The sequence below is a fragment of the Streptomyces sp. NRRL WC-3626 genome (assembly GCF_000718785.1).
In the GTDB taxonomy this organism is placed as follows: Bacteria; Actinomycetota; Actinomycetes; order Streptomycetales; family Streptomycetaceae; genus Streptomyces; species Streptomyces edwardsiae.
Map to the genome: position 1 here is coordinate 456486 of NZ_JOCA01000001.1, position 114236 is coordinate 570721.

Genomic DNA, 114236 nt, shown 5'->3' on the forward strand with positions numbered 1-114236 from the left:
TGCGCGCCGGGTCCCGGCCCGAGGGGCCGCTGACCGACCCCGTCACCGCCCGGCCGGGACCGGCCTGCCGCGGCTGCCGCACCCCTGCGGGCAGCGAGGCCAGGTACTGCATCACGTGCGGGGAGAAGCTGCTGTGACCGCCGCGTTCCGGCACCGGTACTCTCCGGTCGCGCTCTGGCTCCGGTACTCCCCCGCCGCGCTCTGGCGCCGGTGTCTGAGCGGGCTGCGGACCCGGCGGCTGCTGGAGCTGCATCTGGTCATGCTGCTCGTGCTCACGGCGGTGGCGGCGACCGCGCTGTTCCTCTCCGGCCGTCAGGCCCAGCGGAGCGCCGATGCCCTGGCGGCCCGGGAGGCACCGGCCGTCCAGGGACTCGCCGCCAGCCGGCTCGCGGCACTGCGGGCCGACGAGGAGATCGCCAGGCTGGTGAAGAAGAAGCTGATCGGCGTGGCCGGCTCGGGCGAGGCCTACCGGTCCCAGCTCTCGGCCGCCGACCAGGGCCTGTCCCGGATCGCCGACCGCACCGACCAGGACCTCGGCACGATCAAGGGGCTGCTCGCCACCTACAGCGACTCCCTCGCGCGCGGTACGTCCCTCTACCGGGACGATCCGCTCATGCGGACACAGCGGCTGCGACAGGCCAAGTCGCTGCTCACCCGCGAAAAGGTGGGGGTCGCGCCGCGCCTGAAGGAGCTGCAGGGCCGGCAGTTGAGGCACGCCGAGGCCACCGCGGCCATGGGGTGGTGGCAGCACGCCGGCTGGTGGACCGCCGAGATCGCGTTGTCCGGCGCGGTGCTGACGCTGCTCTCGGCGTTGTTCGTGCTGCGCGACCGCTGCGGCCGGGACTGGAATCCGTATCTGCTCGCCGCCCTCGTCCTCACCGTGCTGCTGGCCGTGGTCCCGCTGATGACGGCGTACTCCACCCAGGGCGAACTCGACGGCGTGCTGGAGGACCTGCGGCAGATCACGGAGGTCTCCTGGCAGGGCGGCGCGACGGAGGCGGCGCAGCGGAACGTCACGGAGATGTCCGAGGAGGTCCGGCGGCAACTGGCCGGCGGCACATGGACGGAGTCGGTGTACCGGGGTGCGCTGGTCGGCAGTCTGCTGGCCGTGGTGCTGCCCGTGCTGGGGCTCGGACTGCGGCTCGACCGCGACTACTGGAGGCGATGGTGACCCGGCGGTTCACGATGCTGGTGTTCGGGGTGGTCATGCTGCTGATCACGGCCGTCGGCCTGGTGGTGGTCTGGTCGCAGCACGACGACGAGAAGCCGGTGACCATCCTCGGGACGTGGACGGCGGGGCAGGCCGACCAGTTCGAGGAGGTGCTCCACGGCTTCGACATCCCCTTCCAGTACCAGGGCACGGCGGCCCTGCGGGAGGTGCTGCTCTCCAAGGTGCAGGCGGGTGACCCCCCGGACATCGTGATCATGCCGGGGCTCGGTGAACTCGCCGAGTACGCCGGCCGGGACCTGCTGGAACCGCTGGACAAGCTCTACGATCCGCAGGAGTACGACGCCCCCTGGATGCCGCCCGCCTCGTCCCCCGGGCACAGGTACTGGGTCCCGGTCAAGGCCGATCTGAAGAGCATCGTCTGGTACCGCGAGGGTGACACGCCGCCCACCTCATCCGCTCCGCTGGGGAGTTGGTGCATGGGTATGGGGGACGACGGCACGTCCGGCTGGCCGGGCACCGACTGGATCGAGGACCTCGTACTGCAACGGGCGGGCCCGGGCACGTACGAGAAATGGGCGCTCGGCAAGGGCAAGTCGAAGTGGTGGAGCAGCGACACGGTACGCACCGCCTGGGAGGCCTGGGACGGTCTGCTCCGGCAGAACCCTGAGGCGGCCCGTCGGGCACTGCTCACCGACCATCGTGGCGCACCGGACGGCAAAGGGCTGCTCTTCGACGACAGGAGTGCGTGCGGGCTGGAGCATCAGGGCTCCTTCGCGCTCTCCCTCTACGGGCTCGCCGCGCCCCGCGCCCGTCTGACCGACTCCGCTCCGCTGCTGCCCGAGGGCGGCGGCCGGGTCCGGGCGCACGAGGTGACCGGCGACTTCGCGGCCCTGCTCAGCGACCGGCCCGAAGCGCGGGACCTGATCGAGAAGCTGGCCTCGAAGAAGGGCCAGCAGGAGTGGGTCGACCGGGCGCACGTCTTCTCGGCGAACCGTCGGGTGACACCGCCGGACGACGCGGTCCGGGGCGAGATCGCCCGGCGGCTCGCCCGGGGGCCGCACTGTCTGGACGCCTCGGACGTCATGGCGCCCGCTGTACGGGACGCGTTCTACGAGGCCACCCTGCTGACCGTCGCCCGCGCCGCCGCCGGACGGAACGCCGGCATCGGCGACCTCCTCAAAGACGTACAGAAGATCCAGGACGCCCAGTCCGGGCAGGGCGGAATGGCTCCGAAAACGGTGTGCAGCGGAAAGTGACCGCCGGGACCGTCACGGTGCGGGCGCGGTGATGACGAAGTCGGCGGGTGTCGTGCCGCGCTCCGACAGCCTGCGGTGGGGCCGTCGGACACGGTTTGGTTGCGGCGTGCAACCGTTCGAGGGGTTTGCGGGTCTTGGCGGGTGACCGTCCTGGTCGTATTCGTGAGGAGACGTCATTTCCGCCATGCGCAAGACCCTGACCGCCGCCGCCGTCGTCACCGCCGTGCTGGCGGGTTCCGCCGCCTGTGGCACCGTGGAGAACCTGTCGGCCGGGCAGAAGCTGGACCAGGCCTTCGAGGAGCTCGGCAAGGAGCGTTCGCTCTCCTTCGAGCTGGACCTGGACACGGACGCCGCTTCGCTGAAGGCGCTGGACGCCGACGCGGAGCCGGGCGAGGAGATGCCCGACGAGATCGCCGAGTGGCTGGCCGAGGCGCGGTTCTCCTTCTCCGTGCAGTCGAAGAAGCCGCTCGAGGACTCCGGTGAGAAAGACTTCACCGGCATGGCCATGAAGATCAGCGGCGCGGACGGCGCCGCCCTGCTCGAGTACCGGCTGGTCGGCGACGACATCTACGTCCGTCTCGACGCCGAGGCGCTCGGGAAGATGTCCGGCAGCCCCATGCCGCCGGCGGACGAACTTCCGGACAGCGCCGGGGCGTTCAAGAAGGTGCTGAGCGGTGAGTGGATCAAGATGTCCGCGAAGGACATGGAGGGGGCCCGTGAGCAGATGCTCGGAGAGGGGGGCCCCGACGAGCCCTCGGCCGAGCCGACGCTTGACGCGGGGACGCAGAAGAAGCTGGTGAAGGCGCTGCGGGGGGTCATCGCCCAGGAGGTCGACTTCAAGACGTCCGGGGGATCGGACGGGACCGAGCACATCAAGGCCACGGCGCCGTTCCGGACGTTGATGACCGAGCTGTTCGACGAGCTGGGTCCGCTGGCGAAGGAGCTGCCGCCGGGGGCGGAGATGCCGACCGCCAAGGACTTCAAGGACGCGCCGAACGAGAAGGTCACGGCCGACTTCACGCTGAAGAACGGCGAGCTGACCGAGGTGTCCGTGGACCTCGCCAAGCTGGCCGAGAAGGCGAAGGTCAAGAAGTTCGCGCTGGTACTGCGCCTGGGCAAGGGCGAGAAGGCCACCGCCCCGGCGAACGCCACCGAGGTGAACATCGACGAGCTCATGGAGGGCTTCTTCGGCGGCTTCGCGGCGAACGAGCTCGGCGACGAGGAGTTCGCGGAGGGCACCGAGGGCTGACACCGGGGTCCATGACGGGGCGCCGTGTCCTCCTCGGGGAGGAGACGGCGCCCCGTCTCGTGCGAGCGCATGAGGGAAAGCGGTCATCGACGGCCGCCGAACTCCCAGTCGTGGACCTCGACGACCGCGTAGCGGGCCGACGTCAGCACGGCACGCGCGGTGTCCCGGTCCGGTGCGCGGACCAGGGCGGCGGTACCCAGCCAGGCCGTGCCGTCGTCGGACAGCAGCGGCCCGTACGCGATGGGCTCGGCCGGGCCGGACGGGACGTCGAGGTCTGCGGGCCGTCCCGCGCCGAGGCCCAGCACCAGGTACCGGTGTCCGCCGGTCCGCCCGCCGGGGAACTCCCACATGGTCCGGCCCAGCGTGTTCCGCCAGCGTCGCAGCAGCACGTCGCGGTACGCGCCGGCCTGGTAGGAGGGCTCGTCGAAGGCGAAGGCCCGGGCGGCCGCGGCGTCCGGCAGGTCCACGATGTGCACGCTGCCGGTGAGCGTCTCGCCGTCGTCGGCGAAGGTCGGCCCGCGGGCGATCAGCTCCCTCTCGTAGCCGTCCATGTAGGACCAGTGGGCCTGCGTCAGCTCCTCCCGCAACTGCGTGGAGCCGGGCCGGTCGCGGTGGTGGCAGAAGAATTCCATGGGTGGGAAGCGTAGATCAGCGCGGTTCCGTGACCGTCTTCCAGTGGACGGTGCGGTCGCACCAGCGGGTCAGGAGGGTGTGGTCGTGGGCCACGGCCAGGAGGCCCGCGCCTGTCGAGGTGCGGTAGGCCTCCACCACCGCGACCAGTGCGGCCGTGGTCGAGGCGTCCAGCATCGCGGTCATCTCGTCGCAGATCAGCCAGCGGGGACGCAGGACCAGCGCGCGGGCCACGCAGGCGCGTTGCAGTTGCCCGTCGCTGACCTCGTGGGGGCGGCGGGTGAGCAGGTCCGGGGTCAGGCCGACGGTGTCGGCGAGTTCGGCCACGCGGTCCTCGGCCGAAGCGCGCCGGCCCGTCGCGCGCAGTGGTTCCGCGATCAAATCGGCCAGGCGCAGCCGGGGGTCGGCGGAGAGACGGGGCTGCTGGAAGACCACGCCGACGGCGGTGCGCAGTTCGCGTGGGGCGCGGTGGCGCCAGTGGCGCACGGGGGTGCCGTCGAGGACGACCTCCCCGGAGTCCGGCCGGTGGAGCAGGGCGGCGACCCTCGCCAGGGTGGACTTGCCGCAGCCGCTGGGGCCGAGCAGACCGACGGACTCACCCGAGGAGACGGTGAGGGTGACGTCCCGTACGGCGGGGGCGCGACGGTCGTATCCGGCGGTGACGGAACGCAGTTCAAGCACGGATGTTCTCCGGGGTGGGTGCCGGGGCCGGGTGGTGGCAGGCGATCGACCCCGTGAACGGCGGCAGGGCCGTACAGGCGTCCGTGGCACGGTCGCAGCGGGCGGCGAAGGCGCAGCCTTCGGGGAGGTCTCCGAGTTCGGGGGGCATACCGGGGATGGGGGTGAAGGACCGGTCCGGAAGGGCCTGCAACAGGCCTTGGCTGTAGGGGTGCCTGGGGCCCGACGCACCGAAGAAGTCACTCGCCGCGGCCAGTTCGACGATGCGGCCCGCGTACATGACCGCCACCCGGTCGGCGACGCGTTCCGCGGCCGCGAGGTCGTGGGTGATCATCAGCAGGGCCCGGTCGGCGTCGACGTGGCGGCGCAGTTCGTCGACGGTGCGGTCCACCAGGTCGCGGTCCAGCCCGGTGGTGGGCTCGTCGGCGAGGAGCAGCGGTGCGTCGCCGATCAGGGCGAGGGCGGTGGCGGCGCGCTGGGCGAGACCGCCGGAGAGTTCATGGGGGTACCGGTCGAGGTGGCCCGGCGGGAACTCGGCCCGTTCGGCGGCCTGTTCGGCGGCGGCGCGCAGGGCGGTCCGGCCCCGTACGCCGGTGAGCCGGGCGACCGTCTCCGCCAGCTGGGAGCGGATGGTGCGTACCGGGGTGAGGTGCGCGGCCGGGCTCTGCGGGATGAGGCCGATACGGCGGCCCCGTACCGTGCGGGCGAGGACGCGTTCGTCGGCGGTCAGCAGCTCCAGGTCGCCGAGGTGTGCGTGGCCCGCCGTCTGGGCGTTGGCGGGGAGCAGGCCGAGGAGGGCGGAGGCGAGGACGGACTTGCCGCAGCCGCTCTCGCCGATCAGGACGAGGCATTCGCCGGGCGCCACGTCGAAGTGGGCGTCGGTGACGGCGGCGATCCGGCGCCCGCCCGGCAGCAGGAACCGTACGGACAGGCCGCGCACGGACAGCACGGGGGCTCGCTCGGTCACAGCGACAGCTCCGATCTGCGGCGGGGGTTGATCCGCTCGCGCCAGACCCCGGCGAGGCCGGCGATGGCGAGCGTGGGGATGATCAGGAACAGGCCGGGGAAGAGGGTCGGCCACCACTGTCCGGCGAGCAGGGAGCCGCGGGCGCCCTGGATGAGGGTGCCGAGGCTGGCCGTGTGGGTGGGCAGACCGAGGCCGAGGAAGGACAGCGCCGACTCGTGCCACATGGCGTGCGGCACCATGAGTACGGCGGCGAGGCCGGCCTGCGGCAACACACCCGGCAGCAGATGCCGTACGACGACCCGCCATCGGGAGGCGCCGCCGGAGACCGCCGCGTCGATGAAGGGGCGGGAGCGCAGCGAGAGGACCTCGGCGCGGACGATCCGGGCGGTGGACAGCCAGTGGGTGAGGCCGACGGAGATCACCACCGGCCAGACGCCGGGCCGGAACATGGCGACGATGAAGATGCCGAGCAGCAGGTGCGGCACGGAGGAGAAGGTGTCGACCAGGCGCATGACCGTACGGTCGGCCCAGCCGCCGAGCGCGCCGGCGGTGGCGCCGACGGCGGTGCCGATCACGGTGGCGGTGAGCGCGGCCACCACGCCCACCAGCAGGGACACCCGGAGCCCGTAGACGCAGCGCAGCAGCAGGTCGCGGCCCACGTCGTCGGTGCCGAAGGGGTGGGACCAGGACGGCGGCAGGAGTTTGGCGGCGAGGTCGACGGCCTGCTGGTCGAGCTGGACCAGCGGGGGCAGGAGCAGCACCGCGAGGGCGGTCACGGCGACGAGTCCGGCGGAGACGTACAGCCGCAGGGTGTGGGTGGAGCGGCGGGCGGTGCCATGTGCGCGCCACACCGTCTTCTCCACGACAGTGGTGTCAGCAGACATGTGGGTCACATCTCATTCAGCTTCACCCTCGGGTCGATCAGTCCGTAGAGCAGGTCGGCGAGGAGGTTTCCGGCGAGGACGGCGGCGGTGGCGAGGGTGGTCAGCGCGGCCAGCAGCGGGAAGTCGACGGAGGTGGCCGCCTCCACGGTGGCGGCGGCGATGCCGGGCCAGCTGAACACGGTCTCCACCAGCAGGGCGCCGGTGATGAGTTCGGGGACGCGGGAGCCGATCAGGGTGAGTACGGGCAGCAGTCCGGAGCGCAGGGCGTGGCCGAGCAGGACGGTGCGTTCGCTCAGGCCGCGGGCGCGGGCGCCGCGCACGGGGTCCTCCGCGAGGGCGTCGCCGACGCCCTGACGGACGTAGAGCGTGAACCAGGGCAGCTGGGAGACGCCGAGGACACCGGCGGGCAGGATCAGATGGCTGATGACCTGGCCGGGAGTGACCTGTTCGCTGCCGGTGTCGGTGAGGCCGCCGGCCGGGAGGACGTCCAGGTTCAGGGCGAACAGCCAGACGGCGAGCAGGGCGATCCAGAAGACGGGGGCGGCCTCCAGGGCGTACGCGAGGGAGGTGATCGTACGGTCGAGGGGCGAGCCGGGGCGGCGGGCCGCGAGGACGCCGAGCACGGTCCCGAGCAGCACGGCGAGGGCGAAGGCGACGGCGCACAGCAGGGCGGACCAGACGAGGCGTTCGCCGATCACCTCGGCGACGGGCTGGCGCATCACGGTGGACCGGCCGAGGTCGCCGCCGAGCGCGGAGGTCAGCCAGTCCCACCAGCGGGCGGTGAACGGCCGGTCCACGCCCAGGTTCTCCCGCAGCCGGTCCAGGGTCTCCTGGTCGGCGCCGAGCGCGGCGGTGCCGGCGTACGCCTTGACGGGGTCGAAGGGGGAGGCGGCGGCGACGGCGAACACGCCGAAGGTGACGACGAGCAGCACCGGCACGGCGAACAGGGCCCGCCGTGCCGTGAGCCGGGTCATCTCCCCCCAGGGGAGTGCGGTCATGTGGCGGGCCGCCAGTCCTCGATGTTCCACCAGGGGCCGCTGGCGAAGCCGTGCTCGTGGGGTTCGGTCTGGGTGGTGAGGTCCTTCCAGCGGTCGGCGAGGACGTACATGTGGTCGATGTGGGTGAGGAAGGTGTAGCCGGGGTTCTTCACCAGTTCGCGCTGCAGGGTGTCGTAGGCGGCCTTGCGGTCGGCGGGGTCCTGGGTGCGGCGGCCGGTGTCGAGGGCCTTGTCGACGGCCGGGTTGTCGTACAGGGCCATGTTGTTGAAGCCGTCGCCGGCGAGGGTGGAGTGCAGAAGCGTGTAGAGGCCGAAGTCGGGGTCGCCGGTGCTGCCGAAGCCGGCGAGGACGGCGTCGTGCTTCATCCGGGGTTCGATGACCTCCCAGGTGGCGCTCTCCACCTTGACGTCGACGCCGGCCTTCTTGGCGTCGGAGGCGTAGGCGAGGGCGTGGTCCTGGCGGACCTTGTCCCCGGAGGGGTAGTAGAGGGTGAAGCGGGCGGGGCGGCCGTCCTTGGCGCGGATGCCGTCCTCGCCGGCCTTCCAGCCCGCCTTGTCGAGGACGCTCTTCGCCTTGTCGAGGTCCTGGGCGCGCTCGACGTCCCGGGCGAACCAGGGGTCGTCGACGGGCAGCGGGCCGTAGGCGGGGCGGCCGGCGCCGTCGAGGATCTTGTCGACCATGGTGGTGCGGTCCACGGCGAGGTCCAGGGCACGGCGGATCGCGGTGTCGCCGGCGACCGGGTTGCCGGTGGGCAGGGTGACCGCGCGGAAGTCGTACGACGTGGCCCGGTACGTCTTCCTGCCGTCGTCGTCCTCGAAGGTGGCGGCGAGGTTGGGCGGGAGGGTCGCGCCGTCGAGGTCGCCGGAGCGCAGCCGGGTGGCGCGGACGTCGTCGTCGGCGATGATCGCCATGGTGAGCTTTTTCACCTTCGGGGCGCCGCCCCAGTAGTCCGGATTGGCCTTGAAGGTGAGTTTCTCGCCCTTGCTCCAGCCGGCCAGGACGTACGGTCCGGTGCCGACGGGCTTGGTGTTGAACGAGCCGGTGTTGGGGTCCTGTCCGCCGGCGACGTGCTCGGGGACGACGGGCAGCACGGTGCGGGCGGCGAAGGCCGCGTAGGGGTAGTCGAGGGTGAAGACGACCTTGTCGTCACCGTCGGCCCGGACGTCCTTGATGGCGTCCAGTTCGCTCTTGGCGGTGTTGTTGGTCTTCCCGTCGAGGACGGTGTCGTACGTGAAGACCACGTCGTCGGCGGTCAGCGGTTCGCCGTCGCTGAACTTCACGCCGTCGCGCAGGGTGTACGTGTAGGTGCGGCCGCCGTCGGTGATCTCGGGGAGCGCCTTCGCCAGGGCGGGCTTCAGCTCCATGCCGGCGTCGCGGGCGAGGAGCCCGTCGAAGATCTTGGAGTTGCCGTCCTTGCCGTAGCCGAGCAGGGGGCTGAGGGTGTCCGGTTCGGAGGGGATGCCGATCACGACGGACTCGGCGGAGGCTCCGCCGTCGGCGCCGCTGCCGCCCGGCGCCGAGCAGGCGGCTGCCGCACCGGCCATCACGACCGCGGCGGCGGCGCCCCGTATTCGTCGGGTCGTCATCGAAACTCACACTCCTGTTGCCTGAAAACCGTTGTTGCATATTAATTGCAGCGAAGCTCTACCCAGGGCGGCGGGCCCCCACTCCCCCGCGCCGACCAGCCGCGTCGCCCTGTCAAGTACGCACGTGTGCGCCGGGGTGCGAGCCGCCGGGCGCCGTCCGCGCGCCCCCTGTGGCCGCTTGTCACCGGGCCGGACGGGGAACTACTGTCACCACGCCTTGGTGACGGGAAATCGGTGCGATACCGGTGCGGCCCTCGCCACTGTGATCGGGAAGTCCGGCTCCGGTCCTCACGGACAGCCACTGGGTTTCAGAACCCGGGAAGGCGGAGCACGGGCGGTGGTACCCGTCAGCCAGGAGACCGGCCAAGGCGCGTCAACCATCCACGAGGTGCTGGAGAGGGTCTGCTGAGCCATGCACATAGCCGAGGGTTTTCTGCCACCGGTGCACGCGGTCGCCTGGGGCGTCGCGTCGGCGCCGTTCGTCGTCCACGGAGCCCGGTCGCTCATCCGTGAGGTACGGGAACATCCCGAGAGCACCCTGCTGATGGGCGCGTCGGGAGCGTTCACATTCGTCCTGTCCGCGCTGAAACTGCCGTCGGTGACCGGGAGTTGCTCCCACCCCACCGGTACGGGACTCGGCGCGATCCTGTTCCGGCCGCCGGTCATGGCGGTGCTGGGCACCATCACCCTGCTGTTCCAGGCCCTGTTGCTCGCCCACGGCGGGCTGACCACCCTGGGCGCCAACGTCTTCTCGATGGCGATCGTCGGCCCCTGGGCGGGGTACGGCGTCTACAGACTGCTGCGCCGGTTCGACGTACCGCTGATGGTCGCGGTGTTCTTCGGCGCGTTCGTCGCCGACCTGTCGACGTACTGCGTGACGAGTGTGCAGCTGGCGCTCGCCTTCCCCGACCCGGGCAGCGGATTCTGGGGCGCGCTGGGCAAGTTCGGCTCCATCTTCGCCGTGACGCAGATCCCGCTCGCGGTGAGCGAGGGGCTGCTGACGGTGCTGGTGATGCGCATGCTGGTGCAGTCCAGCAAGGGTGAACTGACCCGGCTCGGCGTGCTGGTGACGTCGGTGGCCGGGCGGAGGACGGCGCAGCCGGCCGACGCGGAGGCGGTGGCCCGATGAGCCGTAACGCGAAGATCAACACGCTGCTGCTGGTGCTCGTCGCCGCGCTCGCCGTGATCCCGCTGGTGTTCGGGCTCGGCGATCACAAGGAGGAGCCGTTCGCAGGCGCGGACGCCGAGGCGGAGACCGCGATCACCGAGATCGACCCGGACTACGAGCCCTGGTTCTCCCCGCTGTACGAACCGCCGTCCGGAGAGATCGAGTCGGCGCTGTTCGCCCTCCAGGCGGCGATCGGGGCGGGTGTCCTCGCGTACTACTTCGGGGTGCGGCGCGGACGCCGGCAGGGCGAGGCGCGGGCGCTGGAACGGCTGCGCGCGGAGCCGGACACGGAAGCGGACGCGGACGCCGGGACCGTATCCGAACCGCGACGGGTCTGACGGCGGGTGCTGCCGATCGACGCGGCGGCGCACAGCAGTCGCTGGCGCCGCCGTCATCCCGTGGACAAGGCCGTACTGGGGCTGGGCCTCACCGTGCTGGCGATCTCCCTGCCGCCCTGGCCGGGCGCGGCGCTGGTGCTGGTGACGGCGCTCGCGGTGCTGCTCGGCCCGGCCGGGGTGCCGGGGCGGCGGCTGTGGCGGGCGTACCGGGTACCGCTGGGCTTCTGCGTCACCGGGGCGCTGACGCTGCTGGTGCGGGTGGGCGGTCCCGGCGGGTTCGTGTCCTGGGCCGGGGACGGGCCGCTGCGCGCCGGTGAGCTGCTGCTGCGTACGTCGGCGGCCTCGCTGGGCGTGCTGTTGTTCGCGTTCACCACGCCCATGTCGGATCTGCTGCCGCGGCTGGTGCGGGCCGGGGTGCCGGCACCGCTGGTGGACGTGGCGCTGGTGACGTACCGGATGAGCTTCCTGCTGCTGGACTCGGTGCGCCGCGTCCGGGAGGCGCAGGCGGCCCGGCTCGGGCACACCACCCGGGCCGCGACGTGGCGTTCGCTGGGCGGGCTCGGCGCGACCGCGTTCGTCCGGTCCTTCGACCGGGCGGCGCGACTGCAGACGGGACTCGCGGGACGCGGCTACGACGGCACCCTGCGCGTGCTGGTCCCCGAGGCCCGCGTCTCGGCGCGGTTCACGGCCGCGAGCGTGGCGCTCCTCGCGACGCTGGTCGCCCTCACCTTCGTACTGGAAAGGCCCCTGTCGTGAGCGAGAACGTCCTGGTGGCCCTGCGGGGCGTGTCGTTCACGTACGAGGACGGCCCGCCCGTGCTCAGCGGTCTGGACTTCGAGGTACGTGAGGGGCGTGCGCTGGCACTGCTGGGGCGCAACGGCAGTGGGAAGACGACGCTGATGCGGCTGTTGAGCGGTGGACTGCGGCCGGACGGGGGTGAGGTGACCGTCGAGGGGCGGGCGGTGCGGTACGACCGCAAAGGGCTGACGGCGCTGCGCACCACCGTGCAGCTGGTGGTGCAGGACCCCGACGACCAGTTGTTCGCCGCCTCCGTGGGGCAGGACGTGTCGTTCGGGCCGCTCAACCTCGGCCTGTCCGATACGGAGGTACGCGCCCGGGTCGCGGAGTCGCTGGCCGCGCTGGACATCACCGCCCTCGCCGACCGGCCCACGCATCTGCTGTCCTACGGGCAGCGCAAGCGGACGGCGATCGCGGGCGCGATCGCCATGCGGCCCCGCGTGCTGATCCTCGACGAACCGACGGCGGGCCTCGACCCGGACGGCCAGGAACGCCTGCTGGCCACCCTGGACGGGCTGCGGGCGAGCGGTACGACGGTCGTCATGGCGACCCACGACGTGGACCTGGCCCTGCGCTGGGCCGACGACGCGGCCCTGCTCACCCCGTCCGGCGCACACACCGGCCCGGCCGCCGGGATGCTGGCCCGCACGGACCTCCTCGCGGGAGCGGGGCTGCGGCTGCCGTGGGGGGTGGCGGTGGCACGGCTGCTGCGGACGCGGGGACTGCTGACCGGGCCGGCCCCCGGTCCCCGCTCCCCGGAGGAACTGGCCGCTCTGGCCGCCGGGACCGCCGACGGCGGTGACGCACACGTTCCGTGAGATCACCGGGGCACCGACGGCCCCGCGCCGACCACCGCCGGAACCTCCGGTCCGCCGGTAGTCGGCGCGGGGCCGGGCCCGCGGGCCCGGTCACCGGGGGCCGGGTGGTGGCTCCGGGAGTTGTCGGGGTTCCCGGGCGGGCAGGAGGCGGCGGCGGGGGTCCACGGCGCGGGTGATGGCCGACTCGACGGCGGCTATGCGGTCGCCGAGGAGGGCGAGGGCGGCGACCGCGCGGGTCAGGGTGTCCTCGTCGGGGCCGCCCAAGGTGAGGGTGCGGGTGTGGGCCGACTTCACCTCGGTCCAGCGGGCCGCCGTCTCGGCGGTGAGCGTGCCGCGCAGTTCGGCGAGTTTGAGGAGGCTCGCCTCGGCGCCCGTGGTGAGGGTCTGGGCCTCGGCCGTGTAGTGGTCGTCGATGACGGCGGTCAGCTCGGCGGCGTTCATGACGGGCTGGATCCGCTGGGCGATCTTGTTCATGTTGCGGTAGGAGCCCTGGAGCCGGAACGGCGGCTCGGTGCGGGCGTCGTCGGACTGGGCGGCGGAGGCGATGTAGGCCGCGTTCACGGCGAGGACGGTGTGGCGGGCGGTGAGCAGATGGCGCAGCACCGCCAGGACGCGGTCGAGTTCGGTGGGCGCGTAGGGGTGGGTGAGGCGGTCGGGGCGGGCCGTGGGGTCGTCGCCGGCGAGGCGGATGAGGAGGTCCAGGTCGGCGCGGTCGCGGGCGGCGAGCGGGGCGAGGACCGGGTTCGCGGTGAGGGCGTTCTCCACGAAGCTGAGCGCGAAGACGTCCTCCTTGCCGGTGAGGACGTCACCGAGGTTCCAGACGTCGGCGCGGTTGGCCAGCATGTCGGGGACCCGGAAGGCCTCTCCGGACTCGGTGTAGGGGTTGCCGGCCATACAGACGGCGAACCGCTTCCCGCGCAGGTCGTAGGTGCGCGGCTCGCCCTCCCACACGCCCTCCATCCGGCGCGTGGCGTCGCACAACGGGATGAACTTCTGCAGCAGTTCGGGCGAGGTGTGCTGGATGTCGTCCAGATACAGCATGGTGTTGTTGCCGGCGGCCAGCGCGAAGTTGATCTTCTCGATCTCCTGGCGGGCGGTGGCGTTCGGCGCCTCGGCCGGGTCGAGCGAGGTGACCGCGTGCCCGAGCGCGGGGCCGCTGATCTTCACCAGGACCAGACCCAGCCGGTCGGCGACGTACTCCATGAGGGTCGTCTTGCCGTAGCCGGGCGGGGAGACGAGCAGCAGCAGTCCGCCGGTGCCGGTGCGGCCGGACTCCCCCGTGGTGCCGAGCTGTTTGGCGAGGCTGTCGCCGATCAGCGTGAGGTAGACCTCGTCGACCAGCCGGTTGCGGACGAACGTCGACATCACGCGCGGCCGGTGGTCGTCCAGGCGCAGCCGGGTGCGTTCGGCGTTCACCAGCGCGGTACGGCGGCGCTGGAAGGCACGGAAGGCCGGTACGTCGCGCAGCCTGAACTCCTCGGTGCGGGACAGGAACTCGTCCAGGCGGAGGGTGAGGCGGCGGTCGGTGATCCGGGGGTGGGTGCCGAGCAGACCGTCCACGGTGACGGTCAGGGGCGCGTCGGAGGTGTGGCGGGGCACGTCCGGGCAGAGTTCGGCCGCCACCGCCTCCGCGAGGTCGCCGGCGGTCGGTTCGTCTCCGGTGGTCGCGGCGTACGCGGTCAGCCAGGCCTCGACCAGCTGGCGGCGGGCGGTGAGTCCGGCGAGGCGGGGGAGGTCGTCGTCGTAGGCGTCGGCGGGGGCCTTGCGGCGGAACGTGTCGAGGAGCGTGCGGGTGCGGGCGCTGAGGACGAAGCCCTCGGGTCCGGTGGTGAGTTCGTCGAAGAGGTACGCGGCGGCGGCCTCCGGGCGGGCGCCGGAGCCCCATGCGTCCATGGCCTCCGCGAGTTCGGCGCGCAGCGCGTCGAGGGCGGGCGGCGGGCCGAAGGCGTCGCGGACCCGGGCGAGGGAGCCGGCGCGGCGGGTGAGGTCCGCGCGCTCCTGCGCCGTGGTTCCGTGCGTCCAGTACAGCAGGGCGTGGGCGCGGGCGGCCGGCTCGTGGCGCAGCAGGCCCGCGCTGTCGTACAGGGGCAGTACGGCGGTGAGGATCGCGGTGGCGTCATGGTCGTGGACGCCCCGCTCGTACCCCTCGTCGTACGCCTCCTCGGCGGTCCGGCGGACCAGGGCGCCGAGGTCGTCGGCGGCGGCGAGGGCGCCGGGGCCGGGTTCGTGGAGCAGCCGGGCGGCGAGGTGTTCGGCGCGGTAGATGCCGGGTGACTCGGACGGCAGGTGCCGGTTCCACAGCGGGCGGTCGGCGAGGAGGGCGGGGTCGGTGACGGGGGCGCGGTAGTCGGTGCCGGTGAGGGCGAGCCCGAGGCCGTCACCGTGCGGGACGACGGTGAGGTCGAGGGGCTGGGTGGAGACGGCGAACCGGTGGCCGCCCAGACGGATGGCGCGGCCGCCGTCGGCGTACAGGTCGGTGCGGTCGCGCAGGGCGCGGGCGGCCTCCTGCCGGGCGGAGCGCAGCCGTCCGTCGAGTTCCTCCGCCCGTACCCGGTCGCCGAGTTCGCGCAGTTCGTCGGCGGTGCGGCGGACCTTGGTGACGAGCGGGTCGGAGGCGAAGTAGGTGCTGACCGCGTCGGTGTCGGCGAGCCCGGCGGACCGCCGGGTGATCGTCTCCAGTACGCGCTCGGCGGCGGACGCGAGCTGTTCGGCCCTGCGGGCCCGTGCGTCGGTGAGGCTCTGCTTGCGGGCGGAGAACGCCTCGTAGATCTCGGTGCGCCGGTCGGCCAGCTCGCCGAGGACGTCGTCGAACTCGGCGAAGCGGGACTCCAGCGCCTCCAACTGTGCCAGCACACGGGTCAGTTGCTCGTCGCAACTCTCCGGGGTGTCCGCCGACGCGAGGGAGCCGGTGACCGTCTGGCCGAGCAGGGCGAGTTCGGCGGCGAACCCGGCGCGGGCCTCACGGTCCAGCAGGGAGCGGCGGCGGGCGTCGAGGGTGGCGCGGGCCCGGTTGACGCCGCCCATCGCCCCGGCGACCCGTTCCAGTACGGCCGTACGGACGGTGGCGTCGGCGATGTCGAGCCCGGCGACCACCTCGGTCACCGTGCGCAGCTCGTCGGTGAGTTCGTCCAAGTGTGCGGTGACCGGCACGGCTTCGGCGGCGGTGCTGATCGACTCGGCCTCGCCGACCAGCCGTTCGACGTCCGTGTGATGGGCGGCGAAGGCGTCCTCGCGGGCCAGGAAGGCGATCGCGCGATGCCCGAACGAGGTCAGGTCGGACTCCGCCTCGGCCGCGAGTTCGTCGATACGGGCGTGGTCCGCGTACCGCATCTCCTTCAGGGTCAGCAGATGGCCCTGGGCGTGGCGGAGTTCGGTCAGGCCGGTGACCCAGGCGGCGGCCGCGCGCGGCTGCTCGCCGCGCAGCCGGCGCACCACGGAGGCGATCCGGTCCGCGGCCTCGTCGAGCGCTTCGGCGGCCCGGACGGTGAGGTCGCGCACGGTCTCGAACTCGGCCAGCACCTGCTCGGCCGTGGCACGCATCTGCTCCAACGGAGCGCGGGGGTCACCGAGTTCGGGGTCGCCCAGCCAGTGGTGGGTGTCGAGTGCACGGACGCAGGCGGCCACCAGGGCCACGTACACCTCGGTGGTCGGGGTGGTCTCGGCGACGGAGCGGGCCAGGGACAGACAGTCGGAGATACCGCGCACCAGGTCGGCGTTGCCGACCCGGGCCAGCGGGCCCTCGCCGACCGGCTGGGCGGCGGCGTGGGTGTCGGAGACGTAGGGCGACCGCCACAGCTGTACGGGGTGGACGCGGGCGGGTTCGTCGCCGTCGGGGCGGAGCACGGCCAGGAGTCCGTCGTCGAACAGGGCCCAGCCGTGGCAGGCCATCGGGGTGGCGACCGTCTCGCGGATGAGGTTGTACGACAGCAGCAGCGCGCGTCCGCGTGCGGGCGCGTGGAAGACGTACAGCACGTCCTCGCCGTGCGGTGAGCGCACCTCGCGGGCGAACTCCATGCCGGAGGTGTCGAGTTCGTACGTCTTGTGCGGGCCGGCCGCGAGGCAGTAGCCGCCGGGGAAGACGATGCCCTGGTCGTCGGGGAGACGGCGGCAGCCCTGTCCGATGCCGTCGAGCCGTACGACGGAGCGGGTGAGGGTGTTGAAGACCAGATAGCGGTGCGCGGTCTCCTTGTAGGGGAGGATCCGCAGCAGGATCAGGGGGCCGACGCGGGCGTGGGCGATGTCGGCGTCGGCGAGGGACTGCAGGGGCTCGTCGACGGGTTCGCTGTGGATGCCGTCGGGAGTGGCGGTGTCGTCGTCGGTCTTGACGGTGAGGGTGCCGCCGAGGGTGTCGACGAAGATCTCGCCCTGGACGGAGACGTGCGAGTGCCGGCCGAGGACGTGGTCCTCGCGGGTGGACGGCGTCCACTCGATGTCGGCGGGCGGGACGCGGGCGTGGTCGCGGTCGCCGCGCGCGTCCAGGAAGGCCGCCCGGCCGTCCTCGGTGACCGTCCAGCGCAGGACGCGGATGTCGCCGGCCTTCTCGCCGGTCTGGAAGACGGCGAGCAGCTTGCCGTCGACCCGGCGCAGCCGCAGCAGGCGGGCCTGGCGGTAGTAGCGGTGCAGGGCGGCGAACTCGCGGACGAAGGCGGGGTCGTCGAGGAGGCCGGGGACGGCGTCGTCGGGGAGGCGGTTCAGGTCGCGGTCGTGCGGGGCGAGGACGTCGGGGACCGCGATGTCGCCGTCGGGGCGGGGCCGGACCTCGTATCCGAAGAGGAGGACGTCGCCGACGGCGACGATGTCGCGGGGCACGCTGTTGCGTTCGGTGCGCAGCCGCTCGGTGCCGGTGAGACGCAGCTCGGGCGCGCCGAACTCTTCCGCCCTGCGGTGGTTCAGCTCCTCGACCCGGCCGGCAAGTTCGGCGGCCTGCGCGGCGAGGCGGTCGCGCAGCACCTGGTAGGCGCCGCCGTCGACCGCGGTCGCGCCCGGCGCCGGGCTCGTGCCGGAACGGCGCGTACCGGGCGACGCCCCGGAGCCGTTCGCTCCGGGTGCCCCCGTGCGGCCGGGCGCGGTGCTGGTGCCCGGCGTCTCGCGCGGGACCGGGTTCGTGGGCTCGTGGGTGCCGGTGCTCATGGCTGCCTCTCGGAAGGTGCGGCGGAGTCGCATCTCGGAAGGTGCGGCGCGGCCGCATCCCGCAGGTGGGGCCGGGAGCCGCCGTCCCCTGTGCGGCGGCTCCCGGCCGGAGGGTGGTCAGGCCCTGGTGCTGCCGTTCAGCGCGGCCAGCGGTGTGTCCGACAGACCCAACTCCCCCGCCTTTTCGATCAGTTCCTTGAACCGACCGGTGTTGTCACCGCCCTGCTGCATCAGCCGCATCAGCAGCGCGGAGACCGTGAGGTTCTGCACATCGGCGGTGGAGACCGAGCCCAGGATGCGGCTCAGGTCGTCGGTGAAGCTCGCGGAGCCGTCCAGCCAGGGCCCGGCGAGGGCCTTGGCGGTCTCGGAGTTCTGGACGAAGCCGTCCACGCTCTTGCCGAGCGCGATCGAGTTCACCAGGCGGTCGAAGAAGACCGACTCGCCGCCGACGATGTTGATGTCCGCGTTCTCCAGTCCGGTCGCGAGGACCGTGGCCTGCGCCTCGGCGACCTGCCGCTGCACATCCAGTCCGGCGAGCCGGATGGCCTTCTCCGCCTCCAGCCGCAGGCGGTACTCCTCGTGACCGCGGGACGCCTCGTCGAGGGCGGCCATCGCCGCCGCCTTCTCGGTGAGGCCGGCCGCCTCCGCGCGCAGCTTGCCGCTGATGGCCTCCGCCTCGGCGAGGGCCTTGGCGCGTGCGCCCTCGGCCTCGGCGCGCAGCCGGGCCTGGGTGGCCTCGGCCTCGGCGCGGCCCGACTTCTCGATGACGTCGGCCTCCTTGTCGCGGACCTGCGCGGCCGCCAGTCCCTCGGCGGCGGCCTCCGCCTGGACGCCCTCGGCGAGCCGCACCTTGGCGCGCGCGTCGAGGTCGGCGGTCTTCAACCGGGCTTCGGCGAGGGTGAGTTCCTCGGAGGCGCGATGCGTGGCGGCCTGCTCGGCGGCCTCGGCGGCCTTGATGTCCTTGACCAGCTTCTCCTGCGCCTCGGCCTCCGCCGCGATGATCACGGCCTGCCGCTGCCGCTCCGCCTCCTCCACGGCCCGCAGCTTCTTGATGGACTCCTCCTGCTCGGCGACCGTACGGTCCACCGCGACCCGCTCCCGGACGACCTCGGCGATCTCCCGCTTCTCGGCCTCGACCTCCTTGTCGGCGGCGATCCGGGTCAGTTGGGTCTCCCGCTCGCGGGCGATGACCTCCAGCAGGCGGTCCTTCTCGATGCGCTCGCTCTCGACGGCGATGACCCGCTCGCGGTTCTTGGCGGCGACGGCGACCTCGCGGGCCTGGTTCTCGCGCTGCACGCCGAGCTGCTCCTCGGTGCGCAGGAAGGCGCTCTGCGCCCGCAGCCGCTCCTCCTCCATCACCCGCGCGGTCTCGGCCTCCTCGCGGGCCCGTACGGTCTCGATCTCCCGCTTCTGCTTGATCTCGGCGTCGGCCTGCCGGCGCTCCAGCTCCAGGATCGCCTCGCGCGCGTCGACGTCCTGCCGGGTGATCTCCTTCTGCTCGTTGCGCTGGGCCTCGTTGGTGCGGACGTGTTCCACGGCCGTGAGCTCGGTGATCTTGCGGATGCCCTGCGCGTCGAGGACGTTGCCCGGGTCGAGCTGGGTGAGCGGCGTCTGCTCCAGGTAGTCGATCGCCGCGTCCTCGAGGTGGTAGCCGTTGAGGTCGACGCCGATGACCTCGATGATCCGGTACCGCAGTTCCTCGCGCTTGGTGTAGAGGTCGGTGAAGTCCAGCTGCTTGCCGACGGTCTTCAGCGCCTCGGAGAACTTCGCGTGGAACAGTTCCTGCAGCGTGTTCCGGTCGCTGGCCCGCGCGGTGCCGACGGCCTGGGCGACCTTGATGACGTCGTCGACGGTCTTGTTGACCTTGACGAAGAACGTGATGCGGATGTCCGCGCGGATGTTGTCCCGGCAGATCAGGCCTTCCTTGCCGGCCCGGGTGATCTCGATGGTCTTCACCGATATGTCCATCACCTCGGCCTTGTGCAGCACCGGCAGCACGACCGACCCGGTGAACGTCACATCGACCTTGCGGGTCTTGGAGACGATCAGCGCCTTGCCCTGCTCCACCTTGCGGAACAGTTTGGTGACAAGGAGCAGACCGACGAGCACGAACAACAGGGCGACGCCGACGAGTACGGCGATGCCCACGGTGGCGGCATCCATGGGGCACGTCCTTCTTGGGCTGGGACTTCCGGTCCGGAAGTCGGGTCGAGCGGTGCCTCGTCGCCGAGGCGGATGAGTATCCGGTGGAGGAGGAGACGGCTCGATCGGCGCCGCGGTTCTGCGCCGGGCGCGGACGGATGCCATCCGTTTCCGGCGCATCCTCCTGCTCACTGCTCACGTCGTGGGGGCAGCACCGCTCCCCTCCGGGTTCCGGCGCGGACACCTGCCGGTGCCCGGCACCGGAACCGTCCGCGGTGCTCCCCGCGGACCATGCTGCCTGCCCGGCGGACGACCGCGCATTGCCGGTATCCGGCAACGTTCATTAGGGTCATGGTGCCGATGTGACACAGCCGACGCGTTAGGGAAGCGTCAAGAGTGGGGGGAAACGCGTGACGGAACGGGAGATCCCGGAGCAGTATCTGGACGGCTATGCCCATATTCTGGCCGAGGTCGCGGCCACCGGCCGGCGTCTCACCAGGGACGAGATAGCGTCCCGGCGGGCTCTGGGGGAACGGGCGGCGGAGGCGGGTCTCGGTCTGCGGTCCCTCGTCAGCGCGCATCTGTCCGGCGCGCGCGGTGCGTGGCCGCGCGGCGCCGCGGAGTCCGCCGACGCCGCGCTCGCCGCCGTACAGCAGGTCGTGGACGCGTTCGCCGAGGGGTACGAGCGGGCGCAGCGGCTGGCGGTGCGTCAGGAGGAGGCGGCGCGGCGGGAGTTCATCGACGACCTGCTCTACGGCCGCAGTGATCTGGGGCGACTGGCGGAGCGCGCGGAGCGGTTCGGGCTGCGGCTGTCCCACGAACACGCGGTCGCCGTCGCGCAGGGGGTGGCCGCCTACGACGAGGGCGATCCGGTGCCGCGGCAGGTGGAGCGCGCGCTGATCTCCCGGTTCGGTGACCGCAGCATCCTGCTCACCACCAAGGACGGGCGGCTGCTGTGCATCGCGCCCGGCCATCAGACGGAGGTGCTCACGTACTTCGCCAAGCAGGCGCACGCCGCCACCGACGGCGGCCAAGTCGCGATCGGGCGCCCCCAGCCGGGTCCCGGCGGGGTCGTCCAGTCGTACGAGGAGGCCCTGAGCTCGCTGGAGATAGCGGAGCGGCTGGGGCTGGACGATCCGGTGCTGCGCGCCGCCGATCTGCTGGTGTATCCGGTGCTGGCCCGCGACCGGCAGGCGATGGCCGATCTGGTGCACAACACGCTGGGGCCGCTGACCACGGCCCGCGGCGGCGCCCAGCCGCTGCTGGACACGCTCACCGCGTACTTCGACTCCGGCTGTGTCGCCGCGGAGGCGGCCCGGCGGCTGTCGCTGAGCGTGCGCGCGCTGACGTACCGCCTGGAGCGCATCCACAAGCTCACCGGCGCCAATCCGTCGGACGCGGCCCACCGCTACATGCTGCAGACGGCGGTGATCGGCGCGCGCCTGCTGGACTGGCCGGCCGGCGAGCTGTGAGGGGGACCGTCCGGATCAGCCCTCGACGAGCGTGATGTTCCGGTGCTCGACCGCGTGGACCACGGGCAGCAGGACGATGCCGCTGGGGCGCATCTCCATGAGCGTGGCCTCGACGTGGGCCTTGCCCGCCTTGAGGGTGCCGGCGGGCACGGTTCCGGTGTTCTGCCAGCGGTGCACCTCGCCGTCGCAGACGGCGCGGGTGCCGCCGACGGAGTGGTGCAGGATCTCCGAGGGGCGGCCGACCGCGGAGCTGACGAAGACCGGGCCCTCGCCCTCGTCGCAGCGGTAGGTACCGGAGAGGGTGATGGAGCCGTCGGCCATCCGGCCCTCCTCGTCGACCGTCACGGACTCCGAGGGGGCGGCGGCTGCCGGGGCGGGTGCGGCCGCGGCGAAGCCGAGCAGCAGCAGCGCGGAACCGGCGGCGACGCCGAGGACGGGGCGTACAGGCATGGGGAACCTCCCGAATCGAGCGGATTGAGGGACTCCACCTGTACCGGCGCGCGGGACCGCGGCCCGTCTTCGTCACCCCTTCGGTGGCGAGTCGGCCCCGGCCGTCGGGGAACCGTCCCGGGATTGTCCGGGGGCTGTCACGTTTCCCGGCGGGCGGTTCCGATGAGTTCGCGGCGGGGGCATGGTCTGTGCATACGACCCATACGGATCGTTCCACCTATGTGGAGGTGCGCCATGTGTGCCCACCAGTCTTCCTGCCCCCGGGCCGAATCCGCCGTCCCCCATGTGGTGGCCGCCCACCCCGAGCAGGGGTGGAGCCTGCGGTGCGACGGTGTGATCGTCTTCGACGACACCGGTGAGCTGCTGCCCGACGGCAGGGTGATCGCCCCGCACCGCGTCTCGGTCGAGCAACTCACGGTCGCGGCCTGAGCCGGACCGCGGAGCGGGGTGGAACGGCTCGCGGCCCCGCTCAGGACAGCACGGCGAAGCCGTCGAGTTCCACCATCGCCTGCGCGTCCCACAGGCGGGCCGCCCCGATGACCGCCATCGCCGGGTAGTCGCGTCCGGCCAGTTCGCGCCAGATCCGCCCGAGTTCGCGGGCGTGGGTGCGGTAGGCGGCCACGTCGGTGGCGTAGACCGTGACGCGTGCCAGGTCGGCGGGGGTGCCGCCGGCCGCGCGCAGGGCCGTCAGGAGGTTGGTGAGGGCCCGCGTGAACTGTGCGGGCAGGGTGTCGCCGACGACCTTCCCGTCGGTGTCGAGCGCGGTCTGCCCGGCGAGGAACACCAGCCGGGAGCCGGTGGCGACGACGGCGTGGGAGAAGCCGGCCGGCGGGGAGAGTTCGGGCGGGTTGACGCGCTCGGCGGTCACCGGTCCTCCAGTCTCTTGTACAGCTCCTTGGCGATGATGCCCCGTTGGACCTCGCTCGCCCCCTCGTAGATCCGGGGGGCGCGGACCTCGCGGTAGAGGTGTTCGAGCAGGTGCCCGCGGCGCAGGGCGTGCGCGCCGTGCAGCTGGACGGCGCGGTCGACGACGTACTGCGCGGTCTCGGTGGCCAGCAGTTTCGCCATCGCGGCGCGCCGGGGCACATCGGCGGCGCCCGCGTCGTACGCCGTCGCCGCCGCGTACACCATCAGCCGGGCCGACTCGGTGCGCAGCGCCATCTCGGCGACGTCGTGGGCGACGGCCTGGAGGTCCTTCAGCTTGCCGCCGAAGGCGTCCCTGCGGGCGGTGTGGGCGAGGGTCGCGTCCAGGGCGGCCTGGGCCATGCCGACCGCGAACGCCCCGACGCTGGGCCGGAACAGGTTGAGGGTGTCCATGGCGACCCGAAAGCCCTGGTCGACCTCGCCGAGCACGTCGTCGGCGGAAACAGGTACGCCGTCGAAGGCGAGAGTACCGATGGGGTGCGGGGAGAGCATGTCGAGGGCGGTCCCGGTGAGTCCGGGCCGGTCTGCGGGGACCAGGAAGGCGGTCACCCCGCGCGCGCCGGCGCCGGGGGTGGTCCGGGCGAACACGGTGCAGAAGTCGGCCTCGGGGGCGTTGGAGATCCAGCACTTCTTGCCGGTGAGCCGCCAGCCGCGGCCTCCGTCGGGGTGCGCGGTGAGGGACAGTGCCGCCGCGTCCGAACCGGCGCCCGGCTCGCTGAGCGCGAAGGCGGCGACCGCGGTGCCTTCGCGGACCCCGGGGAGCCAGCGGTCGCGCTGGGCCGGGGTGCCGTGGGCGTGTACCGGATGGGCGCCCAGGCCCTGGAGGGCGAGGGCGGTCTCCGCCTCGGTGCAGGACTGAGCCAGGGACTCGCGCATCAGGCACAGGTCGAGGGCGCCCGAGGTGAACAGGCGGGACAGCAGGCCGAGTGCGCCCAGTTCGGCCAGGAGGGCACGGTCGACCCGCCCGGGTTCGGCCTTCTCGGCGAGTGGCTTCAGGCGTCGGGCCGCCAGCGCCCGCAGCTCCGCGCACCAGGCGAGTTGTGCCGGTTCGAGCGAGAATGCGGTCATCGCCGGTCCCTTTCCCTCGCCGCTGGGCCGCTCCCGAGGTTATCGCGGACAGTTGACTGCCGTCACCAACACGATACGCTCCTGATGCGAGCCCACCACGCCAAGGGGGCGAACCGCCATGAACCCACGGGCCACCGCGCACGTCGACACCTTCGCCCGCGACCATCTCCCGCCACCCGACGAGTGGCCCGAGCTCCGCTTCGACCTGCCGGAGCTGCGCTACCCCGAGCGCCTGAACTGCGCAGCCGACCTCCTGCACGGCCCGCCCGAGGGCCGCCCGGCCTTCCACACCCCCGACGGCGCGATGTGGACGTACGGCGAACTGCGCGCCCATGTGGACCGGCTCGCGCACCTCCTCACCGGCGACCTCGGGGTCGTCCCGGGCAACCGGGTGCTGCTGCGCGGCCCCACCACGCCCTGGCTGGCCGCCTGCTGGCTGGCGGTGCTGAAGGCCGGCGCGGTCGCGGTCACCGTGCTGGCGCAGCAGCGCCCGCACGAGCTGAGCACCATCTGCGAGATCGCCGAGGTGCGCCACGCCCTGTGCGACGTCCGGTCCGTCGACGACCTCGTCAAGGCCGAGGTCCCCGGCCTCTGCCTCGCCACCTACGGCGGTGACTCCCCCGGTGACCTGCTGAACCGTCCGGCGCCGGCGACACCGTACGAGGCCGTGCCGACCGCGGCCGACGACGTGGCGCTGATCGCCTTCACCTCCGGCACCACCGGACGGCCGAAGGGCTGTATGCATCTGCACCGGGACGTGCTGGCGATCGCGGACACGTTCTCCCGGCACGTGCTGAAGCCGGTCGCCGACGACGTGTTCACCGGCAGTCCCCCGCTGGGCTTCACCTTCGGCCTCGGCGGTCTGGTGGTGTTCCCGCTGCGGGCCGGGGCGAGCGCGCTGCTCCTCGAACAGGCGCACCCGCGCCAGTTGCTGGCGGCGATCGCCGCGCACCGGGTGTCCGTGCTGTTCACCGCGCCCACCGCCTACCGTGCGATGCTCGCCGAACCGGACGGGCACGACCTCACCTCGCTGCGGCGCTGCGTCTCGGCGGGCGAGAACCTGCCGGCCGCCACCTGGCGGGCCTGGCACGAGCGCACCGGGCTGCGGATCATCAACGGGATCGGCGCCACCGAACTGCTGCACATCTTCGTCTCCGCCGCCGACGAGGCGATCCGCCCCGGCACGACGGGAGTCCCGGTCCCCGGCTGGCAGGCCCGCGTACAGGACGCCGACGGCGCCCCCGTACCGGACGGGGAGCCGGGACTGCTCGCGGTGCGCGGTCCCGTCGGCTGCCGCTATCTCACCGATCCGCGCCAGCGGGAGTACGTACGCGGCGGCTGGAACATCACCGGCGACACCTATGTCCGCGACCCCGACGGCTACTTCCGGTACGTGGCCCGCGCCGACGACATGATCATCTCGGCCGGGTACAACATCGCGGGACCCGAGGTCGAGGACGCCCTGCTGCGCCACCCGGACGTGGTGGAGGCCGCGGTGGTCGGCCGGCCGGACGAGGCACGCGGCCAGGTCGTGCGGGCGTACACGGTCCTGAAGGAGGGCGCGGAACGCGACGCCGAGGCGCTGCGTGCCTTCGTGAAGTCCGAGCTGGCGCCCTACAAGTGCCCGAAGGAGATCGTGTTCCTGGACGCCCTGCCCCGCACGGCCACCGGCAAGCTCCAGCGGTTCCGGCTGCGTACGCCCACCGGAGCGGAAGAGGGGCGGGCGTGATCCCCGGCGAAACCCGCCCGTCCGCCCACGACTTAAGATGATCAACGTGTCCGACCAGCAAGCGCTTCACGCTCCGAGATCTCTCATCGTCACGCTCTACGGCGCGTACGGCCGCTCCGTGCCGGGCCCGGTGCCCGTCGCCGAGCTGATCCGGCTGCTGGCCGCGGTGGGCGTGGACGCCCCGTCCGTCCGTTCCTCGGTGTCCCGGCTCAAACGGCGCGGCCTGCTCGTCCCGGCGCGCACCGAGCAGGGCGCCGCCGGTTACGAACTCTCCCCCGACGCGCGCCAGTTGCTCGACGACGGTGACCGGCGGATCTACGCCACCGATCCACCGGAGGACGAGGGCTGGGTGCTCGCCGTGTTCTCCGTCCCGGAGTCGGAACGGCAGAAGCGGCACGTTCTGCGCTCCCGGTTGTCCGGCCTGGGCTTCGGCACGGCCTCCCCCGGCGTGTGGATCGCCCCCGCGCGGCTGTACGAGGAGACCAGGCACACCCTGGAGCGGCTGCGCCTGGACGTCTACGTCGACTTCTTCCGCGGCGAGCACCTCGGTTTCGCGCCCACCGCCGAGGCGGTCGCCCGCTGGTGGGACCTGGCCGGGATCGCCCGGCAGCACGAGGCGTTCCTGGACCGGCACGCGCGGGTGCTGCGCGCCTGGGAGCAGCGCGCGGACACGCCGGCCGAGGACGCCTACCGCGACTACCTCCTCGCCCTGGACTCCTGGCGCCATCTCCCGTACGCCGACCCGGGGCTGCCCGCCGCCCTGCTCCCCGGTCACTGGCCGGGCATCCGCTCGGCGGCCGTGTTCCGGGGGCTGCACGAGCGGCTGCGGGACGCGGGGGCGGCGTTCGTGGGGCTGTGAGGAAGCTCAACTTCCGAGGCCGAGGCGGGGTTTGGGGGCGTCCGTGCGGCCGGTACGGGGCTGCCGACTGCCGGCGAGATAGGGTGCGGGCCACGCCACGCCGGGTCCGTCGTAGCCCTGTTCGGCCGCGGCGTGGAGCGTCCAGTGGGGGTCGTAGAGGTGCGGGCGGGCCAGCGCGCACAGGTCCGTACGCCCGGCGAGGATCAGGGAGTTGACGTCGTCCCAGGAGGAGATCGCGCCGACCGCGATCACCGGGACGCCCGCCTCGTGCCGTACCCGGTCGGCGAACGGTGTCTGGTAGGAGCGCCCGAACTCCGGCTTCTCGTCGGCCACCACCTGCCCGGTCGACACGTCGATCGCGTCGGCGCCGTGCGCGGCGAAGGCCCTGGCGACGGCGACCGCGTCCTCGGCCGTGACGCCGCCCTCCGCCCAGTCGGTGGCGGAGATCCGGACGGTCATCGGCCGGTCCCCGGGCCACACCGCGCGTACGGCGTCGAAGACCTCCAGCGGGAAACGCAGCCGCTTCTCCGGTGAACCACCGTAGGCGTCGGTGCGGTGGTTGGTCAGCGGGGAGAGGAAGCCGGAGAGCAGATAGCCGTGGGCGCAGTGCAGTTCGAGCAGATCGAAACCGGCCCGTGCCGCGCGTACCGCGGCGGCGGTGAACTGCTCCCTCAGGTCCGTGAGCTGGGCGCGCGAGAGTTCGCGGGGTACCTGGCTGCCGGGCTTGTACGGCAGGGGTGACGCGGCGACGAGGGGCCAGTTGCCGTCGTCGAGCGGCTCGTCCATGCCCTCCCACATCAGCTTGGTCGAGCCCTTGCGCCCACTGTGGCCGAGCTGCACGCCGATCGCGGTACCGGGCGCCCGCGCGTGCGCGAAGTCGGTGATCCGCCGCCATGCCTCGGCCTGCCTGCCGGTGTAGAGGCCGGCGCAGCCGGGCGTGATACGGCCCTCGGGGCCGACGCACACCATCTCCGTCATCACCAGCCCGGCCCCGCCCAGCGCACGCGCGCCGAGGTGGACGAGGTGGAAGTCGCCGGGGACGCCGTCGACCGCCGAGTACATGTCCATGGGAGAGACGACGACCCGGTTGCGCAGGGTCAGGCCACGCATCCGGAAGGGGGTGAACATCGGGGGTGTACCGGGCGGGCAGCCGAACTCGCGCTCCACCGCCCCGGTGAAGCGGGCGTCGCGCAGCCGCAGGTTGTCGTGGGTGACGCGGCGGCTGCGGGTGAGCAGGTTGAAGGCGAACTGGCGCGGCGGCTGCGCGAGATACAGGGGCAGGTTCTCGAACCACTCCAGGCTGGCCCGCGCGGCACGCTGGGTGGAGGCGACGACGGGTTTGCGCTCGGCCTCGTAGGCCGCCAACGCGTGTTCCAGTGACGGTTGTTCGTCCAGGCAGGCGGCGAGGGCGAGCGCGTCCTCGACGGCGAGCTTGGTGCCGGAGCCGATGGAGAAGTGGGCGGTGTGGGCGGCGTCGCCGAGGAGTACGACGTTGCCGTGCGACCAGCGCTCGTTGACGACCGTACGGAACGTGGTCCAGGCCGAGTTGTTGGACCGCAGCGGGCGGCCGCCGAGCGCGTCGGCGAAGATCTTGGCGCAGCGTTCGACGGAGTCCGTCCCGGCGGTGTCGTCCGGTTCGTCGAATCCGGCGGCCCGCCACACCTCCTCGCGCATCTCGACGATCACGGTGGAGGCGTCGGCGGAGAACGGGTAGCCGTGCAGCTGCATCACGCCGTACTCGGTCTCCGCGATCTCGAAACGGAACGCGTCGAAGGGGAAGTCGGCGGCGAGCCAGATGTAGCGGCAGCGGTGCTCGGTGATGTGCGGGCGAAAGACGTGGGCGAAGGCCTCGCGGGTGGCGCTGTGGACTCCGTCGGCGGCCACGACCAGGTCGTACGTCTCCGCCAGACGGGCGGGGCCGGGGGCCTCGGTGCGGAAGCGGAGGTCCACCCCGAGGGAGCGGCAGCGGGCGTGCAGGATCTCCAGGAGACGGTGGCGTTCCAGGGCGGCGAATCCGTGTCCGCGGGAGGTGTGGCGGGTGCCGCGGTGGACGATGCCGATGTCGTCCCAGCGGGTGAAGTCCCTTCGCAGGGCGGCGTAGACGTCGGGGTCGGCGTGCTCGATGCCGCCGAGGGTCTCGTCGGAGAGGACCACTCCGAAACCGAAGGTCTCGTCCGGGGGGTTGCGTTCCCACACGGTGACCTCGCGGTCGGGGGCGAGGCGTTTGAGCAGGGCGGCGGTGTAGAGGCCGCCGGGGCCTCCGCCGATGATCGCGATCCGGTGGGGGTGCCCCGGCTCGTCCGGCGAGTGCGGCGCCGTTGCGGTCGACCGCGCCCGCGCGGCGGCAGCCGCGGATTCCACACGGCCCCGCGCCCCCGGCGCTACCGCAGTCCCCGGTGTCGAGAGCACCCGCTTACCTCCCCTGCCACTTGGGAGGGCGCTTCTCCGTGAACGCCGCGTGGAACTCCGCGTAGTCCTCTCCTGTCATCAAGAGGGCCTGGGTCGAGGCGTCCAGCTCGATGGCCGTCGCCAGAGGCATGTCCAGTTCCGCGGTGAGGAGGGCCTTGGTCTGGGCGTGGGCCAGGGCGGGGCCGTCGGCCAGGCGGCGGGCGAGGGTGTGGGCGGCCTCGTCGGCGCCGCCCTCGTCGGCGAGGGCGCTGATCAGGCCGATGCGCTCGGCCTCCGGTGCGCGCACCGTGTCGCCCAGCATCAGCAGCCGGGTGGCGTGGCCGAGACCGACCACGCGGGGCAGCAGGTAGGCCGCGCCCATGTCGCCGCCGGAGAGGCCGACCCGGGTGAAGAGGAAGGCGAAGCGGGCGCTGGGATCGGCGACCCGGAAGTCGGCGGCCAGGGCGAGGACCGCGCCGGCACCCGCCGCCACCCCGTGGATCGCGGCGATCACGGGGAACGGGCACTCCCGTACCGCTCGCACCACCTGGCCGGTCATCCGGTTGAAGTCGAGGAGCTGGGCCGTGTCCATGGAGAGGGTCGCGCCGATGATCTCGTCGACGTCGCCGCCGGAGCAGAAGCCCCGCCCCTCGCCGGCCAGCACCAAGGCGCGCACGGCCCGCTCACGGGACAGCTCGGCGAGCAGATCGCGCAGGTCGGCGTAGGCGCCGAAGGTGAGCGCGTTGAGCTTGTCGGGGCGGGCGAGGGTGACGGTGGCGACGCCGTCGGCCAGGTCGACGCGCAGATGCTCCCAGCGGGCGGTGCGGGCGGCGGAGCCGGTGAAAGGACTCATGAGGGCGGCCTCCTACGGCGGGCACGGCGCTGCTCAGTGAGGTCTGTCCGATGAATTTATCATCGATCGGTGACTGTCGTCACGCGCGCGCGATAAGCCGTTCGGGGGCCCGTCACGTCCGTCACGGATCGTCGACATACGGGTAACGGCGGGACCTGGTGTGCGCGGCGGGGCGTGGACGTGGGTAAGCCGCACGTTGCCGGGGCGGGACGTCCCGGCCGGTGCCCGGCCGATGGGCCGCACCGGGTGCGCCGTACCATGGACGGCTGAACTGCAGGAGCACCCGCTCCATGAACGGACTCGCTGTGCACGAACCTCCCGCCGCTTCCACCTCCTGGCGCGTCGCACTGCCGCACACCACCGCGGCCGTGCCCGTGGCGCGTGCGCTGGTGCGCACGGCGCTGGCCGAGCGGGATCACTCCGCCGACTGCGACACGGCGGAGCTGCTGACGGCGGAGCTGGTGGCGAACGCCGTGGAGCACACGTCGGGGACCGGCCCGATAGAGCTGGTGGTGCGGCTGCTGCCGACGGGCTGCCAGGTCGAGGTGCACGACGCCGACCCGGAGCCGCCCGGCGACCTCACCCGCCCGACGCCCCTCGGCATGCCCGACCCCTGGCAGGAGCACGGGCGCGGACTGCTGCTGATCCGCACCCTCAGCTCGTCCTGCGGCCACCGCCCCACCGAGTCCGGCAAGGCGGTGTGGTTCCGTCTGCCGGGCCGGCGCCGCCCGGTCTGAGCCCGGCGCCGGGACCCCCTAGGCCAGGGTCGCTACCAGAACCGCCTTGATCGTGTGCATCCGGTTCTCCGCCTCGTCGAAGACGACCGAGTGCGCGGACTCGAAGACCTCGTCGGTCACCTCCAGGGAGGTGAGACCGTGGGCCGCGAAGATGTCCTGGCCGACCTGGGTGCCGAGGTCGTGGAAGGCGGGCAGGCAATGCATGAACCTGACGTCCGGGTTGCCGGTGGCGCGCAGGACGTCCATGGTCACCGCGTACGGGGCGAGGGCCTTGATGCGCTCGGCCCAGACGTCCTTGGGCTCGCCCATGGAGACCCATACGTCCGTGGCGACGAAGTCGGCGCCCGCCACGCCCTCGGCGACGTCCTCGGTGAGCGTGATCCGGGCGCCGCTCGACGCGGCCAGCTCCCGGGCCCGGTCCACGATCTCCCGGGCGGGCCAGTAGGCCTCCGGGGCGACGATCCGTACGTCCATGCCCAGCAGGGCGGCGGTCACGAGGTAGGAGTTGCCCATGTTGAAGCGGGCGTCGCCGAGATAGGCGAAGGCGATGTCCGTGAGCCGCTTGGTGCTGTGCTCGGTCATCGTGAGGACGTCGGCGAGCATCTGGGTGGGGTGCCAGTCGTCGGTCAGCCCGTTGTAGACGGGCACCCCCGCGTACGCCGCGAGCTCCTCCACCTTGGCCTGGCTGTCCCCCCGGTACTCGATGCCGTCGTACATCCGGCCCAGCACCCGGGCGGTGTCCTTCACGGACTCCTTGTGCCCCATCTGCGAGCCGGACGGGTCGAGGTACGTCGTCGAGGCGCCCTGGTCGGCGGCCGCCACCTCGAACGCGCAGCGGGTACGCGTCGACGTCTTCTCGAAGATCAGCGCGATGTTCCTGCCCCGCAGACGACGGTGCTCGGTCCCGGCCCGCTTGGCGGCCTTGAGCTCGGCGGCCAGCTCCAGCAGGCCGAGGAACTCCGGCGCGGTGAAGTCCAGCTCCTTGAGGAAGTGGCGGCCGGCGAGGGCGGTCGGGACAGTCGCCATGGGGTGCTCCAGGGATGGGGGACACGAACGGTGGAAGTGTATACGAACTTTAGTATTTCTATACGGCGCTTTACAGGGCGTCTCGCTGGACGGGACAGCTCATGCAGCGCGGCCCGCCCCTGCCCCGGCCCAGCTCGCTGCCGGGGATCTCTATGACCTCGATGCCCTGCTTGCGCAGATGTGTGTTGGTGGTGGCGTTGCGCTCGTAGGCGACGACGACGCCCGGTTCGACGGCCAGCACGTTGCAGCCGTCGTCCCACTGCTCCCGTTCGGCCGCGTGCACGTCCTGCGTGGCGGTCAGCACCCGGATCTCGCTGAGCCCGAGGGCGGCGGCGATCGCGCGGTGCATGTGCTCCGGCGGATGGTCGGTGACCTTCAGTTCCTTGTCCCCCACGCCCGGCTCGATGGTGTACGAGCGGAGCATGCCGAGGCCGGCGTACTGGGTGAAGGTGTCGCCGTCGACCATCGTCATCACGGTGTCGAGATGCATGAAGGCGCGCCGCTTCGGCATGTCGAGCGCGACGATGGTCCGCGCCGAGCCGGCCGCGAACAGTTTGTGCGCGAGCATCTCCACGGCCTGCGGGGTGGTCCGCTCGCTCATCCCGATCAGTACCGCGCCGTCGCCGATGACCAGGACGTCCCCGCCCTCGATGGTGGACGGGTAGTCGGCCTGCCCCTCGGACCAGACGTGGAAGGGCTCCGTACGGAACAGCGGGTGGTGCCGGTAGATCGCCTCGAAGTGCACGGTCTCCCGCTGCCGGGCCGGCAGGCGCATCGCGTTGATGGCGACGCCGTCGTAGATCCAGGCGGAGGTGTCGCGGGTGAAGAGGTGGTTGGGCAGCGGGCCGAGCAGGAAGTCGTCGAGTTCCATGACGTGGAAGCGCACGGAGGTGGGCTCCGGGTGGGCGTCCAGGAACTCCCGCTTGGTCATGCCGCCGATCAGCACCTCGGCGAGCTCGGGTGCCGGGAGGGTTTCGAAGGCGGCCCGCAGATGGTCGGTGGCGAGCGGGCCGTACTCCTTCTCGTCGAAGACGCGGTCCAGGACGAGCGTGCGGGCCTCCGGGAGGGCCAGCGTCTCGGCCAGCAGGTCACCGAAGAGGTGGACGGTGACGCCCCGGTCGCGCAGGACGTCCGCGAAGCCGTCGTGCTCGGCGCGCGCCCGGCGCACCCAGAGCAGGTCGTCGAAGAGCAGGGCGTCCTTGTTGCTGGGGGTGAGCCTTTTGAGCTCGAGATCGGGCCGGTGCAGGATGACCCGGCGGAGCCGGCCGGCCTCGGAGTCGACGTGGTAGGTCATGACTCCATCCTGACCATCCGGGCGCGTGTTCACCCCTGTCCCCCGCCTTCCCGGTCCCGGAATCCCGCTTCCGTCAGGGCAGCGTCTCGGGCCGGGCCAGCTGTCCGCGGGCCCTCTCCCCCGCCGCCGTCTGGGCGACGAGCCGGCCGGCGCGGAGGTGCGGGTCACCGGGATCGCGGGCCAGGCCGTCGTCGTACCCGGCGAGCGCGGCGACGGTGTTCCCGGCGGCGAGGTGCTCGTCGGGGGTACGGGGGTCGGCGGGCGGGACGGCGAAGACATGGGTGCGGACGTCGGGCCAGGGGGCGCGGTCGGGCCGGAACCGGAGCCCGGCCGTGCCGGCCGGGTCCACGTTGCGCAGCCGCCATTCGGTGCGGTGCAGGGCGGCGGCGGTGCGGGCGCGGGTCAGCGCGGCCGGGGGCACGGGCTCGCGCAGCCAGCCGTCCAGGGTCCGGGCCAGACCGGTGACCAGGGCGTGCCCGGTCTCGGTGAGGCGTCCGCCGGTGAGGAGGGTGCGTACGACGAGCCGGCTCTGCGTCCGGCGCAGCGCGAAGTGGTAGGCGGCCGCCTCGGCGTGCTCCGGGTCCGTCATACGGTCCCGCCAGAACCCGGCGACGCCGGTGAAGGCGTACGCGCCGTGCAGCAGGCCGGTGAGGTGGCGCGGGTCGGGGCGCCAGGGGGCGTAGTAGCGCTCCGCGCGGTCGTCGTCCAGCAGCGGGAAGAGGTGGATCAGCGCGGCGAGCTTGCTGTGCTGGAACTCGTGGACCAGCGCCTCGGCCAGGGCGAGCGGCGAGGAGGGGCGGGCGATGACCATCGCGCCGTAGGAGTCACCGCTGGACGCGGAGACCCGTACGTCGGGCGGCGGCGGGGGCAGCGGACTCGTGCGCGCCCACGGTACGACGGCCCGGATCACGGAGGGATCGAGCCGGCCCGGCCCCGTGCCCTTCCCCTTCGCGAGGATCGCCGCGGCCTCGTCGAACAGCCCCTGCCAGGCCAGCGCCTCGTCGGCGTCCAGCCGGGCGGGCGGCACGGGGTCGTCGAGGTCGCGGTAGGGGTCCAGGTCCTCCAGCGGTACGGCGACGGGGCCGACGGTGAGGGTACGGAGGGGAAGCCAGTGGGGGTCGTCGGCGGGCGGTGCCCCGGTCACCGGGACGGGGGCCGGGCGGCGGGTCAGGCTCCGCCGGCCGCCGTCGGGACCCGGCCCGCCGAGGGTGAGCACGCCGGCGCGGGTGCTCGCCCGGCCCGCCGACGGACCGGGGGCCGCGTCCGCGAGCCGGACCAGTCCCAGTCCCGGCAGATGCAGCGCGCCGTCCTCCAGCGGGACCCGCAGGGACGCCTCCGTCCCTGCGTGCAGCGCGGCGACGACCGCGAGGGTGTTCATCCTGGCCGCCTCCGTCCACAGCCGGGGCCCGGTCGCGGTGCCGTGCGCCCGGCGCAGCGTGTGCGCGATCCAGGTGCCGGTCGTCGGCGCGAGCAGCAGCCGCTCGACCGGCTCGGGCGCCCGCTCGGCCGCCTCCTTGAACACCCGCCAGGCGTCGGCGATCGGGCTCAGCGGCGTGGGCAGGTCCCGGAGCCGCTTGAGCAGGGTGTTCAGCAGCAGCAACCGGCGGGCGCGTTCGCCCTGCTCGAGGAAGGCGACCCCTTCGGCGGAGTGCCCGCCGGCGGCGAACTCGTCGAAGAGGGGGGCGGGCATGCGGAAGGGGGTGGGGCGCTCGCTGGTCGTCACCGGGACCTCCGGGTCGGTGGGCGGGCATCCGGGAACGTGTGGGCGCCCGGCACGGCGGGGCCGCTACTCGGCCCGGGCGGGCTCGCCCCCGCCCCGCATGCTGTCGCGGGAGCGGAGTACCTCGGTCAGCAGGCGGGTGTCGGAGTGGAGCGGCGCCAGGCCCTCCACCGCGGTCAGGGGCAGGGCCGCGAGATCCGCCAGGTCCGACTCGCGGACCGGCACACCCCCCGTGGCAGCCGGCTCCTGGACGGCCGCTGCGGCGTCGCGCTGAGCGGGCGGCTGATGCAAGGTGCGTCCCCCTTCTCGCACGGCGGCACCCGATGCCACCGTGGCCCCATTCCATCACGAACGCACCCACCGGCGTCGAATCGCCCGAACACGCCGACCCATCACGGCCAATGGTTCGGTCATCGTACGAGGCGTCGAATTCGGCCCGGTGTCCGCAAAGTTCCGGCAGCGGGTCTACAGCGGCATGGGCGCCAGGTCGCACTCGATGCGGCGGTGTGTGCGTGCCGCGAAGAGCCAGGGGTGATCGGCGCGGACCACCCGGGCGAATCCCGCCACCGCCCTGCGCTGCTGTTCGCCGGCCTCCTGGCCGCGGCCCAGGCCGCGCAGGTCCAGGGCGAGGTTCGCGGTGCAGGCCAGGGTCAGCGGATGGTCCGCACCGGCGGCGACGGTGAGCCCCGCCAGACTTGCCTCGTCGATCTCGTACGCCCGCTCGAAGTCCAGCCGGGTGTAGGCGGTGTTGGCCTGCCCGATCCCCGCCGCCAGCGTCATCACGTGCCGGGGCCCGAGTACGGCGGTCATCCTGCGCGCCACGTCGTCCTCCCGTTCCCCCGCCGCGTCGAGGTCTCCCAGGGCGCGCAGGGTGGCGGCCAGGTTCGCCCCGGTCAGCATCGTGTACGCGTGGTCCTCCCCGAGGAGCGCCGTGTAGCGCCGTACGGTCTCCTCGCCCAGTTCCCGGGAGAGTTCGAGGTCTCCGGCGAGACGCTGGTCGACCGAGAGGTTGGCCGCCGTGGACAGCGAGTCGGAGTGCCGGCGGCCGTACCGGGCCACGAAGCGGCGCAGGGTGTCCTCGGTGAGTTCCCGCGCCTCGTCGAGGGCCCCGTCCCGGCGCCGGCAGACCGCCAGATTGCGTGCGGCGCGCAGCGTGAGCGTGTTGTCCTCGCCGAGCGCGACGCGGGCCCGGAGGTGTACGTCCTCCTGGAAGTCACGGGCGCCCGGGTAGTCGCCGCTCTCCCGCATGTCGATGGCGAGGGCGTTCAGGGTGTTGAGGGTGAGGAAACTGGTGGGGCCGAACAGGGACTCGCGCTGGCGGGCGTTCTCCTGGTCCAGGGCCAGCGCCTCGTCGAACTGTCCGCACAGCCGCAGGTCGACGCCCCAGCTGTGGGTGGCCCGCAGGGTGATCTGGTCGTCGGCCCCGAACTGCGTGCGCGCGAGCGTCGTGGCCTCCTCGCCGAGGTCCCGGGCCTCCGTGAACCGTCCCTGGTGACGTCGGGCGTCGGCCAGCGCGCAGAGCGAGTCGACCAGGTCCTCGGGGTCGACCTCGATGTGCCGGGAGACCTCCAGGGCCCTTTCGGCGAGCGGGATGGCCTCGTCGATCTGGCCGCGCTGGAGGAGGGTGAACGAGAGGCTCTTCGCGATGCGGATGACATGGCCGTCCTCCTCGCCGGAGTCGGCGAGCCAGGCACTCCATGCCTGCCGGGCGAGGTCCGCGGCCCCCTCGTGGTTGCCCCAGTAGTAGAGGAAGAAGACGGTGTCGGTGACGAGTTCCCGCACGTAGGTGTCGGAGCTGCCGGCCGCCTGGGAGGCGAGGATGTGCGGCAGCAGGGCCTGGTAGGCGGGCCATTCCTGCGCTGAGGCGTGGTGGCCCAGCTTCGCGGCGGACAGCAGTTGGTGGGCGGCCTCCCGCATGGCCCGGCGCTGTTCGGGGCTGAGTTTGGCCAGGAGCACCGTCTGCAGCAGACGGTGCATCTGCAGGGTGTCCGTCCGGGGGTCCGTCTTGACGAGGGAGAACTGGCTGAGGTCGCGCACGGCCCGGCTGAGTTTGACCGACTCCCGCAACAGGGGGTCGACTTCGGGCGTGATGTTGACGCCGCGGCCGCCGCGCAGGATGGAGCGCGGAATGGGTTCGGGGGCCATGCTGGCGCAGATGTCGAGGAGTTGGCGGGCGCCGGGGTTCTTCTCCCGGATGCGCTCCAGCGAGATGTCCCAGGCCGCGGCCACCGAGACCGGGTAGTCGGGGGCCGGGTCGAGTTCGAGGATGTCCGGGCTCCGCCGGGCGAGGAGGTCGAGGTACTCGTCGACGAGCATGCCGGTGACCGCGTGCCAGGCGCCCGCCTGTTCCACGGCGAGCGGCAGGTCGCCGAGGGCGTACGCCAGGCGGTCGGCGTCCTCCGGGGACAGGTCCGGGGAGCGCTTCCGCAACAGCTCCACGGACTCCTCGCGCTCGAAGACGTTCACCGGCAGCGGGGTGGCGACCCGTTCCCAGCCGCGGTTGCGGGAGGTGACGATCACCTTCCCCGGCCCGTTCGTGGGGAAGTACTGGCGCACCACGTCGATGTTCTCGGCGTTGTCGAACACGAGGAGCCAGTCGTCGTACGGCACTCCGGTGCGCAGCGCCTCCAGGACGGCCCGCACCGCCGAACTCGCGGGGCCCTCCTGCCCCGGCTGGACGACGCCGAGCCGGGCGGCGAGTCCGGCGAGCGCGGCCAGGATGAGGCTCTCCCCCTCCGCGGGAATCCAGCAGATCACCTTGTAGCGGTGCTGGTTGCGGTAGATGTACTCGAGGACCAGCTGGCTCTTGCCGACGCCGCCCAGTCCGTGGAGCGCGTGCGGGAGCACGGCCGCCGTGTCCTGCGCTTCGAGTTGTTCCTCGACCGCCTGCAACAACGTCCTGCGGCCTACGAACGACGTGTTGCGCAGCGGAACGTTCACCAGGAGGGCGGGGGTCGAGGTCGTCTGCATGCCAGGCCTTGTCTCCGTGGGGTCACCGGACGGTCGTGAGGTCACCGCGTCCGTATACGCGGATGATGCCCGGTCCGGCGCCGCGTCACGTGACACCTCGGCCGGTTGCCGGGAATCGCCGGGGACGCCGGCCGGCGGTACGAGGTCCGCCTCGATCCTCCGGGCGCGTTCGGCGTAAGGCCCCGACAGCGCCCGCATCACGGCGAGTTCGGACTGCTGCCAGGCCCTGGCGGACGCGTCGGGCAGACCCGCTCCCGCCGGGTCCCGCAGTGCCGCGCGCAGTGCCACACCGTGCGCTCCCGCGGCCGGCAGTTCGCCGAGGATCGAGACGGTTCTGGCCAGCTGGCTGCGGGTGGTGGTGGCGAGGAGGGCCTCGCGGACTCCCTCGGCGAACTCGGGCCGTCCCCTGCCGTCCGCGCCCCAGTGGATCAGGCCGCCCATCAGGATCTCGGCCAGGTGTTCCGGACCGGCTTCCGGCACGGTCCTGCGGCGTACCTGCTCGACGAGGTCGAACTCGAACGGGACGGCGGCCAGCCGGGTGGCGAGACGCCGGGCGACCGGTGTGGCGATGGTGAAGAAACGGCTGACCGCCCTCGCGGCGGCGCGCGGGGACCGCGGCGCGCGCAGTCCCGGCGCCGGGGCACTGCGCCCGAGCGTTCCCGACAGGACGGCCGGCAGGGTGCGGCACTCCCCCTTCTCGCCCGTGACCAGGTCGGCCCACGCGGCGAGCGACCCGGGCTTCAGGGACAGCACCGGGACGGGCAGGACGCCCTCGCCCGTGGACGGCAGGGGCCGGAGGGGGTCCGGGCCCTGGGGTGGCGGGCGCAGGACGACGCGGTCGTTGGCCGCGCCGAGGCCGCCGGCCTCAAGGACCGCCGGGTAGGGGTGGAGCGAGGAGCGGTGCCGCATATGGGGCGGCAGCAGATGGGTCAGGGCCGTGGGTCCGGCCCGCCCCAGCCGATCGAGCAGTGTGTCCGCGGCGAAGCCGGCCCAGCCGTGGGCGAGACCGTCCGTGACGACCATGAAGAGGCGGTCCCCCCGGCCGGCGAGGAGTTCGCCGACCCGGGCCGGGGTCCGCGCCCCGTTCCAGCGCAGCGACACGGGACCGGTGCGGGCGAGGGTCAGGGCCACGGTTCGTACGCTGCGGAAGGCGCCGCTGTGTTCGGCGGCCGCGGCGAGGCTCGCCGTCTCCTCGTGCCAGACGGCCATGGTGGGGGCGTCGTCGACGAGGAGGACCAGGTCGAACGCGCGGGTGCTCGCGGGCCGGAACCAGGGCAGCCACAGGCCGTCGGTGATCCCGCGCTCCGCCGTGGCCTCTTCGTCCAGTTCCACGGCGGTGTGCGAGGGCACGCGGCGCGCCAGCCGGTGCAGGGCGACCGCCAGTTGGGCCGAGCGCCGGCCGGAGCCCGGTGAGCGCCGGGTGGACCCGGGCAGCACGGGCGGGCCGAGCCGGATCCGGCCGGTCCCCTCGGGGTCGGGTACGGGCAGTGGCGTCGGGGCGGTGCCCGGTCCGTCGTCCGGCGGGGCGGACCGCTCGGCGGCGGTGTCGGAGGGACCGGACGGCGGCGTGTCCCGCGCCGGTTCCCGCTCCCCGTCCGGCTCGGCGCCGGCCGCGGCCGGGCCCTCACCCGCCCGCGCCCGGTACGCGGCCAGCCACACGGCGTCGGCCAGCTCCTGCCAGTGCGGGACGACGGCGGTGTCCGCTCCGGCGGACGTTCCTTCCACCGCCTCCGCACCGGGTGCCCGTTGTCTGGGGGAGCCGTTCATCAGCGGCCCTTGGCCAGGTCGCGCAGGAGTGTCTCGATGAGCTGGCGGCCCTCGCCCTCGGCGCGGAAGCCGTCGACGGTGGTCAGCCGTGCCGCGTTCAGCAGCTGGTCGAGCGAGTGCGTGCCGCCCGCCCGGACGCGCCGCACGAACAGGTCGACCATGGCCTCCGCGTCCGGCGGCAGGCTCCCCAGATGCCCCGACACAATGGCCAGAAGCTGTTCCCGGGTGAGGGCCCGCATCTCCAGGGGAAGACAGCGCCGGCGGAAGGCGGCCGGGAACTCGCGCTCGCCGTTGCTGGTGATCAGTACGACGGGGAACTCGCGGCACTCCACCCGCCCTCCGGACACCGGTGCGAACTGTTCGGGATCGTCGGTGTGCACCCGGGCCGAGCGGGCGGCGTCACGGACCAGTTCGGGGATGTCGTAACTGCCGTTCTCCAGCACGTGCAGAAGATCGTTGGGCAGGTCGATGTCGCTCTTGTCCAGCTCGTCGACCAGCAGCACACGCGGGCGGTCGTAGGGCAGCAGCGCGGTGCCCAGCGGTCCCAGGGTGATGAAGTCGCCGAGGGCCGGGGGCGGGCCCCCGTCGGCCGGCGTCCGCTGTTCGGCGCCCTGCCAGGCGGCGATGGCCTGGGCCCGCCCGATGGCGTCGTAGGCGTACAGGCCGTCGCGCAGGGTCGTACGGCTGACGATGTTCCACTGCAGGACCCTGCCCAGGCGGAGTTCCCGGGAGAGGAGGTACGCGAGGGTGGACTTGCCGATGCCGGGCGGTCCGGTGATGAGCAGCGGGCGGCGTAACAGCAGGGCGGCGTTGACCGTGTCGATCTGTTCCGGGCCGAGCTGCGGAACATGGTCGCCGGGGCCCAGACGGCGCAGCGCGGCCTCGGGGTCGTCGGGCGGCGGGAGCAGGGGCGGGCCGCCGCCGAAGCGGCGCCACGGCGGAGGTCCGGGCAGCCGGGACGGCTCGCCCGGGGCGCGGCCCGTCGCGCGGAACACACGCCAGTCGGTGCTGTCAGGGGCGTCCGGCCCGCTCATAACCCGTCCTCCTCGCTGTCGTGGTCGTCGAAGCCGTAGTCGTCGTCGGTCTGGATGTCGACCAGCCGGTGGGGGTCGTCCCAGAGGAAGGCGATGTGCCGCCCCAGGAGCAGGGGCCCCGCCTCATCGAGTCCGGCCGTGCGCCGCAGCCGGTGGATGGCGAGCGGGATCTGGGTCGGGGTGGGGACGGAGGAGAACACGGCGGTCACCACTTCGCGGCGCTCCTCGCTGAACTCGCCGCGGCGGTCCCAGACGGCGAGGCCGAGCCCTTCGGCGATGGCCGCCTTCACCGCCTCGGTCGACGCGCCCCCGTCGGGGGCGTCGAGCACCGCGGCCGTACGGCTGGGTTCGGAGGCCAGCGCGGCCTGCCAGGCGTCCGGTCCGGTACGGTCCGACGTCCGCCAGCCGTGGACTCCGATCCCCCCGCTGCGCAGGGTCTCCCAGCGCTCCAGCCACTGCTCCCGGACCAGCAGGTCGTCGGCGCGCATCCGTTCCAGACTGCGCAGATGGACGCCGTACTTCAGGCCGAGGGGCTCGGGCCTGCCGTCCACGGAGCTGACGGTCAGCCCGGCCATGTCGTGGTTGAGCAGGTCGTAGGGGAGTACGAACTCGACGTAGGGCGGTGTCCGTCCCGACAGGGCGGGGGGCTGGGCGTTCGGCGCGGGTGTGAGACGTACGACCTGGCGCAGCACGCGTTCGACGGCCTGGCCGAGACGGTCCAGGCTCGTCGTCTCGGGTTCCGCGGCCCGGGGCTGCCAGCGGCCCGGGACGGTGTTCAGCCAGGGGCGCACCACGACGTCGTCGGAGCCGTCGCGGGCCGGTTCCACGGCCACGACCAGGCAGCGCGGGATCGTCGGGTCCGCGGTGGTCTCGGCGCGCTCGGCCCGCCGGCGTTCCAGGGCGGCGAGCAGGCCCGCCCGGCGTGCCCAGCCGCTCGCCCATTCACGCAGGGCGAGGCGCCGGTCCGGCGACGGCGTCAGCTCCGCGGCGTGCTCGATCAGGAGGACCGCGGGCGGCAGTCCGTCCGGCTGTACGTTCAACTCCGTGGCGTAGGTGAAGAGCTGGACCGGTGAGAGGCCGGGCGGCAGGTCGAGGTGCAGGTCGCTCGCCAGCACGTTGCGCAGCGCGCCGGCGGGGAGAGCGCCCTGCACGGTGCGCAGCAGCGCGCAGGCGGTGTCCAGGTCCTGGTGATCGACGGGGCCGGGCAGGGGGTCGGTGTGTGTCTCACCGGGGCTCAGCAGTTCCTCGAACGCGGCGGCGGCCGGGGCGCCTTCGAAGACGCGGACGACGTCGACGAGGATCCGCTCCCCCTCGCGGACGCTCAACGCCGCGCGCACCAGCGCGACGACGTCCTCGCGCAGTTTGGCGCCGCGCAGGTCGACGTGCTGGTTGAGCTCCTCGGACAGCATGCCGGCGAAGTACGAGCGCCCCGCCTGGTCCTCGAGGCAGCTCAGCCCGCACAGCGCCTCGGTCAGACGGAACAACAGATCCCTGCCCGGCGCGCGCCCCACCCCGTCCCATCCCGACGCTGTCTCCACCGACCTTCCCCCGCGAGCCGGTTCACCTGACGGACCAGCGAAGCTAGCACGCGAACTGCCGCGAACCAAGGGACGCCGACATACACCGGCCCGGTCCGGACAGGTTCTCGCAGAACCTGTCCGGACCGGTCGGCACCATGCGTTCACCCGCTACAGCCGCGGGTCCACCGGCTCCGATTCCAGGGCCAGTACGGCGAAGACCGGCTCGTGGACGCGCCACAGGGGTTCGCCTTCGGCGAGGCGGTCCAGGGCTTCCAGGCCGAGGGCGTACTCGCGCAGGGCGAGGGAGCGCTTGTGGTTGAGGAAGCGGTTGCGCAGGCGGGCCAGGTTCTCCGGGCGGGTGTATTCGGGGCCGTAGATGATGCGCAGGTACTCGCGGCCGCGGCACTTGATGCCGGGCTGCACGGGGCGGCCCTTGGCGTCGTGGGCCAGGGCGCCGGCCGGTTTGACGACCATGCCCTCGCCGCCCCGGCCGGTCATCTCCAGCCACCAGTCGATTCCGGCGCGCACCGACTCGGGGTCGGCGGTGTCGACGTGGAGACGGCGGGTGGTCTGCAGCAGGCTGGTGGTGTCGTGCTCGACCAGGCGGTCGATGAGGGCGAGCTGTTCGTCGTGGGGCAGGGCGGCGAGGCTTCGGCCCTGGACGGCGAGGATCTGGAACGGGGCCAGGCGGACACCGTCCAGGCCGTCGGTGGTCCAGCAGTAGCGGCGGTACGCCTCGGTGAACGCCGAGGCGGAGTCGGCGCGTTCGCGGTGGCGGGCGAGGAGTTCCCTGACGTCCACACCGCGGGCCGACGCGCCTTCCAGGGCCGCCAGGGCGCCCGGGAAGACCGCTCCGGAGGCGGCGCCGACCGCCGCGTACTGGGTACGCAGCAGGCCGGACGCCTTCAGCGACCACGGCATGAGTTCGGCGTCCAGCAGAAGCCAGTCGGTGGCGAGTTCCTCCCAGAGGCCGGCCTCGGTGACGGCCGTGCGCAGCCTGCCGAGGATCTCCTCGGTGACGGAGGCGTCGTCGAAGAAGGGCCGGCCGGTACGGGTGTAGAGCGAGCCGGTCGTACCGCCGGTGGTGCCGAAGCGCGCCGCGGCCGTGTCGGCGTCGCGGCAGACCAGGGCGACCGCGCGGGAGCCCATGTGCTTCTCCTCGCAGACGACCCGGGCGACGCCGTCCTGGGCGTACTGGGCGAACGCCTCGGCCGGGTGCTCGAGATAGCCGTCGAGGTGCGAGGTGGCGGTGGGTGCCATGGTCGGCGGCAGGTACGGCAGCAGACGCGGGTCGATCGCGAAGCGGCTCATGACCTCCAGGGCAGCGGCGGCGTTCTCCTCCCGGATCGATATCCGGCCGTGGTGCCGGGTCTCGACGAACCGCCGGCCGTGCACGTCCGCCAGGTCCAGCGGACGGCCGTCGTGGCCGCCGGGGGCCTCGGTCCGCAGCGGACGGGCCGGCTCGTACCAGACCTGCTCGGCCGGGACGTCGACGAGTTCCCGCTCCGGCCAGCGCAGGGCGGTGAGCTTGCCGCCGAAGACGGCGCCGGTGTCCAGGCAGATGGTGTTGTTGAGCCAGGTCGCCTCCGGGACGGGTGTGTGGCCGTAGACGACGGCGGCCCGGCCCCGGTAGTCCTCGGCCCACGGGTAGCGCACGGGGAGGCCGAACTCGTCGGTCTCCCCGGTGGTGTCGCCGTACAGGGCGTGGCTGCGGACCCGGCCGGAGGTGCGGCCGTGGTACTTCTCCGGCAGTCCGGCGTGGCAGACCACCAGCCGGCCGCCGTCGAGGACGTAGTGGCTGACGAGTCCGTCGATGAACTCCCGTACCTCGGCGCGGAACTCCTCGCTCTGCCGGTCCATCTGCCCGATGGTCTCGGCGAGTCCGTGGGTGTGCTGCACGTTGCGGCCCTTGAGGTAGCGGCCGAACTTGTTCTCGTGGTTGCCGGGGACGCACAGCGCGCTGCCGGACTTCACCATAGGTGTTTTCGCAGGTGATTCCTCGTGCCGGATAGGCAGAATGCGCGGGTCCACGCGGCCCTCAATCTTGAGCGGCGGCAGCAAGGGCATCCCTGCCGGAAGGGTGCCGTCGTTGGGGATGACCTTCATGATGTCATCCCACACGCCAGCGCGAAGCCAGCGGTTGAACCGGGAATGCACGGTCTTCCACAGGACATCGCCCGACACCTCGATGCCGTGCCAGCCACACCCGGTACGCGCCTTGTACAGAATGCCGTCGACTACCGTGCGACCGTCGATGAGGCGATGGTTCGGTGGCTCCCACGCCTTGACGACCGGTTCCACCAGGGCCCACACCTCATCGGTCAGCGGTGGTGGCACCAGCCGTCCCGAGTCGGCAAACCACTTGGTGAGGGTGCAACCCTTGTTGGTTTTGCGCTCGGGCCTCGCCCCCACAACCGTGACCCGCACATCCAGCAACGCGAGGATCTCGCCCTGTTCCTCGGGTGTCATGTCGGCCAGTCGCGTGCGCGCCAGTTCGGCCAGCGCTGCGAGGTCGTTCGCGCGCTGCTCGGCGGCCTGGGTCTCCTCCATCCAGCGCTGCGCCTCGTCGCGCAACTCCTTGAGCTTCTCCAGCTCGGTCTTGGCGTCGGCCAGCTCCTCGTTCAGCAACTCGACGGGCAGCCCTGACCGCATGTAGACCTTGATGGTGTTCTTGATGGACTGTTCACGTGCGGCAACCTGCTGACTGAGGTCGGTCACCCGCGCGCGCTGCGCATCCTGATCGGTGTCAGCCATGCCGACCCACTCAGCCGCCATCGCCTTGAGTTGCTCAGGGTCACCCAGAAGCTTCACGACCTCGGCCCACACGCTGGCCTCAAGTTCAGCCGCCGGAATCTGCGGGTCACTGCACGTCGGACCGTTCGCGTACTCCTCCTGTCGGCCCTTGCAGCGGTACCAACGACCCGGTCCCTTGTGGCGCTTGCCGCCGATGTAGTGCTTGCCGCACTGGGCCGTGACACGCTTCGACAGCGGGTACACCCCGGCCTGTCCCTTGGGCTTGCCGGAAGGTTCGCCGACAGCCGCCTTCAGGTCGGTCACCTCCTCCGGCGTGAAGATGGTGTCCAGCGGGATGCGGACGGTTTCGCCGTAGAGCGGCTTGCCCTCCTGGTCCAGCTTGGGCCCTCGGCCGTTCTTCACCTCGGTGTTGCGGAAGATGAACACGGCTTCGAGGGTGGCCGTGGACATCAACCGCTTGCGCAGGTTCTGATGCGACCAGGGTCGGCCCGAGCGAGTGAACAGACCCTCGGCGTTCAGGCGGGTGGCGGTGGCCCGCATGTTGAGTCGCTCGATGACCAGCAGCTCGCGCGCTCGGCGCAACACCTTGACCTCGGCCGGGCACAACCTGAGCCGGGACAGGCCCTTCTTGCCCTGGTCCTCGATCTCGTACCCGAATGGGGGCGGACCGCCGACCCAACCGCCCTCCTCGGCCTTCTCCTGCAAGCCGCCCTGGGTGCGGTCCCGGATGAGTTCCCATTCGGTCTCGGCGTAGTTGGCATCCTCGCGCATCTTCCGGCGACCCTCGGCGGTGGTGTTGTCGTAATCGCCCTGGACCACCGCCACGAACACGCCGATTTCCTCAAGACTCCACACCCACCGCCAGAAGGCACGACCGGTCCGGCCGATGGCGCGGCCCTCCTTCACGACGACGATGTCGAAGGGGCGCGGCTTGCTGTGAGCGTCCTCCATCAGCCGCTTCAGGTCGGGACGGTCGGCGGCCTCCAACGACCCCGAGATGCCCTCGTCCACGTAGGTGCCGACGTGCTGCCACTCCTTCTTGGCGATGTAGCGGGTGGCTCGCTTGCCCTGGTAGTCGATGCCGTAGCCCTTGGCCTGGTCCTCGGTCGACACCCTCAGGTAATCAACGGCCCGGAGCTGGCCGCCCACCGTCACGCGCTCGATCACCCCGGTGGCGATGGCTGTGGTTTGCTGGGTCATAGCTGGGTTTCTCCTCTTAGTTCTCAGCGTTGCGGTCCGGCCGGGGGCGCCACCCCGGCCGGGCTCGTTCGTCTTAACGAATGAAGTCGTCGGTGCACTCGGCCCAGATGAAATCGCCGGTGATCTCGTCGGCGGCCACCTCGCGCACCCGGAGCTGACAGACGCGGGCGTCGGGCACGTCCTGCCGGGCCTTGTCGGCGAGCTTCTGGATCTTGACGCGGTCGAAGGGCTGGGCGGTGACCACGCGCCCGGCCGCGTTGCGGAACTGGATCTTGAACACTGGGGCTCCTCTCGGAGCCGGGCGGCCTGAGCCGACCGCCCGGCGGTGCGGGTCGGTCAGACGGCCTGGAACTTGAGGGTCCGGCGCTCCTTGCCCTTCACCTCGTAGACGAAGTGGTCGCCGTCCATCCGGCCGGTGAAGGTCGCGCGCCCGACCTTGGCCGTGACCTTCTTGGGCTGCTTCGGGCGGGCGGTCCGGCCCTCGGCCTTCGCGGCGGCCTTGGCCTCCAGCCGCTCCGCCTTTTTCCGGGCCTTCTCACCGGCCAGGGCCACCCCCGCGATGACCATGTGGCCGAACGCGAACTTCTGGGCGTGGGTCAGGGCGTCGGCCGGGCTGGCGATGCCGTCCACGGTGCGGATGACCTCGGCGCCGTCGGCCCCCATGCGGATCAGGAAGGACTTGAGCTTGGCGTCGTGGCCGGGGGCGAACAGCCGCTTGGTGGTGGCGGTGCAGCCGGTCGTCTGGCCGTCGGCGGTGGCGAACTGCGAGCAGGTGCAGGCGTGCAGGTCGGTGGTGGTTTCGTCCTGCGCGGTCTTGGCGGCCATTTCCAGTCTCCTAATAACGAATTCCGAACCCCGGCGGAATTGCCGAGAATTCGATTAAATCAGGGGATTTGCGCAGCGCGCAATTACTGAAATTCGGCCGAAACTAAAAAGGTGCGCGAAATGGGCGTGACCACACCCATCCGCGCACCGCCATTCACGGCAAGTGATGACCGTCTTTTGTCACCACCCGTAATTGTGACTGTGATTGTGACTGGAACTGGAACACCCCCGGGACACCCCCCGTGCCTGGGCACGCCCCCGGTGGGAGGGGGTCTCTGCCACAGTCACAATCACAGTTCCAGTTACAGTTCCAATTACGAGAGGTGATCGCCGGCTCAGGGTCGACTGACCGTGTCGGCCGGGATGCGCTCGCCCGGCTCCAGCCCCAGCGCGCTGGCCTCGTCCACCTCGGCCGGGCGGTGGCCACCCCTGATCTGGCGGGCCTTGCTGGCGAAGTAGGCCCACTCCCCCGCCGTCCAGCGCACGACGCGGTATCCCGCGCAGAGACCTGCGCCGACGACCAGGCCGCCGGGCACGGGGCCCAGCTCGTGGACCGCATACGCCCCACCCACGGCCACCGAGTTCACGCCCAGCACCGCCCAGGGCACCCAGCGCCGAGGACGCCGGACGACCGTGCCAGCGCCCACGGTGGCCACCCGGGGGCGACCGGCCTTGGTGAGTCCCGCCCTGCGCTTTGCCTTGGTGTCGTGGGTGTAGTTCGCGCCGAAGCTGACGCGCTTCCCGTCGCGTGTCTTGAATTCCGGCCGGAACGCTTTGGCGGTAGCCATTGGTGGTCCCTTCCGGCCACCCGCCGCCCCGTGTTTTGCTGGGTGGGAACCGGTGGCCTCTGAGGTCATTTGGTGGGCGGTGGACCCCGGAATTCGCTTGGCGGTGAGATCCGGGGTTCACCTGTGTTCGGATCCGGCGGACCCGGCTTGCTGGGTCGTCATGGTCGGGCCGGATCTGCGGACCCTGAATTCAGATCCGGCCCGACCTGATCCGGATTCGGCGTGCGTGGTCGGCAAGGCCGGGCGGATCCGATCCGGACCTACGACCGGCGGGCGCGCTCCACGGGTGTGGTCCGGGGCAGGGGTCCGCCGTCGGCGTTCAGGGTCGTGATCAGCCGCCCGAGATCGGAGTCCCGGGTCCGGACCTTACTGGCGGCCAGGGCGGTCGCTCGCGCCAGCAGCTCGCGGGCGGGGGTGCGCTGGGCGTCCGGGACCTGTGCCACTGCCAGGGCGGGCGCGTGCTGCCGGATCAGGTCGTTGCGGGTGCACGCCGCCCCGGCCAGGTCGACCAGGGCGGCCACCGCCGCATCGAACTTGTCGGCCAGGTCGGACAGGGTGACGCCCTCGGCCGACAGTGCGGCCTCGGCATCCGCCTTGAGCCGCTCGCGCCGGGCCTGCTGCTCGGCCTCCAGCCGGGCGCGCTCGTCGTCCGTCGCCAGCTCGGCGGCCTTGGCCTCCAGGCGGGCGGCCTCCTCGTCGGCGAGGGCCTGCCGGGCCCGGTTCATCAGGTCGTCGGTGCTGTTCATGGGGTCCTCTTCTCGTGTGTCATACGGTGGGGTGGGAAACGAGCCTGGGCATCCGCGTTTCGCGTGTCCTCGTGTGCCGGGCTCCCGGCGGCTCTCCCCGGGGCTCTCGTGGGCTGGCCGGGCCCCGTGGCCCCGGGCGGGACGGGAGGCCGTCCGTACCCCCGTCCCGGACCGTCGTGGGCCGTAGCCAGCTACGACGCGCTGCCGCGCCAGCGGCTGGCCGGGCGGGTCTCATCCACCAGCTCGGTGCGGTCGTCCTCCCAGGCCCGGACCACGCCGCCGGTCGTCAGGTCGCGCCGGTCGCTGTACGCCTTGGCGGCCTGGGCCTGGTGGTTCTCGCGTCCGATCCCGGCGGCCCTGCGGATCTCGGCCATCTGGTCCTCGCTGATCGCGCCGTCACCGGGGACGGACTCGCCCTGGATCACGGCCGAGTCCAGCGGGGTCCGGCCGTCGCGGTGGTGGAAGCTGCCGGATCCCTGGCGCATGGCCCGGATCTCGTCCACGCTCGGGCCGTCCGGGGTCATCGGGCCCTGCACGACCTCGCCGAAATTACGGTTGCTCATTGCTGCTGCCCTTCGATGATTTGGCGTGCCTCTTCGCTGCCGAATGGCACGCCGTGCTGTGCCTCGAATCCGTCACGGACCGCGCGCATGCTTTCGCGCAGGCCGATCAAGAAGTCCTTGGCCTCTTCGACGCTCTCTTCCTCGGTGCCTCGGCTGAGCAGCTCGGACGATTCGATGATGTCTCGAAGCGCCTTGGCCACGAGCTGCCCATCCTTCGGCGTGCCGACCCCCGAAAGGGCGTCCGCGTAAAGCTCGGCGTTATCGAGGAGTTGCACGGCCAGCCGCTGCTTTCGCTCCTTGAGCTGAGCGGCACGGGTGGCATTGGCCACCTCCAGCCACGCCACCCGGCCGAAGTAGTGGCCGTGCTTTGCGGCAACCGTGCTGACTTTCCAGGTGGACAAGCCCGTCAGTTTGGCGATTTCATTTCGCCCCTTGCCCTCACGGCAATATTCAAGGATTTGCTGTTCCTCGTACGTGAGGTCTACCAGTCGTTCGTCAGACCCCGGACCCTTCTCCGGCTCCGGCTGGAACGGGATCAGTTCAGCCGTCATCGCCACCCGCCAGGCTCAGCCCCGGGTCACCCGGCTGCCAGTCGGCCAGCCAGTCGGCGATCTTCTTGAGATCGGCCCGCGCTTCGTCGGTCGTGCACCGGTCGGCCACGCCCACCAGCTTGTGCATCCACGCCAGCTTGGCCGCGTGCAGCGGGTCCGTCCTGATGACCTCGACCGTCTCGGGTCCCGGCTCCCAGAACACCCCGTCGTGGTCCTTGACCAGCGGCCTCACGCCCTGGTCTCCCACCTCGAAGAACCCCACGCGCTTCACGCTGACGCAGCCGGTCACGTCGTCCCGCCCGATGGCCACCCACCCGGGCTCGGCAATCTCAAAGCTCATTTCTCCTCCTCCGGGAATGCCAGGGTCACCAGGCTGTGCACGTAACACCAGATCCGCCGACCACTTTTGTAGATGTGGACCTGGGGAAACCCGGTGAACTTGTGAATCCTCGGCTTCAGCGTGCGCCCTCGGGCTGCGCGGCTGTGGCTTCGCACCTGTCCCCATGAGCTGACTTCGTACATCGACGGAAAGCCCGGGATCCTTCTCCACTCCTCGGTGATGACCGACTGCCTCACGTCGTCACCTCTTCCAATTCGCATCCGAGCGCCCTCAGCAGAAGCACCATGTTCACGCCGTTCGGCGCGTACCGGTCGTTTTCCCAGTAGCTGAGGTAAAGGCCACTGACGCCCATCCGGGCGGCCACCTGCGCCTGACTCAGCCCCCGCTTATTGCGGGCGTCCTTGAGCTTCTGACCTGAGAACACCGGGCTCTTCACTGCCCTGTCCATACCCCAATTAGAGCCCCCACATATGGGCCTATGGAATACCAGTGAGGGGTTGCGTTTTCGGCAAATAGACAGCGGTCCCGTCGGCTGCTTTTCTGGGGTGTGTCAGAAGGTGTGGACCACCTGCTGATCGCCTGAGGGGCACGCGCCCGGCCGGTCAACCCTGGCCGGGCCTTCCCGCTCAGTTCGAAGGCCCAGGCGCCCCCTCCCAAAACGCAGCGACCCCGACCAGCCTGCTCACCTGGTCGGGGTCGCTCCATGTGGCCCGGCGACTGGCGCCGCTCGGGCGGGTTGGCGGCAAGGTGCTCGCCGGCCTTCACCGGACGCTGGCGCTCTCCGGGGCCACCTGCCGCCGCGCCCTGCTGTCGTCCCGGCCTCCGGCGGTATCTCCCGTGGCCCCTCGTGCCGCCCGGCCGCTCTCGTGCCCTCCTGAGTACCGTCCCGGGCCTCAGTACTGCTGATAGCCCAAGGCGCGCACCGACTCCGGTGAGGGCTCCATCACCTCGATGACGTCAGTACGCCACATCAGCACCTGCGTGGAGCCGATGCCGTACCAGCCCTGGCCGCCGAGGACTACCGCCAGCCGGGGGTCTTCGTTCACCCACCACTGGAATCGAGCATGCTCCTCGTCGCGGATGCCGTAGGAGGCCGACGTCAGGGCCACCGGCTGCCCGTCGAGCACCCAGCCGACCCCGTGCTCCAGCCAGCGGTAGTCGACCGCACCACCGCCGAGCGCGGTGCAACGGTCGATCATGCATCGCCTGCTGACCTTGCGCGTGAGCCAGCCGGGGCAGCAGGCCTTCTTCGCCTGCCTGAGGCCGTACCACTCGGCCCACTCGACGATGACCCGCTGGGCGTCGGCCTGCTCAGCCATCTCGCGCTCGTACCGCTCCGGTTCCCTGCGCTTCATCAGTCGGTACGGGCTGTCTACCCCAGACGGCCAATCCACCTCCCCGTCCACTCGGCCGAAGATCCTGCTGCCGCGCCTGTCCAAGTCGTTCACTGCGTTGCCCCTCCCCTGAGTTTGGTTGTTGCGGTGAGTGTCGCGCGGGTCAGGTGCAACGTGCGGCGGAGGTGTGTGCCGGGGGGTGTGCGTCTCTCCCTCCCCAGAGGGGAGACGCACACCCCGCACACCCCCTGTGCGCATACTGTGCGCACACCCCGCACACCTGCTCTGACCGGCGACGGAGCACTATGCAGGGGGGGTATGCGCAGGGGTGTGCGTGCATACCCCCTCGGTGGGGGCCCTGCGCATACCCCCGGGTCACTTCAGCCGCCGGTACGACTTGGGTCCGTCGCCCAACTTCCAGCCCGGCTTTTCGGCCAGGTATCCGGCATCAATGAGCTTGCCGATCGACTTGGTAACCGACGTGGCGTGTCGCTTGTCCGCCTTGTCGATCTCGGTTTTGGTGATCCAGACGTCCTCAGACCCGAGTGTCGGCTTGAGCAGCTTGAGGATGCCGAGTTCAGCGCCCTTGATGCCGTCGATGCCGTCAGGTTCAGCAGAGCCGCCGCCGCCCTGGCCCTTGACGCCCTCGTCGGCCCACTCGATGCGGAACGGCTCGTCGCCCCGCCGCACGATCACATCGCCGCGCCAGGTGTGCCCGGTGCTCTCGCCGTTCCGGTGCTTGTGCACCTTGACCTTGATCTGTCCGTTGCGGTCTCGGGCGAACTTGGCCACCGACGAGACCTGAAGGACGACCGACGACATCTGAGCCTTGCCGGTTGCACCCCGGGCGTGGCCCCCGCCGTTGTGGCCCTGGTGGTCGATCAGCAGGACCGCCACTTGCGGGTACTTCGCCGCGAACCGCTCGAAGACGGTCCACAGCGCGACCGCGCCGGGGTTGTCTTCCTCCAGCCCCGCCAGCTTGGTGATCTTCATGATCGAGTCGACGATCAGCAGCGTCGTGCGCGGATGCCTCTCCATGAGGGCGTCGAGCATCTCGGGCGTGGCCACCAGGTTCCAGCCCTGGTAGTTGTACGGCTGGAAGCGGTCTTCCTCCTCCTCGGTGAGGCAGAAGGCGTCGACCTTGCCCCACGTCTGGTCGGCGGCCTCGTCCTCCTGGATCACGACGACCTCTTCGCCCTTGCGCAGCCGGTCAGCCGCCAGCGAATAGGCCAGCATGGTCTTGCCGACCTCGTAGTCGGCCATGAACAGCGTGATCCATCCCGGCTGGATGAACAAACCCGGCGCAGTCGCGTCGTAGACCACCCCAGTGCAGTCCTTCCGACGCGACGGCCGACCAAGCTCCTTGTTGCCGGGGGCGGCCAGGACCTTGGCCTTCTCCTCGGCCCGTGCACGGTTGATCTGCCGCAGCAGCTCGGTGCGCGCGAACGGAGTCGCGTCGAACGCCTCGGGGTCGGTCTCCGCCAGCTTCAGCAGCGGCCCGTAGTAACGCTCCTGGGCCACATTGCTGATGTGGATGCCCGCAACATCGTCGAAGACCCGCTCGTTGAAGTCGCTCCACGACTCCACGGCTTCGACCGGGTCTATCTCGCCCTTCGCGAGCTGGGCGGCCAGTGCGATCTTGGAGCCGCTGTTCTTCCGGCCGTCCTCTTCCCACTTGTGTTCGAGGACCTCGAAGAACTTCGCCTCGTCGTACGGCAGGCGAGGGCTGTCCGACGCGGCGTCGTGGCTGATGACGCGGGCGATGTAGTCGGCTTGGTTGGGCTTAGGCTTCAGCCACTCGGCGCGCGACTCGTGACCCGCGACCTTCTGGAGCCAGGGCCACGTGCTGCGCTCCGGATGCCCCGTCGGCATCGACAGCAGGTCCGCCAGCGTCCTGCACTCGGCCAGGCTGTCCGGCGCATCCGGCGCGACCCACGCGGCAGCCTCGTCCCGGCCTCCCGTGGGGGTCTCCTGGGCTTCCGGGAGCGTCCGGGCCAGCTCTGCCGGGTCCCAGCCTGCGAAGCCCTCCGGGCACGTCTCCAGGACCACGGGGCGGCTCGGGTCCGTCTTGTGGTTGAAGGTGCCGGGGAACCGCAGAACCGAGCTGGCGTTCTCCTTCGAGCTATCGCCAGCGAACGCGGCCGTGAGCTGCGCGTTCAACCGGTCGATGACCTCGCGCGGGGTGTCCCGGTCGAGCTTCACGTAGGCGTGGAAGTTGCCGTTCGTGCCGGACTTCACCACCGCCGCGTTCAGGTCCTTGAGCAGAGCCAGGCGGGTGGCCTTCTCCTGCTCGTCCCACTCGTCGGTGTGGTCGGCGTCGACCTGGCAGATGCGACCGTTGACGGTGGCGTTGTGCGCCTTGCGGTCCTCCGAGTCGAGGAGGGCGGGCGTGAACCACACCTCGCGGCTGTTCATGACCATCTCGGCGTAGGCCGGGATCTTCTCCCGGTCCTCCGGCCACCGGTACCACTGCGCATTGCGGAAGTCGCTCGACTTGCGTCCGGACTTGAGGTCACGGATGCGGTGGTCAGTGGCCAGGCAGACCCACCCGGGCCGGTCGTCCCACAGCCAGTCGAACAGGGTCAGCGCCGTGTCGAGCCCGGATTGCGGCGTGCTCAAATCGCGTGCTTCGCTGGGGGTGACGGGAAGTTCGTTCTCCTGGCAGCCCTCGGCCTGGTCCGCCGGGGGCTGCTGCGTGTTCGTGGTCACTTGTCCTGGCCACCGCCGTCCTGGTCCTTGGGCGTGCGGTTGCCGAACAGCAGGCGCAGCAGGCGTCGGCGCTCCGCTTCGGTGAGCTGTCGGGCGTCCTTGGGGATCTCCATCACGCCGACACCTCCTCGCGGTCGGCGCGGGTCATGAAGTCGTCCATGGACGCGCCCAGGGCGTCGGCGATGGCGGCCAGCGTCGTCACCGAGGGCCCGCAGTGGCCGTTCTCGAACAGCGACAGGGCCCGGCTGTTAAGGCCGATCTGAGCGGCCAGCTTCGTCTGGCTCAGGCCACGGGCCTGGCGACGCTGGCGCAGCGCAGCAGGGTCGAAAGTGCGTGTCTGCACGGCAGTTCCCATCAGAGATGCGGTCGGGAGTGCCGAACACGGCGGGGAACTTGGGGCCGCACCGCCGAAGCGGGGCCCTGACCGGGGGCTGTGCCGCCCGGCGTGCTCCTAGCAGAACACGGGATTTCCTAGCGCCACAAGCCCCGTCTGACCTTGCGTTATAGGCAAGGTGGAGAGTGTCAGCGGGCACCCTCGGCCGGGGGTCGCCAACCCTCTCCGCGGCTGTCACGAGACGTTATCGCCAAGCACGGGAGGTTATGGCCGGCGAGCGTCCGGGGTCTCAACATGACGCCCGGCCGTCCGGCGGCGCGGCCTGCGGGCGCGGGCATATATCGTCCCGGGCTTCCGTGGGGTCTCCGGCGGCCTCTCGTACCCGCCCGGGGCGTCCGGCCGTCCCCGCCAGCACGAGGTCCCGGGAGAGCCAGGGGAAGCACTGCACATTCGGCATGCCATCAACGCCCCTCTCATCCGGTACAGTTGGCGCTTCCCGCTAACGAGATCTGAAACCGTGGGCCGAAGTCCGACGTCTTCGGCAGGGCGTGGGGTTACCCCAGTCCGTCCACGTCCTTTCACGACTTAGGTAGGTGTTGCAGGGTCACCGCAGGCGGTCCTGACCCGTCCGACTCTGAGTCCTGTACGTCGGCATGGCCTCAGCTTGATCACACGTATACACGTGGTGGTCGGGCTGAGGTCTGCGCGCCACAGGTCCGATCACCGGGAAGGTAATCGGACCGTTGAATCTCTCTCTCGGCGTCAAGGTGCTGATCGTCGTCATCTGCGCCCTGTTCTCCGTCATCGTCGGAGGGCTGGCAGCCCTCCTCAATCACGACCCGGGAACGCCCAAGCGCAAGTCGGTGATCTTTGGCGGCGGCGTGTTCGGGGGTTCGCTGACGCTGGCCGTGGTAGTGCTGTCAGCGCTCGGCGTGCTGTGAACGTGCAGGAGCCCCGGAGGCCACGACGGCTCTCCGGGGCTTCGCCCGATTCACCTGCGTGGCGTCCCGCCCGTGCCTACGCTGCCGCAATGACGATCACACCGGTTGTGGCCGGACTCATTGGCACCGTGATCGGGGCCGTCGCTTCGCTCGCTGCGTCAGTGCTGACCCAGCGAGCGACCAACGCCCGGGAACGTGAGCACAGGCTGTGGGAACGCCGAGCCGATGCGCTGGAGGAGATCCACCGGTTCGCCTTTGCTCGCAGCCGCGCACGCCCCATGGTCTTGAGCAGCAGACGACTGCCGGACGACTGGGACCCCGGCCGACCTCAGGAGCCGGTACGCCTGCTCGAAACGAGAGTGGCGCTTTACGCCCCCCGCGCGATCTCTGAAGCTCACAAGGAGTGGGGCAAGACCATCATCGGTTTCGTGGTGGCCGTGGCCAGCTATCAGCACGAAGTCGACAGGTTGGCCAACTCATCAGAGCCGGAGGGCGCACAAGTACTCATCGAAGCAGCCTGGGCTCTGGCCGAACACAGATCCCGGGAATGGGAGCAGGCCGAAGGGCGCCTGTTCGATGCTCTGCGCGATGCATCGACCCTGCGCACTGAACAACGGTGGCGGCTCCGTCGCTGACGGATCTTCCAACACGCCAACGTGAGCCGGCCCGCTGACCCGACGCTCCGTCAGCTCGCACAAGTCGTGTGTCTCCCGGACCACTTGTGTTCTCAACCACCGTGCCGCTTGTCGGTCTGCGCTATCATTGACGCAGGAGGGATGAAAGTTGCCCCTTCTTACCTGGACAACTTCGGTGCTCGGCACCGAGGTGCCAGGACGAGCCCCGTCCGAGCTGGCGAGCCCTCTTTGGTCCGACAAAGAAGGGGGCTTGGATGCACCAAGCTGGGAAGACGGGGCTTGGCTGCCGAAGAGCGAAAAGACTTGGGCTGGCACAGTGCCAGCTCGCTCCGAGAACACTTTGTGCCTAGTGCATCCAGCGCAGGTGTCTCGGTCCGAACCGTAGGGTTCGGATCGAGGCTGCCTGCGCGCAGACCCACCGATCCGGCCCACGACAGAAGGGCTAAGGATCGGTGGACGGCACTGCCATCCTCTTCATTCTCGCCGTCGCTGGCGTGGCTTCGATCTGCCTCTTCACCACGAAGGGGTTGCTCGACCAGGTCCCGGACGTGATCAGGTCCGCCGGACAGGTGCGCGATGAATGGGAACGCTTCAAGAAGAAGCACGACGAGGCCCCCAAGCCCGACGACACCGAGGAGCCGCCGCCCCCTGTGACGGTCCTGGCGGACGACGAGCAGGAGCCGCCCGCCGCCGCATAGGTCGTCGCGGCCCGGGACGGTACCTCCGGACGCACAGAGAGCCGCCCCCCGGCGTCTGGCCGTGGGGGCGGCTCTCGTGGTCTCCCGTACCCCGTCCCGGGGCGCGGGCTGTCTAACCCTGCTGACGTTCGGCCGGAGGCACCGGCCACGTGCCCAGTCCAAGCTCGACGCGGACGCGCCCGGTGGTCTTCAGGTGAGTGATCGCCTTCTGGATCGTGGACACCGCGACGCCGTACCGCGTCGACAGCTCGACCAGGCCCGGTAGCCGCTCGCCAGCCCACTCCCCGCGTCGATCCGGCGTGCCAGATCTTCGCTGATCTGCTTCCAGATCGGTCGGCTGCGGTCCAGCTCAAGATCACCCATGTCGCGAACATACGAACACTCACTACGGTGTGCTACCGCGAGTACCAGAGCACGCGTACACTCGATCACGCGATAGGCGCGATAAGTCCTGGTCAATGCGATGAGGGGGTCACCATGACGGGGCTGAGCATTCGGGTTCTCAAGTACGACGCCGCCACCAAGGAGATGCACGAGGTCAGCGCACGGGAATGGTCGATCGACACCATGCCGAATCTGCCGCTGCTCGATGCGCGGTGGCCGCTCTGCGAGTGCTACCGCTGCCGGGGCGAGGGCACGCCGGGTGAGCTGCGCCGGGGCTAACGGGTCCCCTTGGCGATGGCCTCGCGGACGATGTCTTCCCACCCCAGCTCGGCGGCCACCCGCGCCGCGTCCTTGGTTACCACCGTGTCGCGGGCGACCTCGCGGACGCGGTGGCCGCCCACTCCGGCGGCAATGAGCAGTGACTTGAGCTTGGCGTCATGGCCCGGTGCGAACGTGCTCTGAGTCGTGGCGTCGCACCCGGTGGTCTTCTGCTGCCACACCTTGTCGCCGCCGACGTTCTCGTGAATGAGCACCTCGAACGAGTAACTACCGCACAGGCAAGGGCGGTTGGGGTTCTGTGTCGTCATGGCGAGGATCATAAGGCCGGAACGTACCGGTCTGTACAGCGATCCCCCGGAATGGCGGGATCGGGCCGGGGTGGGCCCGCCGTGGGGTCTCCGTCGCTCTCCCTGGACACAGAAGACCGCCCCGGGCACTCGGGCCCCGGGGCGGTCTTCTGTGCAGCGGGAGGGCCGTCCGTGGCCTTCTACGCGGCGACCATGATCCGGAACGGAATGATGCCCCGGGAAACGGCTGTGACCATGGTCATCACCCGGCGCAGCACGGCGGGGCTGTCCGGGCCGCGGTCGACCAGGTCGCCGACGAACACGGCGGTACGGCCGTCGGGGTGCACGCCGTCGGCGTAGCCCAACTTCGCCAGCAGTGCCTCGAGTTCCGACGAGCAGCCGTGGATGTCGCCGATGATGTCGAAGGGGCCGGTGAGGTGGGTGAGGTCGTTGAAGCGCTTCTCGGTGACGACGGTGGCGTGCTCGACCTCCTCGACTCCGCGCAGGACGTGCACCTTGCGAAAGCCCTCGCGTTCCAAGTGGCGCAGGGAGCGGCGGAGTTCGCGGGTGTGGCGCTGGATGACCCGGCGGGGCATGTCGGCCCGGTCGGTGCGGGCCGCGTTGCGTTCGGCGCACACCTGCTCGGGTACGTCGAGGACGACGGCGATGGGCAGTACGTCGTGTGCCCTGGCCAGTTCGATGAGCTGCCGCCGGCCGTCCTGCTGGACGTTGGTCGCGTCGACGACGGTGCGGCGGCCGGCGGCCAGCCGCTTGCCGGCGATGTAGTGCAGCACGTCGAAGGCGTCGCGGGACGCGCTCTGGTCGTTCTCGTCGTCGGCGACCAGGCCCCGGCAGAAGTCGGAGGAGATCACCTCGGTCGGCTTGAAGTGGCGGCGGGCGAAGGTCGACTTGCCCGAGCCGGAGGCGCCGACGAGCACCACGAGGGAGAGGTCGGTGACGGGCAGGGTACGGACTCGCGGCTGCGGGGTCCCGGTGGTGGTCATGCGGCCTTCGCCTCCTTCACGGTGCCGGCCGTGAACACGGCCATCTGGGTGGGCGGTCCGACCTCGGGGTCGTCCGGTCCCACGGGTACGAAAGCGACGTCGTAGCCGTGCCGTTCCGCCACACGCGGCGGCCCAGGCGCGGAACTCGTCGCGGGTCCACTCGAAGCGGTGGTCGCCGTGCCGGACATGGCCGGCCGGCAGGGTCTCCCAGCGGACGTTGTACTCGACGTTGGGGGTGGTCACCAGGACCGTACGGGGGCGGGCGGCGCCGAAGACGGCGTACTCCAGGGCGGGCAGCCTGGGCAGGTCGAGGTGCTCGATCACCTCGCTGAGCACGGCGGCGTCGTAGCCCCTCAGGCGCTTGTCGGTGTAGGCCAGCGATCCCTGGAAGAGCTGGACGCGTGAGGCCTGCCGCTCCCCCATCCGGTCCAGTTTGAGCCGGCGGGAGGCGATGGTGAGCGCGCGCATCGACACGTCGACGCCGACGATCTCGGTGAAGGACGGGTCCTTGAGCAGCGCCTGGACGAGCTGGCCCTGGCCGCAGCCGAGGTCGAGCACCCGGGCGGCGCCGGCGGCGCGGAGCGCGGTGAGGATCGCCTCCCGGCGCCGCACGGCGAGCGGGGTGGGCTTCTCCTCGGTGTCGGTCTCGTCGGCGACGGCGTTGTCGATCTCCTCGACGTCGCTGTCGTCGGCCTCGGCCAGCCGGACCAGTTCGAGGCGCTCCATGGCCTGCCGGGTCAGCGACCAGCGGCGGGAGAGGTAACGGCTGGTGATCAGCTTCTGCTCCGGGTGCGCGGGCAGCCAGCCCTCGCCGGCGCGCAGCAGCTTGTCCACCTCGTCCGGGGAGACCCAGTAGTGCTTGGCGTCGTCCAGGACGGGGAGCAGGACGTACAGGTGGCGCAGGGCCTCGGCGAGGGTGAGGGTGTCCGCTTCGAGGGTGAGGCGTACGTACCTGGAGTCGCCCCAGTCGGGAAACTCGGTGTCCAGCGGGACGGGTTCGGCGGTGACGGTCCAGCCGAGCGGCTCGAAGAGCCGGCGGACGAGTCCGGGGCCGCCGCGCGCGGGGAGCGCGGGCACCTCCACGCGCAGGGGGCGCGGCTGCGCGGGCAGCTCCGGGCGGGCGGCGCAGGCGCCGCGCATCGCGCTGGAGAAGACCGCGCTGAGCGCGACGGCGAGCAGGGAGGACGCCGCGTACGGGCGGTCGTTGACGTACTGCGCGAGTGCCGCGTCGGGGGCGCCGCCACGGCCCTTGCCCTTGCCGCGCCGGACCAGTGCCACCGCGTCCACCTCCAGCAGCAGCGCCGCCGTGCAGCGCTCGGCGTCCGCCTCGGGATAGAGGACGTGGGCCGTGCCGTAGGACGTGGAGAACGCCTGCGCCTTCTCGGGATGCTTGTGCAGCAGGAAACCGAGGTCGGTCGCGGGGCGCTCCGCGGAGCCGGTGGTACTGATCGTCAGGAACACGGTGGTTACACCTCGAAATACCTTCTGAGCTGGGGATACGCGCCGGATTCGGGCGTGTGGTGCCAACGTACCGGGAACGGTCGGGGGTGTTCCGGGAATTTCGGGTGGGGTGGGCATGGGGCGGGGCCGCCGTCGTGTGGGGACGGGCGGCCCCGGGTCCCGTGCGTGGGGGTGCGACGCGCTACGACAGCTGGGACTGGACCTCGGCGGAGATCAGTTCCAGGTGGTCGAGGTCGTGCAGGTCGAGGATCTGGAGGTAGAAGCGGGTGGAGCCGGTCTCGGCGTAGCGGCCGATCTTGTCGACGACCTCGGCCGGGGAGCCCGCCAGGCCGTTGGTCCTGAGTTCGTCGGCCTCGCGGCCGATCGCCGCGGCGCGGCGGGCGACCTCCTGGTCGTCCTTGCCGACGCAGGCGACGAGCGCGTTGGAGTAGACGAGGTCGCCCGGGTCGCGGCCGGCCTCCTTCGCGGCGTCGCGGACCCGGCCGAACTGGCGTGCGGTGTCCTCGACGGAGGCGAAGGGCATGTTGAACTCGTCCGCGTAGCGGGCCGCGAGGCGCGGGGTGCGGGTGGCGCCGTGGCCGCCGATGAGGACCGGGACCTTGGGCTGGGCGGGCTTGGGGAGCGCCGGGGAGTCGGTGAGGTCGTAGTGGGTGCCGTGGTGGTCGAAGGTCTGGCCCGTCCCCGTGGCCCACAGGCCGGTGACGATCTCCAGCTGCTCCTCCAGGCGGGCGAACTTCTCCTTGGGGAAGGGGATGCCGTACGCCTTGTGCTCCTCCTCGAACCATCCCGCTCCGAGGCCGAGTTCGACGCGGCCGCCGGACATCTGGTCGACCTGGGCGACCTGGATGGCGAGGACGCCGGGGAGGCGGAAGGTGGCGGCGGTCATGAGGGTGCCGAGGCGGATGCGGGAGGTTTCGCGGGCGAGGCCGGCGAGGGTGATCCAGGCGTCCGTGGGGCCGGGGAGGCCGGTGCTGTCGCCCATGGCGAGGTAGTGGTCCGAGCGGAAGAAGGCGTCGAAGCCGAGGGATTCTGTGGCTTTGGCCACGGTGAGGAGGGTGTCGTAGGTGGCGCCTTGCTGGGGCTCGGTGAAGATGCGGAGGTCCATGGGTCCATCCTGCACGGTTGTGCGCGGGGCGGGGTTCGTGGGGCGGGGCGGCGGGGGTGTTGCGCGGCGCGGCGCCCAGGGGGCGGGCCGGGGGAGGTTGCGCAGCCCGGCGCTCGCGGGGTGCCGTCGCGCCCACCCGTGCCGCCCTGCGGCACGATTGCCCGCGGGAACGGAGGGAGCCGGCGGGAACGGAGGGAGCCGGCGGGGGTGGGACCGCCGCCCTGCGGCGCGGGTGCCGGGGATTGGTGGTGGCGTGTGGGCGGGCTTGGCGTGCGTCAGCTGGGTTCTCGTTCTCGGGTTGTCAGGGTGTGCAGCATGTGCCGGGTTCTGTCTCGGGCTTCGTCCGCCGCGTCTATGGCTTCCATGCATTGCCAGTAGGTCGACTCGTCCTCGGCCGAGCAGGCCAGGCCCACCAGGACGATGCCCACCTCGCCCAGCAGACCGCCCAGGTGCAGCAGGACCGGGCGGGGGTCGCCCAGTTCGGTGAGGTGGGCCGCGCGCAGTTCTCCCGGGGCCAGTTCCGGTGTGCCCAGTACTCCGCAGCCGCGGCCCGCCAGTTCGGTCAGCCCCAGTGCCTCACCTCTCAGTTCGGGCGGCCCGGCGACGGCGAGGCGGCTCCCTATCGCCTGCGCCAGAGCCTGCGCCTGCCACACCTCCGTCCGCAGTTCCCGTACGTCGCCGCTCACGGCCAGGGCGCGTCTGCTCGTCACGATGAGCCGCACAGCGTCCATGCGCTGCCCCCGTCTGTCCGACGCGCTGCCCACGCGTCCGCATCCGTTGAACTCCCTAGTTCACTACCCAGAGTTAAGGCATCTGATACTAGAAGCCAGTGGAAGACCGAAATCTTCGGACAATGACATGGGTGGATTTCGATTGATTGTTACTCAGAGTAGCCATTCGGGGTGTCCGCCGGGAACCTTCGCTCGTTGCGGTCGATCTTCGCGGACAGTGCTTCCAGTGGGTCGACGCCCAGCACCTCGCAGAACTGGAGGAGATACGCGAGGACATCGGCGACCTCGTCGTGGACGCGGTGCGCGGTGTCCGGGTCGTCCAGGACACGGGCCGATTCCTCCGGCGTCAACCACTGGAAGATCTCCAGGAGTTCGGACGCCTCCACGCTGAGCGCGGCGGCGAGGTTCTTCGGGGTGTGGTACGGCTGCCAGTTCCGGGCGGCGGCGAATTCGGCGAGCCGGAGCCGGAGTGCGGCGAGGTCGTGGGGATCAGTCACGGTTCAGGTGTACCACCGTCACTCCGCTCACCCCCGCCGCCCAGGAGGCGTCGCTCGACGCCCCCATCAGCCGGATGTGCCCGCGCTCGCACATCCGCGCCGCCAGCCGCAGCAGTTCGCCCCGCTGTGCCGGATCGAGCGCCCGGTCGAGCTCGTCGGCGAGGACCGTGAGGGTCTGGAGCGCGGCGGGGACCTCGCCGGGCGCGTCGACCTCCAGCACACCGGGGCCGGTGAGCAGCACCAGGGCAAGGGCGGTGTACCGGAGTTCGCCGTCGCCGAGGCGGCGCAGTTCCGTGCGGCTGCCGTCGCCCCGGTCGAGGAGGGCGCGGACCAGGCGACCGGCGTCGTACGGCTCGGCGAGCAGGTCGGTCACGGGGCCGGCGCATCCCGCGCGCACCGCCTCGACGAGCAGGGCGTGCCGGCGTCCGCACTCGGCCCGGGTGCGCCACAGGACGTCGGCGAGGTTGTCGCAGCCGCCGAGCAGCCGGCCGGTGCCGGCCGGGACGGGGCCGCGCATCCGCTCGGGGCGGGGGTCGCAGGGGAAGACGGAGCGCAGGGCGACGACCATCTGCTCGGCGGCGGCGAGCACCCTGCGCTGTCCGGGGGTCTTGCCGGCGACGCGCAGCGGCAGCAGCGCGGTGCCGAGCCGGTCGTCGGGCAGCGGGGCACGGGTCACCGGCGCGGCCCCCGCCGTGTGCCAGGCCGCCTGCACGGTGCGCCGGCCGGGGTCGCGCAGGGCGGTCTCCAGCAGGGTCGTCCCGTCCGCGGTGAGCCGCTCCCCCGCGATCCGCAGCGCGGGTTCGGCCTGTACGGCGACCTCCAGCCGGACGGGCCCCTCGGGTCCGTCGGCCGTACAGCCGATGCGGAAGCCGCGGCGGCGCTGGGCGTCGGCGCGGGCCCGCTCCGGGACGCAGGCGCCGGGTTCCGGGAACGCCTCGCCCAGTTCGGCGCCGCCGCCTAGGCGGGCGAGGGCCTCGTACGCCCGTAACGCGCTGGTCTTGCCGCTTCCGCTGGGGCCGGTGAGCAGGGTGAGCGGGCCGAGGGGGAGGCGGGCGGCGCGATGGGTGGCGAAGGCGGACAGCCGCAGTTCGGTGACGCGCGGAAGCGTGGGGCGGCTGCTGCGGTGCGGTGGGGCCGTGGTCATGGGCGGGACGCTACGGGGCCGGGGGTGAGGCGAACCGTTCCGCTTGGCGTCCCGTCCCACGATCGGAGGACGTGCTCAGGCTCCCGGGCTTCCCAGGCCCTCCATCAGGCCCGTGACCTCGGTGCCGGCGGGGGTGAGCAGGAAGACGTTGCGGTCGACCCGGTGCATGCCGCTGGCGAGGCCGAAGACGACGCCCGTGCTGAAGTCGAGGACGCGTTTGGCGGTTTCGGATTCCGCGCCGGTGAGATCGAGGAGGACCGGTATGCCGGACATCAGGGTCTCGGCCACGTCCCGGGCGTCGGCGAAGACGTTGACGCGCAGGACCACGAAGCGGCGGCGGGCCTCTGTCTCCGCTTCGGGGAGGGCGCGGTGGGTCACGGCGGACGGCCAGGCGTCTCGGCCTCTCAGGGGGACGACCTGGGCCAGGCCCTGCCACTGTTCGTCGGTGACATCGTGGCTGTTCACCGGCATGCTCCGTCCCCTGTGGTGCTGGCTGTCTGCATCGGGCAATTCTTACGCATGGTCACCCGATCGGCCCAATATGACACGCTCCGCCATCGTGGGGGGCGGGGGGGGTGGGCTGTGTGGGGGTTTTTCGCCCCCGCCGCCCCTTCCCGTTCCCGTCCCCCGGGGGCGCTGCCCCCGGACCCCCGCTCCTCAAACGCCGGAGGGGCTGGAGTCAGCTGGGGGCGGCAGGGGCGAAGAACCTCGTTGACCCCCGCCGGCCGGGCCGGTTGCATAGGCGTATGGCTGGTGACGTGAGCGGGATCGCAGGGCCGGTGCTCGGCTTCGGGACGCAGGCCGAGTGGGAGGCGTGGCTCGAGGAGCATCAGGGGGACGTCGACGGGGTGTGGTTGCGGATTCCCAGGAAGGGGTCCGGGATCACCGGGGTCGACTACCCGACCGCGCTCGAGTCCGCGCTCTGCTACGGGTGGATCGACGGCCACAAGAAGGGGCTCGACGACACTCACTGGATCCAGCGCTTCACCCCGCGCCGCGCGCGCAGCCGCTGGTCCGCGGTCAACCGGCAGAAGGCCCTCGATCTGATCGAGCGCGGCCGTATGCGCCCCGCCGGCCTCCGCGAGGTCGAGCGTGCCCGGGCGGACGGCCGCTGGGAGGCCGCCTACGCGAGCCAGAGCACGGCGACCGTCCCCGACGACCTCCGGGCCGCGCTGGACGCGACACCGGAAGCCGCCGACTTCTTCGGCACCCTCGACAGCCGCAACCGCTACGCGATCCTGCACCGGATCCAGGAGGCCAAGCGCCCCGGGACCCGCGCGGCCCGGATCGAGAAGTTCGTCGCCATGCTCGCCGAGGGAGGGAAGATCCACCCCTGACGGTCTCCTAACCCGCCACGACCGCCTCCGCTCCGGCCACCCCGCACACCCGTGCCGCCCCGTACGTCGCGATGTGCGCGGCGCCCCGCGGCGGTGACTGCGGTACGCCCATCTCCACGACCACCGTGGAGGGGTCGGCGGCGAGCAGGGTGTCCACGGCCGTACGCATCCACGCGTGCCGGTGTTCGTCACGGACCACGGCGACGACGCGCCGCCCCGCCGCGGCCTCCAGCGCCTGCTCGCCGGCGCCGGGACCCGTGAAGGACCCGGTGACCGTGCCCGGCAGCAGCCGCTCCAGCTCCGCTGCGACACCCCACGGCGTCTCGTCGCCGACGGCGATGTTCGGGGCCGGGTTGAAGGTGGCCACGTACACCGGTCCCGTCACCGGGGCGGAGCCCGCGGCGCGGGTGACGGTCACCGCGCGGCGGGCCGCGGTGAGGCCGATCCCGGGTTCGGGTGCGACGGCCGCGGCCGGGGAGCGCCGTACGCCCGCGGTCCAGTCGGCCAGCGCACGCACCCGCGCGGCCGCGTCGGCGAGCCGCTCCTCGGGGAGTTCACCGGAGCGTACGGCGCCGACCAGGGCGTCCTGGAGACTCTGGACGGTGCCCTCGTCGCACAGTCCGCCGCCCACGCAGATCGCGTCGGCGCCGGCCGCGATGGCGAGGACCACCCCGTGTTCGAGGCCGTACGTGCCGGAGATGGCGCGCATCTCCATGCCGTCGGTGACGATGAGGCCCTCGTAGCCGAGTTCGCCGCGCAGCAGATCGGTGAGGATGCGGCGGGAGAGCGTGGCCGGGCGGTCCGGGTCGAGGACCGGGACGCGGATGTGCGCGCTCATGACGGCGCGGGTGCCGGCCGCGATCGCCGCCCGGAACGGCTGGAGTTCACGCTCGTGCAGCGTGGTGGCGTCGAGGTCGATGTGCGGGATCGCGTGGTGCGAGTCGACGCTGGTGTCGCCGTGCCCGGGGAAGTGCTTGGTGCAGGCGGCGACGCCGGTCGACTGCAGGCCTTCGACGTAGGCGGCGGTGTGCCGGGCGACCAGGGCGGTGTCGCCGCCGAAGGACCGTACGCCGATCACCGGGTTGTCCGGGTTGGCGTTGACGTCCGCGGACGGGGCCCAGTTGAAGTTGACACCGCATTCGGCGAGCCGGCGGCCCAGTTCGCGGGCGACGCCACGGGTCAGGCCGGTGTCGTCGACCGCGCCGAGGGCGTGGTTGCCGGGGAAGGAGGAGCCGGTACGGACCTCCAGGCGGGTGACGTCGCCGGACTCCTCGTCGATGGCGACCAGCAGGTCGTCCCGCTCGGCGCGCAGTTGGGCGGTGAGGGCGGTGACCTGCTCGGCGGTGGCGACGTTGCGGCCGAAGAGGGCGACGGAGGCGAGGCCCTCGGAGAGCCGGCGGAGGATCCAGTCGGGCGCGGTGGTGCCGGCGAAGCCCGGCTGCAGTACGGCGAGCGCGTCCCGGGTGAGGGTGTCGGTGCCGGTGGTGAATGTCGTCATCGGGTGGCGTTATCCCTTCACGGCGCCCGCGGTGAGGCCGCTGACGGCCTTGCGCTGCAGGAAGACGAAGAGGATCAGGATCGGGATGGCGAACAGGGAGGAGGCGGCCATGGTCGCGCCCCAGTCGTCGCCGAACTGGGTCTGGAAGCTGGACAGCCACAGCGGCAGGGTCTGCGCGCCCCCGGACTCCTTGCTGAGGACCAGGACGAGGGGGAACTCGTTCCACGCGGTGATGAAGCCGAACATGGAGGTCGACATCAGTCCCGGCGCGAGCAGCGGCAGGATGACCCGGCGGAACGCCTGGCCGCGGGTGCAGCCGTCGACCATCGCCGACTCCTCCAGTTCCTTCGGCACGGCGGCGACGAAGCCGCGCAGCGTCAGGATGGTGAAGGGGAGGATCATCATCATGTAGAACGCGGTGAGCGGCACCAGGCTGTTCAGCATCGAGCCGTCGCGCACGATCATGTAGATCGCGATGACCATGACCTCCCAGGGCGCCATCTGGGCGAGCATGAAGCCGATGATGAAGCCGCGCCGGCCCTTGAACCGCATACGGGCCAGGGCGAAGGAGCCGGCCAGCGCGATGATCAGGGAGAAGAGGACGGCCAGGCAGGTGACGGTCAGCGAGTTGCGGACGAACGTCCAGAAGTGCTCGGCCTCCGTCGCCGTCCTGAAGTGCTCGAACGTGATGTTCGTCGGGAACCAGACGGGGGTCTCCGAGATGATGTCGCCGGTCGGCTTGAACGCCGTGGAGAACATCCAGTACACGGGGAAGAGGCAGACGGCGAACAGGACGACGGCCGTGACGTTGGGCCACACGCGGCCGAAGAGCGAGCGCTTCACAGCTCGTCCTCCTCTTGCTTGAGCACGATCCTGAGGTAGTAGGCGGTCAGGCCGAGCATGATCAGGATGGTCAGTACGGCGATGGCGGCACCCATGCCGTAGTGCTGGTTGCCGACGCCCTCGACATAGGCGTAGACGGGCAGGATCTCGGTGAGCCGGTCGGGGCCGCCGCCGTTGAAGGTGAAGACCTGGACGAACGCCTTGAAGATCCAGATGACCTCGAGGAACGTGGTGGCGTAGAGGAACGGCCGCAGGAACGGCAGGGTGACCGTGGTGAAGCTGCGCCAGGCGCCGGCGCCGTCGAGGGAGGCCGCCTCGTACAGTTCGCCGGGGATGGTGGTGGTCGCCGCGTAGAGGTTGATCGCGACGAACGGGACGGACATCCAGACGATCAGCAGGGTGACGACGAAGAACGTCGACATCTGGCTGCTGGTCCAGCTGTAGTCGGCCATGGAGTGCCAGCCGAGCTTGTCCAGGACCCAGTTGACGACGCCGAAGCGCTGCGCGAACAGCCACTGATAGACGGTGGTGGCGGCGACCACGGGCATGGCCCAGGCGAGCACCAGGCCCAGCATCAGGGTGAACCGCATGCGCTTGCCGAGGCGGGCGAGCAGCAGACCGGCGAGCGCTCCGAAGATCATGGTCAGGGCGACGTTGACCGCCGTGAACAGGATGGAGCGTACGGTGACCCGCCAGAAGTCCTCGCCGGTGAGGACCTGCTTGTAGTTCTCGACGCCGTTCCACTCGGTGACGTGCTGGATCAGCTGCGCCATGTTGAGGTTCTGGAACGACAGCAGTACGTCCTTCAGCAGCGGCCAGCCGAGCAGCAGCACGGTGGCCGCGACGGCGGGCAGCAGCAGGAGGTACGGGGCGAGGGCGCCGGCACGCGACGCGGCTCTCGGTTTCGGCCCGCCAGGTCCTCCGTCGTCCGCCTTGCGGACGTCCGCCGGGCCGGAGGGTGGCCGTTCGGTCTGCACGGTCATGCTCGCGATCTCTCTTCTCGGCGTGCTCAACGCGGGGCGGGGGCCGTCGCGTGGCCGGCCCCCGCCCCGGTCGGAGCGCGTGCGCTGTTACTGCTGCTGCGCCAGGCGCTTGTTGAACTCGCCCTCGACCTGCCCCGCGGCCTCGGCCGGGGACTTGCCGTTCAGGACGGCGGTGAGGTACGTCTTGATCGGGTTGGGGGCGTTCTCGACGGCGGCCCACTCGGGGATCAGCGGCGTGGTGCCGCCGACGGCGGCGGCCGGCGCGGCTGCCTCGGCGGGCGCGTTGCCCTTGAGGTTGCTCTGCAGCGACTCCTTGTTGGGGATGACGCCGTTGAGCTTGGCCAGCTGGCCCTCGTACTTGTCGGAGAGGGCGAGCTTCAGGAACTCCTTGGCGAGGTCCTGCTTCTTGCTGCCCGCGGCGACGGCGAGGTTGGAGCCGCCGAGGAAGACGCCCTCGGGCTTGTCGGCCGTGACACCGGGAATGGTGAAGTAGCCGATCTCCTTCTCGATGGCCGGGTTGGCCTTGATCGCGATGCCGGCTTCCCAGCCCATGCCGATGAAGGAGCCGGTCTTGCCCTTGGCGAAGACCTCTCCCTGCTGGGGGGTGGCCTCGTCCTTGTCCTTGGGGGCCTTGGACAGCGCCTGGAACTTCTTGTACGTCTCGGCGGCCGCGGCGACCTTCGGGTCGTCGAGGTTGGAGACGTACTTGTCGCCGTCCTTCTTGACCAGTTCGCCGCCCTCGCCGATCACCAGGCCGACGAAGTGGTACCAGTTCTGGCCCGGCAGGTAGATGGGCTCGGCGTCGGTCTTCTCACCGATCGTCTTGAGCGCGTCGTAGAACTCGTCGCGGGTCTTGGGGGTGTCCTTGATCCCCGCGTCCGCCCACACCTTCTTGTTGTAGAGGACGACACGGTTGGCGAAGTACCACGGCGCCGCGTACTGCTTGCCCTCGAAGACGGACGAGTTGTTGAGGGACTCGGTCCACTCGCCGCCGATCTCGGACTTGAGGTCGGCGAGGTCGGCGAGGCCGCCGGTCTTGGCGTAGGCCGGGGTCTGCGTGTTGCCGATCTCGAAGACGTCGGGCGGGTTCTCCTCGGACAGCGCGGTGGTCAGCTTCTGCTGGATGCCGTTCCACTGCTGGACCTCGAACTTGACCTTCGCCTTGGTCTTCTTCTCGAACTCGGCGCCCAGGTCCTTCTGCCACTGGTCCGGCGACGAGCCGTCCATCACCCATACGGTGAGCGTCTCGCCGGCGTACCCGTCCGCACCGGCCTTCTTGCCGTCGTCACCGTCGTCGCCGCCGCACGCCGCGACGGAGAACAGCATGCCCGCGACCCCGATCGCGGCTATCAGCTTGCGCTTCACGCGCCACCCCTCCTCAGGAATGCCTTCCACACCCACGCCCTCGGCGGCGACCCCCACAGCGGCGCAACAGCTCGGCGGGCTGGGACCCGGCTTCCTCTAAATGGTTTAGACCAGCAAGGGGAGCTTGGCCTAGACCTATGGCTCTGTCAAGGGTCGTGAACTCACGCCTGGATAACGGCTTCGTCACCCCTGGTGAGGGCCAGAACTCCGCACAAACAGGGACGGGTTGACGCTTGGACTAGACCAAAGCGAGAACGCACCGTTATAACGGGATCGCCGAGCGTGCGGCGCCGAGACCCGGCCGTCCGCCGACGTGCACCGCGGCCGGCACCTGCCGTCCGCGCGCCGCACACCGCAGCCGGAAGGCAGGTCATGAGCACGGACGTCAGCAGCGCCCAGGCCGACACGGGGGCGCCGGGCCGTATCGGGCGCGTTCCGAAGTACTACCGCATCAAACAGCGGTTACTGCAGATGACCGACGAGCGCGCGCCGGGCGCACCGATGCCGGCCGAGCGCCTGCTCGCCGTCGAGTTCCGCACCTCCCGCACCACCATCCGCAAGGCACTCCAGGAACTGGTCGGCGAGGGCCGCCTCGACCGGATCCAGGGCAAGGGCACGTTCGTCGCGCGCCCGAAGGTCTACCGCACGCTCCAGCTGACCTCGTACACGGAGGACATGCGGGCGCAGGGGCTGCACCCGGCCTCCCAGGTGCTGGACATCGGATACATCGCGGCCGACGCGGAGCTCGCGGCGCTGCTGGAGGTGGAGCCGCGGGACAAGGTGCTGCGCATCGAACGGCTGCGGCTGGCCGGCGGGGAGCCGATGGCGATCGAGGCGACCCATCTGTCCGACCGGCGCTTCCCCGAGCTGCGCCGCAACCTCGGCCGGTATACCTCGCTCTACACCACGCTCGCCGAGGTGTACGGGGTACGGCCGGCGGAGGCCGACGAGACGATCGAGACCTCACCGGCGACACCCCGGGAGGCGGGCCTGCTCGCCACGGACGTGGGGCTGCCGATGCTGCTGCTGTCCCGCCACTCGCGGGACGAGACCGGAACGCCGGTGGAGTGGGTCCGCTCGGTGTACCGGGGGTCGCGCTACAAATTCACGGCGACGCTGACGCGGCCGGGTCCCTGACCGGGCGGTTCTCACCCAACGCCCTTCTCTTACGGGGCTGTTCGGCCGCCGCGCCGAAAGGGCATTCCTTGACACGGCCCATTGGTCCAGTCCAACATCCCAGTGGTCTGAACCAGTCGTGGCGGGTTCCTCCCGAAAACCGCCGCGTGCGCAACCCTGCACGGAGGCACCGCATGGCCGAGAGCAGCCACCCGCGACTGCTGCGGTGGGCGCACTCCGTGCTCCAGCCGGGCTTCGAGGGAACGACGGCGCCCGACTGGGTGCGCCGCCGGATCTCCGAGGGGCTCGCCTCGGTCGTCCTGTTCGGGCGCAACATCCACGGCCCCGAGCAGGTGGCGGCACTCACCGCCGCCCTGTACGCCGAGAACCCGGAACTCGTCGTCGCCGTCGACGAGGAGGCCGGCGACGTCACCCGGCTCGAGGCCCGTACCGGGGCGTCCCGGCCGGGCAATCTGGCGCTCGGCACACTGGACGACATCGATGTCACCGAGCAGGTGGCGCGGGACGTCGGCCGGGAACTGCACGGTCTCGGCGTCACCTTGAACTACGCGCCGAGTGCCGACGTCAACACCAATCCGCTCAATCCGGTGATCGGGGTGCGCTCCTTCGGGGCGCGCCCCGATGTCGTCTCCCGGCATGCCGCCGCGTGGGTGCGGGGGCTGCAGTCGGCGGGGGTCGCCGCGTGCGCCAAGCACTTCCCGGGCCACGGCGACACCGTGGTCGACTCCCATCTGGGGCTGCCGCGGGTCTCGGCCGACGCCGGGACCCTGGCGCTGACCGCGCTGCCGCCGTTCATCGCCGCGATGGACGCCGGGGTGCGGGCCGTGATGACGGCGCATCTCCTCGTGCCCGCCTACGACGACCGGTGGCCGGCGACCCTGAGCCGCCCCGTCGTGGGCGATCTGCTGCGCGGTGAACTCGGTTTCACCGGGCTGATCGTGACCGACGCCGTCGAGATGGGTGCCGTGGCCGACCGCTACGGCGTACCGGGCGCCGCCGTCCGGGCCGTCGCCGCCGGTGCGGACGCGGTCTGCGTCGGCGGCGGGAGCACCGGCGAGGAGACCACGGCGCTGCTGGCCGACGCGCTGGTGGACGCCGTACGGGACGGGCGGCTGCCGGAGCGGCGGCTCGCCGAGGCGGCGGGCCGGGTGGAGGAGTTCGCGAGGTGGGCGGGCACGCTGCGCCGCGACGCACCCGGGCCCTCCGGCGTCCTGGGCACGTCCGGTCTCGGACTCGCGGCGGCCCGGCGGGCCGTCCGGGTGCACCAACAGCCCGGCCGCGACACCGGGTTCCCGCTCGTGGGCACGCCCCATGTGGTGGAGCTCTCCCCCGCGACCACCCCCGCCATCGACCCCACGACCCCGTGGGGTGTGGCGGAACCGCTGCGGACGATGTGCCCGGGCACCACGTCCGTACGACTGAGTGAACAGCAACTCCTGTACGGCGAAGTTGAGTTGCTGGACCGGCTCGTACTGCGGCCGGCGGACGGCCGTCCGCTGGTCGTGGTGGTCCGGGACGCCGCCCGCTACGGCTGGATGTCCCGCGCGCTCACCGGTCTGGTCCGCAGCCGGCCCGACGCCTTCGTCGTGGAGATGGGCGTTCCCGCCGGCCGGCGCCCCGGCGCGGTGTATCTGGCGACGCACGGCGCGACGCGGGTGTCGGGCATCGCCGCCGCCGAGGTGCTGACGGGGCGCACGGGTCCGTCGTAGCACCGGCCGGCCACCCGCTTCATCCCTTCCTACTGTCCGCATGCCGTGAGAGATCCCGATCTTCGGAGTACCGCATGACGACGCACCACCGCTTTTTACATCGCGCCGCTTCCGGGCGCCCCTACTTCAGCGCCGACGGTGAGGCCTATCTCGCCGGGACGCAGCTGCGGCATCTGAGCAAGGACCTGCCGCTGCGGGTGCTCTCCGAGGAGCAGTTCGCGTCCTGGCAGAACCACGGCTATGTCGTGGTGCCGGAGGCCATCACCCCCGACGCGGCCAAGCTGCTGCTGGAGTTCGCCTGGGACTTCCAGGGCCTCGACCCGCAGCGCCCCGAAACCTGGTACGAGGAGCGCACGTTCCGCTCGGACCTCGACCGTGACCTGTTCGTCTACGGCTTCGTCGAGGCGTACCAGCACCAGCTGATCTGGGACAGCAGGCAGGCCCGCCGGGTCTACGACGCCTTCGTGGACGTCTGGGACTGCGAGGAGCTGTGGGTCACCCTGGACCGGCTCAACCTCAACCCGCCCAATGTCGGGAACCGTTCCCGTTCCCTGATCGATCCCACGGACGAGGGGTTCGACATCGAACTGCACTGGGACGTGGACACCACGGCGAGCGTGCCGCCGCAGCGGGTGCAGGGCATCATCGCGCTCACCGACACTCAGCCGGACGAGGGCGGCTTCCAGTGCTCCCCGGAGCTCTTCCGCCGGTTCGAGGAGTGGAAGGTGGGCCAGCCCGCCGACCGGGACCCCATCCGTCCCGGCGCCGACCGCACCGAATTCCCCGTGGTACGCCCCCAGTTGAAGGCCGGTGATCTGCTGATCTTCAACGGGATGCTGGCGCACGGCGTGGCGCCCAACAGCTCGGCCGACGGGGTGCGCGCGGTGCAGTACCTGTCGATGATGCCGGCCCTCGAGGAGCACGAGGAGCTGCGCCGCTCCCGGGTGGAGTCCTGGCGCACGCTGAGCACCCCGGAGTGGAACGGGACCCTGCTCGGCGACGCGGTGAAGCACGAGTCCCTGCGCTACGGGCCCGCCGAACTGGACGAGCTGGGACGCAAGTTGCTGGGCCTGGACGCCTGGCACGAGCGGACACGATGAGGCGGGGAACCGACATGGACCGGATATGCCTGAGCCTCCCGACCAACCGGGAGTGCTCCGCGACCATCACCGCCATCGGGGCGGAAGCCGCCTACGCCGCACAGAACTTCGGCGTCGAGGTGCGGCTGCTGATCCTCGACTCCTCCGACGAGGGGACCCGCGCGGCCCACGCCCGTACGGTCGCCGCCCTCCCCGAGGTGCCGGGCGTCGTCGTGCACCACCTCGACGAGGCGGCCCAGCGGGACGTCCTGCGCCGCGCCGTCGACGGGGCCGCGCTTCCGGAGCCGGAGCGGGTCCTCGACCTGATGCTCCCGGAGAAGCTGTCGTACGGCGCCTGCACCAACCGGGCGTTCCTCCTCGCGGCGGCGCTCGGCTGCCGTTCGGTGCACCGGCGCGACTCCGACTGCGGCTACCAGGTCTTCGACGGCGAGCCCGTCTACCCGATCCACCACGAGCTGGCCTCCCTGAGCAGGCCCGCCGCCGAGGTGACCGGCGGTGTGACGGAGGTGACGCTCGACCCGGCGATCGCGCACCGGCCCGTGTCGATGGTGGGCGCCTCCTTCATCGGCGAGCTCTCCGTCGACATCGGCGGCATCCAGGAGCTGGACAAGGAGGTGTACGACGAGGTCGTGGGCCTGTGGGCGCCCGGCCACTGGTCGGCCGAGCAGAGGCGGGAGCTGGCCGAGGAGTCCTTCAAGGGCGCCGGGATGCTGCCCTTCACGGGCGACCGCTCGACGCTGACGCTGGTCGACCCGATGCGGGTCGACATGTCCAACATCGCGTTCGACCGGGGCGTGTACGAGCGGCTGCCGCTGCCGCCCGCCACCGACACGATCGGCAGCGACTACTTCCTCATCCACGCCGTGTACGACGCCGCCCTGCCCGGTGTCCTGCACAACCGGCACATCGAGAACTACTACACCGGCGAACGCCGCACCCACGCCGGATTCCTGGCGTACCAGACACGGTTCGTGAAGTTCCTGCTGTCGATGCTCTACCTGCACTACGTGTACGAGCGGATGGCCGACGCGGGCGACACGCTGCTGGACGAGAGCGGACGCCTCGACCCGGTGCCGTTCGCCGCGTTCCTCGCAGAGAGCGTGCGCCTGGACCGTACGGGGAACGAGCGGCGCCTGGACACGGTCGCGGCGGCGTACGGCCGGCTCGGCGGAAAGTACGCCGAGTTCGCGCGGGAGATGACGGCGGACCGGGAGCGGCTGCTGGACGAGGCCGCGCTGGACACCGAGGACTTCGTGGTGCTGATCGGCGCCTGGGAGGCCCTCGTGCACGCGAGCCGGGGCGCGCTCCGGTGAACGCGGCCCTGCGCGCCGCCCTCGCGGCCGGCACCGAGGACGCGCTCGTCTACGACCTCGACGGGATCGCCGGCCAGTACGACGCGCTGGCGGCCGAACTGCCCGGCGCGGACGTGCGGTTCGCGATGAAGGCGTGTCCCGTGGAGGAGGTGCTGGAGCGGCTGGCGCGCTGTGGCGCCGGTTTCGACGCGGCGAGTCCCCGGGAGATCTCCCGGGCGCTGGCGACGGGTGTGCCCGTGCACCGGATCCACTACGGCAACACCGTGAAGTCGGACCGGGACATCGTGCGGGCGTACCGGCTCGGTGTCCGGGACTTCGCCACGGACAGTGTGGAGGACGTGGCGGCGCTGGCCGAGCACGCCCCGGGTGCCCGGGTGTTCTGCCGGCTGGCGACCAGCGGCGAGGGCGCGCTGTGGGGGCTGAGCCGTAAGTTCGGATGCTCGGCGGACGACGCCGTACGGGTGCTGACGGCCGCGCGGGACGCGGGACTGGTGCCGTCGGGGCTGTCGGTGCACGTCGGGTCGCAGCAGATGACCGCCGAGGCGTGGCAGCAGGCGTTCGTGACGCTCGCCGACGTCCTCACGGCGCTGCACGGCCACGGGATCGTGCCGGACCATGTGAACCTCGGCGGCGGTCTGCCGGCGCTCGGCTACTCCGACCGGCGGGGTGAACGGCTCGACCCTCCGCTGGACAAGATCTTCGCCGTGCTCCGGGAGGGCATGGAGCGGCTGACGGAACTGTCGCCCCGGCCACTGGGGTTCGTCATCGAACCGGGGCGCCATCTGGTGGCCGACCACGGCGCGATCCGGGCGCACGTCGCCCGGCTGACGTCCCGGTTCGGGCCGGACGGGGAGCGGGAGCACTGGCTGTATCTGAGCTGCGGCAAGTTCAACGGCCTGTACGAGATGGACGAGGTGCGCTACCCGCTCGTCTTCCCGGGCCATCCGGACCCGGCCGCCGCCGACCTGGTGCCGGTCGTGGTGGCGGGCCCCACCTGCGACAGCGACGACGCCTACGCCCATGAGCACCGGCGGGTGAGGGTGCCGAGCGCGGTCGCGTCGGGCGACCCGGTGTGGGTGCTGTCCGCCGGCGCGTACGCCGCCAGTTATACGACCGAGGGCTTCAACGGCTTCGGCCCGCTCCCCCGGATCTGCGTGGGCGGTGACGGCCCCGACGTGCGGATACGCCGGATCGCCGAGGACGACTGGCCGCGCATCGCCGCCCTGGAGGCCGAGGTGTACGCGTCGGCCTCGCTGTCCGAGGGCGTCGAGGCGCTGCGGTCCCGGGGGCGGGTCTCCCCGGGGACGTGTTTCGTCCTGGAGGCCGGTGACCGGGTCGCCGGCTATGTGCTCGCCCTGCCCTACCCCCGCTTCCGCTACCCGGATCTGTCCCGGCCGGAGGAGCGGGCGTACGACTCCCGCAATCTGCATCTGCACGACCTCGTGATCGCGGACGATCTGCGCGGCAGGGGGCTGGGCAGCAGACTGCTGCGGCGGCTCACGGTGACGGCGGCGCGGTCGTCCTTCGAGCGGATCTCCCTGGTCGCCGTCGGCGGCACGGGCGGCTTCTGGTCCGGGCACGGCTTCGCGCCCGAACCGGCGGTCGAGCTGCACGGAGAGTACGGCGACGGCGCCGTCTACATGTCCTGCCCGGTCCAGTACGACCGCTCCGGCGGCCCGGAAGAGGGGTCCTGAACGCCCATGCTGCCCACCCTCGGCGATTTCCGCCGTGACCAACTGGCGATCGCCACCCTGTTCTTCTTCCTCGGCTTCCAGTACGCCACCTGGGCGTCCCGGCTGCCCGCCCTCAAGGACCGCTTCGATCTGAGCGGCACGGAAGTGGGGCTGCTGCTGATGGCCGCCGGGGTCGGGGCGGCGGTGTCGTTCCCGCTGGTCGCACCGCTGATGGCGCGGCTGGGGGCGCGGCGGCTGGCGCTCTTCTCCGCGCTGGGCCTCGCGGCGGTGCTGCCCGTGCTGGCCGTGACGAGCAGCTATCCGCTCGCCCTGCTGGTGATCCTGGTCGACGGGATCGCCGTCGGCTGCCTCAACGTCGCCATGAACGCGCAGGGTGCGGCGCTGGAGGCCCATTACGGGCGGGCCGCGATGGCCCAGTTGCACGCGACGTTCAGCGGAGGGTCGCTCGGGGGCGCGCTGCTGGCCTCCGGGGTGAACACCGTCACGCACTCGGTGACCGCGCACTTCACGGTGGCGGCGGGGGTGGGGGTGCTGCTGCTGGCGGGGTCGAAGCCGCGGGTGCTCGCGGACGCGCCGGCCTCCCCGGACACCGCCGTGAAGGAGGAGAAGAAGGGGCTCAGGAGCCTGTCCGGTGCCTCGCGCACGGCGCTCGTCCTGGGCTGTGCCATGGTGTTCGGCACGGTCGTCGAGGGGGCCATGAACGACTGGTCGGCGCTCTATCTGACGGAGGAGACCGGTGCGTCGGGCCGGCTGGCGCCGCTGGGGATCGCGGTCGTCTCCGTGATGATGGTGCTGGCCCGCCTCCTGGGCGACGGCTGGCGGAACCGCTGGGGCGACCCGGTCATGGTGCGGGTGGGCAGCACGATGGCCGGCACCGGTCTCGCCCTCGCCCTGCTGGCCGGCGGTACCTGGCCGGCGCTCATCGGCTTCGCGTGCGTCGGCCTGGGCATGGCGACGGTGACGCCCTGTCTCTACGTCGCCGCGGCCGCGGAGGGTCCGGGCGCGCTGGCCCTGGTCGCCGCGATGGGCACCACGGGCCTGCTGGCGGGCCCCGCTCTGATCGGTTTCATCGCCGGCCACACCGATCTGACCACCGGCATGGCGGTGGTCGCGGTCTGCGCGGTCCTGGTGGCGGTGTGCTCCCGCTGGGTCGGCTGGAAGACGGAACCCGCGAAGACCGTGCCCGTCACCGCGGAGTAGCGCACTCGCTGCGGAACACGGGAGAGGGCCCGGGTCGCGACGACCCGGGCCGGCCCGTCGTACCGCCGCGTGGGCGAACCGCCCGGGGACGACACGGCGCCGCTGTGCTGACGGGTCAGCCGGCGTCGTCCGGTGTTCCGGGTGACCGGGCGATCTCCTCCTCGGCGGATTCGATGATCGCCAGTACGGCGGCCGCGGCCGCCTCGGGGTCGCGGGCCTCGACGGCCCGCACGACGGCGCGGTGCCCCGGCAGCGAGGCCTCCACCGCGCCCGGGGTCCGGGTACTGACGACGAAGCTGTGCTCCAGCGCGATCTCGACGGCGCGGCCCAGTGAGCCGAGGAGGCGGTTGCCGCCGGCGTCGAGCAGCGCCCGGTGGAAGGCGATGTCGGCCTCGACATAGCCGCTGCGGCCCGGTGCCGCCGCCGCGGCCTCCATGGCGGCCAGGGCCTCGTAGAGGGCGCGCACGTCGTCGGGGCCGGCCCGCCCGGCGGCGAGCCGGGCCGCCTCGGGCTCGATGATCCGCCGCAGTTCGCCCGTGTCGCGCAGCAGGGCCGCGGCGTCCCCGGCCTGTTTCCAGCGCAGTACGTCGCGGTCCAGGTGGTTCCAGTGCTCCGGCGGCAGCACGCGCGTACCGGTGCGCGGCCTCACGTGCAGCATCCCCTTGGCCACCAGGGACTTGACCGCCTCCCGCAACACCCCGCGGCTGACGCCGATCTCCGCCGCGAGGGCGTCCTCGACCGGCAGCGGGTCCCCCGGCCCCCACCTTCCGCCCACGATGCGCCGGCCGAGCTCGTCGGCCACGCGCTGGTGCAGGGTCCGGAAGTCCACCACGATCTCCGTTCGCCCTCTGGACGCCATTCATCGAATCATTTAATGATTGAGTCCCAGGGTAGGGCCAGCGGGCACGCGCCCGCCGACGCCCCACCGCGCCACGGCCGACACCGACGCCACGGGAGTCCCCTATGACCGACGGTACGAGGACGGACCGCCGCAGTCAGGCATGGTTCGGCGCACAGGGCCGCAGCGGGATGGTGTACCGCTCCTGGATGCGCAACCAGGGGTTCGGGCACGAGGTGTTCGACGGGCGTCCCGTCATCGGCATCGCGACCAGTGCCTCCGAACTCGCCCCGTGCAACGCCCATCTGACGCGCGTCGCCGAAGCCGTCAAGCGGGGGGTGTGGCAGGCGGGCGGTCTGCCGCTGCAGTTCCCCACCATGGCCACCGGCGAGACCCTGATGCGCCCCACGGCCATGCTGTACCGCAACCTCATGGCCATGGAGGTCGAGGAGCTGATCCGGGCCAACCCGCTCGACGGTGTGGTGCTGCTGTCCGGCTGCGACAAGACGACCCCGGCCATGCTGATGGGCGCCGCCAGCGTCGACCTGCCCGCCGTCATGGTCACCGGCGGGCCCATGCTCAACGGCAAGTACCGCGGGCAGGACGTGGGGTCCGGCACGCATGTGTGGAAGTTCGAGGAGGACCTGAAGACCGGCCGGATGACCGAGGAGGAGTGTTTCTTCGCCGAGGGATGCATGGCCCGTTCGAACGGGCACTGCATGACGATGGGAACCGCCTCGACGATGGCCTGCCTGGCCGAGGCGCTCGGCATGCAGCTGCCGGGGTCGGCCGCCTGGCCCGCCGTCGACTCCCGGCGGATGGAGACGGCGCAGGAGGCGGGGCGGCGCATCGTGGGGATGGTGGAGGAGGAGCTGCGCCCCTCACGGATCCTGACCCGGGAGGCGTTCGAGAACGCCGTACGGGTCAACGCGGCCATCGGCGGCTCCACCAACGCCGTCATCCACCTCATCGCCATCGCCGGACGCGTCGGCGTGGAACTGGGCCTCGACGACTTCGACGAGCTGGTCCGCGCGGTGCCGACGCTGGTCAACCTGATGCCCAGCGGCACGTACCTCATGGAGGACTTCTGCTACGCGGGCGGGCTGCCCGCCGTGCTGGCCGAACTGCTGGCCGGCGAGCTGCTGCACGGCGGACCGGTCACGGTCACCGGGCGCACCGTCGCCGAGAACACCGAGCACGCCGAACGCTTCGGCTCCGACGTCATCACCCCCCTCGGCGCCCCCTTCCAGCCGGCCGGTACCGGAATCGCCGTCCTCCGCGGCAACCTGTGTCCCGACGGCGCCGTGATCAAGCAGTCCGCCGCGTCACCGCATCTGCTCACCCATCGCGGCCCCGCGCGCGTCTTCGACTCCCCGGAGGCGTACCACGAGGTGGCCGACGACCCGGACCTCGACATCGACGAGAACACCGTCGTCGTCATCCGCAACGCCGGGCCCAAGGGCTACCCCGGCATGCCCGAGGTCTCCAACGTGCCGCTGCCCGCCAAGCTGTTGAAGGCCGGCGTCACGGACATGGTGCGCGTGTGCGACGGCCGGATGAGCGGCACCGGCTACGGGACGGTGGTCCTGCACGTGGCGCCCGAGGCCGCCGTCGGCGGACCGCTCGCCCTGGTGCGCGACGGGGACCCCGTCGTCCTCGACGTCCCGAACCGTATCCTGCGCCTGGACGTGGACGACACCGAACTCGCCCAGCGACGTGAGGCGTTGACGCCACCCGCCGAGCGGTACAGCGGCGGCTACACCTGGCTCTACACCCAGAACGTCGAACAGGCCGACCGGGGAGCCGACTTCGGATTCCTGCGCGGCGGCCGCGGACACGAGGTCCCCCGCGACTCCCACTGAGCCCGTCCCCCTGCCTCCAGGAGAGCATCGATCGTGGAATCAGCGGCGGCACGCCCCCGTCCCGTCCTCACCGCCGGCTCCGTCCTTCCGGAGGACGCCGGCCGGGCCGCCCTCGTCGCGCGCGTCCACGACCCGGAGGGGGACGGGCCGTGTGTGGCCGCGGTCCGCGGCGAGCACGTCGTCGACCTGACGGCTCACGCGCCCACCGTCTCCGACCTGATGGAGCGCGACAACGCGGCGGCCGTCGTCCGCGATGCCGACGGCGGACGCGCCTGGCTCCTGGACGACCTGCTGCGTGCCGTGCCGGGCCGCCGTGACATGCCGCGGCTGCTCGCCCCGGTCGACCTCCAGGTGATCAAGGCGGCGGGTGTCACCTTCGCCCGGAGCCTGCTGGAACGCGTCATCGAGGAGCGCACGGGCGGCGATCCGGCGCAGGCCGCGCGGGTGCGGGCCCGCGTCGGGAAGGTGGTGGGCGGCAGGCTCGACGGGGTCCGCCCCGGGTCACCGGAAGCGGCCAGGGCCAAGGAACTGCTCGTCGCCGAAGGACTGTGGTCGCAGTACCTGGAGGTCGGGATCGGCCCGGACCCGGAGGTGTTCACCAAGGCCCCCGTGCTGTCCGCGGTCGGCACCGGCGCCGACATCGGAGTACTCGGTTCGTCCGTGTGGAACAACCCCGAGCCCGAGGCCGTCCTCGTCGTGGACTCGCGCGGGCGGGTACGCGGCGCCACGCTCGGCAACGACGTCAACCTCCGGGACGTCGAGGGACGCAGCGCCCTGCTGCTGTCCCGCGCGAAGGACAACAACGCCTCCTGCGCGATCGGCCCGTTCGTCCGCCTGCTCGACGACGGCTTCGGCCTCGACGACGTACGCGGGCTCCACATCGGTCTGCGGATCGACGGCCCGGACGGCTATGTACTGCGGGGCGGCAGTTCGCTGCGCGAGATCAGCCGCGACGTGCTCGACCTGGTGGCCGCCACACGGGGCGCGCACCATCAGTACCCGGACGGCTTCGTCCTCTTCACGGGCACGCTGTTCGCCCCGACCGAGGACCGGCGGACGCCCGGCGGGGGCTTCACCCACGAGTACGGCGACGTCGTACGGATCTCCAGCCCGCCACTCGGTGCCCTGGTCAACACCGTCGTGGCCAGCGAGGAGGCCGCACCGTGGACCTTCGGCGTGGGAGCGCTGATGCGCAGCCTCGCCCGGCGCGGCCTGCTGTGATGCCTGCCGGGGGTGCGCGGCGCCCCTGACGTGCGCCGCGCGCCCCCGGTTCAGGTGACCTGCGGCTCCTTCACGATCGTGGCGTACAGGCGCCGTGTGTGGTCCACGTGGCGTTCGGCTCCGGTCAGCGCGACCCTGGCCGTCAGGCGCGGATCCGTGCTCGAGGCGGACAGCCGCAGCTCCAGCTCGCCCGGCTCGACGATCCGCCGGCCGTCGCGGCCGGTGAAGGAGGCGAGGTCCGCCGGGACCGTGACACCGAGGCGCCTGGCCTCGCCCGGCTCCAGCGCGACCCGGGCGTAGCCGACGAGGCGCTGCACCGGCTGGACGACGGAGGCCACCGGGTCGTGCAGATAGAGCTGGACGACCTCGGTGCCGGGCCGCCCGCCGGTGTTGCGGACGGTGAAGGAGAGGGCCAACTCCCCGTCCGTCGGGGCCTCCTGGACCGGCACCGTCAGATCGGTCCACTCGAAGCGCGTGTAGGACAGCCCGTGGCCGAAGGCGAACGCGGGGGTCGGGTCGATGCTGGACACCCGAGTGGCGTGCGCGAGCCGCGCCCCGAGGTAGGTGCCCGGCTGGGAGCCCGGTCCGCGCGGCACGCCGACCGGTAGCCGCCCGGAGGGATTGACCCGGCCGCTGAGCACCCCGGCGATCGCGTGCGTGCCCTCCTCGCCCGGGAAGAAGGACTGCACGATCGCCGCGGACTCCGCCACGGCGCGGCCGAGGGCGTACGGCCGTCCGGCGAGCAGCACGGTGACCACGGGGGTCCCGCAGTCGAGCACGGCATCGAGCAGCTGCTGCTGCGCGCCGGGCAGGGCCAGGCTCGCGACATCGCAGCCCTCACCGCTGGTGCCCCGGCCGAAGAGTCCGGCGCGGTCGCCGAGCACCACCAGGGCGACATCGGCCCCGCTTGCCGCCCGTGCCGCCTCGTCGAGGCCGGAGAGATCCCCGTCGTCGACGCCGGTGCCGCGGGCGAACGTGACCTCCGCGTCGGGGAACTCCGCGGCGAGTGTCTCGCGCAGGGTGGGCAGCTCGATGCCGAGGGGTGTCCCCGGGTGGCGGACTCCGATGTGCTGGGGGAAGGAGTAGCAGCCGAGGACCGCGACGGGGTCGTCGGCGTTGGGGCCGATCAGGGCGATACGGCGCGGCCGGCCGAGCGGCAGGGTGCCGTCGTTGCTCAGCAGCACGACGGCTTCCTCGGCGAGCGTACGGGCCAGTGCGCGGTTCTGCGGCCCGTCCAGGTCGATCCGGCCGCGCAGCGTCTCCGGATCGTCCGGGTCCGCCCCGTCGAGCGCCGCCGGCACGAGGGGGCGGTCCGGGTCGAGCAGGCCGAGCATCACCTTCTGGGTGAGCACCCGGCGCACGGCGCGGTCGACCAGCTCCTCCGGGACGCGGCCGTCGGTGACGGCCTCGGTCAGGGGTGCGCCGTAGGTCCTGACGTTGGGCAGTTCGACGTCGACGCCGGCGCGCAGTGCCGTGCCGGCGGCGTCCGCCCAGTCGGCGGCGACGCCGTGCAGGGTCTTGAGGAAGGCGATGGCGAAGTAGTCGGCGACGACGGTGCCGTCGAAGCCCCAGGTGTCGCGGAGCAGCCCGGTGAGCAGTTCCTCGTCCGCCGCGGAGGGCATGCCGTCGGTGTCGGTGTAGGCGTTCATCACGGACCGGGCCCCGCCGTCGCGGACCGCCATCTCGAAGGGGGGCAGCAGCACGTCGGCGCGCTCACGCGGACCGACGGAGGAGGGGGCGAGGTTGCGTCCCGCGCGGGAGGCGGAGTAGCCGGCGAAGTGCTTGAGGGTGGCGACGATCCCGGCGGACTCCAGGCCCTGGACGTACGGGGATGCCGAACCGGTTCGACGCGGCGATACGGCTCTGGGTGCGGGCCAGGGAGAGCGCGCCCAGGGCGGGGTCGACCGGGACCGTGCCGAAGGGCCGGGTGAGCTGGCCGAGTCCGCTGGGCAGGAGCGCCTCGAGGTCGACGGGCTCCTCCATGTCGTGCTGGTGCGGGGCCACTTCACCGCCCTCGTCGGAGGCGCCCACCCACACTCCGTACAGCTGGGCGGTCTTCTCCTGGAGGGTCATCGCGTCGATCAACGCGTCGACCCTCGCGGTGACGGGGGCCGTGGGGTCGTTCCAGAGGGGGTTCGCGGGGGTGTTCTCTGCGGCCACGTCGGCGTTCGCCTTCCGGTGGGCGAGTGGGTCCGTGTCTGCGCCGGTCATCGGCCGAACCCCGCGGTCAGACCGCTCAGCAGCTGGCGGCGTCCGAAGGCGTACAGCACCAGGACGGGCAGGGTGGTGAGGACGACGGCGGCGAGCACGGCGGGGACATTGACCCCGTACTGGCCCTGGAAGGTCCACAGGGCGAGCGGCAGGGTCCGGCGTTCCGGGCTCTGGGTGAGGACCAGCGGCAGCAGGAACCCGTTCCAGATGGTCAGTGAGTTGAAGATGGTCACGGTGAGGATGGCCGGCCGGGTGAGCGGCGCCGCCAGCCGCCACAGCGTCGTCCATTCGGTGGCGCCGTCGACCCGCATCGAGTCGAAGAGCTCCTTGGGCACGTCGCGGATGAAGTTGGCGAGCACCAGCACGGAGAGCGGGACGGCGAAGGCGATCGACGGGAGGATCAGGGCCGGCAGACTGTCGTACAGGCGCAGTTTGATGATGATGAGGTAGACCGGGATCACCGTCGCCTGCAGCGGGATGGCCAGCCCCATGAGGAACAGCCCGTTCACGGCACGCAGGACCCGCATGCGCCGGCCTCGGACGATCGCGTAGGCGGCCATGAAGGAGAACACGACCGCCGGCACCACCGCGCCGGCGGTCACCACGACGCTGTTCAGGAAGTAGCGCAGGAAGTCGGACTCGATGACCAGCCGGTAGTTCTCCAGGGTCGGGTCGCCCGTCGGCACCAGCGGGTTGCTCGCGTAGTAGCGGGTGCGGTCCTTGAGGCTGGTGATGAGGGTCCAGTACAGGGGTACGGCGACGACGGCGAGCCAGAGCCATCCGGCCAGCCCCCCGGCCCAGTTGGGCCGGCGGGCCGACGGGCGGGAGCGGGGTCGCTCCTCCCGGCGGGCGGACTTGTGCCCTCGCCGCGTCAGGGTCGGCGTGGTGGTCATGTCAGGCCCCCTCGAGTTGGCTCGCGCCCGCGTCCCGGCCTCCGAGACGGCGCAGCAGCAGGGCGAGGGCGAGGCCCACGAGGACCAGGATGACCGCGATGACGCTGGCCGGTCCCATCAGGCTGGCCTGGAATCCCCGCTTGTACATGTCCAGTGCGAGTACCCGGGTGGCGTCGCCGGGACCGCCCTCGGTCAGGACGAAGATGAGGTCGAAGAAGGTCAGCGACCCGACGACCATCAGCGTGGACGAGGTGATGACGGTGTACTTCAGCTGCGGCAGGGTGATGGCGAAGAACTGCCGGATCCGTCCGGCGCCGTCCAACTGGGCCGCTTCGTAGAGGGACTTGGGGATCTGCTGGACACCGCCCTGGTAGATCAGGGAGTGGAACGGGACGAACTGCCAGGAGACGACGAAGACGACGACCCCGAACGCGAGCCACGGCCGGCCCAGCCAGTCCTGGCTGAGCGCCTGGATCCTCAGCCCGGCACCGAGTCCGAAGTTGGGGTCCAGCAGTGCCTCGTAGGCGATCGCGATCGCCGCGGAGCTGAGCATCAGCGGGACGAAGTACACCACTCCCAGCACCGCGCGGTAGCGCTGGCGGCCGGCCAGGAACGTGCCGAGCAGAATGCTCAGCGGCGTCTGCACGATCCAGGACACGGCCATCACCAGGAACGTGACCCACAGGGCGTGCGGCAGTCCGGGGTCGGTGAGCACCGCACGCCAACTGGTCAGTCCCGAGGGGCGGATGGAGCCGATACCGTCCCAGGTGGTGAAGCTCAGGGCGAAGACACCGATGAGCGGGACCACGGCGAATCCGACGAAGACCACCAGCGCGGGCACCGCCAGCCACGGCAGGACGCTGCGCGGCCGGCGACCGCGCGGCCGGCCGGTGAGTGCGCTCATGCGCCGGTGACCGCGTTGAGGTTGTCGGCGAACTGCCGGGGCGGGATGGACAGCTGGAACAGCTTGACGATGTTGTCCAGCAGGGTCTCGGCGGCCGTCGGACTGAGCGCCTGGTCCCAGGACTGCACGAACACCTTGGCCTTGCTGGCGATGTCGTACGTGAACTGGAGGAAGTCGGCGTTCTCGGAGGCGGCCAGCAGCTTCTCCGTGCCCAGCCGGATCGGGACCGACCCGTTGCCGATCCACTTCTTCACCTCCTCCTCCTGGAGGATGCCCGTGGCGAAGAAGTCCTTCGCGGTCTTCTTCTGCGCGGCACTCGCCTTCGAGGAGATGGACAGGTACTGCGCGGGATTGCCGACCGTGTCGCTCTGATCGCCCTTGCCGCCCTCGACGGGCGGGAAGGTCATGTAGCCCAGCGAGCCGCTGGGGACGAAGTCCCCGCCGTCGGTCTGCTGGATGCCGTACGACCAGGCGCCGTGCAGCATCATGGCGGCCCGGTCGGTGTACAGCAGTGCCTGATCGGCATTGGAGTCCGCGGTGATCGAGGAGAAGCCCTTGACGAACCCGCCGGCCTTGACCAGGTCCTGCAGCCTGGTCAGCGCCTTGATGGCGTCCGGGTGGGACCAGGCGTTCTTCTCGCCCTCGACGGCGGCCTGGAAGACCTCGGAACCGCCGATGCGGTCGAACAGGAACTCGAGCCACATCATGTTCGTCCACCGGGACTGGCCGCCCAGGGCGAACGGCGCTATGCCCTTCGCGTTGAACCGGGGCACGAGCGCCATGATGTCGTCCCAGGACTGCGGCGGTTCCACCCCGACCCGCTCGAACACCCTGTTGTTGTAGTAGAGGATGATCGGCTGCACGGCCTCGCACGGCATCGCGTAGATCCTGCCGTCGACGGTCGCCGCGCCGAACGAGGACGGGAACAGCCCCTTCCTGAGCTCGGAGTGCTCGTCGAACCACGAGGTGAGGTCCTCGACCTGGTCCGCCTCCGCGTAGGCGCGCAGTGTCCCGCCGCCCCAGCCCCAGATGACCGTGGGCGCCTGTCCGGCACCGATCGCGGTCTTGATCTTCGTCTTGTACGCGTCGTTCTGGAAGGTCGTGTCGTCGATCTCGTTGTCGGGGTGGGCCTTGTTGAACGCGTCGACGGCGCCGGCCCTGACTCCTTCCTGCGGCTGTCCGTTGAGGTACCAGTACGTGGCACCACCGCCCTTGCCGGGTCCTGACGAGCCGCCGCAGCCGGCCAGCGCCGCGGAGACCGGCACACCGGCCGCCAGGCCGAGGAGGGTACGTCGAGAGAGCGCCATGATGTTCTCCGCACTCGAGAGCCGTCGGCATCTCGTGAGTCATGGTGAAAGGTTTTCGAAAATTCCTTCTTCTTGCTCTGGTGGAGCAAGCTAGGTTTCGATCTGATGCGGTGTCAATACGTGTGCAGCGGCGTTGCGGTGCGGACGGAGAACCGGCACAGCCTGGGCGATCAAGCCGTCCCGGGGAGCCCGGCAGGCTTCGAAACTGTTTCGAAAGGAACCGGATCAAGGTGGTGATGACGCGGTGGCGACGGGCTGACAGACTGTCGGTGCAGGTCATACCGGGCCCCAGCCGAGAGGAAGCGATGCGACCGAACGCCAGGCGCACCACGTTGGCGGACATCGCCCGAGCGGCCGGGGTCTCCGTCGCGACGGTGTCCAAGGTGGTCAACGGCCGCGGTGACGTGGCGCCGCACACCCGCGTCCGTGTGCAGGAACTGCTGCATCAGCACGACTACCTCGCGCCCGTGTTCCGGCACACCGAGGCCGTCGAGAACCCGACCATCGAGGTGCAGTTCCAGGGCGGCCTCAAGTCGTACGTCGCGGAGACCCTGGAGGGCATCGTCGACTCGGCCGCCGCGTCAGGGGCCTCGGTGGTGGTCAGCAAGGCGTCCAGTGCCCCGCACTGGGCCCGGGACCTGGTCTCGGCCGGGCGCCGCGCCGTCATCGCGGTCACCAGCGTGTACACGGCGGCTCATCTCGGCGAGCTGGCCCGGTCCGGGCTGCCGCTGGTCGTGCTGGACCCGCTGCATCTGCCGGACAGCCGGGTCAACAGCGTCGGGGCAACCAACTTCGCCGGCGGACTGTCCGCGACCCGGCACCTGCTCTCCCTGGGCCACCGCCGCGTCGCCTATCTCGGCGGACCGGCCATGGCCGTCTGCAACCAGGCACGTATGCACGGCTACCGCGCCGCCATGGAGGCGGAGGGAGCGCGGGTACCGGACGGCTACGTCCGGCCCGGAGAGTTCACGTACGAGACCGGACTGCTCGGCGCCGCGGCGCTGCTGGACCTGGACGAACCTCCGACGGCGGTCTTCGCGGGGAACGACGAGATCGCGCTCGGCGTCATCGAGACCGCTCGCGCCCGGGGCCTGCGCGTTCCCGAGGACCTGAGCGTGGTCGGCTTCGACGACACGAGCCTCGCCCAGATGTCCTCACCGCCCCTGACCACCGTGCGCCAGCCGCTCCGGGAGATGGGCGCCGCGGCCCTGCGCACCGCCCTGCGACTGGCCAGTGGCGAGAAGGCCGAGTCCCACCACATCGAGCTCGCCACCGAACTCGTGGTACGCGCCTCGACGGCACCGCCTCGCGAGGGGACGCCGGCGCACGGGTGAGCACGGACGACGGCGTACCGGTCCCGGGGCCCGCGGTGCGCCGCGGGCCCCCGGGACCGCCCGTCAGGTGTCCCGCCCCGAGGCCGTCGGGAGGAACAGCAGACCCGGCATCACCACCCGGCGCGCGTCCAGCAGGACGGCCCGGAACACCGTGGCGAGGAAGGCGGTCTGGGCCGGGTCGAGCCTGTCCTGCGCCCTCGCCCTGCCTCTCGGCACGGCCAGGGCACGGCCGAGGCGAGACAGTTCCGTCAGGATTCCGGCCGGTTCCAGCAGCGGGGCGGGATCGACCCGCTCCCCCACCGACAGCAGGAGTCCCCGGGCGACCCGCTCCAGCTCGGGATCCTGTTCCGCCGCCGCCCGGTACAGCCTGGACCGCCCGAAGATCACCAGGCGCTCCAGCTCGTCCGGCTCCATCAGCGCCGTCACCGTCGGGATCCTCCCCCACAGACCGGCCCGGCCCCGCTCACCGCCCAGCCAGGGGACGATCATGGGGTCGACATGGACGGCCCGCAGGGCCCGTTCCCCCACGTTGTACGCCAGGTCGACGGCGAACCCCGCCTCCTCCGGGTCGGTGGCGCTCCTCGCCGCGCTGAGCAGCGTCGCCCCGAGGAGCGGCAGGAGGTCCACCTCCCGCTCCTCCCAGTCCTCCTTCATACAGACGTCGATCCAGTCGTCCAGGGCCCGCGCCGCCTCGTCGGACAGGCCCCCGGTGCCACCGGAGTCCAGATGGTGCGCCGCCGCCCGCACGACCCGCTGCCCGGCGGGCGTCTCCCCGGCGCCGACGATCTCGAGGTCCGGGTCGAGACACAGCTCCCGGTAGCGCTCGAAGGACGTGTCACCGGTTCCCGCGGCGACGGACAGCACGGAACGGGGCAGGTCGGGCACCGTACCGCGCTGGTTCCGCGGGACGGTGCGCACCTGCGTCATGCCGTCGTCGGGGCGGTCGGTCAGCGCCTCCACCTCTCCGACGAGCCGCTCGTTCTCATGGTGCTTGGACGACCGGCTGAGGAAGGACACGATGATGTCGTTGCTCTCCAGCCGGGCCAGATACTCGTGCCGGCCGTGGCGCGGTCCGCGGTGCGTGATGCCGAGCACGAGCAGACGGACCGGCTGGCCGATGTCCAGGTGCCGGAAGTGGCTGAGCGCCGACGCCGAGGTGGTGCACGAGACATGTCCGCCGGAACCCACCTGGGCCCAGACCGGCCGCCGCGGCCGGACCAGGCACTCGTGCAGCTGCTTGCCCGTCAGCTCCGCCCAGGCCGCGTGCGCCGTGGGCAGCCAGCGCAGGGCGCCGGAGCCGCTCTCCTGGCACAGCACGCCCGCCGGACGCCGTTCGCCGCCGTCCCCGCGGATCACGGCGACCGGCAGCACCCGCCGCTCGGCCGCCTCCCGCAGGCGCAGTCCGCTCACCGTCGTCCCGTCGGCCGTACGGTGCAGCCACAGCGCGTGGTCACCGACGACGGGCCGCTCCCGGTCGGTCAGCGCCTCGGCCACCGGGACGGCGGCATCGGCCGGCAGACCGGGAACCAGTTCGGCGGGGTGAAGGGCGAGCAGGGCCCCGCCGCTGCGCAGCACGAGCCGGCCGTCCGCCAGCCGCCCCGCGGGCCACGCCCGCGTCTGCCACACCTCCCCGGGGCCGGACGGCAGTCGCGGCTGGGCCGAACGGGACACCGTCAGGGTGCCGTCGGGCCCGGTCTCCTCGACGGTCACGGGCAGCGCGCCGTCGGTCATGGCCAGCAGCGACGAGACCCGTTCCGGGCCCCCCTCGAGCTCCCGGCGGATCCAGGCGTCGTCCGCCCAGCCCTCGTCGGCGAGCAGGACGGCCCCCGCCGGCACCCCGTGGACGAGGAGGACGCCCGACGCGTCGCACCCCAGCAGTACGGCGTCGCCGCGCTCGGGGGCCCCGGACCACCGAGCGAGCCGGTTGTCCGGGGTGAGACGCACCGTGTGGCCCTCCGCGTGGCGTTCCGCCGCCGCGCGGGTGACCGGATACTGCAGCTCCCGTCCGGCGCCGCCCAGACGCAGCGCGCCGTACTCCGGATCGCTTCCGAGCACCGTCAGCACCGCCGGTACGTCTCCCAGCGCCCCGCGCAGTCCCGGACGCCAGTCGTGCAGGACGACACAGGTGGGCTCCGTCAGCCCGCGGTGGTGGGCGGACACCCGCACCGTGTCGCCGGGCCGGAACAGTTCCCAGCACAGCCCCTCCAGGGACTCCGGGCTGCCGCTGTGCAGGGTGTGCATCAGGCCGCCGGGCAGCTCGACCAGACGGCCGGGCGACAGCTCGAGCCACAGCCCGTCGGCCCCGTGTACCCCGTCGGAGTGCCGTGCCGGGCCCGCGACGGTGTACCAGTGCGCCGTATGCGCCGTGGCCGCCCGGCCGGTCCCGGCGCCGGGCGTGCCGGGACGGTCGGTGAGGTGACCGGCGGGGAAGCCGAAACGGCGGCCCTGATCCGGCGGGTACCGCAGGGAGGGACCGGCGGCGGGGACCACCGGCGGCACGCCGCCCCCGCGGTCCAGTGACTCGGGCACCACGGACTCGGGACGTCCGTCGGGCCAGCGTCCGGTACGGCTGTCGTGCGGCACCTCGCGGGCGCCGGCGTGCCGCCCGGCGATCCAGCGGGTGTCGCGGTCCGCGAAGGACAGCTGCGCCGGATCGATCGGCGTCCCCCTCGCCTCCTCCTCCCCGGCCGGGGGAACCACCGGGGTCAGCCGCGCCTCGAACGTGCCGGGGTCGACGGAGAGCCACGACACCGAGGACCCGCCGGCCCCCGGGGCCACGATCTCGAAGTCCTTCCCCCGTACGCGCAGCCGGCCGGTCTTCGGGTGCCGGTGCCGCATCACCTGGGCGACGGAGCCGGCGACGGCCTCCCCGGGCTCGGCCGACGGCGCCATCAGTTCCACGTTGGGCAGCCCGGAGACGACGAACAACGGCTGGCTCAGCTGTCTGGCGTCTGGCCGCCGTCCGCTCAGGAGGGGGTTCTTGGGGAACACCACGGCCTCGCGGCCGTCGACCGCGTAGGCGGAGTCGCCCGGCAGTGCCACACGGAGCCGGAACCGGTCGTCGGCGGTCCGGGTGACGCGCACCACCATGCCCGGTTCCACGTCGCTCCACCCGGCGATGTCGGCGTGGCCCAGGACGACGTGGATGCCCGCCCGCAACTCCAGCCGGATGTCCGGCTCGTGCTGCGTCACCGTGGCGAAGCACGAGGGGTCGCGCGCGGTGAGCCGGCTGAGCAGCGCCTTGGCACGCCGGGCCGGCGAGTTGGTCAGCCGCCCCTCGAAGGCGCCGTCGCTCTCCCGCCGGCCGCGCAGCTCGACCAGATAGGGCGTGTCCTTGAGGGCGTCCTTCCCGCCGCCGTCGAAGATCCGGCGCAGCAGGTTCTCCCGGTGGGCGAAGGTCCGGCGGGTGACCCGTGCGGTGATCGGCTCCGGCCGCTGTCTCGAGCCGAGTTCCAGCGTCAGGTCGAGCGTGACGTCGTTGCGGCGGGGCTGGATGGGCCCGGCCCACATGAAGACGTGCTGGCCCCTGTGGAGCGCGTCCTTGGCCTTGCCGTCGATGACCGGCCGGATGTGCAGGAACTCGACGTCCCGCCCGTTGCTGCGGTCCCAGCGGCCGGTGTCCAGCTTCCCGAGCACCCTGACGACATCGGGTCCCGAGGGGTAGTGGCGCAGGACGGACGCGGCTCCGGCCCTGGTCATCCGGAGCCGGGGGGTGCTCACCTCCCCCGGGCGCTCGCCCGCGTCGTCCACGCCGAACGACCCGCCGCGGCTCTGGACCTCGATGACGTGCGCCTCGTTCGCCGCCCGGTCGAGGCGGACCGTCAGCCGTGCGACGATGCCGAGGCCGGCGTCGTCGCGCAGTCCCCGTTCGACGGACCAGCGGATCGCGTGTCCGTGCAGACGCAGCCAGAACCGGTCCCTCGCCGCGCCGTGCTCGCCCTGCCGGGTCTTCGGGGTGACGGTCAGCCGGGTGATCTCGTCGCCGTGGAAGAACGGCAGTTCCTGGGCGGACCGCAGCGGGTGGTCGTCCAGCATGACGTCGTTGACGTGGACCCGCAGGGTGCGTCCGTAGCCCCATTCGAAGAGGAGCCACTCGAAGGGGTGGCGCACCCGCCCCGGCCGCTCCGGCCGTTCCACCCGCTCCGGGCCCACGAAGTACAGGGAGGTCTCCGTCTCCCGGCCCTCCACGATGTTCTGCGCCTTCATGAATTCGCCCAGTCCCAGCGGCGGGACCTGACGGTAGGAGGCCGTGTGGGTCGCGGTGCCCGCGGCCGGACCGGAGGCCGGCCGCACCACGACACGGACGTGCTTGGGGGAATAGGCCGCCCCCTCGACATGGGGCCGCTCGTCCGGTTCGAGGGGTACCGGCGGCAGGCTGACGCGGCGGGTGCCGCCGTCGACGGGGACGGGGAGCAGCACGGCCTTCCCGTCGCGCAGTTCGGCGTTCCAGCCGTACCTCTTCATGACCACAGGCCACGCCTTGTCGTGCAGACCGTCGGCGTCGGCGGTGCGCGCCTCGGTGAGGACGAAGATCCGGCGCACCTCGCACAGATCCGTACCGCCGACCGGCCGGATCCGCAGGTTCACCGCGTCCACCTGCCACGCCTGGTCGGTGTCGTGGGCTCCCTCGGTGAGGCCCCAGGCCGAGCGGCCGCGGTCCAGCCGCACCTCGGCACGCTGCCGGAGCACGGGCTCCCGGCCTCCTCCCTGCTCGCCCCACTCGCGGAAGGAGGGCCCGAGCGACACCTGCGCGGACGCGAACTCGTCCCGGCCCCGCTGCCGCGGCGAGGACAGTTCGGCCAGCTCGCCCGGCCGGCCGTGGGTCTGCCAGTAGGTGGACCGCCGCGCCGACGCGTCGAGGGAGGCGCCCACATAGGTGTGGCCGCCCGTGACCGTCTTGGTGACGCGCCACAGGCAGCGGGTGAAGACGCGGCGCCGGCACGGGGTGAAGACCCAGTGCCGGCCCGACCGGAAGGCCCGGACCTGGTCGCCGCCGGCGCTTCGGGACTCGGTGAAGGCGTCCCACGGGACGTGCACGTCGAGCACGCGGTGGCCCACCCGCAGCCACACCCGCGGCGCCTCCCCCGAATGGGCCGGGGGCGCCGACAGCAGCACCCCGTCGAGACGCTCCCTCGTCTCGAGCACCGCGCCGGCCTCGGCGGCCGCCCGGTCGTCCAGCCCGGCGAGCAGGTCGTCGGTGGAGACGGCGGCGCGCACATCGCGCGGGCCGGCCGGCCCGGGGTCGCGGTTGCCCCAGGTGACTCGGGTGACGACCGCCTCCCGGCCCCGGACCGCGCGCCGCCAGTCGTCGGTGTCGCGGGCGGGCCGCAGTATGACGGACTCCGCCTCGACGGAGACGAGGGCGTTCCCGTCGGCCGTCCAGGCGCCGTACGAGCCGTTGCGGGGCGCGGCCGACGCGCCCGCGCGCAGCCGGACGAGGTGGCCCTTGCGCAGGCCGTGGAGCGCGTTGAACGCCTCGATGGTCGCCTGCTGGCCGACGAGGTGCGGATTCTCGCGGGCCTTGACGCGGCCCGTGCGCATCGCCTTCTCGTCCCAGCCGTCGATCGACTGCTCGACGGTGTCCGCCACCTGGGGAGGCATGTCGTACACGACCACGTCGGGGAAGCCGGGGATGTCGTGCTCCACCCGCCATCCCCCGTCCTTCCTGGTCACCTGGACGGTGTCCGGGAGACACAGGTCGCGCCAGCGCAGGTTGCGGGTGTCGACACCGTCCACCGCGGCGTCCGGGTGCCGGCCCGCGGGCTCGTCGCCGGGCGGCCCGGTGACGAGGGCGAGCCGGGGCGGGTGGTCGCCCTCGGGCTCGACCACCCGTACCCGGCAGCGCAGCCCCTCGGGGTCCTGCGCCTCGGCGATCTCCTCGTGCAGCCGCGCGGCGGACTCCGGTTCCCAGCACCGCTCCGGGAGAAGGTAGGTGTACCCGGGCCTCGCTGAGAACCGCCACGATCCGGGTTCCGCGCCGGTGTCCCCCATCAGGGTCAGTACGCCCGTCGTCCCGCCGTCGTACGGCAGCCGGGCGGCGAGGAACTCGGTGAAGCCGCGGTCGACGGGCTGCCAGCCGTGCTCCTCGTACCGTGCCACCGTCTCGACGACCACCTCGTCCCCCCCGCCGTCGGCGAACCTCCGGGAGAGGTCGGGGTCCCATTCGGCGAGCGGTCCGTGGTCCTCCTCCGTGAGGGCGGGGGCGTCCGCGAGGACCACACTCGCCGTCGCCTGCTCCGGGCGCAGGGTGACGCGCACCCGGCGTACGTCACCCGCCCGGTGCGTCACCGGAAGCCGCTGGGGGACGCCCTTGATCTCGATGCCCGTGTAGTTGTCGTGGCCCAGCTGGAAGCGGACCGGGTCGCCGATCTGGGCCCCTTCGTAGGCGTAGGCCTCCAGGGGGCGCTCCATACCGCAGTTGACCAGCAGCCGTCCGCCGTCGCCGGTCCGTCCGCACACCACGCCGAGCAGGCTCGGGGACTTGCCCATGGTCGCCTTGCGGACGGCCTCCTCGCACCGCTCCGGTTCCTGGTAGAGGTCGTAGGTGTCCGGCTGGTCCGGATCGACCGGCAGATGGTGGAACACCACCTCGTCGCTGCTCCGGTACGCGAGCTGGGCCACCACCGTGCGCACATCGGGAAACCCCTTCCCGGGGCCGGGCCCGGCCGCGTGGCGCGCGGACATGCCGAGCGGTACGGTCCGTGACCGCAGGACGGGGGTGAGGGCCGAGTTCTCCCAGGACCTCTCGATGAACTCGCGGTTGTTCCCGCTCTCCGGGACGGCGTCCCGCGTCAGGGTCCGGACCAGCCGGTCGAGCTGACGGCCGAGCGCCTGCCCGGTCTCCCGGTACATGGCCCGCTCCCAGACGTCCGGCAGGGCACGGCCCCTTCCGGCCACGGTGAGCCGGCCGTCGTAGGACAGGCTGAGCAGGCGGGTGCGTACGGTGGTGTCGGTGTGGGATGCCAGCCGGTCGAACAGCAGTCGCTGGTCGGTGGGCGTGCGCAGGCCGAACTCCGTGAAGACGTCGAGGAGTTTGCTCAGTACCCGGCTCTCCTGTTCGTCGTCGCCCCGGATGACGTCGAAGATCTGCAGCTGATACCAGCGGATCAGCCGCGCGAGTTCCCTGGGCTCCCGGATCCGGTCCATCCGGCCGGCCCAGATCTCGACGAGGCGGCCGAGTTCCGGGTCGGCCGGCCCGCCACGCGACTGCGACAGGGCCTGCAGCAGCCGCACCGAGGCCCCCGCGAGCCCGACCGCCGAGTTGCCGCCGTCGACCTTGGCGACCCAGGAGTCGAAGACTTCCCGGTCCTGACGGGTCGCCAGATCGCTCGCCGGCGTGAGCAGTACCTCCTGGAAGGTCTTCGGTCTGCGGCCCATGTCGCGGTCGCGCGTCACACGGTCGGCGGTGACGTCCCGGCGCAGCAGCAGCCGCAGGAGCAGCAGCGCGTTGCCGAGCTGATGGCGCCGGACCCATGGGTGGAGTCCGCGCGCGGCCTGGTCCAGCACCCTTTCGGCGAGGGGCGGTTCGCCGTCGAACCAGCGGCGCTGCGGGCTGCTGTCCTGCGGGCCGGTGGCTCCGGAGAGCGCGTCCAGTACGGCGGACACCAGCACGTTCAGCGCTCCCCCGTCCTGGTGGAGCAGCTGGGACTGACGGTAGAAGCGCTGGGTGGGGTCCTTCCAGGACCCGGAATCGGCGCCGGCGATGGCCCGGTGCGCGAACACCTCCGGATGCAGTTCCGGGTACACCCCGCGCAGGGCGTACGTTCCCGTCCGGTAGGCGGCGAGGGCGAGCGGTACCAGCACGGTCGGGAGCGGCGCGTCCTCGTGCTTCTCGGTGCCGTGGGTGAGGTTCAGCATGTACGCCCCGAGCCGGCCCTCGGCGAGGACCTCGGCGCCGTGCATCACCAGGTCGGCGAGGAAGCGGGACTCCTCGACGCCGTGCCGCATCAGCCTGACCGCGGTGCGCAGTGACGACAGCAGCCGCAGGAGGACGACCGGATCGTGCACCGCGGGGAAGCGCCCGCTTCCGGCCGCGGCGTTCGCGCCGGTCCGCGCCCGGTCCAGCCACGGCGAGAAGGCCCAGGCGGACACACCGGGGAGTCTGAGCGTGTCGAGGTGGCCGGTTCTGACCACCTGGCCTCCGGTGGAGCCGTTCTCCCCGGCCGGGACCCGCGGTCCGGTGCGCAGCTGCCAGAGGTCGGTGAGCTGACGTGCCCAGGCGCCGCGTTCCCTGTCCCCGACCGGGCCGCTGAACCGCACCGGATAGCGGGGCTGGCCGCCGGGCGCGCCCCACCGCTCCACCAGGACCGCCGCGGCCTGTGCGGGGTGCAGCCGGGCCGCCAGGTCCCAGAGGACCTGCTGCCACAGGACGGCGGACAGGGCGGGGGGCGCCGGTTTGCCGGCGGGCAGGCCGAGACGGCCGAGGACACGGTCGGCCCCGGTCACCGGCCGGATGTCGCCGCGCAGTCTCCGCAGCCGGCGCAGTCCGTCGAGTGTGACGGCGTCGGTGTCCAGGGCGGTGACGGTCCGCTCCGCGTCCTGGCCGGTGCCGAGGTGCAGCAGCCGTGCCGCGGCGGCCATCAGGTCGGGTTCCAGGTCGGCCCAGCCGACGGCGGGCCTGCCGAGCGCCTTCAGCAGCCGGTCGCGTTCGGCTTCGGTGGAGCCGATGCCGCCGAGGGCACGCAGGGCGAGCAGGAACGGCAGGCGTCCCCATTCGTGGCGTGCCGCCCGGCGGGTGAGCTCGTCGAGCCACGAGTTCTCGGCGCGCAGGTCCGAGGCGATGTCCTCGGCCGCGCCGGGCTGCCCGGCGAGGTGCGCGGTCACGGCCAGCAGGAGGGTTTCCCGCGGGTAGTGGGTGAGTTCGCGGAACGGCTCCTGGGTGGTCCTGGGCGTGGCGTCGCGGCCCCAGACCTGCACGGCGTGGCGCAGCCGTGCGGCGGCGCGGGAGGGGCGTTCCTCCGCGCAGGCCCGGACCGCGGCGGTGAGGGCCTCGCCGACCGGGCCGCCGCCCGCCGTGCCGACCACCGTCCCGAGGAGGTGTTCCATGCAGAGGTCGGCGCTCTCGCCGCCCGCGGTGGCGAGGGTCAGCAGCCGGGGGACGACGTGCAGGGCGGTCCAGGGTTCGCAGCCGTCCAGCGCTTCCAGGGCGTCCGGAAGCGTCTCGTCCAGTGCCACGGGAGCGTCCAGGACGTCGAGTACGGCCAGGTAGGCGTGGGCGGCGTGCGGCGTGTCGCGCATCGCGGCGCAGAAGTACCAGTCCTCGATCATCGTCTTGCCTTGTCGGTCTCGGAGGAGCGGGTGGCGGTTGCGGGCGCGCGGCCCACCGCGGTCCGGATGGCTTCGGTGCGCAGGGCCGCGTCGAAGCCCTGCGGTGGCGGGTGCGTACGGTTCAGCCCGAGCGCGTGGCGCTCGAGCGGAGGCAGCAGAAGCAGCCGGCCCAGGGTCTCGTTGTCGACGCCGACGGCCCGCAGCAGCGGCCACGGTGCCGTGGTGGCGGGCAGCAGGCCGAGGACCTTCCCCGCCAGGACGTCGAGCCCGGCGCGGGCCGCGGCCGGGGCGCTGTCCGGGTAAACGGCCAGCCAGGCCGCCAGTGCGGACGCGTCGGGCCGGGCGTGGGCCCACCCCTCGCGGAACCGGCGTACCAGGCGGCGGACGGGTGGGGACAGCAGGGGGTCGTCCCAGGCGACCAGGTCGCCCGCGGAGAGCTTCGCGACCTGCTTCAGGAGGGCCAGGGCGATGGTGTCGGCCCGCTCCGAGTCGACGTCCAGCGGCAGGCCACCAGGACGGGGCACCGGCCGGCCGGCGCCGAGCGCCCCGATCCAGGCGCGCATGTCGTCGTCGTACTCGGCGGCAGCGCTCAGGGAGGCGCGGTGGCCGGGCAGCCGTTCGTCGGCCGCCAGACGCTCCAGCGCTCGTCCGTACCGTCCGGGATCCCTCCGGCGCAGGTCCGACAGCGCCCTCGCGTCGGCGGGGAGGGCGTCGTCGTCCGGGCGGGCCGTCCCGTCGTCCCGGTACCGCTTGCCGGGGCGGTGGCGGCTCAGCGCGGTGACCGGTGCCCCGAGACGGTTCTCCAGGTCGTCCCGCACCTGCGCGAGGACGCCGGGCCCCTTGTCCTCCAGGAGTGCGGACGGCCCTCGCAGGACCACGACGAACGGCCGTCCCAGGCGTCCGTCCCGGTCCCGCAGGCGTTGCAGCCACTCGCCGATCCGTTCCTGCCACGAGTCGTGGGACCAGGCGGCCAGCTCGGTGCGCAGGACCCAGCCGTCGTCGGCCCTGCGGTCGACGTCGGCCGGGGAGCCGGGGTCGAACCGGGTGAAGAGCTGCCGGAAGTCGTGCCATTCGCCCTGGGTGGCCGTCGCGTGCTGCTCCCAGGAGGCCTGCGGCTCCGGGGCCCGCTCCACGTCGGTGGCGAACCACCGGCGGGCGGGCAGCCCGTTCCTGCGGAGCAGCACGGTCCAGGCCTTCTCGTAGTGGTTCAGGTCCTGTGCGAGGTCGTGGTCGGGGACGTCGAGGAGGACACCCGCGAACGGCGCGCGCTCCAGCCCCCACACCACGTCGAGTCGCGCCCTCCTGCCGTCGGTCCCCCACGCGGTCGTGGTACCGCCGGCCGTGGGACGCGGCACGAGGGGATAGGCGTGTGCGGGTCCCCGAACCGGCTCCGGCGGGGCCTCGCGCAGACGCAGGTCGCCGCTGCCGGTGTAGAGGGCGGGCACCGCGAGGTTGCCGACGATGTCCGTGCGGGTCCGCACCTCGGCGAGGCCCCTCGCCATCGCGGCGTGGATCTCGCCGTTCTCCGCCAGCCCGGTGGCCAGGCCGATGAGGAACTCCTGCCCCAGGTTCTGCCTCACCGGCGCCTGCATGGCCACCACGGCGGGGACGCCGCGGGCCACGATGTAGTGGGCGGCGGTGCCCCAGCCGCTCCGGGAGGCGTTCAGGCCCGCGGTGTCGCAGGCGATCAGGACGACGAGCTGGGTGCCCGACGCCTGGAACAGATCGGCCAGTTCGGAGGCCGGTACCCAGTCGGGGCCGGTGCCTTCGGACGCGTGCAGGACGATGCCGCATGCGTCGTCCCGGTCCGTCCAGCCGTGGGCGATGACGCACACGACGTGGGCGGTGGTCCGCAGCCGCTCGGTGAGCTGCTCGCGGGTGGCGGCGGGCAGCAGTTCGGCTTCGCCGATCTCCTTCAGCCGGCGCACCGCCTCGCCGGCCGCCTCCGCCGTCCAGTCGATCCGGCTCCGGGGTGTCCCGCCGGCAGCCCGGTCCGCCGGGCGGACGGCGTCCGCCGCCGTGACCACCAGGGAACGCAGGCCGGTCCGGAGCCCGGGGGAGGCGGCGGATTCGAGGACCCGGGAGACCACGAGCCGGTCCGGGTCGCTGACGAGGTGGGCGTCCCGGCCGGCCCCCGCCGGATCCGACGCCGACAGGGCGAGCGTCGTCCGGGCCAGTTCCCAGGGCAGCGCGGAGAACACCAGGTTGGCGCACCTGATCCTCATCCGCAGCGGGACGTCGTCCCGCAGGGCGTCGATGTAGGCCTGCTGGAAGGCCCGTTCGACGCCCTCGGGTAAGAGGAGCGGCCGAAGGGCCCAGCCGAGGTCCTCGGTGTCGCCCACCTTGTTCCGGAACCCGGCGACCAGCGCGCCGAGGTTCTCGCCGGTGCCCCGCCCCGTGACCCCGCCCTGTCTGCCGGACAGTTCGATGGATGCCGTCCAGAGCTCCGTGCCGTCCGCCAGGTCCTCCACCCCGGCGTTCGTCAGCGTCAGTTCGACCTCGTGTGCCTCGCCCACCTTGTGAACCCCCGTGTTCGTTCGTTCAGCCCGCGAGGAGCAGCACCGCCGCCTCGACGACCAGTACGGCTGCGGCGGCCTGCCACTGGAACCTGCGCAGCCGGTCGCCCGTCCGGGCCGGTCGGCCGGGTGCCGGGGGACCTCCGCCGGCCGGTGCCGGGACCGGTGGCAGGGCGGCGTGCGACACGGCCAGCCAGGCGATCTCGCGGGCGGGGATCGCCAGACGTACATAGACGGCGGGCCAGGTGCCGTCCCCCGACGCCTGGTCCTCGCGGAACAACTCCACACTCTTGAGGACCAGTTCACGCCGGTCCACCTCGGGGTGGGTGTTCATGGAGTGGAAGAATCCCGATACACGGTATCCGCCGCTTTTCAACGCGACCACCAGTTTGGGGCGTTTTCCCGCCGGGACGTCGTTGTAGAGCAGCTCGTACCACACGTCGTCGAAGCTCTGGATGCCTCCGCCGGTCGGCGAGCGGACCAGTCCGACGGCGAGGAGCGCCAGCGCCGTGGCCGCGAAGAGCTCCGCCGCGAGTCCGATCGCGGTGAGCTCCGGGTGCGCCGTGGCATAGCGGGCCGAGTCGGCCAGCAGTCCGGTGGGACTCGGCAGGCTTCCCGGCCGTATCTCACGCAGGGTGATCAGCAGCGCGGTCGCGGCGGCCGTGCTCAGGGCTCCGACCAGCACCACCCGGGCGCTCTCCACGAACGGGCTCTCCACGCGGGAGGGGCTGCGGCGGCGCAGACTCAGCTCGAAGGCCAGCCCCGGCACCACGACGACCAGGAAGACGAGGACGGCCGTGAAGGATGTGGGCAACGGGCGTCACCCCGCGGAGTCGTCGGACTGCCGGGTGGTCTCGGGCGGCGGTGCCGTGGCGGCGGGGGCCGGAGCCCCGATCTCGAAACGCGGCGACACCTCGTCGTGCTGCGGGTCCTCGTGGGAGGGGTCCGCGCGCACCACGCCGTAGGAGTCGTCGTCGCGGCCGCCGGACAGCCGCACCGGCCTCGGGGGCGCGGAGGACGGCGGTTCCTCGTCCTCGTACGCCTCGTGGAAGGAATCTGCTGCGGACATACGGCCCACCCCCGTGGAACGTCCAGTGCGGAGGAACAACATATAGCGCCCACCGGTCCGTGTCCGGTGGGCGGGGAGGTTCCATCCGTTCGGGCGGCTCGGTCCGCCGCCCGAACGGATCCGGTACGGCTACTCCGGCACGGCTCCCAGTGTCTTCAGTACGCCGTACACGCCGACGCACAGGATGGCGGTACTGCTGAGCACGAGGGCCGCGGTGAGCCAGGGGTTGGCGCGGAAGCGCGGGGGGACTCCGGTGTGGCGCAGGCGCCAGACGGCGACGACCACGGCGAGCAGGAAGACGCCGCCGCCGATGCCGCCGATCTGCACCATCAGCACCGGCGACTGCATCCAGAGGAAGAAGCAGGTCCACAGCAGCGGCAGGCACCAGGTGAGAATGCGGATGGCGCGGGTGCGGGCGCGGACGTCGCCCCAGTCGACGACGCCGAGCAGGCCGAGGGTGTTGGTCCACAGCCGGGGCACAGAGGCGGTGGAGCCGATGAGGGTGGAGAAGAGGACGGCGAACGCGCCGACGAGGAACAGGTACTCGGCCCAGGGGCCCATGGTGTCGGTGTAGATCCGCGAGAGCGTGGTGATCATCTCGTTGCCCTCGGGCACCAGGCCCTGCGGGTGGAGCACGGCCGCGCCGATGACGTAGAAGGACAGCGTGCACAGCACGCAGACGGCGAGGCCGGTGAGGGCGTCCAGGCGCATCACCTTGATCCAGCCCTCGGCACGGCGGGCGCGCTCCTCGCTGCCGTCGTCCGGGCCGGTCCAGCGGGCGTAGCCCTTCTCCAGGCACCAGTAGGTGTACGTGGTCATCTCGTCGGCGCCGACGCCGGTGATGCCGAAGACGGCGAGCGCGATGCCGACGGTGCCGGCCGGGATCTCGAAGCCGAAGCCGCTGCCGAATTCGCTGCCGCCGTAGCCGAACTCCGTGCCGGGCAGGCCGACCGCCAGGCTGACGGTGACCAGGGTGAAGACGACGACGGAGACGAGGCAGGCGCGTTCGACGAGGCTGTACTTGCCGGACTGCAGCAGCAGGATGGCGGCGACCGTGACGACGACCGCCCACAGGGCCAGGGAGCCCCAGCTCAGTGGCTCGCCGATGACCGGCCACAGCACCGAACAGGCCGCCGCCGTACCGCCGATGATGCCTCCGCGCTGGAACATCTTGGCGAAGTCCATGCCGATCCAGAGCCAGTTGATCCAGCTCAGTCGGCCGATGCGCGGGCCGATCTCGCGGTAACCCTCCAGCGCGGTGCGCCCGTTGAGGATGGTCCACTGGGCCAGTTCCATCTGGACCCAGACCTTGACCGCGGTGGAGACGATGACCAGCCAGAGCAGGGCGAAGCCGGCCTGGGCGCCGAGTGCGGTGGTGGTGATCAGCTCGCCGGAGCCGACGACGGCGGCCGACAGGACGAAGCCGGGGCCGAGATGGCGGATCCGTTCGCGGAAGGCGGTGGGTGCCGGGCGGGCGTCCTCGGGGCGCAGGGCGTACGGATCGGCCTGCGCGTGCTCCGCCGCTGGGGCGGTGGCGGTGGTCGACATGGCGGTGTTCCTTTGCTGGTTCCGGCGCCGTCGCCGGAGCGGAAGGCAAACAGGGCGGATAAAGGCATGGGGGGTGGGGTGGTGGTTCGGCGGCGGGGTCAGCCGGCCGTGTGCCGCGGGGGCTCGCCGGCGAGGACACGGAGTACGTCCTCGGCGACCATCAGGCCCATCGCGCGGTTGGCCTCCGGGGTGCAGGCGGCCATGTGGGAGGTGAGGGTGAGCCGGGGTGCGCCGCGCAGGACGTGGCCGGCCGGGAGGGGTTCGACGGCGAAGGCGTCGAGCGCGGCGGCGGCCAGATGTCCGGAGTGCAGGGCGGCGGCGAGCGCGGTGTCGTCGACGAGGCCGCCGCGGGCGGCGTTGACGAGGATCGCGCCGGGTTTCATCGCGGCCAGCCGGGCGGCGTCGAGGAGCGGTTCACCGGCGGGCGGGAGGTGCAGGGTGACGACGTCGGCGCGGGCGAGGAGCGCGTCGAGCGTGACGGGCTCGGCGTCCGCCGCGGTCACCGCGTCGTCGGGGACGTACGGGTCGTGGGCGAGGACGCTCATCCCGAAGGCTCGCGCGTAGCCGGCGACGAGCCGGCCGATGCGGCCGAAGCCGACCACGCCGATCGTCCGGCCGTGCAGTTCGGGGCCGAACAGCTTGGGCCAGTCGCCCGCGGTGACGGCGGTGTGGGAGGCGCTGATCCGGCGGGCGGCGTCGAGGACGAGTCCGAAGGTGTACTCGGCGACGGCCCGGGAGTTGGAGCCGGGCGCGAAGACGACGGGGATGCCGCGCTCGCGGGCGGCGGCGACGTCGATGGTGTCGGTGCCGACGCCGTGCTTGGCGATGACCTTCAGCCGCGGGGCGGCGTCCATGACCTCGGCGGTGACCGGGTCCATGCCGGCGACGAGCGCGTCGGCGCCGGGGATGCGGGCGAGGAGTTCGCCGTACGGCAGGGCACGGTCGTCGTAGGGGCGGACCGGGCCCGCGCCGCCGTCGGCGAGGAGGGTCCAGGGGTCGGGCGAGTGGCGGGCGAAGGTGGGGGTGGTGACGAGGGTGGTGGTGCTCATGCCCGGCCGCCCTTGCGCGCCGCGTCCAGGTGGGTGGCCGCGATCTGCTGGAGATGGACGACGTCGGCGGCGACGGAGGCGAAGGTGAAGCCCTCGTCGAGCCGGCGGGCGGCGCTCGCCCCGTCGCCGTTGTGGATGCCGGCGGCGATGCCCGCGGCCCCGGCGGCCTCGCGGATGCGGGTGAGGGCCTGCTCGAAGGCCTCGGCCACCTCCGGGTCGGTGGAGGTCCGGCCGCCGATGGCCAGCCGCAGGTCGGAGGGGCCGACGTAGATCCCGTCGAGTCCCGGGGTCGCGCAGATCTCCTCCACGTTGGCGAGCCCGTCGGCGGTCTCGATCATGGCGAGTACGGCGGTCTGCTCGTGGGTGTCGGCCGGGTCGGGGCCGATGCGCAGCTGGGCGCGCATGGGGCCGTAGGAGCGGCGGCCGTGCGGCGGGTAGCGCACGGCGGCGACCGCGTCGGCGGCGTCCCGCGCGGTGTCGACGAGCGGCACGATGACGGCGGCGGCGCCCGCGTCGAGCGCGCGGCCGATGTACGTGGGGTCGTTGGCCTCGACGCGGACCATGCCGACGGCGGTGGAGCCGCGGGTGTCGGTGGCGATGAGGTTGTTGAGCAGGCCCTGGTAGCCGAAGAGGCCGTGCTGGGCGTCGAAGGCGAGGTAGTCGTAGCCGAGGCGGGCGAGGCGTTCGGCGGCGACGGGCGAGTCGAGCAGCGACCAGTAGCCGATAAGGGGGCGGCGGTCGCGCAGGGCGGCGGTGAAGTGCGCGGCGGTGGTCATGAGGGGTCTCCGGACGGCGGTCTGGGGGCGGTCAGCGGTTGTAGGCGGGCATGGGGCCGCGCAGGGCGGAGCCGACGGCGTCACAGGCGGCGGTCACGTCGGCGGGCAGCGGGCCGGCCTGGGCGGCGGCGATGTTGGCCCGCAGATGTTCCGGCCGGGAGCCGCCGAGGAGGAGCGCGTCGGTGGAGGGGCGGTCCAGCAGCCAGCGCAGGGCGAGTTCGGTGAGCGGGAGGCCGGCCTCGTCGGCGATCGCGGTGAGCCGGGCGACGGCGGCGAACAGGTCCTCGTTCCAGTACCGCTCCCGGTACATGGCGGCGAGCCTGGAGTCGCCGAAGCGGCCGGTGGCGGGGTCGGCCTCGAAGCGGTGCCGGCCGGTGAGGAGGCCGCCGCCGAGCGGGTTGTAGACCATGGTGCGCAGCCCGCTCACCGCCGCGTACTCGGTGTACTCCTCCTCGATCCGGCGGGCGAGGAGGTTGTGCAGCTGCTGAGCGACGGCCGGGCGCGGGGCGCCCACCTCGTCGGCGGTGCGGGTCAGCTCGGCGATCTGCCAGGCGGCGAAGTTGGACACGCCGAGCGCGCGGACCTTCCCCTCCGCGACGAAGCCGGCCACGGCCGTGAGGGTCTCCGCGAGCGGGGTACGGCGGTCCGGCTGGTGCAGGTAGAAGAGGTCCACGTGGTCGGTGCCGAGCCGCTTGAGGCTGCCGTCGAGGGCGGCGCGCAGGCCGGCCGGGGAGAGCGGGGCGTGCTCGCCCTGGTCGGGGTGCGGGATGCCGGCCTTGGTGGCGAGCACGATCCGGTCCCGGCGGCCGGGCAGCAGTCCGGCGAGGATCCGCTCGCTCTCGCCGCCCGCGTAGCCGTTGGCCGTGTCGACGCCGGTGAGGCCGGCGTCGAGGGCGGTGTCCAGCATGGCGGCGGCGCCCGCGGGGTCGACGGTGTCGCCGAACGTCATGGTGCCGAGGACCAGGCGGGAGAGCGGTACGGGGACGGACGGGAGCTCGGTCCCCCGGGGGCTTTCGGTCGGGCCGGTGCGGGTGCCGGTGCTCACGAGCGGTTCCTTCCGGTGTGGCTGCTTCTCAGTGGGTGAACGCTCGCATGACTGCGCGTTATGCGCAAGAGTCTCGCGCGAATCGCGCAAGCTATGTCATCATCGGGGCACTACGAAGCCGAGTTCCTCGAGGAGGTCCGCATGTGCCGTCCAGGCGGCGTCCCGGTCGTCGCGCTCGCCGACGACCTGTCGGGGGCGGCGGAGGTCGCGGCCCTGCTGCGGCTGCCCGCCCGGCTGGTACTGAACCCCGCCGACCTGGGGGTATCCGGTACCGGCGGGGAGGCCGTGGTGGTGGACCTCGATTCGCGGTATCTGGACGGCGCGGCCGCCGCCGACGCCGTACGGGCCGTGCTGGGCACCGCGCGGGAATCCTTGCCCGCCGCCGGGGCCGGTACGGAGACGAACCCCACCCGTTCTCGCGCGTTTCGCGCAGTCAAGTGTCCCGAGGCGTACGGCAGTCCGCTCTGGTTCAAGAAGTGCGACTCGCTGCTGCGGGGTCCGGTGGGGGCCGAGGCAGCCGCCTTCGCGGAGGGCGCCGGGGTCCTGGTGATCGCGACGGCCCTGCCCGCCGCGCGGCGCGTGGTGCGCGGCGGTGAGGTGCTGGCCGACGGGGTGCCGCTGCACGCGTCCCCGGCCTGGCGCGCCGAGGAGCGTGCCGCGCCGCGGTCCGTCGCTGAGGCGATGGCGCCCCTGCCGGCCACGGACGTACCGCTGGAGACCGTACGGCGGGGGCCCATCGCCCTGGCCGGCCGTTTCCGGGAGGTGGCGGCGCACGGCCGGCACCCGGTCTGTGACGCGGAGACCGACACCGACCTGACGGTGATCGCCACGGCGGCGGCCCTCCTCGGCCCCGGCACCCGCCTCCTGGGCAGCGGCGGCCTGGCGGCCGCCCTCGGCCGCCTGCTCACCGCGCGGCGGGCGGACGGTGCGGCGGCGGGGGCGGCGGCGCCCGCGGCCGCGGCCGGCCGGCCGATGACAGCGAACCCGTTCGCGGTGGAAGCGGCGGCCCCGGGAGCCCCGTGGGCGTCTTCGGCGCCTGCGACGGGGACGGCCTCCGTGACGCCGCCCGAGGCCGCCCCGGCCGCCGGTACCGGGGCGGTGTCGCCCGTGGCGGCGGTGGCCGCAGGGGCCGCCGTGCCGGTTCGGGGCGGGGCCTGGTCCCGGGGGTTCGTCGAGGAGGCTGCCGCCGTGAGGGACACGCCGCCGTTGCTCGTCGTCGCCGGGAGTGCGGAGCCCGGGGTGGTCGAGCAGGTCGGGCGGCTGGTCGCGGCCGGGGCCCGGCATGTGGCGCTGACGCCCCGGCAACTGGCCGGGGGCGAGGACGTCGTGCTGCCCCGGCTCGCGGCCGGGACGGTGACCGTGCTGTCCGTCGACGGGTCCGGCGGCGTACGCCCCGGCGCCGCACGCGCCGTCGTGGCCGGGCTGGCACGGACCGTCTCCGCCCTGCCGGGGCGTCCGGACCTCGTCCTGACCGGAGGTGAGACGGCCCGCCGGGTGCTCGACTCGCTCGGCGTCACCACCCTGCGGCCCGTCGGCGAGATCCACCACGGCGCCGTGCACTCCAGGACCACCGACGGCCGCTCGGTCGTCACCCGCCCCGGGAGCTTCGGCGGCCCGGACTCGTTCGTTCGTATCGCGGCGGCACTCCGCCCCTCTCAGCAAGGAGTCACCCAGTGAACGCCCAGCAGCCCCTCCCCCTCATCGGTGTCACCATGGGCGACGGCGCCGGTATCGGGCCCGAGGTGATCGTGCCCGCCGTCCTGGACGCCGCGACGCTGAGCCGGTGCCGGCCGGTGGTGATCGGTGACGCCGCCCGGCTGCGCGAGGCGGCCCGGATCCTCGGCACCGGCTGCGAGATCGTCGCCGTGCCCACGCCGGCGGCGGCCGAGACCGCGCCGGGCCGGATCAACGTCGTCGACCTCGGCCTCCTCCCCGCGGATCTGCCCTGGGGCACCCTGTCCGCCGTCGCCGGGAACGCGGCGTACGAGTACGTCAGGCGGGCCGCCGAACTGGCCCTCGCCGGCGAGATCGACGGCATCTGCACCGCCCCCCTCAACAAGGAGGCGCTGCACGCCGCCGGGCACGTCTTCCCCGGGCACACCGAACTGCTCGCCCACTTCACCGGGGTGGAGGAGGTGTCGATGATGCTCTCCACCGAGAAGGTGAAGGTCATCCACGTCACCACCCACATCGGTCTGATCGACGCCGTCAACCGGATCGAGCCCGGCCTGGTCGAGCGGACCGTGCGGCGCGGCCACGAGGCCCTGGTCCGGGCGGGGGTGACCGCACCCGTCATCGGCGTCTGCGGCATCAACCCGCACGCCGGCGAGAACGGCCTGTTCGGTTACGGCGAGGAGGAGGAGAAGATCGTCCCCGCGCTGGAGACCGTGCGCCGCGACGGCATCGACGCGCGCGGCCCGCTCCCCGCCGACACCGCGTTCTTCCTGGCCGCCCGGGGCGACTACGACCTCATCGTGGCGATGTACCACGACCAGGGCCACGGCCCGGTCAAGGTGCTCGGCATCGAGGCGGGCGTCAACCTCACCGTCGGCCTCCCGGTGATCCGCACCTCCGTCGACCACGGCACGGCCTTCGACATCGCCGGTACCGGAAAGGCGGAGGCCGGTAGCATGATCGAGGCGCTGCGGCAGGCCGCCGAGATGTCCACCGCCCGCTGAACCCACGTACCGCGAAGGACACTTGATGCCGCCCAACGGATCCCAGGCCCGGCGCGAGGAGATCCTGCGACTCGCCACCACCAGCGGCCTGGCCAGTGTCGAGGAGCTGTCCCGGCACTTCGGCGTGACCGCCTCCACCATCCGCCGCGACCTCGCCCGGCTCACCGCCGACGGCCGGCTGGCCCGCACCTACGGCGGGGCGATGGCGCTGACCGCGCATCCGGAGGCGTCGCTGCGCCAGCGCACCACGGAGGCGTACGCGCAGAAGCGGGCCATCGCCCGGTGGGCGGCGGCGCGGATCCAGCCGGGCGAGACCGTGCTCCTCGACGCCGGTTCGACGGTCGGGGCGCTGGCGCACGAGCTGCGCACGGCGCGGGACCTCACGGTCGCCACCACCGGTCTGACGGTGCTGCACGAGCTGGCGGACGTCGAATCCGTCCATGTGGAGTGCCTCGGCGGTACGTTGCGGCCGCTCAGCCAGGCGTTCGTGGGGCCGCTGACGGAAGCGGCCCTGGAGCGGATGACGTTCGACCGGGTCTTCCTGTCGGCGGACGGGGTCACGGCGGAGGGCGGGATCTGCGAGGCGGACCTGCGGCAGACCCGGCTGAAGGAACTGATGTCCCGCCGGGCCGCTCGTACGTACGTCCTGGCGCACGCGGCGAAGCTGGGGCGTGCGCCGTTCCACGCGTGGGCCACGCTGCCGGCCGGCTGGACGCTGGTCACGGACACGTCGGCGACGGACACCCAGGTGGCGGCGTTCAGGGAGCGCGGTACGCGGGTGGTGCTGGCGGAGCCCGTGGAGGACCCCGCGCCGGACGGGGTCTGAGGGCGGGGCTCCGCGCCGGGGTGTTCCGGTCAGCGGGCGAAGGCCGCCAGGGGTGACGGGCGGAGCGGGGCCAGGGGCACGGGGTCTTCGCGGAGGATGACCTGGAGCGTCTCCTTGAGGCGGCGGGACGGCTCGATACCGAGGTGGTCGGTGAGCTGGCGGCGGGTGCTGTGGTAGGTCTCCAGGGCCTCCGCCCGGCGGCCGACGCAGTACAGGGCGAGCATCAGCAGTTCGGTGATGCGTTCCCGCCAGGGGTGCACCACGCCGATCGCCCGCAGTTCGCCGATCGCGTCCTCGGTGAGACCGCAGCGCAGTTTCAGCTCCAGTTTCGTCTCGTGGGCGGCCAGGTACTCCTCCTCCAGCTGGACGGCCGTGCTGTGGCACAGCGGACTGGTGCCGGTGTCCTGCAGCGGCTTGCCCTGCCACAGCGCGATTCCGGCCTCCAGCAGCGTGATGGCCGCCATCGGGTCCCGGTCGGCCGCGGCCCGGGCCTCCGCTATCCGGCGGCGGAATCCGTTCATGTCGACCCGGTCGGGGTCGACCTTCAGGACGTACCCGGCGGAGTGGGTGATCAGGGCCGGCGCCGGCTCCTCGGAGTGGGTGAGCCGGCTCAGGGTGCGGCGCAGCCGGGAGACCTGTGCCTGGAGCGCGTTGTGTGCCGTATGGGGCGGGTCGTCGCCCCAGAGCTCGCTGTACAGCTGCTCGTTCGTCAGCAGCCGGCCGCCGCTGACGAGAAGTGAGGCCAGCAGGATCCGTTGACGGGAGCCGGCGATCGGAACGTGGTCGTCCTTCGTGATGATGCCTACGGGGCCGAGGAGCGTGAATTCCATGGCGAAAGCCTCACACGCTGCGGCTGTCCGATTCTTGAGGCCGTCTCATGCGGCTCTGGACTCCGGCTGGAGTCGAGATTCAGCCAACACGGTCATATGCCCGTTCACATCGGACTGATGATCGAGGGCACTAACGGAACTACGCGCGTGGTGTCACCATCACATCGCTGGCAATACACGGGGAGAGGTCGGTCGGTGGAGATCAAGTTGTTGGGCACCCTGACTGCCAACTTTGGGAACGACGCATGGACACCCAGCGCGGCCAAGCACCGTCAGGTGCTGGCCCTGCTGGCGCTCCGCGCCCGGCGCACGGTGCCGGTGTGGGAACTGGTCGACGAACTCTGGGGCGACCAGCCTCCGCGCAGCGCCCAGGCGACGCTGCAGACGTACATGATGCAGTTGAGACGGGGGATAGCCGCCGTGTCCGGCAAGGGCGGCATGGTCCGGGCGAAGGAGATTCTCGCTACGGCGCACGGTGGCTATGTGCTCAACGCGGCGCCCGACGAGGTGGACGCGCTGACGCACGAGAGTCTGGTCTCCGCGGGGCTCGCCATGGCCCGCAAACGGGACCACCGGCTCACGTCCGAGCTGCTCAACCAGGCGCTGGGGCTGTGGCGCGGCGATGTGCTGTTCGACGTGCCGCTGGGTCCGGTGCTGCGGGTGGAGGTGCTGCGGCTGCAGGAGTCGCGGCTCAGCGCGTTCGAGATCTGTGTGGCGGCGGATCTGGCGCTCGGCCGGGGCATCGAGGTCCTGGCCAGGCTGACCGAGCTGACGGCGCGCTATCCGCTGCACGAGCGGTTCCATCTGCAGCTGATGCTGTCGCAGCACCAGGCGGGCCGGATGTGGCAGGCGCTGGAGACCTACCGGCGGCTGCACACGCGGCTGGTGACCGAGCTGGGCCTCGAGCCCTCGGAGGCGGTCCGCGAGGCGCACCAGCGGATGCTGCGCGGCGACGCGCCGGTGCCGGCCGCGGTCGTCGGCGACTGGGACTGGGGCATGCGGGCGGAATTCGGCCACGAGCCGCTGCACAGCAGCGGACCCGCCTGACCCGGTCAGCGGACCGTCAGCGGCGTGTGAACGGGCCCGGTTAGCGTGCCGCGCGGCGGGAACCGACCGCCGTTTCGCGGTGCGGCGATCGGGGGGTCACGGGTGAGATCCGAGGACACGACCATGGCGGGGCCGGCGCTGCTGCTGGTGAGCCATGGAAGCCGGGATCCGCGGCACGCCGCGACCGTACGGGCGCTGGCCGGGCGGATCCGGCGGGGGCGCCCCGGTGTGACCGTGACGACCGCGTTCCTGGAATTCGACGCGCCGGGCGTGGCGGGCGCGCTGGCGGAGCTGCGGCGGGCCGGCGCCGGGGCGGCCGTCGCGGTGCCGCTGCTGCTGACCCGCGCCTATCACGCCAAGACCGACCTGCCGGCGGCGCTCGCGGATGCCGAGGGGCCCGCGGTGCGCCGGGCGGCGGTGCTCGGCGGCTCGCCGCTGCTGCTGCGGGCGGTGGAGCGGCGGCTCTTCGAGGCGGGACTGACCCCCGCCGACCGGTCCACGACCGGGATCGTCCTGTCGGGCGCCGGTTCCCGGGACCCGGAGGCGATCGAGTCGGTCGGCGCGGCCGCCCGTGAGCTGCGGCGCGCGGGCTGGCGCGCGGTACGGCCGGCGTTCGTCACCGGCCCGACACCCCGGCCCGGCGACGTCGTACGGGAACTGCGGGCGCGGGGCGTGCGCCGGGTGGCGGTCGCGCCGTACGTACTGGCACCGGGCCTGCTGCCCGACCGTATCGCCGCGGAGGCGGCGGCGGCCCGGGCCGACATCCTCTCCACACCCCTCGGCGACACCCCGGAACTGGCCCGCCTCGTCACCGAACGATGGCTGGAAGCCCACGCTCCCCTGGGCGCGCCCGTGGGGTGAGCCACCGCCCGCCCCGTCCGGACGCTCGGGATGGCGCACTCCGGTGCCGCAACCGCCGGGCACGCCCGCAGCGCAGGCGCGCGCACGCGCGGCGCGCTCGGGGCGGAGGGCTCGGGGCGGGAGCCCCGGTGATGTGCCCCGCCGGAATGCGCCGGGCGCGACCGCCTCGGGGCGGGGTCATTCCGCCCCGCAGCATCGGCGTGCGCACGCGCGGCGCGCTTGGGCCGGAGGGCCCGGGGCCGGAGCCCCGGTGATGTGTCCCGCCCGAGTGCGCCGGGCCGGGCTCGCCACGGGGGCGGGGGAATTCCGCCCCGCAGCATCGGCGCGCGCACGCGCGGCGCGCTCGGCCCGGAGGGCCCGGGGCCGGAGCCCCGGTGATGTGTCCCGCCCGAGTGCGCCGGGCCGGGCTCGCCACGAGGCGGGGGCCGTGCGTTCGGCAGCGCCGGGGTGTGGCCGCCGGGTGGGGTCAGGTCAGGGCGTGGAAGGCTCGGCGGTACCAGAGGAGGGCGTCCGTCGGGGTGTTCTGGGCGGGGCCGTTGCGAACGGCGGTGAGGGCGCCCACCAGGAGGGTGTGGTCGCCCACCGGGATCGTGCGGTGGGTCAGACAGCGGAAGGCGGCCGTGGCGTCGGGGAACCAGGGGAGGTCGGTGCCGGGCCAGGTGGTGACGCCGGTGCCGGCGAAGCGGTCGATGTTCTGCCGCGCGAACCGGTCGGCCAGGAGGCGGTGCCGGTCGGCGAGGATGTGGACGACGAACTCCCCCGACTCCACGAGGGCCTGGTGGCAGCTCGAGGTGTGGGCGACCGCGACCTGGAGGAGCGGCGGGTCCAGGGAGACCGACGTCACCGAGCTGGCCGTGCAGCCCCGGCGTCCGCCCCGGCCGTCCGAGGTGGTCACCACGGTCACGGGCGAGGCCAGTTCCGCCATGGCGTCCCGGAACTGCTGGGCGCTCACCAGGGGCGCCTGCTGGGAAGTGGGTGTCGACGTCATGGTCGCCCTCCTGGGGTCGCGGCAGCGGTGAGTGGCCGGGGCGTACGGGTGGCGCGTGGCGCGGATCAGCCGAAGCGGTTCGGGGACATGAAACCGATGGGCACCGTCGTCTCCTCGCCCCGCACGATCTCGGCGAGGGCCTCGCCGATCCCGGTGGCGTGTTTGAAGCCGTGCGCGTTGTCGCCGCCGGCCACCACGACGCGCGGGTCGTCCCCGGGCCGGCCGATGACGAACTGGCCGTCCGGTGTGCGGGTCAGCATGCAGACGGCGACCTTCGACGGCAGCGGTTCGAGGCCGGGCAGTTTCGCCGGCAGCAGGGCCGTCAGCGCGGACCAGTCGACCGGGCCGACCGAGCGGTCGTAGGCCTCGGGGTCCAGGGGCAGGGCGTCGGCCCGGTCCTCGATGCCGAGCTTGACGTCGTGGCCGCCCTCCGCGCCGTTGCCCCACAGGATCGTGCCGTCGTCCAGTTCCCGCATGAAGACGGGGAACTGCTCCAGACCGAAGGTGTCGTCCCCCGGCTCCAGTGGCCGGAACCAGGTGATGGGCATCCGCACGGTCCGCAGCGGAAGTCCGCCGACCAGTGAGGACAGCCAGGAGCCGACCGTGAACACCACCTGCCGCACCCGGAGTTCGCCCTGGGAGGTGCGCAGGACGACACCGTCGGGGATCAGGTCGTAGGTGGTGATGCGGGTGTCGGTGAGGACGCGGGCGCCGCACTTCTCGGCCCGGCTCACCGCCGCCCGGATGGACAGTTCCGGCCGGATGATGCCGGCGGACGGCTCCCGGACGCCGATGTGGCCCTCCGGGACGCCGACATGGCGGGGGTAGTGGAAGCGCAGCGCCTGGCCGGTGAGGGTGCTCACCTCGATGCCGTGCTGGTAGGCGGCGGTCAGCGTGCCGCCGGCGACCCGGCCGTCCTTCGGGCCGATGAGCAGCCCTCCGACCGGGAAGAACAGCTGCTCGTCGGCGGAGTCCTCCAGGGTGCTCCACAGTTCCCGGGAGCGCCGGGCCAGCGGGACCAGGCCGGGGTGCTCCAGGCAGGTGACGCGGAACATCCGCGAGCCTCCGTGCGAGGACCCCAGCGAGTGGCCCGGCTGGTGGCGTTCGATGCCGATGGCGTCCACGCCGCGCTCGGCGAGCTGCCACAGCGCGCACGCCCCCCACGCTCCCAGACCGACCACCGCGACCTCCGCGTCCCACCGCGTCATGCGTCCTCAACTCCTCACCCGTGACTGTGACCGCGACGCCCCAAGACGACCACGGCGCGGCCGGCCTGATCGTGAGTAGCCGCCACTCACTCCGCCCCGCGGCCCACCCGCCGGGCCGGCGAGGCCAGTTGAGTACCCGGCACTCAGGCGGGCGGGCGGCGGTCCGCGGTGAGCTGGGCGGGAGCTGCGGTGTGCGACGGAGGTGCAGATGCGGTTTCGAGTGCTGGGCGTTCCCGAGGTCCACGACGACGTCGGTGACCGGCGGGTGCCCCTGACCAGTCCCAAACAGCGGCAGCTCCTCGGGGCGCTGCTGGTCCGTCCCGGGGAGCCGGTCGCCATGGAGCGGCTGATCGAGGAGCTGTGGAGCGGGGGCGCGCCCGGCAAGGCGGTGAACGCCCTGCAGGCCCATGTGTCGCGGTTGCGGCAGCTGTTGATCGAGGCGGAGCCGTCGCGGGCCAACACCCCGCGGCTGGTCGCCCGTGACACGGGCTATGTGCTGGAGGCGCGGCCCGAGGAGCTGGACAGTGCCCGGTTCCTGCTGGGCGCGGCGAAGGCGCGGGCACTTCTGGGCAGCGATCCGCGCACCGCCTGCGCGCTGTTCACGGAGGCCCTGGGCCTGTGGCGGGGGCCGGCGATGGCCGGCAGCACCAGCGGTCCGCTGTGCGCGGGGGCGGCGTCGGAGCTGGAGGAGGAGCGGCGGTCCGTCCAGAAACTGCTGTACGACGCCCAGTCCCGCCTCGGTCTGCGGCACCGGGTCTCCCCGGTCCCCGTACCGGCCGGGGACCGCGGGGAGCTGGTGCGGCTGCGGGCCCGGGTCGACGAACTCGTCGACGAGCAGCGGCTGC

The 114236-nt window shown here is 72.2% G+C and carries 92 protein-coding genes, 5 pseudogenes and 1 riboswitch (2 of these 98 cut by a window edge); of the genes and pseudogenes, 34 read left to right on the plus strand and 63 right to left on the minus strand.

Going from position 1 to position 114236, the window contains the following annotated elements; all coding sequences use genetic code 11:
• From IF28_RS0101955 to IF28_RS0101970, 4 genes are all read left to right on the plus strand, one after another.
• Positions 1 to 137, plus strand: the 3' end of a protein-coding gene (locus IF28_RS0101955) for a hypothetical protein (protein WP_037892315.1). Its footprint begins 1255 nt before the window's first position; the window shows 137 of its 1392 coding nt (coding positions 1256-1392); its start codon lies off the left edge, out of view; it ends in the stop codon at positions 135 to 137.
• Entirely contained in the window at positions 134 to 1171 is a 1038-nt protein-coding gene (locus IF28_RS0101960) for a hypothetical protein (RefSeq protein WP_078620802.1), read from the plus strand. The genes IF28_RS0101955 and IF28_RS0101960 overlap by 4 nt, the downstream gene beginning before the upstream one ends.
• Positions 1168 to 2427 carry an ABC transporter substrate-binding protein gene (locus tag IF28_RS0101965; protein WP_030212844.1) on the plus strand — a complete coding sequence of 420 codons (1260 nt, stop codon included), beginning with the start codon at positions 1168 to 1170 and terminating at the stop codon, positions 2425 to 2427. The genes IF28_RS0101960 and IF28_RS0101965 overlap by 4 nt, the downstream gene beginning before the upstream one ends.
• 184 nt (positions 2428 to 2611) lie before the next feature.
• Positions 2612 to 3676: a hypothetical protein gene (locus tag IF28_RS0101970; protein WP_106981956.1), complete on the plus strand. Its 1065-nt coding sequence runs from the start codon at positions 2612 to 2614 to the stop codon at positions 3674 to 3676.
• Positions 3677 to 3759: 83 nt separating this feature from the next.
• Here IF28_RS0101970 and IF28_RS0101975 read toward each other — a convergent pair whose 3' ends face one another.
• The 6 genes from IF28_RS0101975 to IF28_RS0102000 are packed head-to-tail and all read right to left on the minus strand — an operon-like array spanning position 3760 to position 9419.
• A complete protein-coding gene (locus IF28_RS0101975) occupies positions 3760 to 4308 on the minus strand; it encodes a YciI family protein (RefSeq protein ID WP_030212851.1) in 549 nt (182 codons plus the stop codon).
• Between the two features lie 16 nt (positions 4309 to 4324).
• A complete protein-coding gene (locus tag IF28_RS0101980) occupies positions 4325 to 4987 on the minus strand; it encodes an ABC transporter ATP-binding protein (protein ID WP_030212854.1) in 663 nt (220 codons plus the stop codon).
• Entirely contained in the window at positions 4980 to 5951 is a 972-nt protein-coding gene (locus tag IF28_RS0101985; RefSeq protein WP_030212857.1) for an ABC transporter ATP-binding protein, read from the minus strand. Before IF28_RS0101985 ends, IF28_RS0101980 begins: the two co-directional genes overlap by 8 nt.
• Positions 5948 to 6835 carry an ABC transporter permease gene (locus IF28_RS0101990; RefSeq protein WP_030212859.1) on the minus strand — a complete coding sequence of 296 codons (888 nt, stop codon included), beginning with the start codon at positions 6833 to 6835 and terminating at the stop codon, positions 5948 to 5950. The genes IF28_RS0101985 and IF28_RS0101990 overlap by 4 nt, the downstream gene beginning before the upstream one ends.
• Before the next feature lie 5 nt (positions 6836 to 6840).
• Positions 6841 to 7809: an ABC transporter permease gene (locus tag IF28_RS0101995; RefSeq protein ID WP_030212863.1), complete on the minus strand. Its 969-nt coding sequence runs from the start codon at positions 7807 to 7809 to the stop codon at positions 6841 to 6843.
• 20 nt (positions 7810 to 7829) lie between these two features.
• On the minus strand, positions 7830 to 9419 hold the full coding sequence (locus tag IF28_RS0102000; protein ID WP_030212865.1) for an ABC transporter substrate-binding protein: 1590 nt from the start codon (positions 9417 to 9419) through the stop codon (positions 7830 to 7832).
• A 201-nt stretch (positions 9420 to 9620) separates the two neighbouring features.
• A riboswitch (cobalamin riboswitch) is annotated at positions 9621 to 9802 on the plus strand.
• A gap of 29 nt (positions 9803 to 9831) precedes the next feature.
• Between IF28_RS0102000 and IF28_RS0102005 the strand changes: the two genes are divergently transcribed.
• The 4 genes from IF28_RS0102005 to IF28_RS0102020 are packed head-to-tail and all read left to right on the plus strand — an operon-like array spanning position 9832 to position 12541.
• Positions 9832 to 10548, plus strand: coding sequence for an energy-coupling factor ABC transporter permease (locus tag IF28_RS0102005; protein WP_030212868.1), 717 nt, complete (start codon positions 9832 to 9834; stop codon positions 10546 to 10548).
• Positions 10545 to 10925 (plus strand): energy-coupling factor ABC transporter substrate-binding protein, encoded by a 381-nt coding sequence (locus IF28_RS0102010; protein ID WP_030212871.1) that lies wholly within the window; start codon positions 10545 to 10547, stop codon positions 10923 to 10925. Before IF28_RS0102005 ends, IF28_RS0102010 begins: the two co-directional genes overlap by 4 nt.
• Positions 10926 to 10931: 6 nt before the next feature.
• Positions 10932 to 11681: a cobalt ECF transporter T component CbiQ gene (cbiQ, locus tag IF28_RS0102015; protein ID WP_030212875.1), complete on the plus strand. Its 750-nt coding sequence runs from the start codon at positions 10932 to 10934 to the stop codon at positions 11679 to 11681.
• Positions 11678 to 12541 (plus strand): energy-coupling factor ABC transporter ATP-binding protein, encoded by an 864-nt coding sequence (locus tag IF28_RS0102020; protein WP_030212878.1) that lies wholly within the window; start codon positions 11678 to 11680, stop codon positions 12539 to 12541. The genes cbiQ and IF28_RS0102020 overlap by 4 nt, the downstream gene beginning before the upstream one ends.
• A gap of 90 nt (positions 12542 to 12631) precedes the next feature.
• On the opposite strand, the gene IF28_RS0102025 is transcribed toward IF28_RS0102020, so the two are convergent.
• Positions 12632 to 17671, minus strand: a complete 5040-nt coding sequence (locus IF28_RS0102025; RefSeq protein ID WP_030212881.1) for a DNA repair ATPase — start codon at positions 17669 to 17671, stop codon at positions 12632 to 12634.
• A 117-nt stretch (positions 17672 to 17788) separates the two neighbouring features.
• Entirely contained in the window at positions 17789 to 19834 is a 2046-nt protein-coding gene (locus IF28_RS0102030; protein ID WP_030212884.1) for a flotillin family protein, read from the minus strand.
• 389 nt (positions 19835 to 20223) lie between these two features.
• On the opposite strand from IF28_RS0102030, the gene IF28_RS0102035 reads away from it, so the two are divergent.
• Positions 20224 to 21285, plus strand: a complete 1062-nt coding sequence (locus tag IF28_RS0102035) for a PucR family transcriptional regulator (RefSeq protein ID WP_030212890.1) — start codon at positions 20224 to 20226, stop codon at positions 21283 to 21285.
• A 15-nt stretch (positions 21286 to 21300) separates the two neighbouring features.
• Here the strand turns inward: IF28_RS0102035 and IF28_RS0102040 are convergent, their stop codons facing one another.
• Positions 21301 to 21735 (minus strand): DUF6299 family protein, encoded by a 435-nt coding sequence (locus tag IF28_RS0102040; protein ID WP_030212892.1) that lies wholly within the window; start codon positions 21733 to 21735, stop codon positions 21301 to 21303.
• Positions 21736 to 21969: 234 nt separating this feature from the next.
• On the opposite strand from IF28_RS0102040, the gene IF28_RS0102045 reads away from it, so the two are divergent.
• Entirely contained in the window at positions 21970 to 22164 is a 195-nt protein-coding gene (locus IF28_RS0102045) for a DUF5999 family protein (protein ID WP_030212894.1), read from the plus strand.
• Positions 22165 to 22204: 40 nt separating this feature from the next.
• On the opposite strand, the gene IF28_RS0102050 is transcribed toward IF28_RS0102045, so the two are convergent.
• Both IF28_RS0102050 and IF28_RS0102055 read right to left on the minus strand, forming a co-directional pair.
• Positions 22205 to 22603, minus strand: a complete 399-nt coding sequence (locus IF28_RS0102050; protein ID WP_030212897.1) for a RidA family protein — start codon at positions 22601 to 22603, stop codon at positions 22205 to 22207.
• Entirely contained in the window at positions 22600 to 23727 is a 1128-nt protein-coding gene (locus IF28_RS0102055) for an acyl-CoA dehydrogenase family protein (RefSeq protein WP_030212900.1), read from the minus strand. Before IF28_RS0102055 ends, IF28_RS0102050 begins: the two co-directional genes overlap by 4 nt.
• 118 nt (positions 23728 to 23845) lie before the next feature.
• Between IF28_RS0102055 and IF28_RS0102060 the strand changes: the two genes are divergently transcribed.
• Positions 23846 to 25456 carry an AMP-binding protein gene (locus IF28_RS0102060; protein WP_030212903.1) on the plus strand — a complete coding sequence of 537 codons (1611 nt, stop codon included), beginning with the start codon at positions 23846 to 23848 and terminating at the stop codon, positions 25454 to 25456.
• A gap of 37 nt (positions 25457 to 25493) precedes the next feature.
• Entirely contained in the window at positions 25494 to 26315 is an 822-nt protein-coding gene (locus IF28_RS0102065; protein ID WP_030212905.1) for a PaaX family transcriptional regulator C-terminal domain-containing protein, read from the plus strand.
• Between the two features lie 6 nt (positions 26316 to 26321).
• Here the strand turns inward: IF28_RS0102065 and IF28_RS0102070 are convergent, their stop codons facing one another.
• Positions 26322 to 28676, minus strand: coding sequence for a bifunctional salicylyl-CoA 5-hydroxylase/oxidoreductase (locus tag IF28_RS0102070; protein WP_234324829.1), 2355 nt, complete (start codon positions 28674 to 28676; stop codon positions 26322 to 26324).
• Between the two features lie 52 nt (positions 28677 to 28728).
• Complete coding sequence (locus tag IF28_RS0102075) at positions 28729 to 29556, minus strand: enoyl-CoA hydratase family protein (RefSeq protein ID WP_030212911.1); 828 nt, start codon at positions 29554 to 29556, stop codon at positions 28729 to 28731.
• Between the two features lie 290 nt (positions 29557 to 29846).
• Between IF28_RS0102075 and IF28_RS0102080 the strand changes: the two genes are divergently transcribed.
• Positions 29847 to 30293: an ATP-binding protein gene (locus tag IF28_RS0102080; protein ID WP_030212913.1), complete on the plus strand. Its 447-nt coding sequence runs from the start codon at positions 29847 to 29849 to the stop codon at positions 30291 to 30293.
• A gap of 18 nt (positions 30294 to 30311) precedes the next feature.
• Here the strand turns inward: IF28_RS0102080 and argF are convergent, their stop codons facing one another.
• The 21 genes and pseudogenes from argF to IF28_RS0102185 all read right to left on the minus strand — a co-directional run bounded on the left by argF (position 30312) and on the right by IF28_RS0102185 (position 53777).
• Positions 30312 to 31319: an ornithine carbamoyltransferase gene (gene argF, locus IF28_RS0102085; protein ID WP_030212916.1), complete on the minus strand. Its 1008-nt coding sequence runs from the start codon at positions 31317 to 31319 to the stop codon at positions 30312 to 30314.
• Between the two features lie 70 nt (positions 31320 to 31389).
• Positions 31390 to 32613 carry an arginine deiminase gene (locus IF28_RS0102090; RefSeq protein WP_030212917.1) on the minus strand — a complete coding sequence of 408 codons (1224 nt, stop codon included), beginning with the start codon at positions 32611 to 32613 and terminating at the stop codon, positions 31390 to 31392.
• A gap of 73 nt (positions 32614 to 32686) precedes the next feature.
• Positions 32687 to 34336: an HEXXH motif domain-containing protein gene (locus IF28_RS0102095; protein WP_030212921.1), complete on the minus strand. Its 1650-nt coding sequence runs from the start codon at positions 34334 to 34336 to the stop codon at positions 32687 to 32689.
• Positions 34337 to 34399: 63 nt separating this feature from the next.
• Positions 34400 to 34624: a hypothetical protein gene (locus IF28_RS0102100; protein ID WP_030212924.1), complete on the minus strand. Its 225-nt coding sequence runs from the start codon at positions 34622 to 34624 to the stop codon at positions 34400 to 34402.
• A 174-nt stretch (positions 34625 to 34798) separates the two neighbouring features.
• Positions 34799 to 39070, minus strand: a complete 4272-nt coding sequence (gene fxsT, locus IF28_RS0102105) for an FxSxx-COOH system tetratricopeptide repeat protein (RefSeq protein WP_030212926.1) — start codon at positions 39068 to 39070, stop codon at positions 34799 to 34801.
• A complete protein-coding gene (locus tag IF28_RS0102110; protein ID WP_030212929.1) occupies positions 39070 to 40104 on the minus strand; it encodes an AAA family ATPase in 1035 nt (344 codons plus the stop codon). Before IF28_RS0102110 ends, fxsT begins: the two co-directional genes overlap by 1 nt.
• Positions 40101 to 41642, minus strand: a complete 1542-nt coding sequence (locus IF28_RS0102115) for an effector-associated domain 2-containing protein (RefSeq protein WP_051713572.1) — start codon at positions 41640 to 41642, stop codon at positions 40101 to 40103. Before IF28_RS0102115 ends, IF28_RS0102110 begins: the two co-directional genes overlap by 4 nt.
• Before the next feature lie 150 nt (positions 41643 to 41792).
• Positions 41793 to 43601 (minus strand): annotated as a pseudogene (locus tag IF28_RS39645) (polynucleotide kinase-phosphatase); the annotation flags it as partial.
• Between the two features lie 138 nt (positions 43602 to 43739).
• Positions 43740 to 45578 (minus strand): annotated as a pseudogene (locus tag IF28_RS39650) (recombinase family protein); the annotation flags it as partial.
• A 73-nt stretch (positions 45579 to 45651) separates the two neighbouring features.
• Positions 45652 to 45858 carry a hypothetical protein gene (locus IF28_RS0102125; RefSeq protein WP_030212946.1) on the minus strand — a complete coding sequence of 69 codons (207 nt, stop codon included), beginning with the start codon at positions 45856 to 45858 and terminating at the stop codon, positions 45652 to 45654.
• A gap of 56 nt (positions 45859 to 45914) precedes the next feature.
• A complete protein-coding gene (locus tag IF28_RS0102130; RefSeq protein WP_030212948.1) occupies positions 45915 to 46403 on the minus strand; it encodes a hypothetical protein in 489 nt (162 codons plus the stop codon).
• Positions 46404 to 46738: 335 nt separating this feature from the next.
• A complete protein-coding gene (locus IF28_RS0102135; RefSeq protein WP_030212949.1) occupies positions 46739 to 47191 on the minus strand; it encodes a hypothetical protein in 453 nt (150 codons plus the stop codon).
• A gap of 260 nt (positions 47192 to 47451) precedes the next feature.
• On the minus strand, positions 47452 to 47937 hold the full coding sequence (locus IF28_RS0102140) for a hypothetical protein (RefSeq protein ID WP_030212951.1): 486 nt from the start codon (positions 47935 to 47937) through the stop codon (positions 47452 to 47454).
• Between the two features lie 191 nt (positions 47938 to 48128).
• Complete coding sequence (locus IF28_RS0102145; RefSeq protein WP_030212953.1) at positions 48129 to 48500, minus strand: hypothetical protein; 372 nt, start codon at positions 48498 to 48500, stop codon at positions 48129 to 48131.
• Complete coding sequence (locus tag IF28_RS0102150) at positions 48497 to 49051, minus strand: hypothetical protein (protein WP_158713635.1); 555 nt, start codon at positions 49049 to 49051, stop codon at positions 48497 to 48499. The genes IF28_RS0102145 and IF28_RS0102150 overlap by 4 nt, the downstream gene beginning before the upstream one ends.
• A complete protein-coding gene (locus IF28_RS0102155; protein ID WP_106981958.1) occupies positions 49041 to 49391 on the minus strand; it encodes a hypothetical protein in 351 nt (116 codons plus the stop codon). Before IF28_RS0102155 ends, IF28_RS0102150 begins: the two co-directional genes overlap by 11 nt.
• Positions 49388 to 49651 (minus strand): NUMOD4 domain-containing protein, encoded by a 264-nt coding sequence (locus IF28_RS40330; RefSeq protein ID WP_078620805.1) that lies wholly within the window; start codon positions 49649 to 49651, stop codon positions 49388 to 49390. Before IF28_RS40330 ends, IF28_RS0102155 begins: the two co-directional genes overlap by 4 nt.
• A complete protein-coding gene (locus tag IF28_RS0102165) occupies positions 49624 to 49839 on the minus strand; it encodes a helix-turn-helix transcriptional regulator (RefSeq protein ID WP_078620806.1) in 216 nt (71 codons plus the stop codon). Before IF28_RS0102165 ends, IF28_RS40330 begins: the two co-directional genes overlap by 28 nt.
• Before the next feature lie 445 nt (positions 49840 to 50284).
• Complete coding sequence (locus tag IF28_RS0102170) at positions 50285 to 50710, minus strand: hypothetical protein (protein WP_199808942.1); 426 nt, start codon at positions 50708 to 50710, stop codon at positions 50285 to 50287.
• Between the two features lie 390 nt (positions 50711 to 51100).
• Positions 51101 to 53434, minus strand: coding sequence for an AAA family ATPase (locus IF28_RS0102175; RefSeq protein WP_030212964.1), 2334 nt, complete (start codon positions 53432 to 53434; stop codon positions 51101 to 51103).
• A 112-nt stretch (positions 53435 to 53546) separates the two neighbouring features.
• Positions 53547 to 53777 carry a helix-turn-helix domain-containing protein gene (locus tag IF28_RS0102185; RefSeq protein ID WP_106981959.1) on the minus strand — a complete coding sequence of 77 codons (231 nt, stop codon included), beginning with the start codon at positions 53775 to 53777 and terminating at the stop codon, positions 53547 to 53549.
• Positions 53778 to 54511: 734 nt separating this feature from the next.
• Between IF28_RS0102185 and IF28_RS0102190 the strand changes: the two genes are divergently transcribed.
• From IF28_RS0102190 to IF28_RS0102200, 3 genes are all read left to right on the plus strand, one after another.
• On the plus strand, positions 54512 to 54709 hold the full coding sequence (locus IF28_RS0102190; protein WP_030212966.1) for a hypothetical protein: 198 nt from the start codon (positions 54512 to 54514) through the stop codon (positions 54707 to 54709).
• An 89-nt stretch (positions 54710 to 54798) separates the two neighbouring features.
• Entirely contained in the window at positions 54799 to 55344 is a 546-nt protein-coding gene (locus tag IF28_RS36865) for a hypothetical protein (protein WP_158713636.1), read from the plus strand.
• Positions 55345 to 55796: 452 nt separating this feature from the next.
• Positions 55797 to 56042 (plus strand): hypothetical protein, encoded by a 246-nt coding sequence (locus IF28_RS0102200; protein WP_030212969.1) that lies wholly within the window; start codon positions 55797 to 55799, stop codon positions 56040 to 56042.
• A gap of 112 nt (positions 56043 to 56154) precedes the next feature.
• Here IF28_RS0102200 and IF28_RS39655 read toward each other — a convergent pair whose 3' ends face one another.
• Positions 56155 to 56265 (minus strand): hypothetical protein, encoded by a 111-nt coding sequence (locus IF28_RS39655; protein ID WP_234324830.1) that lies wholly within the window; start codon positions 56263 to 56265, stop codon positions 56155 to 56157.
• Positions 56266 to 56519: 254 nt separating this feature from the next.
• Here IF28_RS39655 and IF28_RS0102205 point away from each other — a divergent pair, with 254 nt between their 5' ends.
• Positions 56520 to 56705, plus strand: coding sequence for a hypothetical protein (locus IF28_RS0102205; RefSeq protein WP_030212972.1), 186 nt, complete (start codon positions 56520 to 56522; stop codon positions 56703 to 56705).
• Here the strand turns inward: IF28_RS0102205 and IF28_RS0102210 are convergent.
• The 8 genes and pseudogenes from IF28_RS0102210 to IF28_RS0102245 all read right to left on the minus strand — a co-directional run bounded on the left by IF28_RS0102210 (position 56702) and on the right by IF28_RS0102245 (position 63405).
• Positions 56702 to 57013 (minus strand): hypothetical protein, encoded by a 312-nt coding sequence (locus IF28_RS0102210; RefSeq protein ID WP_106981973.1) that lies wholly within the window; start codon positions 57011 to 57013, stop codon positions 56702 to 56704. The genes IF28_RS0102205 and IF28_RS0102210 overlap by 4 nt on opposite strands.
• Before the next feature lie 179 nt (positions 57014 to 57192).
• Positions 57193 to 57996: an AAA family ATPase gene (locus IF28_RS0102215; protein WP_030212979.1), complete on the minus strand. Its 804-nt coding sequence runs from the start codon at positions 57994 to 57996 to the stop codon at positions 57193 to 57195.
• Positions 57993 to 59457: pseudogene (locus IF28_RS35980) on the minus strand (3' terminal RNA ribose 2'-O-methyltransferase Hen1). The gene IF28_RS0102215 and the pseudogene IF28_RS35980 overlap by 4 nt, the downstream one beginning before the upstream one ends.
• 181 nt (positions 59458 to 59638) lie before the next feature.
• Positions 59639 to 60562, minus strand: a complete 924-nt coding sequence (locus IF28_RS0102225; RefSeq protein ID WP_030212981.1) for an LLM class F420-dependent oxidoreductase — start codon at positions 60560 to 60562, stop codon at positions 59639 to 59641.
• A 275-nt stretch (positions 60563 to 60837) separates the two neighbouring features.
• A complete protein-coding gene (locus IF28_RS0102230) occupies positions 60838 to 61293 on the minus strand; it encodes a DUF6099 family protein (protein WP_030212982.1) in 456 nt (151 codons plus the stop codon).
• A 149-nt stretch (positions 61294 to 61442) separates the two neighbouring features.
• Positions 61443 to 61790, minus strand: a complete 348-nt coding sequence (locus IF28_RS0102235) for a nucleotide pyrophosphohydrolase (RefSeq protein ID WP_030212983.1) — start codon at positions 61788 to 61790, stop codon at positions 61443 to 61445.
• The gene (locus IF28_RS0102240; protein ID WP_051713574.1) at positions 61783 to 62934 is read right to left on the minus strand and encodes an ABC transporter ATP-binding protein; all 1152 of its coding nucleotides are present in this window, start codon (positions 62932 to 62934) and stop codon (positions 61783 to 61785) included. The genes IF28_RS0102235 and IF28_RS0102240 overlap by 8 nt, the downstream gene beginning before the upstream one ends.
• Positions 62935 to 63009: 75 nt before the next feature.
• Positions 63010 to 63405, minus strand: coding sequence for a cell division protein SepF (locus IF28_RS0102245; RefSeq protein WP_030212985.1), 396 nt, complete (start codon positions 63403 to 63405; stop codon positions 63010 to 63012).
• A gap of 275 nt (positions 63406 to 63680) precedes the next feature.
• Here IF28_RS0102245 and IF28_RS0102250 point away from each other — a divergent pair, with 275 nt between their 5' ends.
• Positions 63681 to 64271 (plus strand): YdeI/OmpD-associated family protein, encoded by a 591-nt coding sequence (locus IF28_RS0102250; protein ID WP_030212986.1) that lies wholly within the window; start codon positions 63681 to 63683, stop codon positions 64269 to 64271.
• Between the two features lie 7 nt (positions 64272 to 64278).
• Here IF28_RS0102250 and IF28_RS0102255 read toward each other — a convergent pair whose 3' ends face one another.
• The 4 genes from IF28_RS0102255 to IF28_RS0102270 form a co-directional block, all read right to left on the minus strand.
• Positions 64279 to 65769, minus strand: a complete 1491-nt coding sequence (locus IF28_RS0102255; RefSeq protein ID WP_030212988.1) for a glycoside hydrolase family 3 protein — start codon at positions 65767 to 65769, stop codon at positions 64279 to 64281.
• A 9-nt stretch (positions 65770 to 65778) separates the two neighbouring features.
• A complete protein-coding gene (locus IF28_RS0102260; protein WP_030212989.1) occupies positions 65779 to 66612 on the minus strand; it encodes a carbohydrate ABC transporter permease in 834 nt (277 codons plus the stop codon).
• Positions 66609 to 67595 (minus strand): carbohydrate ABC transporter permease, encoded by a 987-nt coding sequence (locus IF28_RS0102265; RefSeq protein WP_030212990.1) that lies wholly within the window; start codon positions 67593 to 67595, stop codon positions 66609 to 66611. Before IF28_RS0102265 ends, IF28_RS0102260 begins: the two co-directional genes overlap by 4 nt.
• 87 nt (positions 67596 to 67682) lie before the next feature.
• A complete protein-coding gene (locus IF28_RS0102270; protein WP_030212991.1) occupies positions 67683 to 68960 on the minus strand; it encodes an extracellular solute-binding protein in 1278 nt (425 codons plus the stop codon).
• A gap of 372 nt (positions 68961 to 69332) precedes the next feature.
• Here IF28_RS0102270 and IF28_RS0102275 point away from each other — a divergent pair, with 372 nt between their 5' ends.
• The 7 genes and pseudogenes from IF28_RS0102275 to IF28_RS0102300 all read left to right on the plus strand — a co-directional run bounded on the left by IF28_RS0102275 (position 69333) and on the right by IF28_RS0102300 (position 77113).
• Complete coding sequence (locus IF28_RS0102275) at positions 69333 to 70097, plus strand: GntR family transcriptional regulator (protein WP_030212994.1); 765 nt, start codon at positions 69333 to 69335, stop codon at positions 70095 to 70097.
• 173 nt (positions 70098 to 70270) lie between these two features.
• Positions 70271 to 71806 (plus strand): glycoside hydrolase family 3 protein, encoded by a 1536-nt coding sequence (locus IF28_RS0102280; protein ID WP_030212996.1) that lies wholly within the window; start codon positions 70271 to 70273, stop codon positions 71804 to 71806.
• 74 nt (positions 71807 to 71880) lie between these two features.
• A complete protein-coding gene (locus tag IF28_RS0102285) occupies positions 71881 to 72906 on the plus strand; it encodes a phytanoyl-CoA dioxygenase family protein (protein WP_030212999.1) in 1026 nt (341 codons plus the stop codon).
• Positions 72907 to 72920: 14 nt separating this feature from the next.
• Positions 72921 to 74219, plus strand: coding sequence for a DUF6271 family protein (locus IF28_RS0102290; protein WP_030213002.1), 1299 nt, complete (start codon positions 72921 to 72923; stop codon positions 74217 to 74219).
• Positions 74177 to 75379 (plus strand): annotated as a pseudogene (locus IF28_RS0102295) (type III PLP-dependent enzyme); the annotation flags it as partial. The gene IF28_RS0102290 and the pseudogene IF28_RS0102295, both read left to right, overlap by 43 nt.
• A 75-nt stretch (positions 75380 to 75454) precedes the next feature.
• Entirely contained in the window at positions 75455 to 75913 is a 459-nt protein-coding gene (locus IF28_RS39660; protein ID WP_420713769.1) for a GNAT family N-acetyltransferase, read from the plus strand.
• 6 nt (positions 75914 to 75919) lie between these two features.
• The gene (locus tag IF28_RS0102300) at positions 75920 to 77113 is read left to right on the plus strand and encodes an MFS transporter (RefSeq protein WP_037892327.1); all 1194 of its coding nucleotides are present in this window, start codon (positions 75920 to 75922) and stop codon (positions 77111 to 77113) included.
• 115 nt (positions 77114 to 77228) lie between these two features.
• Here the strand turns inward: IF28_RS0102300 and IF28_RS0102305 are convergent, their stop codons facing one another.
• Positions 77229 to 77972 (minus strand): FadR/GntR family transcriptional regulator, encoded by a 744-nt coding sequence (locus tag IF28_RS0102305; RefSeq protein WP_030213012.1) that lies wholly within the window; start codon positions 77970 to 77972, stop codon positions 77229 to 77231.
• Positions 77973 to 78076: 104 nt separating this feature from the next.
• Between IF28_RS0102305 and IF28_RS0102310 the strand changes: the two genes are divergently transcribed.
• Positions 78077 to 79813, plus strand: coding sequence for an IlvD/Edd family dehydratase (locus IF28_RS0102310; protein ID WP_030213021.1), 1737 nt, complete (start codon positions 78077 to 78079; stop codon positions 79811 to 79813).
• Positions 79814 to 79846: 33 nt separating this feature from the next.
• Complete coding sequence (locus IF28_RS0102315; RefSeq protein WP_030213024.1) at positions 79847 to 81034, plus strand: fumarylacetoacetate hydrolase family protein; 1188 nt, start codon at positions 79847 to 79849, stop codon at positions 81032 to 81034.
• Positions 81035 to 81084: 50 nt separating this feature from the next.
• Here IF28_RS0102315 and IF28_RS35985 read toward each other — a convergent pair.
• The 4 genes and pseudogenes from IF28_RS35985 to IF28_RS0102335 form a co-directional block, all read right to left on the minus strand.
• A pseudogene (locus IF28_RS35985) lies at positions 81085 to 83245 on the minus strand (glycoside hydrolase family 3 C-terminal domain-containing protein).
• Positions 83242 to 84138, minus strand: coding sequence for a carbohydrate ABC transporter permease (locus tag IF28_RS0102325; protein WP_030213027.1), 897 nt, complete (start codon positions 84136 to 84138; stop codon positions 83242 to 83244). The pseudogene IF28_RS35985 and the gene IF28_RS0102325 overlap by 4 nt, the downstream one beginning before the upstream one ends.
• 1 nt (position 84139) lies before the next feature.
• The gene (locus IF28_RS0102330) at positions 84140 to 85042 is read right to left on the minus strand and encodes a carbohydrate ABC transporter permease (RefSeq protein ID WP_030213030.1); all 903 of its coding nucleotides are present in this window, start codon (positions 85040 to 85042) and stop codon (positions 84140 to 84142) included.
• Entirely contained in the window at positions 85039 to 86349 is a 1311-nt protein-coding gene (locus IF28_RS0102335) for an extracellular solute-binding protein (RefSeq protein ID WP_030213031.1), read from the minus strand. The genes IF28_RS0102330 and IF28_RS0102335 overlap by 4 nt, the downstream gene beginning before the upstream one ends.
• A 305-nt stretch (positions 86350 to 86654) precedes the next feature.
• Here IF28_RS0102335 and IF28_RS0102340 point away from each other — a divergent pair, with 305 nt between their 5' ends.
• On the plus strand, positions 86655 to 87683 hold the full coding sequence (locus IF28_RS0102340) for a LacI family DNA-binding transcriptional regulator (RefSeq protein ID WP_030213032.1): 1029 nt from the start codon (positions 86655 to 86657) through the stop codon (positions 87681 to 87683).
• A gap of 63 nt (positions 87684 to 87746) precedes the next feature.
• Here IF28_RS0102340 and IF28_RS0102345 read toward each other — a convergent pair whose 3' ends face one another.
• The 8 genes from IF28_RS0102345 to IF28_RS0102380 all read right to left on the minus strand — a co-directional run bounded on the left by IF28_RS0102345 (position 87747) and on the right by IF28_RS0102380 (position 104953).
• On the minus strand, positions 87747 to 96950 hold the full coding sequence (locus tag IF28_RS0102345; protein ID WP_030213034.1) for a hypothetical protein: 9204 nt from the start codon (positions 96948 to 96950) through the stop codon (positions 87747 to 87749).
• Positions 96947 to 99466 (minus strand): CHAT domain-containing protein, encoded by a 2520-nt coding sequence (locus tag IF28_RS0102350; RefSeq protein WP_030213037.1) that lies wholly within the window; start codon positions 99464 to 99466, stop codon positions 96947 to 96949. Before IF28_RS0102350 ends, IF28_RS0102345 begins: the two co-directional genes overlap by 4 nt.
• Positions 99467 to 99491: 25 nt before the next feature.
• The gene (locus IF28_RS38450; protein WP_030213040.1) at positions 99492 to 100280 is read right to left on the minus strand and encodes a DUF6338 family protein; all 789 of its coding nucleotides are present in this window, start codon (positions 100278 to 100280) and stop codon (positions 99492 to 99494) included.
• A 6-nt stretch (positions 100281 to 100286) separates the two neighbouring features.
• A complete protein-coding gene (locus IF28_RS0102360) occupies positions 100287 to 100535 on the minus strand; it encodes a hypothetical protein (protein WP_030213043.1) in 249 nt (82 codons plus the stop codon).
• A gap of 129 nt (positions 100536 to 100664) precedes the next feature.
• Positions 100665 to 102083 (minus strand): Nramp family divalent metal transporter, encoded by a 1419-nt coding sequence (locus IF28_RS0102365; RefSeq protein ID WP_030213046.1) that lies wholly within the window; start codon positions 102081 to 102083, stop codon positions 100665 to 100667.
• Between the two features lie 98 nt (positions 102084 to 102181).
• Positions 102182 to 103132 carry a phosphoglycerate dehydrogenase gene (locus tag IF28_RS0102370; RefSeq protein ID WP_030213050.1) on the minus strand — a complete coding sequence of 317 codons (951 nt, stop codon included), beginning with the start codon at positions 103130 to 103132 and terminating at the stop codon, positions 102182 to 102184.
• On the minus strand, positions 103129 to 103908 hold the full coding sequence (locus IF28_RS0102375; protein WP_030213054.1) for an HpcH/HpaI aldolase family protein: 780 nt from the start codon (positions 103906 to 103908) through the stop codon (positions 103129 to 103131). The genes IF28_RS0102370 and IF28_RS0102375 overlap by 4 nt, the downstream gene beginning before the upstream one ends.
• A gap of 31 nt (positions 103909 to 103939) precedes the next feature.
• Positions 103940 to 104953 carry an aldo/keto reductase gene (locus IF28_RS0102380; protein ID WP_030213058.1) on the minus strand — a complete coding sequence of 338 codons (1014 nt, stop codon included), beginning with the start codon at positions 104951 to 104953 and terminating at the stop codon, positions 103940 to 103942.
• A gap of 141 nt (positions 104954 to 105094) precedes the next feature.
• On the opposite strand from IF28_RS0102380, the gene IF28_RS35990 reads away from it, so the two are divergent.
• Genes IF28_RS35990 through IF28_RS0102395 form a run of 3 tightly spaced genes read left to right on the plus strand, consistent with a single transcriptional unit; the run spans position 105095 to position 108457 of the window.
• Positions 105095 to 106630, plus strand: coding sequence for a four-carbon acid sugar kinase family protein (locus tag IF28_RS35990; protein ID WP_051713575.1), 1536 nt, complete (start codon positions 105095 to 105097; stop codon positions 106628 to 106630).
• Positions 106627 to 107631 (plus strand): 4-hydroxythreonine-4-phosphate dehydrogenase PdxA, encoded by a 1005-nt coding sequence (pdxA, locus tag IF28_RS0102390; RefSeq protein ID WP_030213064.1) that lies wholly within the window; start codon positions 106627 to 106629, stop codon positions 107629 to 107631. Before IF28_RS35990 ends, pdxA begins: the two co-directional genes overlap by 4 nt.
• 25 nt (positions 107632 to 107656) lie before the next feature.
• Positions 107657 to 108457: a DeoR/GlpR family DNA-binding transcription regulator gene (locus IF28_RS0102395; RefSeq protein ID WP_037892330.1), complete on the plus strand. Its 801-nt coding sequence runs from the start codon at positions 107657 to 107659 to the stop codon at positions 108455 to 108457.
• A gap of 29 nt (positions 108458 to 108486) precedes the next feature.
• On the opposite strand, the gene IF28_RS0102400 is transcribed toward IF28_RS0102395, so the two are convergent.
• The gene (locus tag IF28_RS0102400; protein ID WP_051713576.1) at positions 108487 to 109287 is read right to left on the minus strand and encodes an AfsR/SARP family transcriptional regulator; all 801 of its coding nucleotides are present in this window, start codon (positions 109285 to 109287) and stop codon (positions 108487 to 108489) included.
• Positions 109288 to 109497: 210 nt separating this feature from the next.
• Between IF28_RS0102400 and IF28_RS0102405 the strand changes: the two genes are divergently transcribed.
• Both IF28_RS0102405 and IF28_RS0102410 read left to right on the plus strand, forming a co-directional pair.
• Positions 109498 to 110334 carry an AfsR/SARP family transcriptional regulator gene (locus IF28_RS0102405; protein WP_158713637.1) on the plus strand — a complete coding sequence of 279 codons (837 nt, stop codon included), beginning with the start codon at positions 109498 to 109500 and terminating at the stop codon, positions 110332 to 110334.
• Positions 110335 to 110457: 123 nt separating this feature from the next.
• Positions 110458 to 111195, plus strand: a complete 738-nt coding sequence (locus IF28_RS0102410) for a sirohydrochlorin chelatase (RefSeq protein WP_030213073.1) — start codon at positions 110458 to 110460, stop codon at positions 111193 to 111195.
• Between the two features lie 466 nt (positions 111196 to 111661).
• On the opposite strand, the gene IF28_RS0102415 is transcribed toward IF28_RS0102410, so the two are convergent.
• Entirely contained in the window at positions 111662 to 112183 is a 522-nt protein-coding gene (locus tag IF28_RS0102415) for a flavin reductase family protein (RefSeq protein ID WP_030213076.1), read from the minus strand.
• 65 nt (positions 112184 to 112248) lie between these two features.
• A complete protein-coding gene (solA, locus tag IF28_RS0102420; RefSeq protein ID WP_030213078.1) occupies positions 112249 to 113391 on the minus strand; it encodes an N-methyl-L-tryptophan oxidase in 1143 nt (380 codons plus the stop codon).
• Between the two features lie 208 nt (positions 113392 to 113599).
• Here solA and IF28_RS0102425 point away from each other — a divergent pair, with 208 nt between their 5' ends.
• Positions 113600 to 114236, plus strand: the 5' portion of a protein-coding gene (locus IF28_RS0102425) for an AfsR/SARP family transcriptional regulator (protein WP_078620808.1). 62 nt of this gene lie beyond the right edge of the window; the window shows 637 of its 699 coding nt (coding positions 1-637); the start codon lies at positions 113600 to 113602; its stop codon lies off the right edge, out of view.

Excerpts from the sequence above, each read along its gene's own strand:
- IF28_RS0101975 (WP_030212851.1), bottom strand. The coding sequence starts at position 4,308 with ATGGAATTCTTCTGCCACCACCGCGACCGGCCCGGCTCCACGCAGTTG.
- IF28_RS0102310 (WP_030213021.1), top strand. The coding sequence starts at position 78,077 with ATGACCGACGGTACGAGGACGGACCGCCGCAGTCAGGCATGGTTCGGC.
- IF28_RS0102165 (WP_078620806.1), bottom strand. The coding sequence starts at position 49,839 with ATGGACAGGGCAGTGAAGAGCCCGGTGTTCTCAGGTCAGAAGCTCAAG.
- IF28_RS0102000 (WP_030212865.1), bottom strand. The coding sequence starts at position 9,419 with ATGACGACCCGACGAATACGGGGCGCCGCCGCCGCGGTCGTGATGGCC.
- IF28_RS0102400 (WP_051713576.1), bottom strand. The coding sequence starts at position 109,287 with ATGGAATTCACGCTCCTCGGCCCCGTAGGCATCATCACGAAGGACGAC.
- IF28_RS0102130 (WP_030212948.1), bottom strand. The coding sequence starts at position 46,403 with ATGGCCGCCAAGACCGCGCAGGACGAAACCACCACCGACCTGCACGCC.
- IF28_RS0102275 (WP_030212994.1), top strand. The coding sequence starts at position 69,333 with ATGAGCACGGACGTCAGCAGCGCCCAGGCCGACACGGGGGCGCCGGGC.
- IF28_RS0102395 (WP_037892330.1), top strand. The coding sequence starts at position 107,657 with ATGCCGCCCAACGGATCCCAGGCCCGGCGCGAGGAGATCCTGCGACTC.
- IF28_RS0102140 (WP_030212951.1), bottom strand. The coding sequence starts at position 47,937 with ATGAACAGCACCGACGACCTGATGAACCGGGCCCGGCAGGCCCTCGCC.
- IF28_RS0102280 (WP_030212996.1), top strand. The coding sequence starts at position 70,271 with ATGGCCGAGAGCAGCCACCCGCGACTGCTGCGGTGGGCGCACTCCGTG.
- IF28_RS0102375 (WP_030213054.1), bottom strand. The coding sequence starts at position 103,908 with ATGACCACCGCCGCGCACTTCACCGCCGCCCTGCGCGACCGCCGCCCC.
- IF28_RS0102340 (WP_030213032.1), top strand. The coding sequence starts at position 86,655 with ATGCGACCGAACGCCAGGCGCACCACGTTGGCGGACATCGCCCGAGCG.
- IF28_RS0102030 (WP_030212884.1), bottom strand. The coding sequence starts at position 19,834 with ATGGATGCCGCCACCGTGGGCATCGCCGTACTCGTCGGCGTCGCCCTG.
- IF28_RS0101990 (WP_030212859.1), bottom strand. The coding sequence starts at position 6,835 with ATGTCTGCTGACACCACTGTCGTGGAGAAGACGGTGTGGCGCGCACAT.
- IF28_RS0102025 (WP_030212881.1), bottom strand. The coding sequence starts at position 17,671 with ATGAGCACCGGCACCCACGAGCCCACGAACCCGGTCCCGCGCGAGACG.
- IF28_RS0102205 (WP_030212972.1), top strand. The coding sequence starts at position 56,520 with ATGACGGGGCTGAGCATTCGGGTTCTCAAGTACGACGCCGCCACCAAG.
- IF28_RS0102210 (WP_106981973.1), bottom strand. The coding sequence starts at position 57,013 with ATGACGACACAGAACCCCAACCGCCCTTGCCTGTGCGGTAGTTACTCG.
- IF28_RS0102040 (WP_030212892.1), bottom strand. The coding sequence starts at position 21,735 with ATGCCTGTACGCCCCGTCCTCGGCGTCGCCGCCGGTTCCGCGCTGCTG.
- solA (WP_030213078.1), bottom strand. The coding sequence starts at position 113,391 with ATGACGCGGTGGGACGCGGAGGTCGCGGTGGTCGGTCTGGGAGCGTGG.
- IF28_RS0101970 (WP_106981956.1), top strand. The coding sequence starts at position 2,612 with ATGCGCAAGACCCTGACCGCCGCCGCCGTCGTCACCGCCGTGCTGGCG.
- IF28_RS0102225 (WP_030212981.1), bottom strand. The coding sequence starts at position 60,562 with ATGGACCTCCGCATCTTCACCGAGCCCCAGCAAGGCGCCACCTACGAC.
- IF28_RS0102055 (WP_030212900.1), bottom strand. The coding sequence starts at position 23,727 with ATGACCGCATTCTCGCTCGAACCGGCACAACTCGCCTGGTGCGCGGAG.
- IF28_RS0102170 (WP_199808942.1), bottom strand. The coding sequence starts at position 50,710 with ATGGCTGAGCAGGCCGACGCCCAGCGGGTCATCGTCGAGTGGGCCGAG.
- IF28_RS0102265 (WP_030212990.1), bottom strand. The coding sequence starts at position 67,595 with ATGACCGTGCAGACCGAACGGCCACCCTCCGGCCCGGCGGACGTCCGC.
- IF28_RS0102110 (WP_030212929.1), bottom strand. The coding sequence starts at position 40,104 with ATGAGCGGGCCGGACGCCCCTGACAGCACCGACTGGCGTGTGTTCCGC.
- IF28_RS36865 (WP_158713636.1), top strand. The coding sequence starts at position 54,799 with ATGACGATCACACCGGTTGTGGCCGGACTCATTGGCACCGTGATCGGG.
- IF28_RS0102285 (WP_030212999.1), top strand. The coding sequence starts at position 71,881 with ATGACGACGCACCACCGCTTTTTACATCGCGCCGCTTCCGGGCGCCCC.
- IF28_RS0102245 (WP_030212985.1), bottom strand. The coding sequence starts at position 63,405 with ATGCCGGTGAACAGCCACGATGTCACCGACGAACAGTGGCAGGGCCTG.
- IF28_RS0102360 (WP_030213043.1), bottom strand. The coding sequence starts at position 100,535 with ATGTCCGCAGCAGATTCCTTCCACGAGGCGTACGAGGACGAGGAACCG.
- IF28_RS0102250 (WP_030212986.1), top strand. The coding sequence starts at position 63,681 with ATGGCTGGTGACGTGAGCGGGATCGCAGGGCCGGTGCTCGGCTTCGGG.
- IF28_RS0102045 (WP_030212894.1), top strand. The coding sequence starts at position 21,970 with ATGTGTGCCCACCAGTCTTCCTGCCCCCGGGCCGAATCCGCCGTCCCC.
- IF28_RS0102255 (WP_030212988.1), bottom strand. The coding sequence starts at position 65,769 with ATGACGACATTCACCACCGGCACCGACACCCTCACCCGGGACGCGCTC.
- IF28_RS0102150 (WP_158713635.1), bottom strand. The coding sequence starts at position 49,051 with ATGACGGCTGAACTGATCCCGTTCCAGCCGGAGCCGGAGAAGGGTCCG.
- IF28_RS0102335 (WP_030213031.1), bottom strand. The coding sequence starts at position 86,349 with ATGGCGCTCTCTCGACGTACCCTCCTCGGCCTGGCGGCCGGTGTGCCG.
- IF28_RS0102415 (WP_030213076.1), bottom strand. The coding sequence starts at position 112,183 with ATGACGTCGACACCCACTTCCCAGCAGGCGCCCCTGGTGAGCGCCCAG.
- IF28_RS0102155 (WP_106981958.1), bottom strand. The coding sequence starts at position 49,391 with ATGAGCTTTGAGATTGCCGAGCCCGGGTGGGTGGCCATCGGGCGGGAC.
- IF28_RS0101995 (WP_030212863.1), bottom strand. The coding sequence starts at position 7,809 with ATGACCCGGCTCACGGCACGGCGGGCCCTGTTCGCCGTGCCGGTGCTG.
- IF28_RS0102325 (WP_030213027.1), bottom strand. The coding sequence starts at position 84,138 with ATGACCACCACGCCGACCCTGACGCGGCGAGGGCACAAGTCCGCCCGC.
- IF28_RS0102090 (WP_030212917.1), bottom strand. The coding sequence starts at position 32,613 with ATGACCTACCACGTCGACTCCGAGGCCGGCCGGCTCCGCCGGGTCATC.
- IF28_RS0102240 (WP_051713574.1), bottom strand. The coding sequence starts at position 62,934 with ATGACCACGGCCCCACCGCACCGCAGCAGCCGCCCCACGCTTCCGCGC.
- IF28_RS0102215 (WP_030212979.1), bottom strand. The coding sequence starts at position 57,996 with ATGACCACCACCGGGACCCCGCAGCCGCGAGTCCGTACCCTGCCCGTC.
- IF28_RS0102305 (WP_030213012.1), bottom strand. The coding sequence starts at position 77,972 with ATGGCGTCCAGAGGGCGAACGGAGATCGTGGTGGACTTCCGGACCCTG.
- IF28_RS0102135 (WP_030212949.1), bottom strand. The coding sequence starts at position 47,191 with ATGGCTACCGCCAAAGCGTTCCGGCCGGAATTCAAGACACGCGACGGG.
- fxsT (WP_030212926.1), bottom strand. The coding sequence starts at position 39,070 with ATGAACGGCTCCCCCAGACAACGGGCACCCGGTGCGGAGGCGGTGGAA.
- IF28_RS0102145 (WP_030212953.1), bottom strand. The coding sequence starts at position 48,500 with ATGAGCAACCGTAATTTCGGCGAGGTCGTGCAGGGCCCGATGACCCCG.
- IF28_RS0102330 (WP_030213030.1), bottom strand. The coding sequence starts at position 85,042 with ATGAGCGCACTCACCGGCCGGCCGCGCGGTCGCCGGCCGCGCAGCGTC.
- IF28_RS0102370 (WP_030213050.1), bottom strand. The coding sequence starts at position 103,132 with ATGAGCACCACCACCCTCGTCACCACCCCCACCTTCGCCCGCCACTCG.
- IF28_RS0102075 (WP_030212911.1), bottom strand. The coding sequence starts at position 29,556 with ATGAGTCCTTTCACCGGCTCCGCCGCCCGCACCGCCCGCTGGGAGCAT.
- IF28_RS0102060 (WP_030212903.1), top strand. The coding sequence starts at position 23,846 with ATGAACCCACGGGCCACCGCGCACGTCGACACCTTCGCCCGCGACCAT.
- IF28_RS0102365 (WP_030213046.1), bottom strand. The coding sequence starts at position 102,083 with ATGTCGACCACCGCCACCGCCCCAGCGGCGGAGCACGCGCAGGCCGAT.
- argF (WP_030212916.1), bottom strand. The coding sequence starts at position 31,319 with ATGGCGACTGTCCCGACCGCCCTCGCCGGCCGCCACTTCCTCAAGGAG.
- IF28_RS40330 (WP_078620805.1), bottom strand. The coding sequence starts at position 49,651 with ATGCGAATTGGAAGAGGTGACGACGTGAGGCAGTCGGTCATCACCGAG.
- IF28_RS0102345 (WP_030213034.1), bottom strand. The coding sequence starts at position 96,950 with ATGATCGAGGACTGGTACTTCTGCGCCGCGATGCGCGACACGCCGCAC.
- IF28_RS0102005 (WP_030212868.1), top strand. The coding sequence starts at position 9,832 with ATGCACATAGCCGAGGGTTTTCTGCCACCGGTGCACGCGGTCGCCTGG.
- IF28_RS0102410 (WP_030213073.1), top strand. The coding sequence starts at position 110,458 with ATGGCGGGGCCGGCGCTGCTGCTGGTGAGCCATGGAAGCCGGGATCCG.
- IF28_RS0102290 (WP_030213002.1), top strand. The coding sequence starts at position 72,921 with ATGGACCGGATATGCCTGAGCCTCCCGACCAACCGGGAGTGCTCCGCG.
- IF28_RS35990 (WP_051713575.1), top strand. The coding sequence starts at position 105,095 with ATGTGCCGTCCAGGCGGCGTCCCGGTCGTCGCGCTCGCCGACGACCTG.
- IF28_RS0102300 (WP_037892327.1), top strand. The coding sequence starts at position 75,920 with ATGCTGCCCACCCTCGGCGATTTCCGCCGTGACCAACTGGCGATCGCC.
- IF28_RS0102080 (WP_030212913.1), top strand. The coding sequence starts at position 29,847 with ATGAACGGACTCGCTGTGCACGAACCTCCCGCCGCTTCCACCTCCTGG.
- IF28_RS0102010 (WP_030212871.1), top strand. The coding sequence starts at position 10,545 with ATGAGCCGTAACGCGAAGATCAACACGCTGCTGCTGGTGCTCGTCGCC.
- IF28_RS0102230 (WP_030212982.1), bottom strand. The coding sequence starts at position 61,293 with ATGGACGCTGTGCGGCTCATCGTGACGAGCAGACGCGCCCTGGCCGTG.
- IF28_RS0102065 (WP_030212905.1), top strand. The coding sequence starts at position 25,494 with ATGATCAACGTGTCCGACCAGCAAGCGCTTCACGCTCCGAGATCTCTC.